This is a genomic window from Ruminococcus hominis, assembly GCF_014287355.1.
In the GTDB taxonomy this organism is placed as follows: domain Bacteria; phylum Bacillota; class Clostridia; order Lachnospirales; family Lachnospiraceae; genus Schaedlerella; species Schaedlerella hominis.
Map to the genome: position 1 here is coordinate 1,095,757 of NZ_JACOPE010000001.1, position 115,343 is coordinate 1,211,099.

General features: G+C 38.2%; 93 protein-coding genes (2 of these 93 only partly in view). 79 read left to right on the top strand and 14 right to left on the bottom strand.

All coding sequences use genetic code 11. From position 1 onward, the window contains the following. Both hslO and H8S40_RS04775 read left to right on the top strand, forming a co-directional pair. Window positions 1-623, top strand: the 3' portion of a protein-coding gene (gene hslO / locus H8S40_RS04770; RefSeq protein ID WP_186864695.1) for an Hsp33 family molecular chaperone HslO. The gene continues 256 nt to the left of window position 1, outside the view; the window shows 623 of its 879 coding nt (coding positions 257-879); its start codon lies off the left edge, out of view; its stop codon occupies window positions 621-623. A 69-nt stretch (window positions 624-692) separates the two neighbouring features. Beyond that, entirely contained in the window at window positions 693-2,618 is a 1,926-nt protein-coding gene (locus H8S40_RS04775; RefSeq protein WP_186864696.1) for an NAD(+) synthase, read from the top strand. Between the two features lie 167 nt (window positions 2,619-2,785). Here H8S40_RS04775 and arcC read toward each other — a convergent pair whose 3' ends face one another. From arcC to H8S40_RS04800, 5 genes are all read right to left on the bottom strand, one after another. Next, window positions 2,786-3,730: a carbamate kinase gene (gene arcC, locus H8S40_RS04780; protein ID WP_022074454.1), complete on the bottom strand. Its 945-nt coding sequence runs from the start codon at window positions 3,728-3,730 to the stop codon at window positions 2,786-2,788. A 100-nt stretch (window positions 3,731-3,830) separates the two neighbouring features. Beyond that, window positions 3,831-5,027 carry a knotted carbamoyltransferase YgeW gene (ygeW, locus tag H8S40_RS04785; protein ID WP_118737766.1) on the bottom strand — a complete coding sequence of 399 codons (1,197 nt, stop codon included), beginning with the start codon at window positions 5,025-5,027 and terminating at the stop codon, window positions 3,831-3,833. Window positions 5,028-5,240: 213 nt separating this feature from the next. Beyond that, window positions 5,241-6,551 (bottom strand): YgeY family selenium metabolism-linked hydrolase, encoded by a 1,311-nt coding sequence (locus H8S40_RS04790; protein WP_022074754.1) that lies wholly within the window; start codon window positions 6,549-6,551, stop codon window positions 5,241-5,243. 64 nt (window positions 6,552-6,615) lie between these two features. Next, window positions 6,616-7,821: a diaminopropionate ammonia-lyase gene (dpaL, locus tag H8S40_RS04795; protein WP_022074753.1), complete on the bottom strand. Its 1,206-nt coding sequence runs from the start codon at window positions 7,819-7,821 to the stop codon at window positions 6,616-6,618. A gap of 50 nt (window positions 7,822-7,871) precedes the next feature. Continuing rightward, the gene (locus H8S40_RS04800) at window positions 7,872-8,543 is read right to left on the bottom strand and encodes a helix-turn-helix transcriptional regulator (protein ID WP_186864697.1); all 672 of its coding nucleotides are present in this window, start codon (window positions 8,541-8,543) and stop codon (window positions 7,872-7,874) included. 273 nt (window positions 8,544-8,816) lie between these two features. Here H8S40_RS04800 and ssnA point away from each other — a divergent pair, with 273 nt between their 5' ends. From ssnA to H8S40_RS04830, 6 genes are all read left to right on the top strand, one after another. Then, entirely contained in the window at window positions 8,817-10,151 is a 1,335-nt protein-coding gene (gene ssnA, locus H8S40_RS04805; protein WP_186864698.1) for a putative aminohydrolase SsnA, read from the top strand. A 23-nt stretch (window positions 10,152-10,174) separates the two neighbouring features. After that, entirely contained in the window at window positions 10,175-11,605 is a 1,431-nt protein-coding gene (locus H8S40_RS04810; protein ID WP_118724846.1) for a uracil-xanthine permease family protein, read from the top strand. A gap of 27 nt (window positions 11,606-11,632) precedes the next feature. Continuing rightward, window positions 11,633-14,617, top strand: a complete 2,985-nt coding sequence (gene ygfK, locus H8S40_RS04815) for a putative selenate reductase subunit YgfK (RefSeq protein WP_186864699.1) — start codon at window positions 11,633-11,635, stop codon at window positions 14,615-14,617. Beyond that, window positions 14,614-15,402 (top strand): selenium cofactor biosynthesis protein YqeC, encoded by a 789-nt coding sequence (yqeC, locus tag H8S40_RS04820; protein WP_186864700.1) that lies wholly within the window; start codon window positions 14,614-14,616, stop codon window positions 15,400-15,402. The genes ygfK and yqeC overlap by 4 nt, the downstream gene beginning before the upstream one ends. Before the next feature lie 11 nt (window positions 15,403-15,413). Continuing rightward, on the top strand, window positions 15,414-16,769 hold the full coding sequence (yqeB, locus tag H8S40_RS04825) for a selenium-dependent molybdenum cofactor biosynthesis protein YqeB (protein ID WP_186864701.1): 1,356 nt from the start codon (window positions 15,414-15,416) through the stop codon (window positions 16,767-16,769). Between the two features lie 87 nt (window positions 16,770-16,856). Further along, the gene (locus H8S40_RS04830) at window positions 16,857-17,558 is read left to right on the top strand and encodes a DUF975 family protein (protein ID WP_186864702.1); all 702 of its coding nucleotides are present in this window, start codon (window positions 16,857-16,859) and stop codon (window positions 17,556-17,558) included. A 230-nt stretch (window positions 17,559-17,788) separates the two neighbouring features. Here the strand turns inward: H8S40_RS04830 and H8S40_RS04835 are convergent, their stop codons facing one another. Continuing rightward, window positions 17,789-18,091 carry a hypothetical protein gene (locus H8S40_RS04835; RefSeq protein WP_117991661.1) on the bottom strand — a complete coding sequence of 101 codons (303 nt, stop codon included), beginning with the start codon at window positions 18,089-18,091 and terminating at the stop codon, window positions 17,789-17,791. 336 nt (window positions 18,092-18,427) lie between these two features. Next, window positions 18,428-19,480 (bottom strand): ABC transporter substrate-binding protein, encoded by a 1,053-nt coding sequence (locus tag H8S40_RS04840; protein WP_186864703.1) that lies wholly within the window; start codon window positions 19,478-19,480, stop codon window positions 18,428-18,430. A 215-nt stretch (window positions 19,481-19,695) separates the two neighbouring features. Here H8S40_RS04840 and H8S40_RS04845 point away from each other — a divergent pair, with 215 nt between their 5' ends. The 8 genes from H8S40_RS04845 (at window position 19,696) to H8S40_RS04880 (ending at window position 31,281) form a co-directional block, all read left to right on the top strand. Then, a complete protein-coding gene (locus H8S40_RS04845) occupies window positions 19,696-21,069 on the top strand; it encodes a sodium-dependent transporter (RefSeq protein ID WP_186864704.1) in 1,374 nt (457 codons plus the stop codon). Window positions 21,070-21,499: 430 nt separating this feature from the next. Then, window positions 21,500-24,082 carry a selenium-dependent xanthine dehydrogenase gene (xdh, locus tag H8S40_RS04850; RefSeq protein ID WP_186864705.1) on the top strand — a complete coding sequence of 861 codons (2,583 nt, stop codon included), beginning with the start codon at window positions 21,500-21,502 and terminating at the stop codon, window positions 24,080-24,082. 2 nt (window positions 24,083-24,084) lie between these two features. Further along, entirely contained in the window at window positions 24,085-24,576 is a 492-nt protein-coding gene (locus tag H8S40_RS04855; RefSeq protein WP_186864706.1) for a 4Fe-4S binding protein, read from the top strand. Window positions 24,577-24,759: 183 nt separating this feature from the next. After that, a complete protein-coding gene (locus H8S40_RS04860) occupies window positions 24,760-25,263 on the top strand; it encodes a MarR family winged helix-turn-helix transcriptional regulator (protein ID WP_243116295.1) in 504 nt (167 codons plus the stop codon). A 1-nt stretch (window position 25,264) separates the two neighbouring features. After that, the gene (locus H8S40_RS04865; protein ID WP_186864707.1) at window positions 25,265-26,596 is read left to right on the top strand and encodes an MATE family efflux transporter; all 1,332 of its coding nucleotides are present in this window, start codon (window positions 25,265-25,267) and stop codon (window positions 26,594-26,596) included. A 96-nt stretch (window positions 26,597-26,692) separates the two neighbouring features. Further along, on the top strand, window positions 26,693-28,294 hold the full coding sequence (locus H8S40_RS04870) for a xylulokinase (RefSeq protein ID WP_186864708.1): 1,602 nt from the start codon (window positions 26,693-26,695) through the stop codon (window positions 28,292-28,294). Between the two features lie 154 nt (window positions 28,295-28,448). After that, window positions 28,449-29,783, top strand: a complete 1,335-nt coding sequence (locus H8S40_RS04875; RefSeq protein WP_186864709.1) for an MATE family efflux transporter — start codon at window positions 28,449-28,451, stop codon at window positions 29,781-29,783. A gap of 136 nt (window positions 29,784-29,919) precedes the next feature. Next, a complete protein-coding gene (locus tag H8S40_RS04880) occupies window positions 29,920-31,281 on the top strand; it encodes an MATE family efflux transporter (RefSeq protein WP_186864710.1) in 1,362 nt (453 codons plus the stop codon). A gap of 115 nt (window positions 31,282-31,396) precedes the next feature. On the opposite strand, the gene pdaA is transcribed toward H8S40_RS04880, so the two are convergent. Next, window positions 31,397-32,245 carry a delta-lactam-biosynthetic de-N-acetylase gene (gene pdaA / locus H8S40_RS04885; RefSeq protein ID WP_186864711.1) on the bottom strand — a complete coding sequence of 283 codons (849 nt, stop codon included), beginning with the start codon at window positions 32,243-32,245 and terminating at the stop codon, window positions 31,397-31,399. Window positions 32,246-32,382: 137 nt separating this feature from the next. On the opposite strand from pdaA, the gene H8S40_RS04890 reads away from it, so the two are divergent. From H8S40_RS04890 to H8S40_RS04920, 7 genes are all read left to right on the top strand, one after another. After that, window positions 32,383-33,174, top strand: a complete 792-nt coding sequence (locus H8S40_RS04890) for a Cof-type HAD-IIB family hydrolase (protein ID WP_118724831.1) — start codon at window positions 32,383-32,385, stop codon at window positions 33,172-33,174. 95 nt (window positions 33,175-33,269) lie between these two features. Further along, entirely contained in the window at window positions 33,270-34,253 is a 984-nt protein-coding gene (locus H8S40_RS04895) for a D-isomer specific 2-hydroxyacid dehydrogenase family protein (RefSeq protein WP_186864712.1), read from the top strand. Window positions 34,254-34,270: 17 nt separating this feature from the next. Continuing rightward, entirely contained in the window at window positions 34,271-35,392 is a 1,122-nt protein-coding gene (locus H8S40_RS04900) for a glycerate kinase family protein (RefSeq protein WP_186864713.1), read from the top strand. Between the two features lie 194 nt (window positions 35,393-35,586). Then, window positions 35,587-36,915, top strand: coding sequence for an IS4 family transposase (locus tag H8S40_RS04905; protein ID WP_186864359.1), 1,329 nt, complete (start codon window positions 35,587-35,589; stop codon window positions 36,913-36,915). A 331-nt stretch (window positions 36,916-37,246) separates the two neighbouring features. Continuing rightward, on the top strand, window positions 37,247-37,870 hold the full coding sequence (locus H8S40_RS04910) for a GDSL-type esterase/lipase family protein (protein ID WP_186864714.1): 624 nt from the start codon (window positions 37,247-37,249) through the stop codon (window positions 37,868-37,870). A 3-nt stretch (window positions 37,871-37,873) separates the two neighbouring features. Further along, entirely contained in the window at window positions 37,874-38,560 is a 687-nt protein-coding gene (locus H8S40_RS04915) for an AzlC family ABC transporter permease (RefSeq protein WP_186864715.1), read from the top strand. Continuing rightward, complete coding sequence (locus H8S40_RS04920; protein ID WP_366482259.1) at window positions 38,553-38,876, top strand: branched-chain amino acid transporter permease; 324 nt, start codon at window positions 38,553-38,555, stop codon at window positions 38,874-38,876. The genes H8S40_RS04915 and H8S40_RS04920 overlap by 8 nt, the downstream gene beginning before the upstream one ends. Window positions 38,877-39,261: 385 nt before the next feature. Here H8S40_RS04920 and H8S40_RS16315 read toward each other — a convergent pair whose 3' ends face one another. Both H8S40_RS16315 and H8S40_RS04925 read right to left on the bottom strand, forming a co-directional pair. Further along, complete coding sequence (locus H8S40_RS16315) at window positions 39,262-39,384, bottom strand: hypothetical protein (RefSeq protein ID WP_279286787.1); 123 nt, start codon at window positions 39,382-39,384, stop codon at window positions 39,262-39,264. Window positions 39,385-39,673: 289 nt separating this feature from the next. Then, window positions 39,674-41,221, bottom strand: a complete 1,548-nt coding sequence (locus tag H8S40_RS04925; RefSeq protein WP_186864717.1) for a PucR family transcriptional regulator — start codon at window positions 41,219-41,221, stop codon at window positions 39,674-39,676. 237 nt (window positions 41,222-41,458) lie between these two features. On the opposite strand from H8S40_RS04925, the gene H8S40_RS04930 reads away from it, so the two are divergent. The 14 genes from H8S40_RS04930 (at window position 41,459) to H8S40_RS04995 (ending at window position 57,812) form a co-directional block, all read left to right on the top strand. Then, entirely contained in the window at window positions 41,459-42,772 is a 1,314-nt protein-coding gene (locus tag H8S40_RS04930) for a thiolase family protein (protein ID WP_022076020.1), read from the top strand. Window positions 42,773-42,790: 18 nt separating this feature from the next. Continuing rightward, a complete protein-coding gene (locus H8S40_RS04935) occupies window positions 42,791-43,204 on the top strand; it encodes a Zn-ribbon domain-containing OB-fold protein (RefSeq protein ID WP_022076021.1) in 414 nt (137 codons plus the stop codon). Between the two features lie 13 nt (window positions 43,205-43,217). Beyond that, window positions 43,218-43,457 (top strand): acyl carrier protein, encoded by a 240-nt coding sequence (locus H8S40_RS04940; RefSeq protein WP_186864718.1) that lies wholly within the window; start codon window positions 43,218-43,220, stop codon window positions 43,455-43,457. 115 nt (window positions 43,458-43,572) lie between these two features. Continuing rightward, window positions 43,573-44,580: a phosphate acyltransferase gene (locus tag H8S40_RS04945; protein ID WP_022076023.1), complete on the top strand. Its 1,008-nt coding sequence runs from the start codon at window positions 43,573-43,575 to the stop codon at window positions 44,578-44,580. 113 nt (window positions 44,581-44,693) lie between these two features. Further along, on the top strand, window positions 44,694-45,806 hold the full coding sequence (gene buk / locus H8S40_RS04950) for a butyrate kinase (protein ID WP_022076024.1): 1,113 nt from the start codon (window positions 44,694-44,696) through the stop codon (window positions 45,804-45,806). Between the two features lie 3 nt (window positions 45,807-45,809). After that, a complete protein-coding gene (locus H8S40_RS04955; protein ID WP_118737725.1) occupies window positions 45,810-46,319 on the top strand; it encodes a DUF1097 domain-containing protein in 510 nt (169 codons plus the stop codon). A 238-nt stretch (window positions 46,320-46,557) separates the two neighbouring features. After that, complete coding sequence (locus tag H8S40_RS04960; protein WP_186864719.1) at window positions 46,558-47,715, top strand: MFS transporter; 1,158 nt, start codon at window positions 46,558-46,560, stop codon at window positions 47,713-47,715. Between the two features lie 82 nt (window positions 47,716-47,797). Then, complete coding sequence (locus H8S40_RS04965; protein WP_118724576.1) at window positions 47,798-49,771, top strand: oxidoreductase; 1,974 nt, start codon at window positions 47,798-47,800, stop codon at window positions 49,769-49,771. A 204-nt stretch (window positions 49,772-49,975) separates the two neighbouring features. Beyond that, window positions 49,976-52,261 carry a helix-turn-helix domain-containing protein gene (locus H8S40_RS04970; protein WP_186864720.1) on the top strand — a complete coding sequence of 762 codons (2,286 nt, stop codon included), beginning with the start codon at window positions 49,976-49,978 and terminating at the stop codon, window positions 52,259-52,261. Window positions 52,262-52,478: 217 nt separating this feature from the next. Continuing rightward, window positions 52,479-53,522, top strand: a complete 1,044-nt coding sequence (locus tag H8S40_RS04975; protein WP_186864721.1) for an alpha/beta hydrolase — start codon at window positions 52,479-52,481, stop codon at window positions 53,520-53,522. 69 nt (window positions 53,523-53,591) lie between these two features. Next, a complete protein-coding gene (locus H8S40_RS04980) occupies window positions 53,592-54,938 on the top strand; it encodes an MFS transporter (RefSeq protein WP_186864722.1) in 1,347 nt (448 codons plus the stop codon). 136 nt (window positions 54,939-55,074) lie between these two features. Then, entirely contained in the window at window positions 55,075-55,491 is a 417-nt protein-coding gene (locus tag H8S40_RS04985; protein ID WP_186864723.1) for a hypothetical protein, read from the top strand. Window positions 55,492-55,539: 48 nt separating this feature from the next. Then, window positions 55,540-56,529 (top strand): hypothetical protein, encoded by a 990-nt coding sequence (locus tag H8S40_RS04990; protein ID WP_186864724.1) that lies wholly within the window; start codon window positions 55,540-55,542, stop codon window positions 56,527-56,529. Then, a complete protein-coding gene (locus H8S40_RS04995; protein WP_186864725.1) occupies window positions 56,529-57,812 on the top strand; it encodes an alpha/beta hydrolase-fold protein in 1,284 nt (427 codons plus the stop codon). Before H8S40_RS04990 ends, H8S40_RS04995 begins: the two co-directional genes overlap by 1 nt. Window positions 57,813-57,919: 107 nt before the next feature. Here H8S40_RS04995 and H8S40_RS05000 read toward each other — a convergent pair whose 3' ends face one another. Then, window positions 57,920-60,283 (bottom strand): GH39 family glycosyl hydrolase, encoded by a 2,364-nt coding sequence (locus H8S40_RS05000; protein ID WP_186864726.1) that lies wholly within the window; start codon window positions 60,281-60,283, stop codon window positions 57,920-57,922. A 106-nt stretch (window positions 60,284-60,389) separates the two neighbouring features. Here H8S40_RS05000 and H8S40_RS05005 point away from each other — a divergent pair, with 106 nt between their 5' ends. Together H8S40_RS05005 and H8S40_RS05010 are read left to right on the top strand one after the other, a co-directional pair. After that, entirely contained in the window at window positions 60,390-60,527 is a 138-nt protein-coding gene (locus H8S40_RS05005) for a hypothetical protein (protein WP_186864727.1), read from the top strand. A 43-nt stretch (window positions 60,528-60,570) separates the two neighbouring features. Beyond that, window positions 60,571-62,190 (top strand): glycoside hydrolase family 43 protein, encoded by a 1,620-nt coding sequence (locus tag H8S40_RS05010; RefSeq protein WP_186864728.1) that lies wholly within the window; start codon window positions 60,571-60,573, stop codon window positions 62,188-62,190. Between the two features lie 127 nt (window positions 62,191-62,317). Here the strand turns inward: H8S40_RS05010 and H8S40_RS05015 are convergent, their stop codons facing one another. Next, window positions 62,318-62,596 carry an antibiotic biosynthesis monooxygenase family protein gene (locus H8S40_RS05015; RefSeq protein ID WP_118689049.1) on the bottom strand — a complete coding sequence of 93 codons (279 nt, stop codon included), beginning with the start codon at window positions 62,594-62,596 and terminating at the stop codon, window positions 62,318-62,320. A gap of 318 nt (window positions 62,597-62,914) precedes the next feature. On the opposite strand from H8S40_RS05015, the gene H8S40_RS05020 reads away from it, so the two are divergent. From H8S40_RS05020 to H8S40_RS05130, 23 genes are all read left to right on the top strand, one after another. Beyond that, window positions 62,915-63,154 (top strand): polya polymerase, encoded by a 240-nt coding sequence (locus tag H8S40_RS05020; protein ID WP_186864729.1) that lies wholly within the window; start codon window positions 62,915-62,917, stop codon window positions 63,152-63,154. A gap of 256 nt (window positions 63,155-63,410) precedes the next feature. Then, window positions 63,411-65,051 carry an ABC transporter substrate-binding protein gene (locus H8S40_RS05025; protein ID WP_186864730.1) on the top strand — a complete coding sequence of 547 codons (1,641 nt, stop codon included), beginning with the start codon at window positions 63,411-63,413 and terminating at the stop codon, window positions 65,049-65,051. A 78-nt stretch (window positions 65,052-65,129) separates the two neighbouring features. Further along, window positions 65,130-66,104 (top strand): ABC transporter permease, encoded by a 975-nt coding sequence (locus H8S40_RS05030; RefSeq protein WP_186864731.1) that lies wholly within the window; start codon window positions 65,130-65,132, stop codon window positions 66,102-66,104. A gap of 12 nt (window positions 66,105-66,116) precedes the next feature. Beyond that, window positions 66,117-67,025: an ABC transporter permease gene (locus H8S40_RS05035; RefSeq protein WP_186864732.1), complete on the top strand. Its 909-nt coding sequence runs from the start codon at window positions 66,117-66,119 to the stop codon at window positions 67,023-67,025. Window positions 67,026-67,040: 15 nt separating this feature from the next. Then, window positions 67,041-68,030, top strand: coding sequence for an ABC transporter ATP-binding protein (locus tag H8S40_RS05040; protein WP_186864733.1), 990 nt, complete (start codon window positions 67,041-67,043; stop codon window positions 68,028-68,030). Next, the gene (locus H8S40_RS05045) at window positions 68,023-68,985 is read left to right on the top strand and encodes an ABC transporter ATP-binding protein (protein WP_186864734.1); all 963 of its coding nucleotides are present in this window, start codon (window positions 68,023-68,025) and stop codon (window positions 68,983-68,985) included. Before H8S40_RS05040 ends, H8S40_RS05045 begins: the two co-directional genes overlap by 8 nt. 107 nt (window positions 68,986-69,092) lie before the next feature. After that, the gene (locus H8S40_RS05050) at window positions 69,093-70,643 is read left to right on the top strand and encodes a carboxylesterase/lipase family protein (protein WP_186864735.1); all 1,551 of its coding nucleotides are present in this window, start codon (window positions 69,093-69,095) and stop codon (window positions 70,641-70,643) included. A gap of 345 nt (window positions 70,644-70,988) precedes the next feature. Next, on the top strand, window positions 70,989-73,415 hold the full coding sequence (locus H8S40_RS05055; RefSeq protein WP_118724580.1) for a GH39 family glycosyl hydrolase: 2,427 nt from the start codon (window positions 70,989-70,991) through the stop codon (window positions 73,413-73,415). A 264-nt stretch (window positions 73,416-73,679) separates the two neighbouring features. Beyond that, window positions 73,680-75,095: an MFS transporter gene (locus H8S40_RS05060; RefSeq protein WP_186864736.1), complete on the top strand. Its 1,416-nt coding sequence runs from the start codon at window positions 73,680-73,682 to the stop codon at window positions 75,093-75,095. Between the two features lie 293 nt (window positions 75,096-75,388). After that, entirely contained in the window at window positions 75,389-75,568 is a 180-nt protein-coding gene (locus H8S40_RS05065) for a hypothetical protein (protein ID WP_186864737.1), read from the top strand. A gap of 141 nt (window positions 75,569-75,709) precedes the next feature. After that, complete coding sequence (locus H8S40_RS05070; protein ID WP_186864738.1) at window positions 75,710-76,180, top strand: hypothetical protein; 471 nt, start codon at window positions 75,710-75,712, stop codon at window positions 76,178-76,180. A 49-nt stretch (window positions 76,181-76,229) separates the two neighbouring features. After that, complete coding sequence (locus H8S40_RS05075) at window positions 76,230-77,948, top strand: AAA family ATPase (RefSeq protein ID WP_117991893.1); 1,719 nt, start codon at window positions 76,230-76,232, stop codon at window positions 77,946-77,948. A 12-nt stretch (window positions 77,949-77,960) separates the two neighbouring features. Further along, entirely contained in the window at window positions 77,961-78,794 is an 834-nt protein-coding gene (locus H8S40_RS05080; protein WP_022074616.1) for a sugar phosphate isomerase/epimerase family protein, read from the top strand. Window positions 78,795-78,872: 78 nt separating this feature from the next. After that, window positions 78,873-81,242: a GH39 family glycosyl hydrolase gene (locus H8S40_RS05085; protein WP_186864739.1), complete on the top strand. Its 2,370-nt coding sequence runs from the start codon at window positions 78,873-78,875 to the stop codon at window positions 81,240-81,242. A 187-nt stretch (window positions 81,243-81,429) separates the two neighbouring features. Further along, on the top strand, window positions 81,430-82,830 hold the full coding sequence (locus H8S40_RS05090; protein ID WP_186864740.1) for an MFS transporter: 1,401 nt from the start codon (window positions 81,430-81,432) through the stop codon (window positions 82,828-82,830). Window positions 82,831-82,851: 21 nt separating this feature from the next. Then, entirely contained in the window at window positions 82,852-84,180 is a 1,329-nt protein-coding gene (locus H8S40_RS05095) for a carboxylesterase/lipase family protein (protein ID WP_186864741.1), read from the top strand. Between the two features lie 170 nt (window positions 84,181-84,350). Further along, on the top strand, window positions 84,351-85,127 hold the full coding sequence (locus H8S40_RS05100; protein ID WP_186864742.1) for a MurR/RpiR family transcriptional regulator: 777 nt from the start codon (window positions 84,351-84,353) through the stop codon (window positions 85,125-85,127). Window positions 85,128-85,348: 221 nt separating this feature from the next. Beyond that, entirely contained in the window at window positions 85,349-86,125 is a 777-nt protein-coding gene (locus H8S40_RS05105; protein ID WP_186864743.1) for a sugar phosphate isomerase/epimerase family protein, read from the top strand. Window positions 86,126-86,162: 37 nt separating this feature from the next. Beyond that, window positions 86,163-87,230, top strand: coding sequence for a Gfo/Idh/MocA family protein (locus H8S40_RS05110; protein ID WP_186864744.1), 1,068 nt, complete (start codon window positions 86,163-86,165; stop codon window positions 87,228-87,230). A 226-nt stretch (window positions 87,231-87,456) separates the two neighbouring features. After that, the gene (locus tag H8S40_RS05115) at window positions 87,457-88,560 is read left to right on the top strand and encodes a Gfo/Idh/MocA family protein (protein WP_121055995.1); all 1,104 of its coding nucleotides are present in this window, start codon (window positions 87,457-87,459) and stop codon (window positions 88,558-88,560) included. A 15-nt stretch (window positions 88,561-88,575) separates the two neighbouring features. Then, on the top strand, window positions 88,576-89,007 hold the full coding sequence (locus tag H8S40_RS05120) for a C-glycoside deglycosidase beta subunit domain-containing protein (protein WP_186864745.1): 432 nt from the start codon (window positions 88,576-88,578) through the stop codon (window positions 89,005-89,007). Window positions 89,008-89,023: 16 nt separating this feature from the next. Next, window positions 89,024-90,010: a sugar phosphate isomerase/epimerase family protein gene (locus H8S40_RS05125; protein WP_121055992.1), complete on the top strand. Its 987-nt coding sequence runs from the start codon at window positions 89,024-89,026 to the stop codon at window positions 90,008-90,010. A 351-nt stretch (window positions 90,011-90,361) separates the two neighbouring features. After that, window positions 90,362-91,330, top strand: a complete 969-nt coding sequence (locus H8S40_RS05130; protein ID WP_117989907.1) for a flavodoxin family protein — start codon at window positions 90,362-90,364, stop codon at window positions 91,328-91,330. Window positions 91,331-91,403: 73 nt separating this feature from the next. On the opposite strand, the gene H8S40_RS05135 is transcribed toward H8S40_RS05130, so the two are convergent. Further along, the gene (locus tag H8S40_RS05135; protein ID WP_186864746.1) at window positions 91,404-92,219 is read right to left on the bottom strand and encodes a helix-turn-helix domain-containing protein; all 816 of its coding nucleotides are present in this window, start codon (window positions 92,217-92,219) and stop codon (window positions 91,404-91,406) included. A 198-nt stretch (window positions 92,220-92,417) separates the two neighbouring features. On the opposite strand from H8S40_RS05135, the gene H8S40_RS05140 reads away from it, so the two are divergent. Beyond that, window positions 92,418-94,619, top strand: coding sequence for a glycoside hydrolase family 3 N-terminal domain-containing protein (locus H8S40_RS05140; protein ID WP_186864747.1), 2,202 nt, complete (start codon window positions 92,418-92,420; stop codon window positions 94,617-94,619). A gap of 89 nt (window positions 94,620-94,708) precedes the next feature. Next, window positions 94,709-95,752, top strand: a complete 1,044-nt coding sequence (locus H8S40_RS05145; RefSeq protein WP_118738402.1) for an alpha/beta hydrolase — start codon at window positions 94,709-94,711, stop codon at window positions 95,750-95,752. A 67-nt stretch (window positions 95,753-95,819) separates the two neighbouring features. On the opposite strand, the gene H8S40_RS05150 is transcribed toward H8S40_RS05145, so the two are convergent. After that, window positions 95,820-96,956, bottom strand: coding sequence for an anaerobic sulfatase maturase (locus tag H8S40_RS05150; protein ID WP_186864748.1), 1,137 nt, complete (start codon window positions 96,954-96,956; stop codon window positions 95,820-95,822). Window positions 96,957-97,194: 238 nt separating this feature from the next. Here H8S40_RS05150 and H8S40_RS05155 point away from each other — a divergent pair, with 238 nt between their 5' ends. From H8S40_RS05155 to H8S40_RS05225, 15 genes are all read left to right on the top strand, one after another. Continuing rightward, window positions 97,195-98,058 (top strand): LysR family transcriptional regulator, encoded by an 864-nt coding sequence (locus tag H8S40_RS05155; protein WP_186864749.1) that lies wholly within the window; start codon window positions 97,195-97,197, stop codon window positions 98,056-98,058. A gap of 125 nt (window positions 98,059-98,183) precedes the next feature. Then, on the top strand, window positions 98,184-99,611 hold the full coding sequence (locus tag H8S40_RS05160) for a sulfatase-like hydrolase/transferase (protein WP_186864750.1): 1,428 nt from the start codon (window positions 98,184-98,186) through the stop codon (window positions 99,609-99,611). Between the two features lie 17 nt (window positions 99,612-99,628). Next, the gene (locus tag H8S40_RS05165; protein ID WP_186864751.1) at window positions 99,629-101,062 is read left to right on the top strand and encodes a sulfatase family protein; all 1,434 of its coding nucleotides are present in this window, start codon (window positions 99,629-99,631) and stop codon (window positions 101,060-101,062) included. A gap of 93 nt (window positions 101,063-101,155) precedes the next feature. Beyond that, on the top strand, window positions 101,156-101,719 hold the full coding sequence (locus H8S40_RS05170) for a chromate transporter (RefSeq protein WP_022076232.1): 564 nt from the start codon (window positions 101,156-101,158) through the stop codon (window positions 101,717-101,719). After that, window positions 101,716-102,276 carry a chromate transporter gene (locus H8S40_RS05175; protein ID WP_186864752.1) on the top strand — a complete coding sequence of 187 codons (561 nt, stop codon included), beginning with the start codon at window positions 101,716-101,718 and terminating at the stop codon, window positions 102,274-102,276. The genes H8S40_RS05170 and H8S40_RS05175 overlap by 4 nt, the downstream gene beginning before the upstream one ends. Window positions 102,277-102,482: 206 nt before the next feature. Then, window positions 102,483-103,460: a flavodoxin family protein gene (locus H8S40_RS05180; protein ID WP_117989724.1), complete on the top strand. Its 978-nt coding sequence runs from the start codon at window positions 102,483-102,485 to the stop codon at window positions 103,458-103,460. A gap of 304 nt (window positions 103,461-103,764) precedes the next feature. Next, a complete protein-coding gene (locus H8S40_RS05185) occupies window positions 103,765-106,167 on the top strand; it encodes a GH39 family glycosyl hydrolase (protein WP_186864753.1) in 2,403 nt (800 codons plus the stop codon). 58 nt (window positions 106,168-106,225) lie between these two features. Beyond that, window positions 106,226-107,605, top strand: a complete 1,380-nt coding sequence (locus H8S40_RS05190) for an MATE family efflux transporter (RefSeq protein WP_366482271.1) — start codon at window positions 106,226-106,228, stop codon at window positions 107,603-107,605. 303 nt (window positions 107,606-107,908) lie between these two features. Beyond that, window positions 107,909-109,195 carry an MFS transporter gene (locus H8S40_RS05195; protein WP_186864754.1) on the top strand — a complete coding sequence of 429 codons (1,287 nt, stop codon included), beginning with the start codon at window positions 107,909-107,911 and terminating at the stop codon, window positions 109,193-109,195. 183 nt (window positions 109,196-109,378) lie between these two features. Beyond that, complete coding sequence (locus tag H8S40_RS05200; protein WP_186864755.1) at window positions 109,379-110,299, top strand: sugar phosphate isomerase/epimerase family protein; 921 nt, start codon at window positions 109,379-109,381, stop codon at window positions 110,297-110,299. Window positions 110,300-110,454: 155 nt separating this feature from the next. Further along, on the top strand, window positions 110,455-111,567 hold the full coding sequence (locus H8S40_RS05205; protein ID WP_186864756.1) for a Gfo/Idh/MocA family protein: 1,113 nt from the start codon (window positions 110,455-110,457) through the stop codon (window positions 111,565-111,567). A gap of 79 nt (window positions 111,568-111,646) precedes the next feature. Next, window positions 111,647-112,042 (top strand): C-glycoside deglycosidase beta subunit domain-containing protein, encoded by a 396-nt coding sequence (locus tag H8S40_RS05210; protein WP_022076241.1) that lies wholly within the window; start codon window positions 111,647-111,649, stop codon window positions 112,040-112,042. A gap of 13 nt (window positions 112,043-112,055) precedes the next feature. Then, window positions 112,056-113,111, top strand: coding sequence for a sugar phosphate isomerase/epimerase family protein (locus tag H8S40_RS05215; RefSeq protein WP_186864757.1), 1,056 nt, complete (start codon window positions 112,056-112,058; stop codon window positions 113,109-113,111). 101 nt (window positions 113,112-113,212) lie between these two features. Then, the gene (locus H8S40_RS05220; RefSeq protein ID WP_186865623.1) at window positions 113,213-114,268 is read left to right on the top strand and encodes a Gfo/Idh/MocA family protein; all 1,056 of its coding nucleotides are present in this window, start codon (window positions 113,213-113,215) and stop codon (window positions 114,266-114,268) included. A 154-nt stretch (window positions 114,269-114,422) separates the two neighbouring features. Continuing rightward, window positions 114,423-115,343, top strand: partial view of an FAD-dependent oxidoreductase gene (locus H8S40_RS05225; RefSeq protein WP_366482272.1) — the 5' portion only. It continues 552 nt past the right edge of the window; the window shows 921 of its 1,473 coding nt (coding positions 1-921); the start codon lies at window positions 114,423-114,425; its stop codon lies off the right edge, out of view.

Consider the following 115,343-nt stretch of genomic DNA (forward strand, 5'->3'; position numbering starts at 1 on the left):
ATGTAAAAGGATATGTGAATAATCCGGATGTTATGCTGCCGCCAAAGAATGGCAAGCTGGATGTTGGAGGCGCATTGGGACCGGGATTTTTGAATGTAATCAAAGATATGGGACTAAAAGAGCCATATTCAGGACAGACTATGCTTCAGACAGGTGAGATTGCAGAAGATCTGACATATTATTTTGCAACATCAGAGCAGGTACCATCATCTGTCGGTTTGGGTGTTTTGATGGAGAAAGACAATACAGTGCGCTGCGCAGGTGGATTTATTGTACAGGTAATGCCATTTGTAGATGATGAGGTTCTTGATAAATTAGAGGCCAATATCCAGAAGATTCAATCTGTAACAGCGATGCTTGATAATGGACATACTCCGGAAGAGATGCTGAATCAGGTTTTGGAAGGGCTGGATGTAGAGATTACAGATACGCTTCCTGCTAAATTTAACTGTAATTGCTCAAAGGATAGAATTGAAAAAGCAATTATCAGCATTGGTAAAAAGGAAATACAGGCTATGATCGATGATGATAAACCGATTGAAGTGAAGTGTCATTTCTGTAATACAGCGTATAAATTTGAAGTGGAAGAGTTAAAAAAGCTGCTTAAGAAGGCAACGAGATAACACGATTAATATCATGACAATGAAAGTTCTAAGTGAAGAGAACCGGATAAGAAACAGGAGTGATGAAAGATGAAACAGGGATTTGTAAAGGTTGCAGCCGTAACACCAAATCTTCAGGTTGCAGATGTAGAGTACAATACAGGAAAAATTTGTGAGGCAATTGATGCAGCTTACGAGAACAGAGCGAAAGTGGTTGTTTTTCCGGAGCTGTGTATTACAGGGTATACGTGTAGTGATCTGTTTTTGCAGGATATATTGTTGGAAGAGTCAAAAAAGGCATTATTAAAAATAGCAAAATATACAAGAGACAAGGATATGCTGATTTTTGTCGGAATGCCGCTTATGCAGGATGGAAAGCTCTACAATGTGGCAGCAGCCTTAAATAAGGGAGATATTTTAGGATTTACTACAAAAACATTTCTTCCAAATTATGGTGAATTTTATGAAATGCGTCAATTTACACCGGGACCAAAAGAAGCCAGATGGATTTTGTTTGAGGGAAATAAAGTTCCGTTTGGTCCGCAGATTTTGTTTGAATGTACAACGATGCCAAATCTTGTAGTTTCAGCTGAAATATGTGAAGATGTATGGGCTCCTATGCCGCCTAGTATTCAGGCTGCATTAGGAGGAGCAACACTTATAGTGAACTGTTCAGCCAGTGATGAGACGATTGGTAAGAGCAGTTATAGAAGAGAGCTGATCAAAGGACAGTCAGCACGTCTGCTTGCCGGATATATTTATGCCAATGCGGGAGAGGGCGAGTCAACAACAGATCTTGTGTTTGGCGGACATAATATTATTGCCGAGAATGGTTCTATATTGAGAGAATCAAGAAGATTTGTGAATAGAGCAATTTATTCGGAGATTGATATCAATCGTCTGGTCGGTGAGAGACGTAAGAATACAACATTTCAGATAAATGATGTACCAGGGCTGATACGCGTTCCTTTTTATCTTGAGATGGAGAAGACCTATCTTACAAGAAAATTTTCAAAACATCCATTTGTGCCATATAACGAGCGTGAGAAGGCAAGAAGATGTGAGGAAATTTTAAATATCCAGGCAATGGGATTGAAAAAACGTCTTGCACATACACATGCGAAGACAGCGGTAGTTGGAATATCGGGCGGCTTGGATTCTACGCTTGCATTGATTGTAACGGCAAGAGCATTTGATATGCTAAAGAAAGATAAAAAGCAGATTATAGCGGTTACAATGCCTTGTTTTGGAACAACAGACCGCACCTATCAGAATGCCTGCAAGATGTCGAAACAACTTGGAGCAACGCTTATAGAAGTGCCAATCGCAGAGGCAGTGAATATTCATTTCCGTGATATCGGACACGATCCGAAGGATCACAGTGTAACATATGAGAATGGACAGGCGAGAGAGCGTACACAGGTCTTGATGGATATTGCAAATAAAGATGGCGGTATGGTTATCGGTACAGGTGATTTGTCAGAGCTGGCGCTTGGATGGGCAACATACAATGGTGATCATATGTCTATGTATGGGGTAAATGCTTCGATTCCAAAGACACTGGTAAGACATCTTGTACAGTATGCGGCGGATACGACAGTAGATAAAGAGTTAAAGCAAGTACTTTATGATGTGCTGGATACACCGGTAAGTCCGGAATTATTGCCTCCGAAAGACGGGAATATCGCACAGAAGACAGAAGACTTGGTCGGACCATATGAATTACATGATTTTTATTTGTATTATTTACTTCGTTTTGGGTTTGAACCAAGCAAGATTTTCCGTCTTGCAAAATATACATTTGAAGATACATATGATGATGTTACAATTTTGAAATGGCTGGAGACATTCTGTAAAAGATTTTTTGCACAGCAGTTTAAACGTTCATGCCTTCCGGATGGACCAAAAGTAGGTAGTGTAGCATTATCTCCGAGAGGAGACTGGAGAATGCCAAGTGATGCCTGCGTAGCAGTGTGGCTGAAGGATTTGGAGAATATTTCGTTGTCAGATATTTAAAAGAATAAGTTGTTAGCTGTGAAGAGTTTTTCTTCGCAGACAGACAATAAAGAAAAGAGGCAGGATATCCGTTGAACGGACAACCTGCCTCTTTTCTCTTTAGGTGTTGAAATAAGTATAGCTGTAAAAATAGCAAAATTGATTTTGGAAGATAAATCTTATAAAAATTAAAGTGAAATACGTGTACCAGTTACTCCATTGATACCATCTTTTGCTTTTTCAAGCAATGTGATCAATGCCTGACGACCAGGTTTTGATTCTGCAAAGTCAACCGCAGCCTGAACTTTTGGAAGCATAGAACCAGGAGCGAAGTGACCTTCTTCCATGTACTGTTTTGCTTCCTCAACTGTCATATGATCAATCCATTTTTCATCTGGTTTTCCATAGTTTACAGCAACTTTTTCTACAGCTGTAAGGATGATGAGGAAGTCAGCGTCCAGATTTTTAGCCATCAGACAGCTTGCGAAGTCTTTATCGATAACTGCGCTGGCACCTTTTAAGTGATTTCCCTGCAATGTAACAGGAATACCGCCACCACCACAAGCGATAACAAGTTCACCTGCATTAACCATGTTACGGATTGTTCCAATTTCAACGATTTCCTGTGGCTTTGGAGAAGCAACAACACGGCGATATCCACGTCCTGCATCCTCTTTCATGATATAGTTATATTTCTCAGCCATCTCATCAGCCTGTTCTTTTGTTAAGAAACGTCCGATTGGTTTTGATGGATTTTCGAAAGCCGGATCATTTTCATCTACACGAACCTGTGTGATCATTGTAGCAACCGGAATATCTGTGATTCCACGATTTAACAATTCTTCACGTAATGCATTCTGCAAGTCATAACCGATGTAAGCCTGGCTCATCGCAACACAAACAGAAAGTGGTGTGTTAGGCTGTTTTTCATCTTCATGAGTTAAAGCGAGCATAGCATTATTAATCATACCAACCTGTGGTCCGTTGCCATGTGCAACAACAACTTCACAGCCTTCTTCAATCAGATCAACGATTGCACGAGCTGTAATTTTAACTGCTGCCATCTGCTCTGGAAGTGTATTGCCAAGAGCATTTCCCCCGAGAGCAATGACAATTCTCTTCTTTTTAGACATTTTATATTCCTCCAAATGAAATTTTTGTTTTTAAAACCAGAAGCGAAACAGGTTCGCTTCTGGTTCGTTATAAGACTATGTTTAATTTGTGCTTAAAATCTTATTCGAAAATTCTAGGGCATCCTCTTTCTTCCAGTTTTTTCAAGATCTCTGTTGGATTCTCGAATTTAGCAAGGAAGATCATAGCTGCGATGATATATGGTTTGAAGCTAGCTTCTTTGTAAAGTGGATCTCTGTAACGATCGAATACAGAAGCATCTACTTCACCTTCTTCACAGCTTACGCCTGAGATATCAGCTGGCAGACAGTGCATGTAAAGAGCTTTTCCGTCTTTTGTTGTAGCCATAAGCTCTTCTGTACAAGCCCAATCTTTGTGCTCTGCGTTCTGAGCAAGAAGTTCTTTCTCAAGTTCTTTGATACCTTCTGTATCACCATTTCCGTATAGTTCTGTACGTTTTTCCATAGCTGCGAATGGAGCCCAGCTCTTTGGATATACGATATCAGCATCTTTGAAAGCTTCTGCCATGTTGTTTGTTTTTGTGAATGATCCGCCTGATTTTTTAGCGTTTTCTTCAGCAACTTTTTCTACATCTTCGAATACTTCGTATCCTTCTGGATGAGCAAGAACAACATCCATTCCGAAACGTGTCATAAGTCCGATGATTCCCTGTGGAACTGAAAGTGGTTTACCATAAGATGGAGAGTAAGCCCATGTCATAGCAAGTTTTTTACCTTTCAAATTCTCAACTCCGCCGAACTCGTGGATGATGTGAAGCATATCAGCCATTGCCTGTGTTGGGTGGTCGATATCGCACTGAAGGTTAACAAGTGTAGGTTTCTGCTCTAAGATACCGTCTTTGTTTCCCTGTGTTACAGCGTCAACAACTTCATGCATATATTTGTTACCTTTTCCGATGTACATATCATCACGGATACCGATTACATCAGCCATGAAAGAAATCATGTTAGCTGTTTCACGAACTGTTTCACCGTGAGCAACCTGAGATTTTCCTTCGTCAAGATCCTGAACTTCAAGACCTAACAGGTTACAAGCAGAAGCGAAAGAGAAACGTGTACGTGTAGAGTTATCACGGAATAAAGAGATTCCAAGTCCGCTTTCAAATACTTTTGTAGAGATGTTGTTTTCTCTCATGTAACGAAGAGCGTCAGCTACTGTAAATACAGCTTCGATTTCGTCGTCTGTTTTCTCCCATGTTAAGAAGAAATCACCATTGTACATCTCTTTGAAGTTTAATGCGTTTAATTTGTCAATATATCCCTGTAATTTTGCGTCCATTATAAAATCCTCCTAATAATTGTTTTTTAATACTTGTTTTAATGGATGGCGTCCGGCAGACCAGACGCCTGAATTGGTTTTGAGTATATAATGCTAAGCTCAATGCAATTTCGCTAAGCGATAAGGTGACACGCTCGAACATCGACTCGGAAGGACCTCGTCTGATGTCGAGGTGTGAATAATTGCTAAGCTCAAAAATACTTCGCTAAGCAATTATTTCACATATGATTTTGGAAGAGCAGCGTAAACTGCAGCACATGTAACAAGATCCTGTTTCCATGTCTTCTCGTTTGGTGCGTGAGCCTGAGCCTCTGCTCCAGGTCCGAATCCGATACAAGGGATTCCGTTACGTCCCATGATAGATACACCGTTTGTAGAGAATGTCCATTTATCTGTTAATGGACGAGCCTGTCTCATCTCAAGTGTCTCTTCAGCACCGATACGTGCATCTCCGTAAAGTCCTGTATAAGCTTCTTCAAGAGCTTTTGTTACAGCATGGTCTTTTGGAATAGCCCATGTTGGGAAGTAGCACTCGATTTCATATACACATCCTGTGTAAGAAGGACGGTCATAGTTGTACATAGAAACTGTTACGTCATCACCGTATTTCTGTACGCTAGGTAAAGCACGGATCTCATCTAAGCAGCTTTCCCATGTCTCTCCGAATGTCATACGACGGTCAAGAGATACTGAGCAAGAGTCAGCTACTGCACAACGGCTTGGAGATGTGTAGAAAATCTGAGATGTTGTAACTGTACCACGTCCAAGGAAACGAGCTTCTTCGTAATCTTTGTTGTATTTAGGATCAAGCATTTTAACAAGACCTTTGATTTCTGTTCCGTCTTCAGCGTCGTTCTCATTCAAAGCACGGATATCCTGGAGAATGTCAGCCATTTTGTAAATAGCATTGTCTCCACGCTCTGGAGCAGAACCATGGCAAGAAACACCTTTAACGTCAACACGGATTTCCATACGTCCACGCTGTCCACGGTAGATACCACCATCTGTAGGCTCTGTAGAAACTACAAATTCAGGACGAACTTTGTCTTCGTTGATGATGTACTGCCAGCAAAGACCATCACAGTCTTCTTCCTGAACTGTACCAACAACCATTACTTTGTATCCTTCTGGAATAAGATTCTGTTCTTTCATGATCTTAGCACCATAAACAGCTGATACGATACCGCCACACTGATCAGATACTCCACGTCCACCGATCTCTGTCTCTGTCTCGTATCCTTCATATGGATCGAATGTCCAGTTATCGATGTTACCAATACCTACTGTATCAATATGAGCATCAAATGCGATGATCTTGTCGCCTGTTCCCATGTATCCGATTACATTTCCCTGAGGATCGATCTGAACTTCATCAAATCCTACTTTTTTCATCTCAGCAGCGATAGTGTCGATATGAGCTTTCTCATCACAGCTTTCTCCTGGGTTTTTTACGATTGCACGTAAGAATGCAGTCATTTCTTTCTCATATCCCTGTGCAGCCTCTTTGATTTTGTTTAAATCCATTTTTAAAAATCCTCCTTTTTAAAATATAAATTAATGTTTTCCTATTATATAAGTCTTAGTAGACTTATTTTTCATTTCCATCCCAAACGATTGATTCATAACGTTCTGGGTCTGTGTTACCTTCTGTAGAGAAGAGTAATACTTTTGAGTTTTCATCTAATCCAAGATGTTCTCTTAATTCTTTGTACTCATCCATCATCATGATGCAAGCAAGTGTTCCGAATGGAGCAGCTCCTGATTCACCAGATGTGACCGGTTTGTCTCCTTTGATAGGAGCAGCAAGCATACGCATACCTTTAGCAGCAACCCAGTCAGGAGTAGCAATGAATGTATCTACATGGTTTTTCAAAATATCCCATGAAATTGTGTTTGGTTCACCACAAGCAAGACCAGCCATGATAGTAACCATATCGCCGTCTACGATCTGGATACTTCCGTCACCAACAGAAGCACCTTTGTAAAGACATGCAGCAGCTTCAGCTTCTACAACAACAACTTTCGGTGGATTTTCTGGATATCTGTTAGCGAAGTAACCCTGAACAGCACCGGCAAGTGATCCAACACCAGCCTGGATAAATACGTGTGTAGGACGCTCGCATCCATAATCCTGAAGCTGATCATAAGCCTCCATAGCCATTGTTCCATATCCCTGCATGATCCAAGCTGGAATTTCTTCGTATCCGTCCCAAGCTGTATCCTGAACCATGATTCCGTTCTCTGTCTTCATAGCCATGTCATTTGCCATACGAACACATTCATCGTAGTTGTATTCTTCGATAGTAGCTGTAGCACCCTCAGCAAGAATGTTGTTCAGTCGTGTCTGTGTTGTTCCCTTTGGCATTAAGACAACTGCTTTCTGTCCAAGCTTGTTTGCAGCCCATGCAACTCCACGTCCGTGGTTGCCATCTGTAGCTGTAAAGAATGTAGCTTGTCCGAACTCTTCTTTAAGAGCATCAGAAGTAAGTACATTATAAGGAAGTTCTGAAACATCTTTGCCTGTCTGCTGTGCAATGTAACGAGCCATTGCAAATGAACCTCCGAGTACTTTGAAAGCGTTCAGTCCAAAACGATAAGATTCATCTTTGATGTACACTTCGCCAAGACCGAGCATGTCAGCCATCTTATCTAATTTAGTAAGTGGTGTTACTGTGTACTGTGGAAAACTTTCATGGAAAGCACGAGCTTTTTTGACTTCGTCCAGACTCATGATTTTCAGGTTTTCATCGTTTGTCTTTGGCATCTTATTGACTGCCCATTTGATTGATTCCATTTGGAATAACCTCCTTTTATATTTTTAATTTTATTTTTGGGTTCCTATTGTTATTTGTTAGCCGCATCCATATAATTATAGAGAGTAAACTTTGAAATGCCTAATAGGGAAGCAACTTTGTCTCCGGATTTTGTGATAAGAAAAGCACCCGCATTATTTAAAAATTGTACAACCTTAACTTTGTCGTCTTTGTTCATTGCTGCGACAGGTTTGCCGACAAGCGCAAGAGCCTGTTCAATTAAAGAATCAAGTAGTTCATTCACATTGTGGGTGATTTTCTGCGGCTGTGCGAGTCCGCCATCAGAAGTTCCGTCCCCTCCTTCCAACTCCAATTCAGATTCTGTTGTGATCAGAGAGTGAAGAGCATTTTCTACTGTTAATAAAGAAGTAATATCGTAGTTTAAAGCAAAGATATATTCGATATTGTTATCGTCACCACGAACATACATTGTACTGGACTTTAAAATCTGTCCGCTTTCTGTCTTAGTTAAATAAGAAAGTCTGTCGTGAATCTTAGATGGATCCCTTTTTAGTGTCTCAAGAACAATGCGTGAAGGTCCGTCGCCAACCTGGCGGCCTGAGATAGAACCATTCTCTACACATACAATAGAATGTTCAATCTCACGTTTGGTTAAGTCGTGGATGACAATTTCACAATTACTACCGAAGTGAACCGCAAGTCCATGACTAATCTGTTTTAATAAGTCAAGCCTTTTACCCATGAATCTGTAACTCCTTTCTTTAGCACGAAAATGTCTTATCGTTTATTTGCTTCTGAATCCATCATAGCATAAAAAAAATGAAAATCAATACTTTTCTAAAAATTTTTTAGATATCTTAATTTTTTTAAGAATTTTGTTGCATTTAAGGGGGCGTTATGGTATCATATTACAAAGAAAGTGGTTCAGAAATGTAATTTATTGTGCGAAAATTACAAAAAAATCAGACAAATTAAACAGTTGAAAAAACTGAAAAAAAGAAAAGGAGAGATGCATATGTTGATTATTGGTAATGGTAGAGTAGTCACAAGAGATTCCGCTAATCCTTATATTGAAAGTGGAGCCGTAGCAATTGAGGGGACACAGATTAAGAAGGTAGGAGATCTTGAGACTCTTAAGAAAGAATTCCCGGATGCAGAGTTTATTGATGCGAAAGGAAAGATTATCATGCCGGCATTTGTTAATGCACATGAACATATTTATAGTGCATTTGCAAGAGGTATGTCAGTCAACGGATATGATCCGAAGGGATTTTTAGATATTTTAGATGGTATGTGGTGGACGATCGACAGAAACCTTACATTAAATGATACTTATTTAAGTGCGATGGCTACTTATATTGATTGTATTAAGAATGGTGTTACTACAATTTTTGATCATCATGCAAGTTTTGGCTCTATCGAAGGTTCTTTGTTCGAGATTGAGAGAGCAGCAAAAGAAACAGGAGTCCGTTCATGTCTTTGCTATGAGATTTCTGACAGAGATGGTATGGATAAGGCAAGAGCATCTGTTAAAGAGAATGCTGATTTTATCCGCCACGCATTAAAAGATGATACAGGCATGATCGCAGGTATGATGGGTATGCATGCACAGTTTACAATCTCTGATGAGACAATGGAACTGGCTGCTGCTAACAAACCGGATGGAGTTGGATATCACATCCACGTTGCAGAAGGTATTGAAGATTTACATCATTGTCTGAAGCATTATGGCAAACGTATCGTAGATCGTCTTATGGATCACGGCATTCTGGGAGAGAAAACTCTTCTTGGACATTGTATTTATGTAAATGAGCATGAGATGGATCTGATCAAAGATACAAATACAATGGTAGTTCACAATCCGGAATCTAACATGGGTAATGCATGTGGATGCCCTCCGACAATGCATATCGTACACAAAGGTATTCTGACAGGTCTTGGAACAGATGGATACACACATGATATGACAGAATCTTATAAGGTAGCGAATGTGTTGCATAAACATCATTTGTGTGATGCAAATGCAGCATGGTCAGAAGTACCACAGATGCTTTTTGAAGGAAATGTACAGATTGCAGAACGTTACTTCCCACAGAAGCTGGGCGTATTAAAAGAAGGCGCAGCAGCAGATGTGATCGTTGTAGACTATATTCCACCAACACCATTACATGCAGGTAATGTAAACAGCCATGTTCTGTTTGGTATGACAGGAAGAGATGTTGTTACAACAGTAGCGAATGGTAAAGTATTAATGAAAGATCGTGAACTGTTGAACATCGATGCAGAAAAAGTACTTGCTGATTGCAGACAGGCAGCTGGAGCGCTTGCTGATAGAATCAACTCAAGATAGTTAGGAATGTAGGAGGAAAAACAATGGGCAAAAGTAAAGATAAAACTGGAAGCGATGAACTTTTTAGATGGGACGGCAATCCGACACCTGGACAGATTGCGCCACTGGCGATTCAGCATGTATTGGCAGCGGTAGTAGGATGTGTAACACCTGCGATTCTGGTTGCGAATGCTGCTAACAATGCTGGAGGAAGCGTAGACACTGGATTATTGATTCAGATGTCTCTGGTATTTGCAGCATTGTCAACGCTGTTACAGTTGTATGGAAATAAGATTCATATCGGATCAGGTCTCCCGGTTATTATCGGAGTCAGCTTTGCTTATGTGCCAACAATGACAGCAATTGCTTCTCAGGCAAAGGGAGTCGATACGATCCTGGGAGCGATGGTAATTGGCGGTATAGTAGCAATTTTAGTAGGATTATTTATTAAACAGATTCGAAAAGTATTCCCGCCACTTGTTATCGGAACAGTTATTTTCGCAATCGGACTTTCTTTATATAAGACAGCGATCAACTATATGGCTGGTAACGCAGCAAACACATATGAGTTGATAGTAGAACAGCAGGGTAAAACTGCTGCATTAGTATATGGTTCTTGGCAGAACTGGCTGATTTCAATCATTACACTTGCAATTGTAATAGGATTGAATCACTATGGAAAAGGCTTATTTAAACTTGCTTCTATTTTGATTGGTTTACTTTGTGGATACGTTCTTGCTCTTTGCTTTGGAATGGTTGATTTCTCAGCATTGCATTCAGCAGGATGGTTCCAGCTTCCAAAACCAATGGCATTTGGTATGAGTTTTGATGTTTCAGCAATTATACCACTTGCATTGTTATTCCTGGTTAATTCTATTCAGGCAATGGGAGATTTCTCAGCAACAACAACTGGTGGTATGGACAGATTACCTACAGATAAAGAGTTAAACGGCGGTATCATCGGATATGGTATCAGTAATATCGTAAGTGCATTCTTCGGATGCCCTCCGACAGCAACGTTCAGCCAGAATGTAGGTATTGTAGGTTCTACAAAAGTAGTAGCAAGAAAAGTATTTGCAACTTCAGCAGGAATTTTACTCGTTGCAGGTTTAATTCCTAAGTTTTCTGCATTACTTCGTACAATTCCACAGTGTGTACTTGGTGGAGCTGTAGCTTCTGTATTTGCGTCAATCGCTATGACAGGTATTAAGCTTCTTGTAAGTGAAGGTATGTCAGCGAGAAATACAACAGTTGCAGGTATCGCAATTGCAGTAGGAATGGGTGTATCACAGAGTAGCGGATGCTTAAACCAGATGACACAGAGCATTTACAATGGCCTTGGCATGACAATGGGTCTGGAGAATTTCCAGTCAATTATTAACAATACATTTGCATCATCACCGGTAGTATTGGCAACAATCTTCGCTGTAATTTTGAATCTTGTACTTCCAAAAGATGAAGCAAAGAAAAATTAAGTAAAGTATACTCAGGGAGGTTTTAATATGAGTGAATTAATGACACCTATGTCGTTCGAACATCTTTTAAACTGGATTTTAAAAGAACACAAACAGTATGGAACAGTTTTTGGGGAACATGATCCATATGTTGCAGATAGCAAAAACAATCGTGAGATTTTCGGCCGTGCGCTGGAAACTCCAATCGGACCGGCAGCTGGTCCTCATACACAGCTGACACAGAATATCGTTGCTGCATACTATACAGGAAGCCGTTTCTTCGAATTGAAAACAGTTCAGAAAATGGATGGAGCAGAGCTTGCAGCATGCGTAAACAAACCATGTATCGTCGCTGATGATGAGTGCTATAACTGTGAGTGGTCTACAGAGTTATATGTACCACAGGCAATGGAAGAATATATCAAAGCATGGTTCTTATTGAAAGTATTGGCAAAAGAATACAAGCTTGGTGATCCAGATGGATTCCAGTTCAACATCAGTGTTGGATACGATCTGGAAGGAATTAAGAGTGAGAAGATTGATACATTCTTAAATACAATGCAGAATGCAGCAGATTGTGAAGTATTTAAAAACTGCAAACAGTATCTGTTAGATCATGTTGATCTCTTTGAGAATGTAACAAAAGAAGATATCGAAGCGATTCAGCCGGAAATCTGTAATTCAGCTACAATTTCTACATTGCACGGATGCCCTCCGCAGGAGATTGAAAGAATTGCAATGCACTTGATCACAGAAAAAGGATACAACACATTTATTAAATGTAATCCAACACTTCTCGGATATGAGTATGCAAGAAAAACAATGGATGATATGGGATATGACTATGTTGCATTCGGTGATTTCCATTTCAAAGATGACCTTCAGTATGAAGATGCAGTTCCAATGCTTCAGAGACTGATGGCTGTATGTAAAGAACGTAATCTGGAATTTGGTGTAAAAATTACAAACACATTCCCGGTTGATGTAAAACAGAACGAACTTCCAAGCGAAGAGATGTATATGTCAGGTAAATCTCTGTATGCATTGTCTATGTCTGTAGCAGAGAAACTTGCGAAAGACTTTGACGGACAGCTTCGTATTTCTTACTCCGGTGGTGCTGATTACTTCAATATTAAAGGAATCGTTGATTCTGGAATCTGGCCTGTAACAATGGCAACAACAATGTTGAAACCAGGTGGATACCAGAGAGTAAAACAGATGGCAGAAATTCTTGAAAAAGAAAATGACGTATTTACAGGAATTGATGCAGAGGCAGTATCTGCATTAGTAGAAGCAGCTAAGAAAGATCCACATCATGTAAAAGCTATAAAACCACTTCCATCAAGAAAGATGAAAGAAAGTGTTCCTCTGTTGGATTGTTTCGAAGCACCATGTAAAGCAGGATGTCCTATTCACCAGGATATTACAACTTATCTTGAGCTTGTAAGCGAAGGAAAATATGAAGAGGCAATGGAAGTTATCACAGAGAAAAACCCACTTCCATTTATTACAGGTACAATTTGTGCACACAATTGTATGAGCAAATGTACACGTAACTTCTACGAAGATCCTGTACACATCCGTAACATGAAACTGCTTGCAGCTGAGAACGGATATGAAGCATGGCTGAAGAAACAGGGCGTACCTGCAGTGACAAAAGAAGGCAAGGCAGCTGTTGTCGGTGGTGGACCGGCTGGTATGGCAGCAGCATACTTCTTAAGAAGAGCTGGAATGGATGTTACAATCTTTGAGCAGAACGATGCTCTCGGTGGAGTTGTAAGACATGTGATTCCTGAATTTAGAATTGCTTCAAGTGCAATCGATAAAGATGCAGAGATTTTAAATACACTTGGAGTTCACGTTGAACTTAATACACGTGTTAAGAGTGTAGACGAATTGAGAGCTGAAGGATTTGATAAAGTAATCCTTGCAGTAGGAGCATCAAAACCTGGAACATTGAGATTAGAAGAAGGAGATGCTACAAATGCATTAGAGTTCCTGGCTGATTTCAAGGCAAACAATGGTGAGTTAAACATTGGTAAGAATGTTGTAGTTATCGGTGGTGGTAACACAGCTATGGATACAGCAAGAGCAGCAAAACGCACAACAGGTGTTGAGAATGTATATCTTGTATACAGAAGAACAAAGAGATTTATGCCTGCTGATGCAGAAGAGCTGGAGATGGCTATCGAAGACGGTGTAGAATTCAAAGAGCTTCTTTCACCAGTTAAAGTAGTTGATGGAAAACTGACATGTAAAGTGATGAAACTTGGTGACATCGATGAGTCAGGAAGACGTAGTGTTGTTGAGACAGATGAGATTTGCGAGATTGCAGCAGATACAGTGATCGCAGCTGTCGGAGAAAAAGTTCCAACAAAACTCTATGAAGCAAATAGAATCAATGTAAGTGAAAGAGGAAAAGCACTTGTAAACGATGATACATTAGAGTCTAATGTAGAGGGTGTTTATGTAGTTGGTGATGGTCTCGGCGGACCGGCAACTGTTGTTGAAGGAATTCGCGATGGTAAGAAAGCAGCAGAGGCGATTATCGGAACAGCTCTTTCAAGAGACTTTGATGAGAAACTTGAAAGTGAAACAATCTTTGCAAGACAGGGAATCTTAGAATCAGAGAAAAAAGGACAGGCTGAGTCAACACGTTGTCTTGGATGTTCAACAATTTGTGAGAACTGTGTTCAGGTATGTCCAAACCGTGCAAATGTAGCAGTACATGTACCGGGAATGGAAAAAGCACAGATCATCCATGTGGATTCTATGTGTAATGAATGTGGTAACTGTAAGAGCTTCTGCCCATACAGCAGTGCACCATACAAAGATAAATTCACATACTTTGAGAAACCAGAAGATATGTCTGACAGTACAAATCAGGGATTTGCAATTCTTGACAGAGAGAAAGTAAGATGCAAGGTAAGATTCCTTGGAGACGAGTTCATCTGGACAAAAGGAGAAGCTACAAAACTTCCTGAAGGACTGCAGAAATTAATTGAGGCTGTAATTGCAGATGGTATTTTATGATTTTACAATATAACTTAGGTAATTTACAAAAAGTAAATAACTACCGAGAGGCATTCCAACTTGTTGGGATGCCTTCTCAGGTTGTTTCATTTGTCGGGGGCGGAGGAAAAACAACCACAATCCGCCGTTTAGCAAAAACATATTGGGAAGAGGAAATTCCGGTAGTCGTGACAACGACAACGCATATGAGATATGAAGATGTTCCATATATGCTGCTGGAGGAATCAATAGAAAAATTAATTGAATTATTAGATGTTTATGGAAAATGTGTTGTGGGAAATGCAACAGACAGGAAGACAGCAGACGGAACATCAAAATTTTGTTCAACTTCAGAATCATTTTTTGAAGAGATATGTCAGGAAATGGAGCGAAGAGGTGGTGTTGTTCTTGTAGAAGCAGACGGAGCAAAGGAACTGCCATGTAAGGTTCCGGAAGAATGGGAACCGGTAATTCCGAAACAAACAACACAGGTTGTGGCTGTATATGGACTTGATGCGATTGGAAAAACATTTGCAGAAACTTGTTTTCGGGCAGAATTAGCGGCAGAGTTACTGCATAAAAAAATAGAAGATAAAGTGACGACAGATGATATTGTTTGTCTTGCTGTATCTGAATTGGGATCGAGAAAGTCGGTAGGAAATAAAAAATTACATTTATTATTAAACAAGGCAGATTCAGATGAGCGTATTGCGTATGCATTGCAAATTTGTAAAAAAATAGATACAATGTCAGAAAAGCCCGAAAATATTCTTATTACGGGATATGATTTATATGAAAGCAGGTAAAGGAGATTGTCATGAAGATTTGGATTAGAGGTGCCGGGGATTTGGCAACAGGAATCGCATCCAGATTATATAGAAGCGGACATCAACTCTTGATGACAGAGCTTCCGGTGCCTTTGACCGTGCGAAGGACAGTAGCGTTGTCAAGAGCAGTATATGAACAGCATGCAGAAGTGGAAGATATGTCTGCGTTGCTTGTGCATTCAATAAAAGAAGCACTGGAAGTACAAGCTATAGGAAAAATCCCTGTTATTATCGAAGAACCGGAAGTGATTTTAAAAGAATATCAGCCGGATGTTGTTGTGGATGCAATTCTTGCTAAAAGAAATCTGGGTACAGAAATTTCCTGGGCACCGTTTGTTGTAGGTGTAGGACCTGGATTTACAGCAGGAGTAGATTGTCACTGTGTTGTTGAGACGAAGCGAGGTCATACATTGGGGGATGTAATCTGGAAAGGAGAGCCGATTCCAAATACCGGAGTACCTGGAAATGTTGGAGGATTTACGCTTGAACGTTTGATCAAAGCTACGGCAGATGGAGTGATTGAACCAAAGGTACAGATTGGGGATATTGTGGAAAAAGGGCAGCTTGTAGCAATAACAGGAGGGAAACCGGTCTATGCAAAGATGTCTGGAATTGTGCGCGGAATGCTTCAGCCAGGAGTGACTGTGCAGAAAAACCTAAAAGCCGGTGATATTGACGCAAGATGTGAAAGAAAAAACTGCTATCTTATTTCTGATAAGGCAAGAGCTATCGGCGGAGGCGTATTGGAGGCAGTTACTCAGTTTGAACGTATTTATGGGCAATATGCAGTTGTTGTGCTTGCAGCCGGAAGTGGAAGCCGATTTGGTGGAAATAAATTGCAGGAATTAAAGTCCGATAAACCGATGTACCAATATATGTTAGATAAGATGGAAGGACTAAAAGGTTTTCCGACATATATTGTAACCGGAGCAGATGATATTGCGGAGGCAGCGAAGAAGTATGGAATGAATATTGTAGAGAATAAGAAACCGGAAGAAGGAATTTCCCGTTCGGTAAAACTTGGACTGGAGGCATGCTTAGCAGAACATCCTGAGATAAGAGGAATTTTGTTCAGTGTTTGTGATCAGCCGGAACTTACATTTTCCACAATGTTTACATTAATCCGTAAGGCAATGCTTCGCCCACAGCAGATTATTTGCACAGGAAAAGACAAAGAAATGGGCAATCCGGTACTTTGGGATAAAAAATATTTTTCTGAGTTGATGAAACTTACAGGCGATGTTGGCGGAAAGAAAGTTATGCAGAATCATTTACAGGATATTATTATAGTAGAAATAGATGAAGCAGAATTAAAGGATATTGATTATCGCAGAGATTTGGAATAATCTGTACAATCGGAATTGTGCATGATATAATAGACGAGAAAAGTCAACAGTTTATGTATTAGACACAATAAAAGGAGGCCTAATTATATGTGGACGAGAGCAGATTTAAAAACAAGAGCAAAAGTTGCATTTAAACGAAATTATTGGACAGCAGTGCTTGTTGCATTTGTTATGACAATATTTGGTGCAGTTGGAAGTGGAGGCAATGCGGCAAAGAGCATATCCGACGGATATAATTCCGGAGGAAGTGCAGAAGCAATTGCATTTTCATTGGTAGTGGCTGCCATAGCAGCACTTAGTGGGCTGGTATTGCTTGTATTGTCTATCTTTGTTGGGAATGCATTGGAAGTTGGTGGATGTCGATTCTTTATTACCAATCAGACAGAACAGGCACAGGCAGGAACACTAGCCTATGCGTTCAAATCAGGAAATTATGGAAATATAATCCTGACTATCTTTTTGAGAGATTTGTACACAGTCTTGTGGTCATTGTTATTTGTAATACCGGGAATTATTAAGAGTTATGAATACCTTATGGTTCCATATATTCTGGCAGAGAATCCGGCTATGAACAGAAAAGAAGCATTTCTTATAAGTAAAAAGATGATGATGGGGCAAAAATGGAATGCATTTGTGCTAGATTTATCATTTCTTGGTTGGAGATGTTTAGAGGCAATTACATTTGGTATTCTTGGAATCTTTTATGTTGAACCTTATATACAGGCAACAACAGCGGAATTATATGCTTATAATCGTACGATAGCATATCAGAATGGATATATAAGATAATGGATATGTAAGACAGATAAGTTAAAAAATCGATTTGTTTGGTCGAAGCAAATGGCTGCGGACAGCACATGCTGTGTGCAGCCATTTTCCTCTAACTTATTGAAACAACGAATAATTCGAAGTTCCTGTATCGTATGAAATTATCTTATCAAACAATTGTGACTGAAAGGTGTCATAGATAAAAAGAATTTCTTAAAATTCTTAAATTGGTATGAACTGGAGATTATTTATCATTTATCATTTACAATGTGCATGCAGTCATGATCGGCTGCATGCCATTTTGTTTTATTTGATTCATATTGTTCAAATAGCCAGGAAATTGCATCATCCATGCCTTCTTCAGAAATAGGGAAGGATGCAGAAGTCTTTTCCTCATCGGGAGTTTGCTCAAAACACCATGGTTCAGGATAAACAAAAGCTGTAAAGCTTTCTTTACTATCATCACAAAGGAAATAATATCGCATGCCATGATGACATCCGGAAAACGGTTCTTTTTTTAGTCCATTTACAGGAACGAGTCTTTTATCAATCATAAATACACATCCAATCTTTATAGAGTATCAAATAGAAATATAAAATTAGTATATAATAAATATAAGAGAAAATTCAAGAGATAACGTGAAGAGAGTTTTTTGGATTAAAGAAAGAGCAGAAAAATATTTTTAGACAAAAAGGAAGAGCCACATCGCTGTGACTCAAGGGGGAAAAAGTTTATGAAAAAGTGTTCTTTCTTTTGAACAATTACAGTATAGGAAAAAGATATTAGGAAACTATGATTCATTTTTGAACGAATTGTTAACAAATCAGAACAAAAATGTGTATTCACTCCGGAAAAGTACAAAAAATCGATTTTTTAGGAAAATCTTGTATTATTTTATAGCCTTTTTGGCAAATTCAGTAGTTACTAAATCTTCATAAGGGGTACGTTTTTCTAGTTCACCTGCAGTTTCAAGGATATCTTGAAGCAGATCGAAGCTAGATTTTTCAAAAACTAAATTATCTTTCCAAGTGTCCTGATCATAGTATCGGGTTACAATTGTAGTAATGGTATTCAAATCTGTTTCCGGAAATTGTGGTTCAATTACTTTTGCAATTTCAAAAGGAGAGTGGGACTGTACATAGTCCATTCCTTTTTGTAAAGCATTTGTAAAGCCTTGAATGGTGTCAGGATATTGATTAATATAGCTTTGTTTTGCACTGTAAGCAGTGTAAGGAACGTATCCGCTGTCCTTACCGAGTGAAGCTACAACATAACCTTTGTTTTCACTTTCGAGTATGGTGGCGCTTGGTTCGAATTCAATGGTGTAGTCACCTAATCCTTCAGAAAATGCGGCTGCAGTTGAGCCAAAATCAATACTTTGGTTGATGGTGAGATCTGTGGTTGGGTCGATATCATGCTGTTTTAGAATGTATTCAAATACCATTTCCGGCATGCCACCTTTGCGTCCGCCAAGCACATTTTTACCCTTTAAATCATCCCAATCAAAATCTGGCATTTCTTCACGTGCGACGAGGAAATTTCCGGCACGTTGGGTAAGCTGGGCGAAGTTTACTACATGATCGTTCGCACCTTCATTATAAGTGTAGATGGATGATTCCGAACCCATAAATCCAATATCTGCCTCACCTGAGAGTACAGCGGTCATAGTTTTATCGGCTCCAAAACCAGTAACGAGAGTAAGCTTTATGCCTTCATCTTCAAAATAGCCATTCTCAATAGCAACATACATTGGAGCGTAAAAGATAGAGTGAGCAACTTCATTTAGAGTGACAGAGACTGTTTCGGGTGTGTTCGAGACAGCTTTTGTAGTATTATTTGGGGTATGCGAGACAGTATCATCTGCGTGGTCAGAGCCACAGGCAGATAATAGACTGACAGCCAGGGTAGAAGCGAGAAGTATAGGAATAAATTTCTTTTTCATAAATCCTCCTGGAATAAAAAGAGTTTCTTATTTAATATATGCGAGTATAAAAAATAGGTGATCAGTATTTGGATTTACGTTATCATTACAAACAATTTTGGAAAAATCAATAGTGACTTTAAGATGTAATCATGATAGAATCATAAGGAAACATTTATAAAAAGAAGAAAGGAACCTCTATTCGTGATGAATGCGAATAGATATAGAAGAAACAGATGAATACACAAGAACGTAAGAGAAGCAGTTTTTCGGGAAAACTGGGATATGTATTATCAGCGGCCGGAGCATCGGTAGGTCTTGGTAACATATGGAGATTCCCATATTTGGCAGCAAAATATGGCGGGGGTATATTTCTGCTGATTTATATTTTGCTTGCACTGACATTTGGTTATACAATGATCGTTGCAGAATCAGCAATCGGACGTATGACAAGAAAGAGTCCTGTTGGGGCATTTAAGTCATTTGGAAAAGCAAAATGGTTATCATTTGGAGGATGGATTAATGCGATCATCCCGATTTTAATCGTACCATATTATTCAGTAATCGGTGGATGGGTAATCAAATATCTGGTAGAGTATATCAAAGGAAACGGTAAGAGCCTGGCAGCGGATGGATACTTTTCTGAATTTATTTCAAATGGAGTATCAACAGAGTTGTGTTTCCTTGTATTTTGTCTCTTTACATTAGCTATCATTTATGCGGGTGTTCGCAATGGTATTGAGAGAGTGTCAAAGATGATGATGCCGGTTTTGATTTTGCTGTCTGTGATTATTGCAATTTATTCCGTTACAAGACCGGGAGCAATCGAAGGTGTAAAGTATTTCCTTATCCCGAATGTAAAGAATTTCTCATGGATGACAGTAGTTGCAGCTATGGGACAGATGTTTTATTCTTTATCAATTGCGATGGGAATTTTGATCACATTTGGTTCTTATATGAAAAAAGACGTCTCACTTGAGGATTCTACAAGAAATGTAGAAGTATTCGATACTGCAATTGCAATGATGGCAGGTCTTATGATTATTCCGGCAGTGTTTGCATTTTCAGGTGGGGACCCGGACACATTACAGGCCGGCCCTTCATTGATGTTTATTACAATCCCTAAAGTATTCCAGAATATGGGATTTGGAACAGCGGTCGGAATTCTGTTCTTCTTACTTGTATTGTTTGCAGCAATTACAAGTTCAATTGCTTTGACAGAAAGTGCAGTGTCTACATTTGAAGATGAATTAAGATGGAACAGAAAGAAATCGACAATTATAGTGGGAATTATTATGGTTGCCCTTGGAAGCTTATCCTCACTGGGATACGGACCACTTGCGGTTGTGAAAATTATCGGTATGCAATTTCTGGATTTCTTTGATTTTATGACAAACTCTGTTATGATGCCAATCGCAGCAGTGATGACATGTTTATTAGTGTCAAAAGTTGTTGGAATACAGCGAATTGAAGAAGAAGTCATGCAGGGAGAAAGTTCATTCCGCAGAAGAAAAATATTTATTGTGATGATCAAATATTTATGCCCGATTTTTGCAGTTATTATATTATTAAGTTCTGTTGCAAATGCATTTGGCTGGATTTCGATGTAAAGAATGAGGGTGAATAAGGCAGATTAATCATGCTGGTAGGTGCAACGGCTATTGTCATAGCAGCAGACATGATTTACAGAAGAAAAAGAAACAAATAATGTTTTATATCATTAATAGACGTTCGACTTGAATAAGGCATCCCATGGCAAATTATAAGAAAGTATTTGTCAAGGGATGTCTTTTTTATCCTAAAAGGGAACAGGATGTTTTTTTGTTGGAAAATAATGAATAAAAAAAAGTGCATGTGACCCAAAACCTAAAAAAAATTTAGAATGTAAAAAACATTTTGAGAAAAAGATTGCTTTTTAGTTGAATTGTGATAAAATATAAAGAGATAGAACAACATATAAGTAAAAAATTAACAAAAAACCAAGACGAATTTAGGGCTTCGTTTTGGATGATATGTTGAAATGAGAAAGGAGATTCTGATATGGCAACGTTTATCGTTAATGGACGAGAGGTTACCCCAACAAAAAATCAGAAGCTGTTAAGATTCCTCCGCGACGAATTACATTTGACATCAGCAAAAGATGGATGTAGTGAAGGCGCCTGTGGAGCCTGTACAGTTATTATTGATGGGCAGACCTGTAAATCATGTGTTCCGGATACAAATTCACTTGAGGGAAGAAGTGTAATCACGGTAGAAGGACTGACAGAGTGGGAGAAAAAGGTATACACATATGCTTACGGAAAAGCGGGAGCAGTACAGTGTGGATTTTGTATCCCAGGTATGGTAATGTGTACAAAAGCATTGCTGGATGTGAATCCAGAACCGACAGATGATGAGATAAAATATGCACTCCGCAATAATTATTGCAGATGTACAGGATATGTTAAAATCATGGATGCGGTTCGTCTGGCAGCTAAGATTCTGAGAGAGGGAGCAGTTCCGGATGATGGGGAAGATGACTGGACACTTGGAACAAGCGTAGCTAGAGTAGATGTAGAGGAAAAAGTACTTGGAACAGGAAAATATCCGGACGACTATTGTCTGGAAGGTATGTTATACGGTGTTGCACTGAGAAGTAAATATCCTCGTGCACGTGTGCTTTCAATTGATACATCGAAAGCAGAGGCACTTCCAAAGGTGGTTTCAGTAGTGACAGCGAAAGATATTCCAGGCGAGAATAAGATTGGACATTTGAAGCATGACCAGTATTCACTGATTCCGGAAGGCGGTCTGACACATTATCTTGGAGATGCAATTGCATTGATCGCAGCAGAAGATTTGGAGACAGCCGAGAAGGCTAAAAAGTTAATTAAAGTAGAATATGAGGTTCTTCCACATGTTCATACAATTGAAGAGGCCGCAGCTCCAGATGCACCAAAGGTATATGATGAAGAAGAGAATAACATTTGTGCTTATAAGCATATCAGTCGTGGTAATGCAGATGAAGCAATTAAAAATTCCAAATATGTGCTTTCACATCATTTTGAAACACCATGGACAGAGCATGCATTCCTTGAGCCGGAATGTGCAGTATCTTTCTATGATGAAGAGGGAGACATTTTCGTTTATTCTACAGACCAGTCCGCACATCAGACATTGAAAGAATGTAGAATGTTGCTTGGAACAGATAAAGTAAAAGTACAGAATGCTCTTGTCGGCGGTGGATTTGGCGGTAAAGAGGATATGACAGTACAACATCTTAGTGCTTTACTCACATATGTTACAAAGAAACCGGTTAAGATGAGATTAACAAGAGCCGAGTCACTTCTTGTTCATCCGAAGCGTCATCCATTTTATATGGATTTCACAATGGGATGTGATGAAAATGGAGTGATCCAGGGAGTAAAAGCGAAAGTAACTTCTGACACAGGTGCATTTGCATCACTTGGAGGTCCGGTATTGGAACGTGCATGTACACATGCAGCAGGTCCATATCATTATGAGAACTTCGAGATTGAAGGAACTGCTTATTATACAAACAATCCACCGGCAGGAGCATTCCGTGGATTTGGTGTTACTCAGACATGTTTTGCAACAGAGACATTGTTGAATATGATGGCAGATAAAGTCGGCATTACACCTTGGGAAATTCGTTATCGTAATGCAATCCGTCCGGGAGAAGTATTACCGAATGGTCAGATTGTAGATGAATCTACAGGTTTAGTGGAAACACTGGAAGCAGTGAAAGAGGAATATGATGCAGCATTGGCTGAAGGAAAAGCAGTCGGACTGGGCTGTGCGATGAAGAATGCCGGTGTTGGTGTTGGTATTCCAGATACAGGTCGTGTGAAACTGATCGTAGAAGAGGATGAAAAGTTACACATTTTTACAGGTGCATCTTGTATCGGACAAGGATTGGGAACAGTACTTGTACAGATGATCGTAACTAATACAGACCTGAAACGTGATGATATCGTATATGAGAGAAGTAATACATGGGTTTCACCTGATTCTGGAACAACATCCGGATCACGTCAGACATTGGTTACAGGTGAAGCATGCCGCAGAGCTTGTGAGAAATTCATGGAAGAAAGAAAAGCAGGAAAATCCATGAAAGATATGATAGGGGAAGTGTATTATGGAGAATATCTTGCTAAGACAGATCCGCTTGGAGCAGATGTGCCGAATCCTGTTTCCCACGTTGCTTATGGATATGCTACACAGGTATGTATCATTGATAAAAAGACAGGTAAGATTGAAAAGATGATCGCAGCTCATGATGTCGGTAAAGCAGTCAATCCATTATCCTGTGAAGGCCAGATCGAAGGCGGAGTTGTTATGTCTATGGGATACGCACTTCGCGAGCAGTATCCAATTGATGAAAACTGTAAGCCAATTGATAAATATGGTTCACTGAGATTATTCCGTTCACATGAAATCCCAGAGATTGAGGCAATCGTAATTGATAAACCGGGACTGAATGTGGCATGCGGAGCAATTGGAATCGGAGAGATCACATCGATTCCAACAGCACCGGCAATCGCAGATGCATATTGTAGATACGATGGAGAGAGACGTTTTAGTCTTCCATTGTGTAACACACCATATGAAAGGAAGGATTGATTATGGCAATAAAAAAGAAATTTCCATATCGTTCAGCGGTTGTAGCCTGTAATGGAGGATGTAGAGCGAACAGCGAAGAGCCAACATGTACAAAAGGTTGTATCGGTTGTGGCGAGTGTGTAAATAATTGTAAATTTGGTGCAATTTCAATCAATGAATACAAAGTTGCAGAAGTAGACGAAGAAAAATGTATCGCATGTGGAAAATGTGTAAAAGCCTGTCCACAGGAAATTATCCATATTCATGAATGTGCAAATTATATCGTAGTGAAATGTTCAAATGATGCTAAGGGAGCCGATGCTCGTAAAGAGTGTGAAGTAAGCTGTATTGGATGTGGTATCTGCGAAAAAACTTGTACAGCCGGAGCAATTAAAGTAATAGATAATTGTGCGGTGATCAACGAAGAATTATGTTTGAGCTGTGGCATGTGTGCAGTGAAATGTCCAAGACATGCAATTTATGACTTAAGGGGAATTTATACAAAAGTCAGATAAGGCTAAAAAGAAAATATTGAAGTTTATGAGAAGATGAGAGACTTGTAAATCTGGTAAAAAATATCAGATTTACAAGTCTTTTTTTGATATTTTAGAAAAGCGTTTTCTTTGTTCATACTTGACACAAGTACGAAATCGGACTATACTAAAAACAAGTACGAAATCAGACTTATAGGAGGAAATATGGATCAAGAAAAGAAACCAGGAATATACATGAGTTCATATCTTTGTGAATTTAATCGTATTTTTAAAGAATTCAATGATATTTACCATGATGTAGCATTGAGATTAGGACTGTCGAACAGTGCCTTTGATATTTTTTATGCCATTTGCGAATTGGGGGATGGATGTTTACAGCGTGATATTTGTAAGACAACATTTATTCCGAAACAGACAGTAAATTCATCTATACGCAATCTCGAAAGAGAAGGATACTTGACATTAGTACACGGAAAAGGAAGGAATATGCACATTTATTTAACAGAAAGAGGAAAAAAGATGTTAAAAAATGTGATCTATCCGGTTATTGATGTGGAAAATGATTCATTTAAAGGACTCACAGATGAAGAGAGTGAACTGCTCTTGCGATTACTTGAAAAATATAATGTAGAGTTGAAGCATGGATTTGAGAAATTACCATGTATAAAAGAAAAAATGGATGAAGAAAAAGTGGACGGAGGAAGATAGCGTGAAGATACAACTATCAGAACATTTTACATATCGAAAATTATTAAGATTTGTAATGCCATCTATTATAATGATGATTTTTACATCAATTTACAGTGTAGTGGATGGATTATTTGTATCAAATTATGTGGGCAAAACAGCATTGGCATCGATCAATCTGATTTTACCTTTTATAATGGGAATATCAGCGCTTGGCTTTATGATTGGTACTGGAGGAAGTGCTATCGTAGCAACAACAATAGGAGAGGGCAAAAAAGATCTGGCTAATGAATATTTCTCATTGTTAGTGTATGTAACGACAATCGGAGGAATTTTATTATCTATTTTAGGAATGTTTTTGACACCGGCTGTCGCTTCAGCACTTGGTGCAGAGGGAGAGCTTCTTAAGGATTGTATCTTGTATGGAAGAATTTCATTTATCTCTATGCCGGCATTTATGCTACAGAATGTGTTTCAGAGCTTTTTTGTAGCTGCAGAAAAACCGAAATTAGGATTAGGTGTGATTATTACAGCAGGTGTTACGAATATGGTGCTGGATTTACTTTTTGTCGGTCTGTGTGGATTTGGACTGGCAGGTGCCGCAGTTGCAACAGTGTGCGGCGAATTTATAGGAGGTCTTTTCCCGATAATCTATTTTGCGAGAAAGAATTCCAGTCTGCTTCAACTTGGAAAAACACATTTGGATGTGCGTATTATTGTTAAGACTTGTGTAAATGGTTCATCAGAGCTTATGACAAACCTTTCAAGTTCCATCGTAAACTCGTTATTTAATATTCAGCTTATGAAATTTGCCGGGGAAAATGGTGTGGCTGCATATGGAACAATCATGTATGTAAGTTTCGTATTTGTATCTATTTTCCTTGGATATTCAATTGGAAGTGCACCACTTATCAGCTATAACTATGGTGCGGCTAATCATACAGAATTGAAAAATCTATTTAGAAAGAGTCTGAGTCTGATAGGAATTTCCGGCGTAGCAATTGCAATATTATCACAGTTCCTTGCAATTCCGCTGTCGATTTTATTTGTTGGATATGATAAAGAATTACTTTTGATGACACAGCATGCATTCCGAATTTATTGTCTGGTATATTTAGTAAATGGATTTAATATTTATGGGTCATCTTTTTTCACAGCACTTAATAATGGACTAATATCAGCAGTTATTTCATTTTTGCGAACACTGCTTTTCCAGGTTGGTACAGTTATTGTGTTGCCGATGATATTTGGTATTGATGGGATTTGGTCGGCAGTGACAATTGCAGAAATATTGACTTTATGTGTGACAGTGACATTTTTGGTAAAGCAAAGGGAAAGATATCATTATGCGTAAGAAATGTCCAGAATAGGATAAGAAAATTCTTTTTTGCGAAGACGTTTTGAAGTATACTAATAGTTAGTAAAGGTAGAACGAAAGGAGGTCCAGGCGATGGACGTAAGAAGCATAGGGGAAGCAATCAAAAATGGAAATACTGCTTTAGGGATTGAATTTGGATCGACACGTATCAAAGCAGTTTTGATTGATGCACAGAACCAGCCAATCGCATCAGGAAGCCATGACTGGGAGAATCATTTAAAAAATAATATTTGGACGTATCCATTAGAGGAAGTGTGGAGCGGACTGCAGGATTGTTATGCAAATTTGAAAAAAGAAGTAAAAGAAAAATATGGTGTTACAATCACAACATTTGGGGCAATGGGATTTAGTGCGATGATGCATGGATACCTTGCTTTTGATGAGAAAGATGAGCAGCTGGCAGAGTTCCGTACATGGAGAAATACAATTACAGAGCAGGCTTCTGAAGAATTATCAAAAGTATTTCAGTTCCATATCCCGCAACGTTGGAGTATTGCACATTTGTATCAGGCAATTTTAAATGGGGAAGAGCATGTAAAGGATGTAAGATTTTTCACAACACTTGCAGGCTATATCCATTGGCAGCTGACGGGAGAAAAGGCAATCGGAATTGGAGATGCGGCAGGAATGTTCCCAATTGATTCGGCTACAAAGGATTGGGATGTGAATATGATTGGACAGTTTGATCAGCTTGTCGAAGCGAAAGCATTTCCATGGAAATTAGAAGAGTTACTTCCGAAGGTACTGGTTGCCGGAGATGCGGCAGGCGTTTTGACTGAAGCAGGAGCAAAATTGTTAGATACAGAGGGTGATTTACAGGCTGGAATCCCTGTTTGCCCACCAGAAGGAGACGCCGGAACAGGTATGGCTGCAACGAATAGTGTAGCTGTCCGTACAGGAAATGTTTCTGCCGGAACAAGTGTATTTGCAATGGCAGTTTTGGAAAATCCGTTGTCTAAACCATATGACGAAATCGATATGGTTACAACACCGGCGGGAGATCCTGTTGCGATGGTACACTGCAATAACTGTACATCAGATTTGAATGCATGGGTAAATCTTTTGAAAGAATGTGTGGAAGCATTTGGCGTGAAAGTGGATATGAATACATTGTTCGGAACATTGTATAACAAAGCGCTGGAGGGGGATGCTGATTGTGGCGGACTTCTTGCATATAATTATTTTTCAGGAGAGCATATTACAGGATTTGAGGCAGGTCGTCCGATGTTCGTGCGTAAGCCAGAAAGCAAATTTAATCTTGCAAACTTTATGAGAGTGCATTTGAGTACATCGCTCGGAGCATTAAAAACAGGTATGGATATTCTGACAAAGCAGGAACATGTGGAGTTAGATAAGATGTTAGGTCATGGCGGACTGTTTAAGACAAAAGGAGTCGGACAGAGAATCCTTGCAGCTGCGATTGATACACCTGTATATGTTATGGAGACAGCAGGAGAAGGTGGAGCATGGGGAATTGCACTGCTTGCTTCTTATATGTTAAATAAAGAAGAGGGCGAGTCATTGACTTCTTATCTTGCACAGAAAGTATTCGGTGGAGAAGAAGGAGAACGCATGGATCCGGTTGCATCAGATGTCGAAGGTTTTGAAGCATTTATGCAGAATTATAAAAAAGGTCTTGCGATTGAACGTGCAGCTGTAGAATCTCTTCGATAAAAAATACTTGAATTATAAAAACGTTTTTGATAAAATCTCAAGAGGATGACACTAGGGACGGAGTTTAGTGGACTTTTTTGCTGGCAAAAAAGCCACTAAACTCCGTCCCTGAATGATTTGTTTATAAATGGTTGTTTTTTAGAGGAGTTAAATAATGAGCAAGACAATGACAAATGATATGACATCAGGAAATCCTACAAAATTAATCATTAATTTTATGATTCCACTTTTTCTTGGAAATTTGTTTCAGCAATTTTATAATATTGCAGATTCTGTTGTTGCCGGAAAGTTTGTGGGGGTAAATGCTTTGGCAGCGATAGGTTCAACGACATCTCTTATGTTTTTGGTTACTGGTTTGTTAAATGGTGCCGGCAGTGGTTTTGCAATTTTGATATCACAATGGTTTGGGGCAAAGGATTATAAAAATATGCGGAGATATCTGGCAATGTCCCTATATCTGATGGTGATTATTGTAGTTGTTATGACGGTTGGACTGAGTTTGGCAAATGAACCTCTTTTGCGATTGATGAATTCGCCGGAAAACTTGATCGGAGATATAAAAAGTTATATGGGTGTAATCTATGCGGGATTATTTGCAACTGGGGCATACAATATGCTTGCGGCAGTCCTAAGGGCGGTTGGAGATTCAAAATCGCCACTTTATTTTTTGATTATTTCAGGTGTGATCAATATTATCCTTGATATCGTATTTGTTATATGTCTTGGAACCGGTGTTGTAGGCTGCGGTTATGCAACAGTGATCGCACAGGGAATTTCAGCGGTATTATGTTTCATATATATCTTGAAAAAATTTCCGATTCTACATTTAAAAAAGGAAGATTTTGAATTTTCAGGAGAGTTATGCAGAAGATTACTGGCGCTTGGTGTGCCGATGGCATTGCAGTTTTCGATTACATCAATCGGAACAATTATTGTTCAGACAGCCATAAATGTATATGGTGCGACTTGTATAGCCGGTTTTGCAGCAGGTGGAAAAATTCAGAGTGTGATGGGAGTTATTTTTATTTCCTATGGCGCAGCAATGGCAACTTATGTTGGACAGAACTGTGGAGCAGGAAGGATGGATCGAGTAAGGCAAGGTGTGCGAAGCACACAGATTATGGTTTTGATCTGGAGTTTTGTATTGATGGCCTTGGTATTATTGTTTGGAAAATATGCAATTTATCTGTTTGTGGATCGAACAGAAACAGATGTGGTCGAGGCGGCACTTACCTATTTCAAAGCAGTCGCATGGTGTTATCCTTTTCTCGGCAGTATTTTTATTTATCGAAACGCCCTGCAGGGAATGGGATATGGGCTTGTGCCAATGCTTGGCGGAGTGTTTGAGCTTGTAGCAAGAACAATAATCGTTATAAGTGTGGCCGGAAAAGCAAGTTATTTTGGGGTGTGCCTGTCAGACCCGGCGGCATGGATAGCAGCTTTGATTCCATTGATACCATACTATATTTATATAATGCGGAAGGTGTGATGTGGAAGTGGTGCCAGTTGGGGACGGAGTTTAGTGGCTTTTTTGCGAGCAAAAAAGCCGCTAAACTCCGTCCCCAACTGGTCACCCTCGCCCACCGACTCCCTTCCCTGAAAAATTTAAGTGAGGAGAGTGAAATATGCAGCAGTTACAAAAGGACATGACAAGTGGAAGTCCTACAAAAATTATTTTAAATTTTACATTTCCCATTTTTATAGGAAATGTATTTCAGCAATTTTATAATATGGCAGATACCGTGATTGTCGGTAAATTTGTGGGAACGAAGGCATTGGCGGCAGTTGGAAGTACAGGAACGATCATGTTTTTGATTTATGGATTTGTAACAGGAATGACAGCCGGATTTACTGTACTAACAGCACAGAAATTTGGTGCGGGTGATATGAAAGCAATGAGACAGACGGTAGGTGGTGCTGCCGTGTTGACAACGATTGTGACGATTATATTGACGACGCTGGGACTGTTGTTTATGAAGCCATTGCTGATATTTATGAAAACACCATCGGATATTTTTAAGGATGCTTATGCTTACATTATGATCATTTGTGCAGGAATTGCGGCACAGATGTTATACAATTTGATGGCAAGCATTTTAAGAGCATTGGGAAATAGTAAAGTTCCGTTATATTTCCTGATATTATCGGCACTTTTAAATATTGCATTAGATTTATTGTTGATTATCGTATTTGGGCTTGGTGCTTCCGGAGCGGCATATGCAACGGTGATTGCACAGGGAATATCCGGATTACTGTGCCTGGTTTATGTAAAGTTGAAGGTTCCGTTGCTTCATTTGGAAAGAGATGATTGGAGACCAAAGGGACATTTATTAAAAATGCAGTTTGCAGTTGGCGTGCCGATGGCATTGCAGTACTCCATTACAGCAATCGGTACAATGATGGTTCAGACATCCCAGAATCTGCTCGGCTCCAATATTGTCGCAGCATTTACGGCAGCAAGTAAAATTGAACAGGTAGTTACTCAGGCGTATGTTGCACTAGGAACAACAATGGCGACATACTGTGCACAAAATATCGGTGCAGGTAAGATAAAAAGAATCCGTAAAGGATTCAAATCAGCAACTATTATGGCAAGTATTTATGCAGTTGTTACGGCAGCTTTGATAATGACAGTCGGAAAATATATGACATATTTGTTTGTGTCAGATAATGTGATTGAAATTATGAGCAATGTAGATATTTATTTGAAATGTATCGGAGTATTCTTTATTCCACTTGCAATCGTGAATCTATATCGAAATGGAATTCAAGGAATGGGCTATGGACTACTTCCGATGATGGCAGGTGTGGCAGAGTTGGTCGGACGAGGAGTAGTAGCAGTGATCGCAGCAAATAAAAGAAGTTATTTTGGTGTTTGCATGGCAAGTCCCGCAGCATGGGTGCTGGCAGGTGGATTACTGCTTGTAATGTATTATTATATTATGTTGAAGGATATGAAAAGAAAATTTCCGAATCGAATAGAGTAGTGCCATTTGGGGACTGAGTTTAGTGTGCCATTTGGGGACGGGGTTTAGTGGCTTTTTTGCGAGCAAAAAAGCCACTAAACCCCGTCCCCAAATGGCACTAATGGCACCTAAAAGGTTACTTGATGTTATCTAATGATTTGAACTGATATCCCATTTCTTCCCATTTTGTCAGAAGCTCATCGAGAATCTCGCCATTCGTTTTGGAGGTGCTATGAAGCAGGACAATGGCACCTGGGTGAACACGTGTAAGTAATTTGTCGAAAGCTTCTTCCTTTGTTGGCTGATTGTTTTCTTGCCAGTCAACATAGGCAAGGCTCCAGAAGAAAGTATGATAGCCGAGTTCTTTTGCCATTTGTAAATTATTCTCATTATATTTCCCTTGCGGAGGACGATAGAATTTAGTCATTTCTTTGCCAGTAACATTGTTGTAGGCGTTCTCTACATCTTTTAATTCCTTTTCAAATGCAGAGAGGGAGGATAGTTTTGTCATATCAGGATGATGATATGTATGATTGCCGACGATATGTCCTTCTTTCTCCATTCGCTTTATCAAATCTGGATTTGACTCAATATAAGTTCCGACAACAAAAAATGTGGCTGGAGCATTGTGTTTTTTTAGTGCATCTAAAATTATGGGAGTGTTTCCATTTTCAAATCCGGCATCAAATGTCAAGTAGAGGACTTTTTCAGTAGTATTTTGTGCATAATAAGCATCGAATCTGGCGAGTTCTTCCATAGATGCATTTGCAATGGGCGGTTCGCCATCGGTCTGAAAACTTAATCCCCAGTTTCCTTCAGAAGAACAAGTGATAGCAGATGGGCGAAGTTGTTCTTTCATTTGTGCAGTAAAACGTCCGATACAAAAGGATGCACAAAAAAACAAGAGGATGGCAAAGAGACGAAGCGAGATAGCATATGTTTGGGTAGTGCGAAATGTGGAAATTTTGTCTTTGATTTTCTTCATAAACAAGAATCCAAGAAGATTTTTGTTTTAATATATTCACAGAAAAGAAAAATCAGAACGGAAGTAAAGCATAAATAGACATTTCCCAAAAAAAGTGATAGAGTAAAAAAATAGAAATTTTAGAAAGAGGAAACAAAATGAAGAAAAGCGCATTGTTTTTTGATATAGATGGAACAATATTATCTGAAATTACAAAGGAAATTCCTGAGAGTGCATTGGAAGCGTTGAATCAGGCAAAGAAAAACGGACATAAGATGTATATCAATACAGGACGTACCTATTGTAATATTCCACCGCAGCTGCGACGATTTGATTTTGACGGATTTTTATGCGGATGTGGATGTTATCTGGTGTGCAACGATGAGGTCGTGTTGGAGAGCCATATAGAAAAGAAGCGTGGACAGGACATTATTGATATGATGTACGAATGTAAGTTGGATGGAATCCTGGAAGGTACAGAGGATGCATATTTCCCGATAAAACGCTCTCGATTTGAAATGCTCGAAACGTCTCGGCGATTTTTTGCAAAAAAAGGACTCGGGATTGAGAAATATATCGATGAAGGTGATATAGAATACGATAAATTATTTGTATATGCAGATGAGCAGAGCGATAAACAAAAGTTTTTCGATTTTCTGAAGGCAGACATGGAAGTGATTGACCGAGGAGATAATGCATATGAAATCGCTCAGAAACCATTTTCAAAAGCAACGGCATGTGAATTTATGAGAAAACGTCTTGGGTTAGAGTTGGATCAAGTTTATGTGTTTGGAGATAGCGGTAATGATTTATCCATGTTCGAATACGCACAACACACAATTGCACTGGGAGCACATTCAGAGGTGCTTGATCCCTATACAGAATTTGTGACCAAGACCGTTGAAGATGACGGAATTGCGTATGCCATGAAACATTATGGATTGATTTAAGTCGAGAAGACTCTCACCTCTTCAGGTGGTGAGTAATAGCAAATTTGTCTCAGTGAAAGCACCTCAACTAGGCGATTATTGGAGGAGGATACACGATGAAATTATTTGTATACAGTTATAGAGAATTCGATGAAGCAGAATTTTTTCAAAAATTTGCAGAAGAGTATCATGTAGAGCTTGGAATTTGTCATGATGCTCCAACGATGGAAAATGCTTATCTAGCAGAAGGATACCCATATGTCAGTATCATTACAACTAAAATCGATGAGGAGTTGATGAATCGTTTTCATGCACTTGGCGTGAAAATGATTTCGACAAGAACAATCGGTTACGATCATATTGATTTGGAAGCTGCCAGAAAATGTGGCATCAGCGTGGGAAATGTGACGTATTCTCCGGAGTGTGTCGCGGATTATACGGTGATGTTGATGCTGATGTCCATTCGTAAAATGAAACGGATCATGCAGCGTGAAGAGATCAATGACTTTTCGCTTCCCGGTATTAAGGGAAAAGAGATGCCGAATTTTACAGTCGGAGTGCTCGGAACCGGACGAATCGGTCGTGCTGTGATTCGTGATATCAGCGGATTTGGCTGTAAGATTTACGCATATGATCAGTATGAAAATGATGAAGTGAAAAAATATGCACAGTATGCATCTTTAGATGAAATTTATGAAAAATGCGATATGATTACCCTTCATATGCCATTAACAAAGGAAAATATGCATTTGATCGATGCAGAAGCAATTCGGAAGATGCAGGATGGTGTTGTGTTGATTAATACAGCGAGGGGCGGATTGATCGATACGAAAGCGTTAATTGACGGACTGGAATCCTGCAAAATAGGAGCGGCAGGATTGGATGTTATTGAAGACGAATTTGGAATGTATTATTTTGATAGAAAATCAGATGTTTTAAGTAAGCATGATTTATATATTTTAAGAGGATTTCCAAATGTTATCGTAACTCCGCACATGGCATTTTATACAGACCAGGCAGTAAGTGATATGGTAAAACATTCGATTGAAAGTTGTATGCTTCATGAGGCGGGAAAAGAGGATCCTTGCAGGGTGATTTGAGACAGAGGAAAATGAATATGAAAGTGGTAGTAGCAGTAGATTCATTTAAAGGAAGCATGACTTCCATGGAGGCCGGAAGAGCAGCAGAAGAAGGAATAAGGGCAGCAAAACCTGATGCCAAAGTGGTGGTAAAACCATTGGCAGACGGAGGAGAAGGAACAACAGAAGCGTTAATAGAAGGTCTTGGTGGAGAAAAAATAGAAGTTACGGTAACGGGACCTTACGGATTGCCGGTAACAGCTTATTATGGATATTTAAAGGAAACAAAAACAGCGGTGATCGAGATGGCTTCAGCAGCAGGAATTACGTTGTCGAATGAAAGAAATCCAATGAAGGCAACTACTTATGGTGTTGGAGAAATGATTGAAGATGCTCTTTCCAGAGGATGCAGAGATTTTATAGTTGGAATCGGAGGAAGTGCAACCAATGACGGAGGAGTTGGAATGCTTCGTGCATTAGGATTTGAGTTTCTGGATGAAAATGGAGAAGATGTCGGAAATGGTGCCCAGGCGTTGGGGCGAATTGCTCAGATTGAGACAAAAAAGAAAAATCCACTTCTTGCAGAGTCATTTTTTAAAGTGGCATGTGATGTGACTAATCCACTTTGTGGAGAAAATGGTGCTACATTTATATTTGGATCGCAGAAAGGCGTGACAGAAGAACAAAAAGTACCGATTGACGGTGCAATGAAACATTACGCAGCTATAACAGAACAGACTCTTGCGTGTGATTGTGTGAATGCCAAAGGAAGCGGAGCAGCCGGCGGAATGGGTTTTGCATTTTTATCATATCTGCAGGCAGAACTGATACCTGGAATTGATCTGATATTAGATGCTGTTGGAATAGAACAGGAATTAAAGGATGCAGACATCGTTGTAACAGGCGAAGGAAAATTAGATTTTCAGACTGCGATGGGAAAAGCACCGGTAGGAGTGGCAAAACGTGCTAAGAAACATGGTGCAAAAGTGATTGCGTTTGCAGGAAGTGTTACACCGGAAGCTGCGGCGTGCAATGAAGTCGGAATTGATGCGTTTTTTCCAATCGTGAGAGGTGTTACTACAATAGAAGAAGCAATGAATACAGAAAATGCAAAGAATAATATGCGTATGACAGTAGAACAAGTCTTTCGGTTAATGTGACCAATGGGGACGGGGTTTAGTGGCTCTTTTGCGAACAAAAGAGCCACTAAACCCCGTCCCAATAACATTTAGTTAAGCTTTTTTCAATTAATAGTTGACAAAATCGTAAAAATGTGCGGCACCTTACTGATTATTATAATCAGTAAGGTGCCCTTTGAAGTTAGATATATTTTTACTTCAAGGAGGTACCACACATGTACATGACACCAGCAACTATTCGAAAACGTTTCTTCTCTGTTCTTGAAACAGCAGAGAAAAATATTCATTTGTATGTTAATACTCCAGGTTCAGATATGACCAGACACAGACTCTGTCCTTTTTCTGACACGGTAAAATCTACTCTCTGCCTCACCATGAATAGGACAAATACAGAATTATTTAACTTTTTTATGTCCCAAAACAAGAAAGTTCCATCTAAATCAGCTTTCACACAACAGCGAAAAAAACTAATTGCTGATTTTTTCCCGTATCTTTTAAAATCTTTTAATGAAAAAATTCCTTTTACCAAAACGTATAAAGGGTTTCATCTTGTTGCAGTAGATGGTTCTGATATTAATCTTCCTACTAATAAAAATGATTTTGAATATCGTATAAAACAGGCTCGAAGTGACAATGTGTTTTTTCAGATGCATTTGAACACTTTGTTTGATATCTGTGAAAACAGGTATATTACTGCTGTTACCCAACCACGCCCTAAAATGAATGAAACACAGGCTTTCTGTCATATGGTCGATCACTGTAATCTGCCAGAAAATACGATACTTATCGCAGATAGAGGATATGCCTCGCTAAACACAATGGCTCATTTAATTGAAAAAAAGAAATTTTTTCTCATTCGCTGGAAATCTCCGTCTGCACCATCTGCTTTTCTGAAAGATATTTTGCCAGCTGAAACAGAATCAGATAGAGAGATTGTTTTGGACGTAACAAGATCGAAAAAAAACAAGCATCTTTGTCATGGGGATAAAATGAAAATAGTAAAAAATAAAAGAACCTTCGAGCCGATTCCGATTGATGATAAGAAAAGTGTATATACCATGAAAATTCGATGCACCTGTATACAACTTGAAAATGGAAACTACGAATATTTGATTTCTAATTTACCATTAAAAAATTTTTCTGCACTGGATCTACGAGAACTTTACTGGAAAAGATGGTCTATTGAAACTTCTTTCCGACGCTTAAAATATGCGCTTTCACTAGTGTATTTACATTCGGTTAATCGGGAACTGATTATTCAAGAAGTATATGCAAAACTTATTATGTATAACTTTGCCTCACTTCTTCACACCTTTGCTACAGAAGAAAAAAAGAAAGAGCAAGGAAAGAAAAAAAGGAAATATGAATACAAAATATCCTTTGAAGATGTTCTTCCTATTGCACGAAGATTCATAAAACATCGAATGACGAATGATATAGTAAAAGCTCTAATGCTACGACATCAAACAGCTATTAGGGTGAAACAACAGACCGCTCGACAGGTCAGATCACAAACTGTAAAGCCGTTAAACAATAGAGCTTAACACAAGATATATTATATTGTATTAATCAGGCAGAAGCAAGGCTCTGCCTGATTATGGTGCAAAAAAATATTTTCTTATAAAAATCATCTACTTTTATGATAATAATACTTTTTAAAAGCTTAGGGAAGAGAACTTCAATAGGTTCATACTATGATGAAAAAAGCTTAACTAAATGTTATTGACCCCGTCCCCATTGGTCTGCAAATAATAAAACACACAACCCTATTGACTTAATAGGTAAAAGATGCTAAACTTCATTTATCAAAAAGATAAGTGGAGTTTTTTATTTTACCGGGTAGTAAAATAAGAGTAAAAGGCAGGTGCAGGATAGATGAAACAGATATTATGCTTTGGCGATTCAAACACATGGGGATTAAATGCGGAGACAGGAACACGATTTTCTTGGGAAGAGAGATGGACAGGTGTCTTACAGGAAAAATTGCAGGGACGCGATATTCGAGTGATTGAAGAGGGGTTATGCGGAAGAACAACAATATTTGAAGATCCGTTTCGTATAGGAAGACGAGGAACGGAATTACTTCCAACGTTATTGGAAACACACACTCCAGATGCAATTGTCTTGATGCTTGGAACCAATGACTGCAAAACAATATTCGGTGCATCTGCAGAAGTAATCGGGAAAGGAATTGCAAAATTGTTGGAACAGATTGAACAATTTGCATCAAAAGCGAAAGTACTGGTGATATCTCCGATTCATTTGGGGGATAAAGTATGGATGGAAGAGTTTGACCGTGAATTTTCACAGGAATCGGTAGAAGTATCGAAAGAATTGGAATCGGTATATGAAACGATTGCTCAGAAATATGGAAAACAGTTTATGCGGGCAGCAGATTATGTGAGCTGCTCGGCAGCAGACCAGGAACACATGGATAAGGAGAGTCATCTAATTCTTGCAAATGCAATCTATAAAAAATTAGAAGAAGGGATTTTATAAAAAATGAAACATGCATTTATAAAATCGATTCCTATTTTGTGTAGTTACGTGTTTGTAAGTATGGCATATGGGATTATGATGGAAGAAGCGGGATTTCATTGGTACTATTCTTTATTGATCAGTTTAACCGTATATACAGGAGCATTTCAGTTTGTTTTGATTACATTTTTAAGCAGTGGAGCTTCTATTCTTACAATCGCATTGACAGCACTATTAATGAATAGCAGGCAGACATTTTATAGCCTGACATTTATTGAAGAATTCAAAAAAATGGGAAAGCGCTTACCTTATATGATCCACACGATGACAGATGAAACATATGCGGTCAATCTGACTTTGGAAGCAGAATGTCAGGATGAAAAGAAAAAAGAAGAGAGTATGTTTGGGGTGGCATTTTTAAGCAGATGTTACTGGATGTTTGGAGCAGTACTCGGTGGCGTGTTGGGACAATTAATCCCATTTGAATTAGAAGGAATTGATTTTTGCATGACAGCGTTGTTTGTTATTATTTTTATTGACCAATGGGAGAAGAGTGAGAATCATTTTCCTGCACTTTTAGGGATTATAGTAGCATTAATAAGTTTATATTTATTTGGTCCACAAAGGTTCATGTTAGTGGCACTCTTGATTGTGTCTGGAATCTTATTACTTGTCAGGGAAGGAAATGAAAAGGAAGTACATTGTGAGTAAAGAAATGATATTTATTGCAATTTTTGTTTCGGCAGTGATTACATTTTCTCTTCGGGCGTTGCCGTTTATAGCATTTCGCGGTGGAAGACAAATGCCGGAAAAATTGATATATCTTGGGAAAATTCTTCCATCAGCGATTATGGCAGTGTTGATCGTATATTGTCTAAAAGATGCAATCCGGGATGTTCGAGGAGTAGGGATTGCACAATTTGTAGCAGTAATCGTGGTGGCAGTTAGTTATAAATGGAAGCATAATACGTTGGTGAGTATTGCGTTGGGGACAGTGTGTAATATGTTGCTTAGGATTGCTATTTAGTTCATTAAGTTGGATAAGCGTCCCTGAGAAAAATATTGGATATGAATTTCTGTTCAGACTCCGTCAGCGGGAAATACATAAAGGTCAGAATTATTATTAAAAACAGAGCTTAGAAACCAGCAACTCGGGCTGTGCCCTCAAACAGCAAGTTTCTAAGCTCTAACGTAAAATCCTGGCCTTTTAGTATTTCCAATCGCTTCCTTTGTATTCACCGAAATTCATATCCAATATTTTTTCTCAGTGCGTTATCGCAAATCTAATGAATTAAAGAGCAGTGCTCTGTGGTGTACCGTAATAGAAACAGGTAGATGATTTTTTTGTAACCGTTGTATCTGCAAGCCCTTGGTATTCGTTATTGCAGATGCTCTTTTTTAGACCGATGTATCTACAAGGCTTTGATATTCATTGTTGCAGATGCTCTTTTTGGAATCAATGTATCTGCAACTTGCTTTTCTTCGAACTTGCAGATACTTTTAATCCTGCCTGTTGTGTACAATTGCATCTGCATCTTGCCTTTTCTGGGATTTAAAGATACTTCCTTTGCAAATTTTGCATCTACATCCCACATTTTCGATAACGTGAAGATGCTCCCCAGTAAAATTGCGCATCCTCTACTTGCTCTTTCAATGCTTTGTGGATGCTCCCATCAAAATTTTGCATCTTCAATCCCCGAAAATCCACTATCGCAGATATTACTCAATATTCCTCAAGTTCTCCCGCTCATGGAATCTGAGCAAGAATTCTTATATCAATTTTTTGTAAGGAACGTATTGCCACTTAATGAACTAAATAGCAACTTACAACATATTCAGATATTTCATAATCATCAGCGACAGATTCATATTCATATAATCATCCCCCTGTGTCAAGTCACTTCCAATCAATTCCTTAATCTTTCCCATCCGGTACAGTAACGTATTCTTATGTACATGAAGATTCTTGGCGACAAGCGAAGACTGTCCCGGGTTTTTCAAGTATTCTTGAAGCGTATTTAAAAAATCAGTCCCTTTTTCCTGGTCATATAAATAGAGGTTCATCAATCCCGGATGGATTAAAAATCGGATTTCAGTATCTTCTTTTTCAAATATTTCCAACATTTTATAAACATAATAATCACTATAATAACAAAGCGGAGTGGAAGTGTTTAACTTCAGACCAAGATTAATCGCATCAATCGCCTGTTGATAGAAACGAGAAGTATCTTCCAGATTCTGATAGAAGTTACTGATTCCGGCTTTTAAATTATTAGCAGCGAGATATTCTTTTAGTTGCGAAAGTTCATATTCACTGAAGCCCTGATATAAGTTTTTATTAATTAGAAATACAATCGTGTCTTCATAGATGACATAAATACTTCCAGAAAAAATGCGTTTCAAATGCTCCAAAATCACTTCTAACTGCAAATGAGAGGAACTTTGTGCAGATGGTGGTATGGCTATAATATAGAAAGAACTTTTAAGATTATAGCCGAGTACCTCCAGACGTTCCTTGAGATTTTCAATATTATTCTGTGGGTTGCGAAGTAAATCTACAAGAAAATAAGAGTACATAACCCCTTTGTTTCTTGTGTAAGCAGGATCTTTCTGAAGTTCGAGTGATACCAGTTTACAAAAACGATGGAAGAAATCAGGAACATAGTCTTCAAAAGGATGTTCAGATTCCAGCATCATGACATGACCTACTTCAATATTTTGTATGTGGATCGCATCTACAAGCATACCGGTGTGAACAAGTTCGCTTGTATAGTAATAAGGGTGATTATATTTTCGAACCATTTCATCCAGATGATTAGCGCGGATAGAAGCAATTCCTTGTTTACTAATATAACCAGATTTGCTTTCTTCACGAAAGAAATCATTATCCGGAACAATACCGGCAGAGATGGCCAGATATTTATTTTGTAAATCAACAACATAGATTGGATTACCAAATATTCTTGAAGCAGTGTCTACCAGATATTGAAGTCCTTTTCCGGAAAAAGAGGCATTTAATAGGAGATGCATACCTGCAGTGATCTGTTGGATTTCTGTTAATAATTCCATAGCAGTATTAAAAAGTGCAGCCTGCGAGAAGGATGTGCCAAAATATAAAATAGTGAAGCAACTTTGCTCATATACGGAGAAATCTAAACGTTCTCCAAAACACATCAAAGTAAATTCAGCATTCGTATTGGCTGCGGGCATTGTGTTTGTAGAAGTCAGATACAGACTTGAAGATTCAAAATGTGGGCGCATCGGGTCAAAAATTCGAACATTGATCATATCACAGACATTGTCAGAATGCCCGAATATTTGCGGTTGATACCCCTTTTCTTTTAGTTTCGACATAAAAATCTGATATTCCATATATACTCCTTTATGAAAAAATCCATTGTGCGTTCGCACAAAAAAATCAAAATTAATCCGTATAATATCATGCTGTGACACGATGAAATCATTAAAATCATTATATATAATTAAGCAAGAATCGTAAAGAACAAAATTCAAGTCGAGCAGCCGCGAGACTTGGCGTTGGATGATGATACAAAAAACAGATGTCTATGTTCTTACGCAGGAAAATGTTCATAAGAAAGGATGAAAACAATGAATCAGACGAAATTGGGAAAATACCAGAGAAGCGTTTCTATTATCGGTGTTGGATGTACTCCATTTATGTATACAGTAGATAATCCAGAAACAGACGGACTGACAGAAGGTGAAATGTTTGGATATGCAGCATTGAAGGCAATGGAAGATGCAGGAGTAAATCCACAGGATGTAGATTTTTATTTCCATGGACAGGCAAGTCCTCTGAATGGTTCAAACTATTTAACACCAAACGTGCAGATTTCAAACTGGTTTGGTATGAAAGGAAAAGGTTCTATCCATCACTCAGAAGCATGCTGTACAGGTTATCTTGCAATCGAGCAGGCTGTAAATGCAATTGCATCAGGAAAATATGACTGTGTACTTACGGGTGCCGTTGAGTTTGGTGACAGTACACCAAGTCCGGCTGACAGCGTAGAAACACCAAAGCATCCATATAAACGCGATAAGATGACAATGGATAAATTTTTGAAAACAACATCATGGTTGTATGACCGTACATATACAAGACAACTTATGGCCGGACAGGAATTAATCTATGACGATGCGGCTGAATGGTATGTCCGTACAAGAGGTATTTCAGCAGAGGATATGAATAACACATTGAATGCAATGTGCATTAATAATAGAAGAAATGCTTCTACAAACCCGCTTGCGATTGAAAGAACAACATACGAAGAACTGGCAGAAAAAGCAGGCATGACATTAGATGAGTACATGAATTCTCCATACAATCCGAAAATGGGAGATTTCCTTCGTGCAGGCGGAGTTGAGTTAAAATGTGACGGAGCTGCTGCTTGTATCGTATGTGCAACAGAGAAGATTCCGGAAATCGCAAAGAATTTAAAACATAAACCAATCGAAGTACTTGGAATAGGAAGTGCTGCTTGTGAAGCAACAACACCACATTTTGAAGTTGCTGCAACAGAGGAAGCTGTTCGTCAGGTATATGAAGCAACAGGATTGTCAGGAGATGATCTGGATATTTTCTTTGCAAATGACTTTATTATCACTTCTCATTTGGTATCAGCAGAAATTGCCGGATATCTTCCATACGGAGAAGGATGGAAATATATCTGTGATGGACGTACAGCATGGGATGGTGATAAACCAATCAATACAAATGGTGGAAGAACATCATTTGGACATGCGCATGCTGCATCTGGTCTGGCTGATATGTACGAAGCTTGTAAACAGATGTGGAATGAGTGTGGAGAACGTGAGGTTAAGAAAGTGCCTAAGACAGCAATGCTTCGTGGATATGGCGGAGCACAGAATGTGGCAGCAATCGTGATTCGTACAATGGACTAATAAAGAGGAGGAAGTACCATGGCTATCAAATTGGAGAAAGTCGTAGAGAAATTTTATTTAGGCCTTGAAGAGGGAAAAATCTTAGGTCGTAAGTGTCCAAAGTGCGGACATGTAGAATTCCCACCTGTATATGCATGTAATAATTGTGGAAATTATGAAACAGAGTGGTATGAAATCAGTGGAAAAGCAAAATTACATTCCATCGTATTACCGGCAGCACTTTCTACAAAACCGGAATATAAAAAATTAGGTAAATTCTGTTATGGAGAAGTAGAAATTGAAGAAGGAACAAGATTGAATGCAGTTGTTCGCGGAGTCAGCAGAAAGAACAGAGCAGAGCTGGAAGCGAAGCTTCCGGTAAATGTTCATGCAGCAATTGTGGAACGTGATAATGGAGTGAAAACAGTAGTATTTGATTTAGATGAAGAATAAGGAGAACAAAACAATGTCAAGACAGGAAATTTTAGAACAGGTATTAAACATGGTAGCTATGTCATACAAAAAAGATGTGGTAGGACTTTCAGAAAAAACATCATTTAAAGAGGATTTAGGCGGAGCATCTGTACAGATGGTAGCATTAGTTTCGGAAATTGAAAATGAATTAGATGTGGCTTTGATGTTAGTTGATGCAAGTGCATGTAATACAATCTCAGATCTTGTTGATTTAATCGAGGAAGAAATGTAAATTATTTTACAATTTAAAGAACAAAAGCAGACACATTTTGTAAATGTGTGCTGTTGTTTTGAAAATGTATTTCTTACAATACAAAATGTAAATAAATTACTTTTGGAGGAGAAAAATGAGCGTATTAGATCAGATTTATGCAAAAGCAAAAGAAGATCCACAGCGCGTTGCCTTTCCGGAGGCTGAAAACGAGAAAATGATGCAGGCTGCTTATGAGACAGGAAAAGAAGGATATATCATTCCAATTCTTGTAGGCGATGCTCAGAAAATCACAGAACTGTGCAAAGAGCGCGGATATGAGACAGATGTTTTCAAGATTGTGGATATTCAGGAAGAAGAATACAAAAATAAACTGATTGCAGACTATGTTGCAAAGCCTGAAACACTTTTGAAAGAAAAAGCACTTGGCCGCCGTATGCAGAACCCATTATATTATGCAATGGTAATGCAGGCAGTTGGTGAGGCAGAGGTAACATTTGCAGGAATTGATAATACAACAGGAGATGTACTTTTAGCAGGACAGATGATTATTGGACTGCAGCCGGGAATCAGCACAATTTCAAGTATCGGACTTTGTGATATTCCTGGATTTGAAGGAAGCGAAGGCAGTTTGCTTGCAGTCGGAGACAGTGCAGTATGTACAAATCCAAATGCAGAACAGCTTGCAAGTATTGCAATCTCAGCATGTGATACTGTAAAGGCATTGCTAGACTGGGAGCCAAGATGTGCGATGGTAAGTTATTCTACACTTGGAAGTGGTCAGGGAGAATTGATCGACAAAGTTGTAGAGGCAGTAAAAATTGCAAATGAGCTTCGTCCGGATCTTGCAATCGATGGAGAATTTCAGTTTGATGCAGCAATTTCACCGGCTGTAGCAGCAAAAAAAGTTACAAGAGAAAGCAAAGTTGCCGGAAAGGCAAATGTTGTAATCTGGCCTGATTTAAATGTAGGTAATGTTGGAGTAAAATTGATTCAGCAGTTTGGACATGCAAATGCTTATGGACCAATGCTTCAGGGATTCAACAGTGTGGTTTGTGATTGCTCAAGAGGGGCTCCGGTATCTGAAATTAAAGGTAATATTATTATCAGTGCAGCTCGTGCAGCAGGAAGCAAAACAAAATAATCATTGATTGCAGAAGAATGCAAATAAACAAATAAACCAAAATCGCTACTAAATATATAAATGTAATGCGGGCGCAGTAACATGCGCCCGTAATTACTAGATGGAGAAATGTTATGAGTGAATATAAAGTGTTGACAATCAATCCTGGATCTACATCTACGAAGATTGCATTGTTTGAAGGTGAGAATTGTTTGTTCTCAAAAAATGTATCCCATGATGCGAAAGAACTGGATAAGTTTCAGTCTCTTCCGGAACAGTTACCATATCGTCGCGACACCATTTTACAGCTTTTAAATGAGGCTGGTGTAAGATTGGATGATGTGGATGTATTTGTCGGACGAGGGGGCGGACTGCTCGCAATGGAAGGCGGCACATATGAAGTGACAGATTTGATGCTTGACCATGCAAGAAACAGCGCTAATGGCGTGATTCATCCGGCAGGTCTTGGACCGCAGCTTGCAAGAGAATTTGCAGAGCAGTATGGTGCAAAGGCAATGGTAGTGAATCCACCGGACGTAGATGAGCTGCAGGATCTTGCCAGAATGACAGGTATAAAGGGTGTGAACCGTATTATACATTTGCACGCATTGAATTTAAAAGAAACCGCAATCCGTCATAGTAAAAATGTGATGAATAAGAAGTATGAGGAATGCAATTATGTTGTATGTCACATTGGCGGAGGTATTTCCGTATCTGCTCACCGCAAAGGAAAAATGATAGACGGATATGATATTGTCGGGGGAGAAGGTCCAATGGCACCAACTCGCTGTGGAAGCATTTCTGTTGCAAATTTATTAAGCTATATGAAAGAAAATAATCTGGATATTGCAGATGTGAAAAAGCTTTGCACAAGAACAGGTGGATTTGTAAGTCATGCAGGTATTTCTGATGCATTGGAATTAACTGTCCGTGCTAAAAATGGTGATAAATATGCAGAAATGCTTTGGAATACAATGATTTATCAGATTGAGAAATGCATCGGTTCTATGGCAGCAGTATTGCATGGGGAAGTAGATGGAATCCTTCTTGGCGGAGGAATGGTCTACAATGAAGATCTTGTTGCTCAGATTACAGAAGCCTGCTCATTTATCGCACCGGTCACGGCATATCCGGGAGAGTTTGAGATGGAAGCTATGGCAGCAGGAGCTATTCGTGTATTAAATGGAGAAGAAAATTTAAAAGTTTATACTGGTAAAAAAGTATGGGACGGATTTGATTGGGAGTAATTGATGGACGCAAAAAAAGAAAAACGAATTCGTATTGGTACATTAGCATTTGGCATCGCATTTATGCCGCCAATATGGGCGGTATTAAGTACATATATCGGAGTGACAACAGGAGCAGTAGCCCTCATTTGTGCAGGTTTATATGTGGCAAATGGAAATAAGCGTTCCGATGCATTTAAAATAGCAGCAGGATTTCTATGTGGAGATGTGTGGGCAGTGCTGGCAGTATGGATTATGGAAACATTACAATTCAATCCAGATGTAGAATTATATTGTACATTGTTTATTTTAGGAGGACTCGCAGTTCTCATCGGTGAAAATGTTCCGAAATACATTTTTACACCATCCTGGCTGTGTGGATGGGCAATCGGACTTACGATTATGGGTCCGTTGAAAGTGAGTGAGATTGGAACACTCCCGATTCAGATTGGTGTAGCAATGATTGCAGGTGTTGTCTATGTCGGAATTGGTGTAGATGCATTACAGAAATTTTTGATAAAAAAATTAGGTTGAGAGTCAAACAGGGACGGGGAACCATTTAGGGACGGGGTTTAGTGGCTTTTTGTGTAAGCAAAAAAGCCACTAAACCCCGTCCCTAAATGGTTCCCCGTCCCTGTTTAATTCAAACTAGACACATTTTGAAAAAGTGTGCTGTTGTTTCCTTGATAATTTTTCTACAATATAATAAGCAAAGTCGTGATTGGAGAGACATTACCCAATTACGAAAATCAGATATCAGGAGAGGGAAGAGATGAGCAAATCGAAAAAAATAAAAATCATTATCACAATTGTCTGCATCTCATTCATACAGGGATTGCAGTTTTGCGTTTCCCCTGTGTTGGGACAGATTCAGGAGCATTATCCGGATGCATCTGTCAGTATGGTGCAGATGCTGGTGACTGCACCTACGTTTTTATCTATCGTAGTTGCAATTATATCAGGTGGTCTTGTTGTTAAGATCAGTAAGAAAAAAATGTTGATTTTTGCCGGTCTGATGGCGGGAATTACAGGATTCTTACCATTTTTGGCAGATAGCTTTATGCTGCTGTTTGTTTCAAGAATTTTATATGGTCTGGCACTTGGACTTTGTATCGCACTGAACACAGCCGTTGTAGCGGAATTTTTTGAGGGAGACGAACGAGTTTCTGTTATGGGAATCCAGGCAGCCAGCGTGGGAGCAGGAATGGTTCTTGTATCTACATTAGGCGGCGCACTTGGTAAATACGGATTCCAGAATGCATACTATCTGAATGTGATAGGATTTATCGCAATGATTCTAATCGCCTTGTTCTTACCGGAAACCGGTACAGCCAAAGTGAGTAAAGATGAAAAAATCGAATTAAACGGAGAAGTATACAAGGTTGCATTTATAGGTGTAGTCGAAATGCTGTTCTTGATTACATTTACAACAAATATTGCAATGCATATCAGTGGAAGTCTTGCCGGAAGTACAACGGTTTCCGGTAATCTGACAGGAGTATTCTCCGGAGCACAGATTGTTATGGGATTGATTCTCGGAGCAATTACAAAAGTGACGAAAAAATATACATTGCCGGTTGCAATGTTATGTTTCTCAATCGGTGGAGTGTTACTTTTATTATTCCCATCAAATTACGTGATGCTGATGATTGGAGCGGTGTTCTGTGGATTCTCACAGGGAATGTTTATTCCTACAGCGATGGTGGAAGTATCCAATGCAGTAAATCCGGCTTCTACAACAATGGCAGCGGCATGTATGACATGTGGAAACTGTTTTGGACAGTTGATTTCGCCGACACTATTGAACGGAGCATCCAGAATGATGTTTGGAGAGGTAACAACATCGCATGTATATTTAATTGCCACAGTTGGTATGACAATTGCGGCAGGTGTTGTGATTTTGTTACGTGCCAGAAAAAAGACAGCATAATATCATGTTGGGATAAAGATGATAGAACAGTTGTAAAATGCAGAAAACTTAAAATCAAAATACAAGCAAGGAGGAAGAAAAAATGGGCGCTAAGAAATGGAAAGGTAAAGAAAAATATTCAAACTTATTTTCACCAATCCGAATGAGAAATGTACGTGCAAAGAACCGTATTATTGCAGCACCGACAAGTCCGAGTATGATTACAACAGAAGGACATTTTACACCGGAGATGATTGCATATCTGGAAGAAAAGGCTCTTGGGGGAGCAGGAATTGTTACATACGGGGAAGCAATTGTGCATTCTGCAACAGGAAAATCACATAACAAACAGCTTCAGCTTGACTCTTTTGGTGTCAAACAGGGAATGGCACAGGCTGCAAGAGCAATCCATAATGCAGGAGCTTATGCCAACATTCAGCTTTCACATGGTGGTAAATACGGCGGACTTGCAAGTGTTGGTGGAGATCATTTGGATAAATGTAACACTGCCTATGGACCGAGTCACGAGGTTACACCGGTTGGGGAAGTGCAGGAAATGCCAAAAGAACTGATTTTGGAAATTGTGGAGTCTTACAAAAAGGGTGCAAAACTATGTAAAGACTGTGGATTTGATATGGTTCAGGTTCATGCAGCACATGGATGGCTGTTCTCTCAGTTCTTATCACCTGTATTCAATCAGAGAACAGATGAATTCGGTGGTTCATTGGAGAACAGAGCGAGATTCCTGCTTATGGCACTTGATGCGGTAAGAGAAGGTGTCGGACCGGAATTTCCAATCGAAATCCGTCTGTCTGGAGATGATCTGACAGCAAATGGTCTGGGAATGGACGAATGTATCAAAGTTGCAGAGATGGTAGATGACAAGGTTGATCTGATTAATGTATCTTGTGGAAATCACGAAGATCCGGATATGTTCTGTCGTACACATCCTTCTGCATTTTATAAACGTGGTGTAAATGTTTATCTTGCGACAGCAATCAAAGAACATGTAAAAACACCGGTTGCCTGTGTTGGTTCTTTGAATGATCCTGCACAGATGGAAGAAATCATCGCAACAGGTCAGGCTGATATGGTAGAGATCGGACGTGCACTTCTTGCAGATCCATATTTACCAAAGAAAGCATTGGAAGGAAGAGAAGATGACATTACACCATGTCTTCGTTGCTATGAGTGCTTTGGAGAGACAGGAAAGAGTGAGACAGTAAAATGTTCTGTAAACCCGACAATGGGACAGCAGCTTCCTGAAAAATATCCAAGAAAAGCACCTAAGCAGAAGAAACGTGTATTAATTGTAGGTGGAGGCCCGGCAGGTATGGAAGCAGCTATTACAGCAGCAAACCGTGGTCATGAAGTAACACTTGCAGAGAAAGCAGATAAACTCGGTGGAAACTTATATCCTGCATCTGCACCATATTTCAAAAAAGATATTGCAGATTTCTGCAAGGTGATGATCAATCGAGTAGAAAAATCAGCAATAAAAGTAATGCTGAATACAGAAGTAACACCGGAATTTATCAAAGACTTTGATCCAGATGCATTGATCGTTGCAATCGGTTCTTATGAGGCAAAACCATCAATCAAAGGTTTAGACAGAGATAACGTTGTAATGGCAATCGAAGCAGAACTTCATCCGGAAAAACTTGGCAAGAAAGTCGTTATCATGGGTGGCGGTCTGGTAGGAACAGAAGCTGCCGTATCTTTCCATCATGAAGGAAAAGAATGTGCAGTCATTGAAATGCGTTCCGAAGTTGCAGCAGATGCGAACTCATTCTATCGTGGAGGTCTTATGCCTGAGGTAAACAAATCAGCAGAATTATATACGAATACAACAGTAAAAGAAGTAACAGATGAAGGTGTTGTATGTCAGAGAGATGGAGAAGAATTTGTTGTAAAGGCAGATACTGTAGTATGTGCTCTTGGATTCAAGTCAGCATATGACAAAGTCGATGAGCTTTGTGAATTGGTTGATGAGAATTATGTAATCGGAGATTGCAAGAGTGTTGGACTGATCTACAATGCAGTAAACCAGGGATATTATACAGCGATGAGTCTGTAGAACCTTGGCCGTTGGGGACGGAGTTTGTGGCTCATTTAGTGTCCCCTGTGGCTTATCCATTGCAATTAAAATAATGGGATAGTCAGAATTTATTCTTAAAGAGATTATATTCTACAAGAAATTTTTGTTGTAGAATATAGTCTCTTTTTATATGGCGAAAAATCAATTATAATGGCTTTATAAAATGACAAAGGAAGAATAAAAATGGGAAGTTTGATAACAACAGCAGTGAAATATTGTACGGGTAGTGAAACGATATATACAGGCGATATTGTGATTTTAATGGGAATTGAAAATCAATTAAATATATCAATGGAAACATTCGGTGATGAAACGATTTTATCAGAAGAGGATATTTTGGTGATAAATTCGAAATCAAAGGTTTTAATGAAAGCATCTAAAGCGTTATATGCAGAGTTTACGATTTCTCTTAGAAAATTTAAAGAATTATTTCCCAATAAAAAATATCGTTTTCTGTGTGATTCGACGAAAGTAAAAAATGATAATTTTGCGATATTGAGGAGATATTTGACAGAGCTGCTTATGCTGCAATACGAGCGAACAGAGTATCAACGGGCAGAATGGAATAAAGTGAGCTGCGAGATGTTGATTTTTTTAGTGAGCAATTTTGCGACAAATATATTTATGTCAGAGAATAATAACTCATTGGAAAATGTGACCGATTATATTGGAGAACATTTTCAGGAAGATTTGTCACTAAAACAGATAAGCAGCCAGTTTCATATGACTCCAACTTATTTTTCAAGATATTTTAAGAAAAATTTTGGAGTGAATTATTATCAGTATTTATGTAAGGTGAGACTGGAGAGTGCAATGGAAGATCTGCTGTACAGTGACAAAAATTTATTGTGTGTAGCAATGGATAACGGCTTTCCAAATGAAGATTCTTTTCGAAAATATTTTACTGAAAATTATGACATGTCCCCGTATGAATACAGGGTAGCGCAAAAGGAAAAAGAAGAGATTAAGAAAAAAGAACAAACAGAAAATTTACAGGCAGCTGTAAAAAAACTGGTGGGAGTCAGAGAAACAGAGCAAATAAAAGAAGTAGTGACTATTGATGTTAACAATAAACAGACATACAGACCATATTGGCGCGAAATTATCAATTTAAGTGATTGCAAATTATTGTTGAATTATGAAGCGAGAGAGCAGTTTGAAGAATTACAGAAAGAATTAAATTTTCAGTATGTCAGGATTCACTTAGACTGGAGTAAATTTTCGGAAGAAGAAATTTATAACTTTTATCAGGAAGAACAGGTTTTTGATTTTCTGCTGAAAAATAAATTAAAATTGTGGTTTACAATTTCGGTCAGAGAGCTGCAGGAATCAGACTTATTATTTGCATATTTAAAAAAGATGCTTTCTCATTTTACACCTCATTATGGAAGTAATGAGATACGAAACTGGCGTTTTGAATTGGAATACAATACATTGTTTGATGAAGAAAAAATAGAAGTATATTGGAAACTATATGAGCGGATAAAAGAAATTCTGACGATATATCAGATGCAGGAGTTATTGGGGGCAGGGTTAGAACTGGGAGACTGGGAAGGAATTCGTAAATTTGAACAGTTTACAAAGAAAAATCACAGGAAACTTACGGCATTGACAATGCAGGCCAAACCATATACATGTATGGAGACAGCGGAAGGAATGAGCGTAAATCGAGTTACAGACAGCGGTTATGTAAAAAATCAGCTTCAGACTTTTCGGGAAAATTTTCCGGAGTTTACTTCTGAAATCAGTGATATTTATATTACAGATTATTATGATAGCATTCAGCGAATGAATATTTTAAATGATTCTTGCTATCGAGGTGCATTGATTATTAAAAATGTGATTGAGTGTTTTGGAAACACAAGTTCTCTTCCACACAGTGTGCCACTGGATCTTAGTTATGTAAATGGAATCAGAGAGAAGGTCTTATTTGGTGGGGATGGACTGATTACAAAGCAGGGAATTCGGAAACCATCATACTATGCATATTCTTTTTTACAAAAGGCAGGACCTTATTATCTTGGGAAAAAAGAAAATGCAATTATATTTGGAAATGAATTTCTGGAATACCAGATTATATGTCATAACTGTAAACGATTAAGCTATCACTATTATCTGGACGAAATGGAACAGCATCTGGAAAAGATAGGGCAGTATTTTGATGATCAGGATGAAAAAGAACTGAAATTTCGGTTGGAAAATGTAAAAAATGGACGATATATTGTAAAAAAACATTCCGTTAATATGCAGCACGGAAGTGTGCAGGATGAATTGAGAAGAATTGCACCATTTGAATCATTACTTATGCCGGCATTTCTCCATAATGATGATGTGGATTATTTAAAGCAGATTCTTGTACCACAGCAGACATTACGAACTTATGAAGTTGACAATGGAGTGTTGGAATTGCAGATTACCTTATCGGCAAATGAAATTGCTTATTTGAATATTCAATATGCGTATTATTAAATAGATTGGATATATAAGAGTTAAAAAGATAATTATTTTAAAAATTATTATCTTTTTAACTCCTTTTTAATTGGAAATATAAAGAAAAGAAAATTAATTGCGCAAAAGAAACATGATTATTTGGGAGAAAATTGTGCTGTGTGAAAATATAATAGTATTCATAACAAGCGATAAAGTTTACATGTGAATATGCTAAAAAAAGAAAAGGTGGAAGGATATGAGAACGTTAGAAGTAACTATTAACAGTAGAGAAGACGTAAGTCTTACTGTGTATCTTCAGGATGTTGAGAAGGAATTTCGAAACATAACAAAGAGACCGGCAGTTTTAATTATTCCGGGAGGTGGATATCAGTTCTGTTCAGATCGTGAAGCAGATCCGGTGGCTTTGGCTTATTTGAAAGCAGGATATGATGCGTTTGTTTTACGTTATTCTGTTGGAGATAAGTATAAATGGCCTGAGCCGTTGGAAGATTATGAAGATGCAATAGAATATATTGAAAGCCATGCAGAGGAATGGAATGTTCTGACAGATAAAATTGCAGTAGTTGGATTTTCAGCAGGAGGTCATCTTGCAGGAGCTGCGGCAACAATTGCAAATCATAAACCGGCAGCAGTTGTGTTGGGATATGCAGTACTCAATGAAGTAGTAGATGAGATTGCACAGGATGCACCAAGGATTGCAGAGCACGTAGATTATGATACGGTTCCGTGTTTCTTATTTGCATCAAGAGCAGATAATGTGGTTCCGGTAAAAAATACACTGGATATGATGAATGCTCTGGATAAGGCGGGAATTACATTTGAAAGTCACATTTATGCGTTTGGTCCACATGGATTTTCTGTTGGGGACACTGCAATTCAAACGAGAGAAAGCTCTTTTTGTGAGAGGATTCCAAACTGGGTGCAGGATAGCATCGGATTTCTAAAAGATGTGATGGGTGATTTTTATGTTGGAACCGCAGAAAATAAAATATTAACCGAACCAAAGTGTAAAGCTCATATGACAGATGATGGAAGCGCATGGCTTTCTCTGGATTGTACAATTGGAAGAATATTTGGAAATCCGAAAGCAAAAGAAGTGCTTATAGATGTGATTGCGATAATGCAGAAAAAAATCATTCCATTTACACCGGAGATGACATTCGGTGATATGATGGAGTGTTTTAGCAGAATGAAATTAAGAGATCTTCTTCATGAAAGATCGATTGAGATTGATGAAGAAAAAATCGATGCACTCTTAGGAGAAGTTCCGAATATTTGATAAAGATAAAATGGAAGGAACCTATAATGGAACGATTGTGTGCGTGAAATGTCACACGGAAAGGAAATTATGAAGAAAACAACAAAAAATTCTATATACTATTCTATGGGATTTATGTCCCAAAATATCATCTGGTACATGATCAACACTTATCTGATGCTGTTTTATACAGATGTAGTCAGTCTTTCAGCCGGAGCAATTTCCACGATTATGTTAGTGGCTCGTGTATGGGACGCGGTAAATGACCCGATGATGGGAGCAATTGTCGATAAGACAAAATCAAAATGGGGAAAATTCAGACCATATATTATTATCGCACCACCATTTCTTGCTATTTTTGACATTTTAACATTTACAGTATGGCCGGTAGAAGGAACAATGAAAGCAGTACTTTGTGGAGTTTCTTATATTCTTGCAGGTATGGCATATACAGCAGTAGGTGTTGCAATTAACGGTATTGTAAACAGACTGTCTACAGATTCCAATGAAAAAATGAAGATTATTTCTATTGCAAATGTCGCAAGTAACGTACTTCAAACAGTACTTGCAGCCGCAGCAATGCCAATGATCTTATTCTTCAGCCATTCTGACACAGCAAATGGAAAAGGATTTTTCTGGACAACAGTCATTCTGGCAATTGTTTCGGTTCCGTTATTTCTGGTATGTGGATTTAAGTGTAAAGAAGTTGAGATTGTAGAGCCACCGAAAAAAGAAAACAGTGGATCATTTGTAAAAGACTTAAAATTAATGACAAAGAACAAACCACTGATGATCTCCATTATCTCATTGTTTATCGGTGTTGTTGGTGCAATGGCAAGAATGTCATTACTTACATATTATATTATTTATGTAGTTGGATCTTACACAATGATCTCAGCAGTATTTACAACATTGACAGTATGTCAGATTGTCGGTACAGCAACATTACCTTGGGGAACAAAGAAATTTGGAAAAAAAGGTTATATGATTATTCTGCTTATCATCAATGCAGCAAGTGATCTGGTTCTGTTCTTTAATGGACATCCAACAATTGCTTTTGTACTTGGAGTTTCTATTATTGGTGGATTTTCACAGAGTGTAGGATCTATCTCATATGGAATGATGTGCGACAGTATTGATTATGGCGATTACAAATTTGGAATTCGTAATGAAGGTCTTTCTTCTTCATTGATGAGTTTTGCAATTAAACTTGCATCAGCGATTACAGGATCTTTGAGTATCTGGTTACTTGCAGCAACAGGGTATGTTGCAGGAGCACAGCAGAGTGCATCAGCAATGACAGGAATAAATGTGATCGTAAATTTGATTCCGGCACTACTTCAGCTTGTAGGAATTATTCCATTGATCTGGTATAAACTGGATTCTAAGAAGATGGATGAGATTGCAGTTGCATTAAAGGAAAGAAATAGCCGATAGGGACGGAGTTTGTGGCTCGTTTAGTGTCCCTATGGTCAGGCTTTCCGTTGGAAAATAAAGAACCAGTGGGGACAATTTAGGAGCCACAAACTCCGTCCCCGCTGGTTCTTTTTGTAGATGAAAGAGGAAAAGGAAGATGAAATATTTTGATATAGAACATGAAGTGGCAGCGTATTTTCATAAGTATCAGCAGATAGAGTTACATCAGATGAAAATGTGTGGTGAAGGAAGAATTTCAATGAGTATGTCACCGGCATATTGGCTTTCATCGGATGAAAGAACAGGTGGTATGTCTTGTGATACATATACCTATCATATTTACAAAGAACGAGAAGAGATTCTATGTAAAGTGGAAGTGAAACGATTAGAAGCTGTGTGCCGGGAAAATGAACATGCGTTAGAAATTGAAAAAATCCAGTGGGATACGATACAGGTAATGAAACCGGTGCCATATGGACGGAATAATCCATTTGAAAAAATCGGGGAATATCCGGATTTGCCATTAAAAGGAAATGCAAGCGACAAGGATTATTTTGCTATACGAAATCTGTAAAATATGTTTTTCGAGCATCGTTTACATGAAATGGAAAAACTGTTTTCAGTGAAAGAAGATACGGTGTTAACGGCAGAGTGTTTAAAGATGAATGCGGTTTGCGGAAAAAAGAAGATTTTAGAATCATTTGCAGGGTGGTTAGAAAAAGAGCAAAAGAATAACCACTGTTATCTGTTTTTAGGAATAACAGGAATGCCGTTGATCGAAATGACTGAAACAGGAGAATATGCAAAGGGAATTTTTATGACTCAGATTTATCAGATAAAAGCAGGCTTATTGGGGTCAGATGTAGACAATTGGAGATTAGTCAGAACGATGGCAGTGACAGAAACTGAGTATTGCAGAGAAGCGGGAGAATGGAAAATTCATAAAATGAAAATCCAGAATCTGGCGAGTTTACCGGAAACACCATATAGAAATGATGGAAGATATGATAAAAGTGGAATGAGCGATGAACCATGGGATGTTAATCAAGTCATGAGATGTCAACCGGATACGGAGACAGCAATGGAAATTGAAAATATTATCAATCGCTGGGTATATGGTTGTCGACGTGGAGCACTAAGGGAGTTTATCGAAAAGTATATGAAAAATTCAGAACAAAAAAATCATATGCTGATTCGAAGCTTTGGAAAAACAACTCCGGAATTAAATGATTATGAGGCAATTGAGAGAAAGACAGATGATATGACACAACAGTATCGGGAACGCTTTTTTACATTTCACGCACCGACAACTCCTGTACTTACATATGATCCGAAGAAAAAATACATTTTAGGAACCTGGTTTGATACAGCGGCAACAAATCTGCGAAGTATGGCCGAGAGTTTAGAAGATATCCCATATATGGTGTTTGTAAATAAATATGTGCATAAATTTGAAAAGATAGATGGTCATTGGTACCTGACAGATTTTTATTGTGAACCAATCATATCACTGCAAGACTGGAGGTTCGATATGGTTCACAGCAAAGGATATATCAATGCATCAAAAACAGGAAAATATCCAAAGAGATTTGAATTGCAAGGAGAAAAATAATGAAATTAGAAAAAGCATATCAAATTATAGGAATGACAGAGGAAGAATTTCGATATTTGGACACAACACAAATATTAGAATCACCGGATTCGCCTACGGGATATGTTGTAAGTTTCCGATATAAGTCATCAGAAGATAAGAAATTGTCAGTAATCGGGGACTGGATGTTTTCAGATAAGGAACATTCTTCCTTTACGGATAGTGGAAGGTATTGGCCGCATCAATGGAAAAAGGAATATTTTCCGCATACATTGCTTGGGTTAAAAACAACACCGAAAGAATTAAAAAATGGTACAAAAGGGGAAGAAATCGATGTGTCAAAATTTGAATTTGACTTGGAAGTATTGAAATTAGGAATGTATGAAATGGAAAAAGATGATGAGACAGACATTTTTTCATGTACGATTCCATTGCCATCAGGAACATACAACTATCGATTTGTAATCGATATGCCGGATGGAAATCCTTTAAAAATGGTGACTATGACAGATCCGTCAAGAAAGGGATATGCATACAAAAATGAAAAGATTCAATATAGTCAGATTCGAGTGCCGTTCTGTGCAAAATATCAAGTGGATGATAGAACTGTAGAATTGGGATGTGATGCAGTTGATAGAGGAAAGGTGCGATATATAGAGTTTGCGGTAAAGAAGAAATTTGGAGTAGGAGAAACACAGCCGGCAGCAGTGTATCTGCCGAAAGGTTATGATGAAAATCGGGAAAAGCCATATCCTGTGTTGTATCTGAGCCATGGAGGAAGTGAGAGTCTGAGTACATGGTTGAATCAGGGAAGCGTGTCACAGATTATGGATTTCTTGATTGTGAATAAAAAGATACAGCCAACAGTGGTGGTTATGATGGATAATAGTATCTATCAGTGGAATCACAAAGAAAAAAATATTCCAAGTTTAATAGAATGCCTGTTGCCATATATGGAAAAACATTATCATGTAGCAAGCGAACCGGAGGGACGAGCATTTGCTGGATTGTCAGCAGGTGGATTCCTTGCATTTGATATTTTTGAAAGTGTGGGATATTTATTTGGAAATATCGGAATTTGGAGTGGTGGAAGAAGATTTGAAGCAGATTATACAAAACCGTATTTAAAAAATGTTCGTGTTCATATTGGAGCAGGAACATTTGACGATGCATATAGAGCATTTGCACAGCCGTTGGAACAGGAACTACTTGAAAATGGGATTCCATATACGATGGATATTATACCAGGTGGACATCAGTGGAGTGTATGGAGAAAGCTGTTGGAGAAATTTTTGAGCCGATAGGGACGGAGTTTGTGGCTTGTTTACTGTCCCCTAGTGGCTAGACTTTCCAGTGAAAAATAGAAGAGCCACCGGGGAAAATAACGAGCCACAAACTCCGTCCCCAGTGGTCAATCAATTTGTATCAGCATAATCTCATGCTCCTGCAATACCTCTTGCAGAATCAGTGTATTATTCTCCGCACAAAGTGTTTCATTCTTTCTGTGTGGGATACTCTTACGCTTCAGATAAGATATCTCATCTAAGGTCAATTCAAGATCGGTTCCGAGACGTTTCCATTCATCCAAAATACTGCCAAAGTTCGGGCCGAATAGTTGTTTCCGAATTCGATAATTCTTGTTTGAAACTCCTTGGAGACGAAGTGTGATTTCCAATGCATCGCGGTCATTGAAAATAATTTGTTCATCATTCATTCCGATGGCGGCTTCATCTTTGGAATAGTATTCATAATTTAATGACTTATTATTGAAAAGAAGGATGGCAAAATGTCCGAGCTCATCTTTTGTAATAATATAATGGTCATTTCGTTCAATGAGATAATTGTGCAGCTGTTTAAAGAACAGCAGTGCATAATACGGGGGTTTACAAAAACCATCAGAACTAAGCAGACCACATGCACCATTTAGAATACGGTTTGCATCCATGTCACCGGCAAAAATGTCGCTTGCATACCAGTAACAAATATCCTCTGCTTCTCCGAGCGTATCAACCATCTGATTTATCATAATAGCCGCTTTTGAAGCCATATCGTTAAGTGAATTTCGATGGACAAAACTAAGATTCCATTCAATGACAACGATTGGGCGTTTTGGAAAACCACTCTCTGCTAAAATGGAGTGCATTTCAGATAGATCGTTCGAAAAAAAGTGGTCGATATTTTGACGAATCGCGTTCATTTTTGTCGGTTCCTCTGCTTCACGATAGGGAAATGAATTCATCGTTATGAAATCAGGCATATGTCTGGCATTGGCCCAATTGCGATAAAATTGAATGACCGTATCTCTGTGAACAGAAGGGCTGTATCCGACACCACCGATTGAGGCATTCGGGACTTTGGAGCGAACAGTTTCGAAAAAATCATCCCACAGGTTATTAAATTCTCCGGAAAGTCCAAGTAAGGATTGTCTATATACAAAATACCAGATTACAAATTTCCAATTCGTTACTTCTTTTAAACCATATCGATTGACTACATGATCTAATATCTTTTCGATGATGTGATTGAATTCACGAGAATCCGAAAAGAAATGTGCGGTAGACATTTCATGAATTTCATTTAGTTTCTTTAAAATATTTAAAACTTGATTATCGATAACGATCATCGGACGGATTCCATTTTCTACAAGAAAATCCAAAACATGGTCGAGATTAACAAAATTCAGTTGCGTTGTCTGATCTGAATCCAGAAGAGAAAATTCTGGAGAAAACAGACCGTTGATACAGCCATATTGAAAATCCAGAGTATGCTTTAAAAATTGAATTTGTCTTTGATAGGTTCCGGATAGAATACGGGAGGCAAATCCAAGATAAATCATGGAACCCAAAGGATTTTTAAATTCTTTTCCCTTGACACAGTCGATATCAGCGGACTGAAGTCTGATTTTTTGCTCTTTTACTACGACCATTCTTGTTTTGGAGCGGTATTCATTTAGAATATCAGCAGATTTTTTTGAAATTTGCATCTCCAGATGAGTATTGCGTATGGCATGATTTTTACGATATTCACCAGGGGAGAGGTTGAAATTCTGTCTGAAAATTTTGTTAAATTGCGAAGCTGTTGAAAATCCATTATTTAGTGCGATATCTGAGATTGATAACTGGCTTCCGGTTAAATCCGATACAGCATGGCGAAGGCGAATATTTGTTATATACTGTACAAAGGTGATTCCGGTGTTTTTCTTAAAAAGCCGGGACAGTGATGTTGGGGCAATATGAATCTGTCTGGCAGCATCCGGAAGTGTAATATGTTCCGAAAAATGTTCTTCAATGTAAGAAAAAACATAATCAAGCCGTTCATCGGAAGTCTCGAGCAAAGATTGCTTGTCGGATAACAGAAAAGAACAAATCAAGTGATCGCAAATTTTATATAGAATACTTAGTTTCTTTGCACTCATTTCTTTCATATCAAGTGCGTATTCCCCAAGCAAGTCATAGATCAAATAGCGTAGTTGTTCATACTTTACGCTAGAATGCCGCGAACTACAACATTGAAAATATGGAAGTTGTTTATGTGTTAATTTCCGAAATAGTTCTGCACGAACAGAAATTATTAGCATAAAGCTTCCGGGAGAAGTTTGCAGCTTAAAGTGTCGATTCCAATTGATCATTAGAATATCTTTTTTGGATAAATGATTTGTTTCAGCAGTTAATGTTACAGCAGCGCTGCCGTGAATGATAAATAGAAGCAAATATTCATTTTGTATATCATCCATTGTAATCGAATTTTCATAAAATTTGATTTCGAAATCATTCATTATATAAAAACCTCCTTTGAAAAGCTATAATATGACAAAATATTTATTGTATTATAACAAGTAATGGATGCATGGTCAATTTTGGATAAAAGATGACAAGAAAAAGATGAATGAAAAGGAGAAAAAAATAAAGAAATTTATTAAAATAAAACCAATGGAAACCATTGGGGACGGAGTTTGCGGCTTTTTGAATGTCCCTAATGGTTGTAGAAAGATAAAAAAGACCAAAGGGGACGATGTTTGAGCCAAAAACTCCCTTCCCAATGGCAATGAAAGGGGATAAACTTATGAGTTACAAATTAAATAATCCAATTATTCCAGGATACTATCCGGATCCTTCTATCATTCGTGTGGAGGATGATTTCTATCTGGCTTGTTCCAGTTTTGAGATGTTTCCAGGAATTCCGATTTTTCATAGCAAAGATCTTGCACACTGGGAGCAGATTGGAAATGCGCTGACGGAAGAAAATGGATTCCATATGGAAAAAAATTGTGGAGTCGGAGGTCTGATGGCGCCTACAATCCGTTATAATAATGGAACGTATTATATTATTAATGCTAATTTCGCTGACAAAGGAAATTATATTTGTACAGCAAAAGACCCGGCAGGTCCGTGGTCAGAACCACATTGGATGGATGACGTCCCGGGAATTGATGCATCTATTTTCTTTGACAATGACGGTAGTTGCTATGTTATGGGAACAGGAGATGTCTGGGATAACGGAACCGGTGTGAAAGAAAGAGGAATCTGGCTTGCACCATATGATATTGAGAATTTCCGCGTGACAGGCGAGCCTTATACGATTTATAACAGTGCTATGAGAGGCGGGGCATCTCCGGAAGCTCCACATCTGTATCATATCGGAGATTACTATTATTTGATCATTGCAGAAGGTGGTACAGAACATTATCATGCGGTAATGGTGGCAAGATCAAAAGAACTCTTCAGCTTTTTTGAAGGAAATCCGGCAAACCCGGTTATGACACATAGACATATGGGATTCAAAAGCCCGATCATTAATGTCGGACATGCTGATCTCGTAGAGTTAAAAGATGGAAGCTGGTATGCTGTGATGCTGGGTTCTCGTTTAATCGATGAAAAATATAAAAACCTGGGACGAGAAACATTTATTTGCCCGGTTATATGGGAGAGGGACTGGCCAGTATTCAGTCCGGAGACAGGAAAGATCGAATGGAGTTATGATAGTCCGGAATCTTTGGAAGAAACAGTTTATCCAGAAGAAAATAAGTTTGACGATTTTGATGAACAGAAATTGCCACTTTATATGACATTTTGGGGAACACCTGGTAAGGAGTGCTGGAAAATTGAAGATTCTTATCTGAAATTAAAATGTATTCATCAGAGACTGGACGATGATCTAGAACAGATGGGCATGGAAGGCACTTTATCGGATGATAAATATGCTGCTTTTGTAGGACGACGTCAGTGCAAAATGGATACTACAATTACAACACGTATGACATTTGTTCCAGAAGGACAGGAGAGTGCGGGAATTGCGATTGTACAGGCAATGAACCATCAACTCCATGTAGAACGTGCCTGTGAAAACGGAAAACAGGTTGTACGTGTAAAACTGATCACAGCAGATTATCAACAGCCACCATATTTCCCAGAATTTACAAGCACGACAAATCGTGAAGATATTTGTACAGTGGAGTATGATAAAGATACAATTGTTTTACAGATCGAAATGCATAATGAAGATTTCACGATTCGATATGGAGAGTCGGAAGAAAATCTGAAAGAATTGTGCAAGGCTGACGGATCTTTGATCAATCCAGAAAAGGTTGGGTGCATGTGCGGAACAGTGCTTGGAATGTATGCGACGGGAAATGAAGAGGATTCAGAAAATACGGCAGCGTTTGATTGGTTCCGCTGTGAATAGGGACGGAGTTAATGGCTTTTTTAGTGACCCACATGGCCCAAAACTATATGATAAAATTAAAAACCACAGGGGATGGAGTTTGAGCCAAAAACTCCGTCCCCTGTGGTTTTCCGTCCCCTGTGGTTTTCTATGCCTCCTCAAGAAATGTATCCGTACCGCTTACATAGTAAGCCCCCATACCTGGAATATGTTTTTTAAAAGTATCTCCTTGCACATGTGCGAGAAAGTCTTCCTGAGAATCCCATTGAGAAACAAAGGTAACTTCATCTTTGGTTTCTGGGTTTATAAAAACCTGCATTCCGTGGCATCCTTTGTCATTGGCAATCACATCTTCTGCAAATGCTTTTGCAAGTGGTAAATATGCGTCTCTGTCGGTTACTACATTTGTTGTAAATACTGTTGTCATAATAAAAATCCTCCCTATGATTTATTGAATTTCGAAAAAATGTGAATATGAAAAATCCACAGGGGACAGTAACTGAGCCAAAAACTCCGTCCCCTATGGATACTATCATAGTAGAAAGAAAAAAGCAGTGTCAATTGAATTTGCCCAAAAAGAAAAAGAGGTCAAGAACGCATATCGTTATTATGACATATGAAAAAATTATAAGAACAGAAAGGTAAAAACGCGATACAAACGAAGTAGATTTAGAGTATACAAAATGTTGACAAGAACGATATAATATGAACCATAATAAAGACAAAAACAGGAGGAAAAAGAACTATGCGAGTAAAACAGATTACAAATGTGGACGGATTTTATAAGGCATTGGCAAAATGTCAGGGAAGGGTAGAGCTGATCACGGATGATCGCGATGTATTGAATCTGGCATCTACACTGACACAGTTTATCGGACTTACAACAGTATTCAGCAATCCTGATATTGAAGCGTATGAGATTGTTTGCTATAATCCGGATGATTTCCAGTACATAAAAGAATTTCTGGTTCCGGTAGAAAAATAAAAAATAATGTATTATATAGAAGAAAGGCTTCTGGTCATGGTGGATTTTACCAAAACAGAAGCCTTTCTTTTGTGCATGTTTTCGTGAAAGTACACAATGTCATCAAAAAGAAGTAAATATATGACCTGTAAGAGAAAAAGATGACTTCATGAGGTCATTTTTATGACGAAATAAGTAAAAAATCGAATGGTAGGAGCTCTCATGGACTGGTAAACTAAGGTCAAATCTTGAGAGAGACATACAAGGAGGAAAAATTATGAAGGCAAAAAAGGTTATGGCAATGGCAATGGCCAGTGCAATGATTCTTTCACTTACAGCATGTGGAGGAAGTTCATCTGACAGCTCATCAAAAGGAGATTCATCTAGTTCAGACGCAAAGGCAACAGTAAGTGTTGTAAAGCCGAATCAGGATGCAGCAAACACTGAAAAGACAGATGAGACATTGACTATTGGACTTTCTTCTGAGCCATCATCTCTGTATGGTGCAGCAGGCGGTAAGACAGAGAATGAAGAGCAGATTATTGGTAATGCGATGTTGGATTCACTTGTAAAATTCAATTATGCAACAAATGAGCTTGAGCCATCTCTTGCAACTGACTGGGAATGGGTTGATGATACACATCTGAAATTCACACTACGTGATGACGTAACAATGAGCGATGGAACTCCACTTGTTGCAGATGATGTTGTTTACACATGTAATAAGATTTGGATAGAGCAGAATACAACAAATGATACAGGAAAATATATCAAAGGCGCAACTGCTGATGACGAACATACAGTTACGATCGAATTTAATACAACAGCACCAGATTTTCTGAAGATGATGAGCTGGACAAACTTTGGAATCGTATCAGAGGATGAGGTTAATGCAGCAGGCGGTCTTGATGCAGTTCAGACAAATCCTGTAATCGGTAGTGGGCCATACAAATTCAAAGAGTGGAAAAACGGACAGTCTGTTACATTGGAAAGAAATGATAATTACTGGGATAAAGACTATGCAGGATATTACAAAGAAATCGTATTTACATTTACAAGTGATGCAGCAGCAAGAGAAATGGCTGTAGAATCAGGAGATGCTGATATCGCATACGATATGCCAGTAAGCCAGGCTGCTACATATGCAGAAAATGACTCTGTAAATACAACAATCTATGACTTTGGTCAGACAACACATCTGTGGTATAACATGGGTGATAATGCCGGAGCAACAAAAGATCAGAAAGTTCGTGAAGCAATCGACAAAGCATTAGACTTTGATGCAATTGCACAGGTAGGAACAGCCGGATTTGGTGAAGCTGCACTTTCATACTGGGATCCAAGCTGCGATTACTACACAGCAAACTATACAAAAGAAGAAAGAGCTGTTGACGTAGACGGAGCAAAAGAACTTCTTGATGAAGCAGGATATGGTGATGGAGTTGAAATTACAGCACTGGGACTTCAGGATAATACTCCTGTATTAACTGTAATGCAGGCTAATCTTGCAGAAGCAGGAATTACATTGAAAATTGATACACCGGATACAGCTCAGTTTGTAGAGGGCGCATTTGGTGGCGATTATGATCTGATCTGCGTTGGAGATACTCCTGCAATTAGAACACCTGCAAGCGTTATGCCATTCCTTCAGAAACTGAATGTTGACGGACCTGGTATGGTTATCGGTGGAGCAAAATGGACATCAGATGAATTTGATTCAACAATTACAGATTTGATTAGTGAGTCCGATACAGATAAAGCTACAGAACTTGCTACAAAACTGGATGAGATGGTAAAAGATGAGACAGTCTGCTCGAATCTGTATCCAGAAATGAAAGCCAGTGTATATGCGAAAGATCTGAAAGGATTTAATACAAGTGAAAGAGGTTTCGTTGACGCAACTGGATTCTACGAATAAGCGAGAAACAACCAGATTCTTGAATTGCCCGGTGATGAAAGTCTCCGGGCAATATTTGAAATACGAGGAGAATGATCTATGCTGAAATATATAGTAAAAAGAATCTTGTATCTGATCCCGATTTTATTTGGTGTATCGATTATCATTTTTGCACTGAAAACATTTACACCGGGAGATCCTGCAAGACAGATCTTAGGAAACAGTGCATCGGAGGCACAGGTTCAGGAAAAAAGAGAAGAGCTCGGGTTAAATGATCCGGTTCCGGTACAGTATTTTAATTATGTAAAAGGTATTGTTACAAAAGGAGATTTTGGTGATTCCTACAGAACAGGAAAACCGGTATTACAGGAAATCGCACCTAGACTTTTAACATCTGCCAAGATTACATTGGGAGCGGTTCTGATCGGAGCGGTGCTTGGTGTATTGCTTGGAATTATATCGGCACTAAAGAAATATACGTGGATCGATTCCGGGGTACTGGTCATATCCATGTTCTTCCAGTCGGTTCCGGAATTTGTTGTAGCTTTGGTATTGATTATGATCTTTGCTGTAAACTTGCATATTCTTCCGGCAAATGGTATTGATACATGGAAAGGTTATATCATGCCGATGCTGTGTATCGGATTATCTTCCGTAGCAAGTTATACACGTATCACAAGATCTTCTATGTTGGAAGTATTGGGAGAAGATTATATCAGAACAGCACGTGCAAAAGGACAGTCAGAGAAGAATATTACATATCACCATGCACTTCGTAATGCCATGATCCCGGTTGCACAGTCAGTTGGTACCAGTCTTGGTAATACAATTGGTGGTGGAATGGTACTGGAGACCGTATTCGGTGTTCCTGGTGTTGGAAAATATATCGTAGATTCCATCACACAGCGTAACTATCCATCTGTTCTTGGTGGAGCACTGATCATCGCTATTGTATTGACACTCATTAACCTGTTGGTTGATATCAGTTTCGTATTGATCGATCCACGTCTGAAGACAACGATTATTGCCGGTGGAAAAACAAAGAAACGTAAAAAAGTAAAAGCAACAGCGTAGGAGGAAAAAGATATGTCAAAAATGAGAACTCCTGCAATGGAGAAAATAGAAAAGAAAAATACAAAGAGAAAGAAACCGGTGAAATCAACACCGATGTGTGAGTCATGGAAACGATTTAAACGTAACCCAACCGCTTTACTTGGATTGGTTGTAGTCTGTATCCTGATTCTTGTTGCAATCTTTGCACCACTCATTGCCCCTTATGACTATAAGGCACAGGATTATGGAGCTATGATGCAGGCACCAAGCAGTGTTCATTTCTTTGGAACAGATCAGTTTGGACGAGATATTTTCAGCCGTGTTATCTATGGTACAAGATATTCTCTGATCATTGCTTTGTTCTGTACGATCGCAGCATTGTTCAGTGGCGGATTACTTGGAATTATTGCCGGATATTTTGGCGGGACAGTAGATACGATCATCATGCGTATCATGGATATCTTCCAGTCTATTCCGATGATCATGATGGCAATGTGTATCGTAGCTGTACTTGGTAATGGTATTCCACAGTTGGTAGCAGCAATTATGTTCGCATCTATGCCGACCATGGCAAGAAATAACCGTGCAGCGATTCTTCGAGTTCGAGGAAGTGATTATATTGAGTCATCCGAAGCAATCGGTGTAAGCCAGATTCAGATGATCTTGAAACATATGATTCCGAATGCAGCAGGAATTATGATTATTTATTTTGTTGGATTTTTAGCTGTATCTATTATGATGATGTCATCTATGAGTTACATTGGTGTAGGTCTTACAGCACCAACTCCGGAATGGGGATTGATCTTGAATGATGGTAAGGCATATCTGACATCTGCACCATATATGATGATGTTCCCTGCATTGATGATCATGATCACATGTTTCGCATTCAACCTGATGGGTGATGGACTGCGTGATGCATTCGATCCGAAAATGAAATAAGGAGCGGGATAAAATATGAGTGAAAATATGTTAAATGTAGAAGATCTTGTAATTCATTACGAGACGGATGAGGAAGTAGTGGAAGCTGTAAATAACATCAGCTTCCAACTGAAAAAAGGTGAAGTTCTTGGACTGGTAGGAGAGACTGGTGCAGGAAAGACGACAACAGCATTGGGAATTATGGGATTGCTTCCATCAAAAGTAGGACATGTGATTCAGGGAAAGATTGAACTGGATGGTGAAAATCTGTTTGATAAATCAGAACGAGAGATGCGTAAGATCCGTGGTAAGAAGATTTCCATGATTTTCCAGGATCCAATGACAGCATTAAACCCTGTAAAAACAGTTGGAGATCAGATTTCAGAAGTAGTTCTTCTGCACAATCATTGCTCAAAGGCAGAGGCACTGAAACGTGCACAGGATATGTTGGCAATGGTAGGAATCGTTCCTGAACGTTACAAAGATTATCCACATCAGTTTTCAGGTGGTATGAAACAGCGAATCGTTATTGCAATCGCTCTGGCCTGCGAGCCGGAACTTCTGATCGCAGACGAGCCGACAACAGCGCTGGATGTAACAATCCAGGCACAGATTCTGGATATGATGAGATCACTGCAGAAAAAACATGGAACATCGATGATACTGATCACACACGATCTTGGTGTTGTGGCAGAGATGTGCGATCACTGTGCAGTTATGTATGCTGGTGAGCTGGTAGAATATGGAACAGTCGAAGAGATTTTCGATCATCCGAAACATCCATATACAAAAGCATTGTATCAGTCTATCCCATCGCTGGATAAAGATGTGGAGAGATTGCACGTTGTTCCGGGTATGGTAACAGACCCATCGAACTTGCCGGAATATTGCAGTTTTGCAGATCGTTGTGAATCAAAATGTGGACTGTGTGAAAAAGCAGATCCTAAGATGATTCAGCTAAATGAGAATCATTGTGTCAAATGTTTACAGTACACAAAAGAATGGGAGGGGAAAATAAATGAGTAATTTGCTAGAAATTAAAAATCTGAAAAAATATTTTGCCACTCCTCGTGGAGAACTGCATGCAGTTGATAATGTCAATTTAAATATTGAAAAAGGAAAGACGATTGGTGTCGTAGGAGAGTCCGGATGTGGAAAATCTACACTTGGAAAAACGCTGATGAGATTGCATACACCAACTTCTGGTGAAGTACTATATAATGGCGTGGATATTGCAAGCATGCCAATGAAAGAGTTTAAGAAAAATTATCGAACCAATATTCAGATGATTTTTCAGGATCCGTATGCATCACTGGATCCACGTATGAATGTGTTGCAGTTGATCGAAGAACCAATCAAAGTAAACCATAAAGATATGTCAAAAGCAGATGTGACAGCCAGGGCAAAAGAGATGATGGAATTGGTTGGCCTGGCAAAACGTCTGGAAGGTTCTTATCCACATGAGTTGGATGGTGGAAGACGTCAGCGTATCGGAATTGCAAGAGCGTTATCATTAAATCCGGACTTTATTGTATGTGACGAGCCGGTATCAGCACTGGATGTATCTATTCAGGCACAGATTCTGAATTTGCTTCAGGATCTTCAGGCTGAAAGAGGACTGACTTATATGTTTATTACACATGACATGTCTGTTGTAAAACATATTTCAGATGATATTGCAGTAATGTATTTGGGACAGTTGATCGAAAAGTGTCCGGCAAATGAGATTTTCAAAAATACAATTCATCCGTATTCACAGGCATTACTTTCAGCTATTCCAATTCCGAATGTGCATGTGAAAAAAGAGCGAATGATTTTGAAAGGTGAGCTGACATCACCAATCGATCCGAAACCATGCTGCCGTTTTGCAGCACGTTGCCCGTATGCGACAGACGAATGTATGGCGAAAGAACCGGAGTTACGTGAAGTAAAACCAAATCATTTCGTAGCATGTCATTATGCAGAAAAATTTATGAAATAATATAATAATTCCTGTACTTCGTAAATTCGGGGTGCAGGAATTGTTGTAAATGGATATGAAATATAAACATATCCAATATCCGAAACTATAGAAAGAGAGAAAAAGATATGAAGAAAGTGATACGAACACCCGATTTTCCAATCGTACGGACAAAACAAGGAAAACTTCATGGATATCAGGAAGATGATGTATTTCACTTTTATGGAATCCGATACGGAAGAGCAAAAAGATTCCAACTTCCGGAACCAGAACCGAAATGGGATGGAATTCGAGATGCAAAATCTTATGGTTATATTTGTCCATTGATGCCGGAAGAAGAACAGCCGGAAGACAGTCCAATGGCTGCGCCGGGAAATTCTTTTGAGATGCAGCATGTGTACTGGCCGATGAATGAGCAGTGCTTATACTTAAATATCTGGACAAAGCACCTCGATAAAGAAGCAAAGAAACCAGTTATGGTATGGTTACATGGAGGCGGTTTTTCAAGCGATTCATCAATCGAAATTCCGTCATACAATGGTCATAATCTCTGTGATTATGGAGATGTTGTTGTTGTGAATCTGAATCATAGACTGAATTGTCTGGGATTTTTAGATTTGAGTTCATATGGAGAAAAATATAAATATTCCGGCTGTGTTGGAATGGCAGATATTGTACTTGCACTTCAGTGGGTGAGAGATAATATTGAGGAATTTGGTGGAGATCCGGATAATGTAACTGTTGCAGGACAGTCAGGAGGAGGCGGAAAAGCAACTATTTTGATGCAGATGCCACCAGCGGACGGACTTTACCATAAAGTAATCTCGCAAAGTGGAGCTCTTCGCAATTGTCCGGATATTAGCATTACAGAGGAAAAGAAACACTGGCAGACATTGGGTGAAAAGACTGTTGAAGTGCTAGGGTTAACAAAAGAGAATATTGATACGATTGATGATATCCCATATGAAACACTGGCAAATGCAGCAGTACAGGCAGGAAAAGAATTAGGACTGCCGGGAGGAATGATGCTCTTTGAACCTTCACCGGTAGAAGGCTATTACGATGGAATTGAAAGTATTGTAGGATTCAGAGAGGAGACCAGACAAATTCCGGTTATGGCAGGAACGGTATTGGGAGAATTCTCGTTTATGCATTATCTGGGCGATAAAACAAAGTATACTGAGGTAGAAAAATACAACATCCTGGAACAGACATATGGAAAACATACAATGAATATTATCAAGCAGTTCCGTGAAATCTATCCGGAGTTAGATATCTTGTATGCGTTGAGTGTAGATACATTATTCCGCCCGCAGACAATTGGATTTTTAAATCGACGTTCAGAATTTACAAAGACAAAATGTTATAATTACATGATAAACTTTATCATTCCGTATATGGGTGGACTTGCTCCGTGGCATTGCAGTGACATTCCATATGTATTTCGTAATGTAGAGATGGAGCCGGCACACTGTACCGGATATCAGTATGCAGAAAAAGTACAGGAAAAAGTCAGCAAAGCCTGGATTGCTTTTATGAAAAAAGGAAATCCATCTACCAGATCACTCAAATGGAGCACTTATACGAAAGAACATCCAGACCGGATGATCTTTGCAGAAGAGTGCGGAATGGAAGATAAAGATGATACGGAATTGCTGAAGTTGATTCAGAACCACTAGGGACGGAGTTTTTGGCTTGATTACGTCCCTCATGGTACATAATGAGTAATATAAAAGTGTAGTTGTCAGAGTATGATTGGCTCTGGTGGCTGCACTCATTTTATTGCTGTACAACGAAAGCCAGCTGGGACAGTAATCAAGCCAAACCCAGAGGATAAGACAAAAAAACTAATAGAATTTTTGTTGCATTTATTAGAAAAAGAAAAAATTACAACAATTTTTTGCATAATATTCAACAATTCAAGAATGGATTTCATAATTTTCAATTGCTATAATGTTAAGATAAATAAAAAGAGAAAAGTTTTCTTCAAAATATTATAGAAAAGGATGACTTTAGGAGGAACTATGGAACAGGATACAAGAAGAGATAAGCTGAAACTTAGTGTGTTGAATGAAGTAGATGAACTGGAGCACTTCCATCAGGATATTGAATTGTTGTATTTACTGGAAGGTACATTGGATGTTACGATCGGGGAACAGACAACCCATATGAAAGAAAATGACGTCTTAGTCGTAAATGCGAATAAAAAACATATGTTAAGTGGTTCGGAAGATATCTTGTATATGCAGATTATGATTTCATATAATTTGGTCAGTGATGTATTTCAGAGTATTGATGTGATTTTCTGGTGTGATTCTACAAAAGATGAAAGTGACCGCTATGATGAATTGAGAAAAATCTTGCGTGCATTGTTGAACCATTATCTGGAAACACATGGAAATACAGCAAATTTTGGGCATATTGCATTGTGTTATCGTGTTATGGATATCTTATCAATGTATTTCCTTGTGCAGGCAGCCGACCGGGAAAATATGGATGACAAGGATAAGTTTGAAGATCGAATTCTTCAGATTAATAATTATATCAGGGCAAACTATAATCAGCCAATTAGCCTGAAAGATCTGGCAGATAAATTATATCTGTCAAATGGATATCTTTCCAGATTTTTTAAACGAAATTATGGGATGAGTTTTGCAGAATATCTGACCAATATTCGTTTGTTTCATGCAGTGGATGAGCTATTATATTCAAGTGCGCCAATCACAAGAATTGCTTATGATAATGGATTTGCCAGTGTAGCAGTATTTAACAAGGTGTTTAAGAAGGCGTATGGAGAGACGCCTTCTGCTATGAGAAAAAAGGCAAAAGAACAGAAGCAGGAACAAAAAGAAGAAAAACAAAATCCGGAAATTGAGAAACGTCTGGAAAAATATTTTGTTGTAGATAGTCAGTCGGAAGAAGAACAGGATAAATTGAGTGTCTGTCAGGGAGAACATTCAGTGTTGCAAAGTGAGAAAATCAAAAATTCCTGGGGAAATACGATTAATATTGGTGTAGCATCGGAATTGCTTCGATCTGAGGTGCAGGAACATGTTATGATGCTGAAACAGGCATTGGGATTTAAATACATTCGATTCTGGAATATTTTTTCACCAGAGTTTTTGATTAATGTAGATGATCCAAAAGAAAATTATAATTTTACAAGATTAGATTCCATATTTGATTTTCTGATTAATTTAGATTTAAAACCGCATATTGATTTCGGTGTAAAATCACATATGATTGTATATAACATAAATAAATTACAAATCTGTGATGAACGAGAAAAAGATTATCTTAGTATTGACTTTATGGAACCAAAGAAATGGGAACGCTTCTTGAATGCTTTCATGCAACATTTAATCTACAGATATGGAAGAAGTGAAGTGGATAGTTGGAGAGTGGAATATTGGTTTAATGAAGGTCAATGGAAAAAGAGTGCATTTGATCAATATTTTGAACTGTTTGATATTACATATCGAACAATAAAAAAATACAGTGAAGGTATGGAAGTCGGCGGAAGTGGTTTACGGCTTGATTTGGATGCAAAATTAAGAGAATATTTCTTAAAAACATGGAATGAGCAACATTGTAGACCTGATTTTATCTCTATTTACATTTATAATTATGAACGAGGAAAAGAAAATGATGATCGCTATGCAAAAAGAAGTACAGATGATGACTTTTTCTTGCATAATATAAATAGTGTAAAAGAACAGATTGCAGAAGCCAAAATGGATGATATTAAACTTTATATCACAGAATGGAATTTTACGGCATCAGTTCGAAATTATCTGAATGATAGTTGCTTTGGTGGAGCATATATTATAAAAAATATATTAGATTTGTATGGTCAGCTTGATGAAGTAGCACATTATCTGGGAACAGACCGTACGCAGCAGTATTACGATACAAATGAATTACTGTTTGGTGGAGCGGGAATTCTGACCAAAGATGGTATCTTAAAACCATCTGGATTTGCATTTGATTTTTTGAACCGTTTATATCCATATTATGTTGGTCATGGAGAAAATTATCTGGTATCTACAGATCAGCATGATTCATATGGAATCGTATGTCATAATCAGAAGGGATTAAGCTACAATTATTATTTCACAAAAGAAGATGAGCTGGAAAAAGAACATTTGTGGAGATATTTTGAAAATCGTGATGAACTGGAATTGAGTCTTAAATTAAAAGATATGAGTGAAGGTACTTACCAGATTAAAGTATATCGAATCAATGAGAAAAATGGAAGCGTGATTTCCATTTGGGGAGAACTTGATTATGAAAAAGGACTTTCCAGAAATGATATTAAGTATTTCCGAAGAGTCTGTGAGCCGAAACTGACAATACAGAAGATGAAAACGGAACAAAATGAAATGAATCTGAATATAAAATTGATAGCAAATGAGATTGCATTTATTCGTATTCGAAAAATTTCGGAATGATAAAGGGAAAAATAGTTAAATTGGTAAAATGTGGTATAGTTTCAAATAGGAGCTATATCACATTTTCTATTTTTACATAAAAATAAAAGGTCAAAATATTCATGTTACTTCATGACCTTTGGAAAGAAAATGCCAGAAAAGTAACAAAATCAGGTCATGAGAGTAATAAAATGGGTCGCTTTAAGCTAAGCAATAGAAGTTTAAGATTGATAAGATAGTATCAACAAGAGAACAGAAATGTTTTAGCTGAAGGGAGAAGAGAAAATGAGTGAAAACACAAACACGCCAGTACAATCAAGTGCTGCAGCAGCAAATAAGCTGTCTATCTGGACTAAAATTGGATATAGTTTCGGTGAGATTGGATCTCAGTGTTCCTGGACATTGATTAGTTCTTATCTGACAGTATACTATACAGATGTAGTAGGATTAACACCGGTAATTATTTCAGCAATTATGTTAATTGCACGTATTTGGGATGCCATTAACGATCCAATGTTCGGAGCAATTGCAGAGAAAACAAAATCAAAATGGGGACGCTTCCGCCCATATATTTTATGGGGAGCTCCAATCCTTGCATTATTTAACTGTCTGACATTCTTAAATCTGGACATTCCAAATGGCTGGAAAGCAATTTGGTGTGGATTTACATATATTGGATGTGGAATGGCTTATACAGCAGTTAATATCTCTACACAGTGTGTAGCAAACGTAATGACAGCTTCTAATGAAGAACGTGTATCTCTGAACGCATTCAAAGGAATCGGTTCAGGACTGATTCAGATGGTCATCAGTGCAGTAACAATGCCAATGATCTTAAAATTTGGTAATGGTTCAGCATCTTCTGCACACGGATATTTTATGGCTGCATTGGTATTCTCAATTGTATGTATCCCATGCTTCTGGGTATGTTTTGCATCAACAAAAGAGATTATCGGAGCAAACGAGTCTGATAAAAAATCTATCGGACAGACAATGAAAGAACTCGGATATTCTTTCAAATACACATTATCTGATAAAAACGCATTATTCTTGATTCTTGCAATGTTTACATTCCTTACAGGACTGTTCGGAAGAATCGGTATCATGGCATACTATTTCATTTATATTATGAAAAATCCTGCCCTGATTGCTGGATTTGCAACAGCAATGTCAGCCGGTATGTTGGTAGTAAACTTCTATGCACCATTTTTACTGAACCGCATTAGTAAAAAATATGTTGGTGCATTGGGATGTATCGCACAGGCACTGTGCTGTGTATTCTTCTATATCATTGGAGAAAACCAGTTGACAAGTCTGGTTGTATTATCAGGATTCCTTTATGGAGTAACAAATGTAGTATCAATCACATGCTTTACATTGAGTGCTGAGATTATCGATGATAACTGGATTAGAACAGGAGTACGTTCTGATGGTGTAATCGTATCTTGTATCTCATTCTCTACAAAGATGGGTAATGCAATCGGTGGTTCAATCGGTATCCTTGCTCTTAGTGCAGTTGGATATGTTGCAAATGCAGAGAATCTGAGTGCAACAGTACTTTCAAATATGGATAAAGTAATCAACTTTGCACCAGCAGCATTCTTCATTGTAGCAGCAATTTTCTTTGCATGTGTCGGAATGACAAAAGAGAAAGCAAAAGCAAATGAAGCTAAGATTGCAGCAATGGCAAAAGCTGAGTAAAAAGTAAATATTTTATAGAAAGGAATCTCTTGTAGGACGGTGTTTCTACAAGAGATTTCTTTTTACTTAGGAGATAGCATCTTTTTGATTTCGAGTATTGCAATCAACATTCTATATATGCTAAAGTATAAAAAAGCATGTTTCTTAATGAATCTAAGGTGCGTTGCACTATCTACATTCTCATCACATTTCAGAAATCTATGCTTTAACACCAAAACAAATGTAAAAAGCAGGAGAGGACTGAAAGAAATTGGACGAAGAGATAGTTCCTTCTGCGAAGAAGGAGGAAACAAATGAATATTGAGTTGAAAAATGCTGTATTATCGATAGACGTTAAAGCACAGTATGACGAGTGTGTTAAAAAACTGTTAGGGCATAAAATTATACTTGCTCATATTTTAACAAAGGCGATAGAAGAATTTCGTAGAATGCGTCCAGAAGAAGTGGTACACTTTATTGAAGGGGAACCGTAGACAGATCCTACAGATTATAATATTTTAAATCGAGCAATTTTCTATATCAGCCGAATGATATCGTCGCAGAAGAATCGCGATTTTAAAGGAAGCAATTATAATAATATAAAAAAAGTATATTCAATTTGGGTGTGCATGAATATGGAAGAAGATAGCATGAATCATATTCATCTGACAAATGATACAATTATGGGGAATCATAAATGGAAAGGTGAAATAGAATTATTAAATATAATTATGATTGGTGTGGCTGAAAATTTATCAAGGAAAGACGAAAGTCATGAGTTACATCGATTACTAGGGGCATTGCTGTCAGAAAAGTTAAAAGCAGCTGAAAAAATGGATATACTTGAAAATGAATATCATATAGCAATGGAAGAGTCAATAGAGGAGGATGTGAAGACAATGTGTAATTTGAGTGAAGGAATAGAAGAAAGAGCAATGGAGCGAGGACGAAAAGATGGGATAAACACTGTTTTACGTTTGGCTGAAAAGTGTCATCTTAGTAAGGAAGAGACAATTCAGCAATTATGTGAAGGAATGAAAATGGAGGTGGCTGAAGCAGAAAAATATTATGAAGAGTATAGAAAAGACGTACAGACAAGTTTGTAAAGCGTTATAATTTGATAGAATAAATAAAATCATAAGGAGCATGAAAGTTATGAAATCAGTAATATCTATTGGAAATCAGGATTTTATATCAATTAGAAAAAACAACTGTTTCTATATTGATAAAACTGATTTCATTAGAGAATGGTGGGATAATCAGGATAGTGTTACGTTGATTACTCGTCCGAGAAGATTTGGCAAGACATTGAATATGAGTATGACTGAGTATTTCTTTTCTGTATCATATTCAGATTATGACAGGTATTTTGAGGAACTGAATATTTGGAAAGAGAAGCGTTTCCGGCAATTGCAGGGAACATATCCTGTGATTTCCCTTAGTTTTGCGGATATTAAGGCGACAAATTATGAGTCTGCCAGGAAAGCTATAATTCGAAAACTGGTAAGATTATACAGTGCATTTGAATTTATAAAAGAAAGTGAAGTATTGAATGAAAAAGATCGTGCTTACTTTGATTCGGTTGAGGAGAGTATGTCAGATGATGCAGCAGCAGTATCCATCAATTACTTGTCAGATTATTTGAGCAGATATTATGGAAAAAAGGTGATTCTACTTTTGGATGAGTATGACACTCCATTGCAGGAGGCGTATATTCATGGATATTGGGAGAAACTTACGGCGTTTGTTCGAAGTTTGTTCAATTCAACATTTAAGACAAATCCATATATGGAACGTGGATTATTGACGGGAATCACAAGAGTAAGCAAAGAATCTATTTTTTCGGATTTAAACAATCTGGAGGTTGTGACAACGACTTCTGAAAAGTACAGCAGTTCTTTTGGATTTACGGAAGAAGAAGTTTTTCTTGCGTTAGAGAATAATGGTGTATTATCAGAGAAAGAGAATATTCGATACTGGTATGACGGATTTTCGTTTGGAAAAAGGCAGGATATTTATAATCCATGGTCGATAACAAAATATCTGGATACAGGAGAATATGGAACTTATTGGGCAGATACGAGTAGTAATGCCCTGGTTTCGACATTGATTCGCCAAAGTTCAGCAAAGATAAAGTCTGAGATGGAAGACTTATTAAATGGTGGAGTGATTTCCACAGAGTTAGACGAACAAGTAGTTTTCGAACAGCTTGGTAAAAAGCGAGGCGCAATCTGGAGTCTTTTGCTTGCCAGTGGATATTTAAAGGTAGATCGACATGAGATGGATGTGAAAAGTGGAAAACATCAATATGCTCTTAAAATTACAAATCATGAGACAATGTTGATGTTCGAAAAAATGATTGAAGACTGGTTTGAGGAAGATGATGCAGGATTTGGAAATTTTAAAGAAGCACTTCTTGCCGGAGATTTAGATTATATGAATGAGTTCATGAATCAGGTTGCACAACAGACTTTTAGCAGTTTTGATGTTGGAAAAAAGCCGTCTGAAAAGCTAGAACCGGAACGTTTTTATCATGGTTTCGTGTTGGGACTGATTGTCGATCTGGCGGGGAAATATAGAATTACATCAAATAGAGAAAGTGGATTTGGACGATATGATGTGGTTATGGAACCACTTCAGGCACAGAGAGATGCCATTGTGATGGAATTTAAAGTACAGAATAAGGCAAGAGAAAAATCTTTACAATGCACGGTGGAAAATGCATTATCCCAGATTTTAGAGAAACAATATGATGAAGAACTGATTGCAAGAGGTATACCACAGGAGAGAATCAGACATTATGGATTCGCATTTTGCGGAAAGCAGATTTTGATTGGAACAGACAAAGAACAGAAAAATATTGAAAATCATTAGGAGGAAAAAACAATGGGAAAAATTAATTTACAGATGTATTCATTTATGGATGGAACAATGAATGACAGCAGAGAGAATTTAAAACTGGCTTCAGAGATGGGGTACGATGGAGTGGAATTATTCGGACCAAATTTTGAAATTCCAGCAGAAGAACTCAAAGCTTTGCTTACAGAGTTACATCTGGAACCGGTATCAATGCATGCTCCAAAAACAGATATGGTAGAATCATTGATTCCACTGGCTGAAAGTCTGGAAATGAAATTCATCGGAATCGGAATGGAATGTATGATAGATGATGAAGCAGTGCATACATTTGCAAATACATTGAATCGAATTGGTAAAGTGTGTGCTGAACATGGACTGACATTGACATATCATAATCATACACAGGAATTTGTGCCATGTGGTGACAAGCGTGTAATCGATGTATTAATGGAAGAGACAAATCCGGATTATGTAAGTTTTGAACTGGATGCCGGATGGTGTGCAGCAGCTGGATTTGATCCAATTGAACTGGTACAGACATACAGTGGACGAATCAAATTGATCCATGTTAAAGAGAGCAGTAAAGTAATTGGACCACAGCCTCCAATGGATTTTGAAAGTATTCCAAAAGATGAACATGGTGCACCAATCTTCACAGAAGAAGAAAAAGCACAGATGGAAGAGCAGAAGAAGATCAATTGTCCGGCAGGAGATGGTCTGGTAGACTGGAAAGCACTGAAAGAAGTGGCGGACAAACACGGATGTCAGGCATATATTGTAGAACGTGAGTATACACCAGGAGAAGGAAGCAGACTGGATTGCCTGAAGGCGGATCTGGAGTATTATAGAACACAGATTTAAGAAGTGAACTAAGTTTACAAGAAGAATTGGCAAGTATATAGTGACAGATAAAAATACAAGAATAAGAAGGACTCAGAAATGGAAATACAGAAGATACAGATTTTATCCAATATAGAAGAATCTATGCATTCGCATAAGAATGTCGAACTTTTGTATATATTAATGGGACATGTGGATATTACGATAAATGGGGAATGTTTTCAGGCAAATTCAAAAGATATTGTATTGATTAATTCAGATGAGATTCATAGTTGGAAAGAATATCAGAATGCACTGTTATGTCGGATTTATATTGATTATTATGAGTTGAAACAGGTTCTGAAGAAAGAAAATGTATATTTTGTATGTAACAGTGTAAGAGATTCGGAAACAGATTATGCAAGAATGCGCTATATATTAGAAGCTGTTTTGAAAAAATATCAAGAAGATGCCAATGGATTCTGGGTAAAGAGTTTGTATTATTCTTTGTTGGAGGCATTGAAAGCGCAATATTTAGACGCAGACAGAAGCCGGGATGATTATGAGACTGTAAATGATAAAGTCAGGAAGGTTATAAATTACATACAGAGTAATTATCAGCGTGCCATAAATCTGAGTGATGTTGCAGAACAATTCTATATGTCTGAATCATCTTTTTCTCGTTTTTTTAAAAAAGAAACAGGAAAAGGTTTTACGGAATATGTAAGAAGTTTACGACTTGAGCACGCCAAGGAAGAATTACAGTTTTCTAATCGGTCAATTACGGAGATTTCATATGATTGTGGATTCTCTAACATATCGGTATTTAATAAAAACTTTAAACAGGTATTTTCTATTACACCAAAAGAGTATAGACAAAATCTAAGACAGAAAGAAACAGATGTACAAGAGTCAGATATGATAGGACTTGAAGCATACTTGCAACATGCAGAAGAAAAAAAGCAATCAAAAGAAAAGGAAGAACAGAAAATCTGTCTGGATCTGCAGCAGGGAGAGGTATTAAAAAATGTAGCAAATACAAGTATGAATGCAGGGATGTTCGCAGATTTATTGGAAGCAAAGGTTCAAAAGCATGTGTCGACAATAATTGAGGATTTGGGATTGAAGTATGTACATATTGCGAATCCGTTTGATCCGATATTGAAAATTCGTTCCGGTCATGAGACGAAACAGATGAATTTTGAAAAAGTAGATGCAGTATTAGATTTCTTGCTGGAACAAGGAGTGTGCCCAGTCTTAGAATTGTCAGAACGCCGCAGAAAGAGAATCGTGAATATTGGCTCAGATAAAGAGTTTGAAGAAACTAAGAAAGATGAGATCTTTTTATCTTTAGAAGAATGGGAACAAGTAGTTAATGCACTTATAGGACATCTTGTGGAGTATTATACTACGAAAGAAGTCAGTAAATGGATGTTTGAAATCTGGTATGACCCGGAAAAGGTGACAGGAGCTGGGAAAATCCCATATAAGGTTCTATATGAGCGTACATGGAAGATCATTAGAAAATATATTCCTGAAGCTAAGATAGGTGGAAGTGGATTGAATGCAGGAATGCTTGGAGATACATTAAAAGAGCAGTTGTGCTGGTGGAAGGAACGCTATGACAGACCGAATTTTTTGACTTTCATAAGCTATCCATATCAGGTAGAACAGAGAGAAATACAAGAAAAAGGAAACCACTACAGTCTTCTTAGCGTTGAATCGGACACGCATTTTGTTAAACAGGATATAGAATCTTATTATGATCTTCTTGATTCTATAGAATATCCGGATACACCACTCTGGTTGACGGAGTGGAATACATCACTTTCTGAGCGAAATATTTATAACGACAGTTGTGCAAAGGCGTGTCATATGTTAATGCAGATGGTGGATTCACAGGGAAAATTGGAACAGATGGACTACAGTAGCATCAGTGACTGGCCTTCTCAGTATTTTGATTCAACGTCTCCATTGATAGGAGCGAATGGATTGATTACAAAAGATGGTATATTAAAGCCGGCATATTATGCGATGGAATTCTGGGGATGGCTTGGAGAAAGGCTGCTCGGAAAAGGACTACATTATATCGCTACATCTCAACATAGGGAAACCATTCAGATTTTGGCATTTAATGCAAAGCAGTTTAGTTATAGCTATAATATGAAAAATGAAAATACCATTGAAGTAAAAGAGCTTCCGTTTATATTTCGAAATAATGATAAATTGAAGATGCAGTTCGAATTAAAAAATTTACGGAATGGAAGGCATAAAGTTTGTATTTACAGAGTAAGTGAAGCTTATGGAAATGTGTTGGCAGAGTGGGGAAAGCTCGGCTATTCAAAAGAACTGATGCGATCAGAAATTTCATATTTAAAACAAATATGTATTCCACGGATGGAAGTGAAGTATTTGCAAATAAGTGAAGATGTTATGCAATTGGATATTCTATTAGAAGCAAATGAGATGGCGTTCATACAAATATTATAAAAAATAAAAAAGTATCTAATAAATGGAAAGAAGCAAAAATCGACAAATATATACTTGATTTTTGCTTCTTTTTTTATAACAGTAATCTTATTTTCAAGCAGGAAGAATTATAAGACAAAAATGAATTAGTTTTGCGTTCATATAAATTCTAAAATATAGACATCAAAGAAAAAGGAGGAAGGTTTCAATGAAAATTAAAAACGGAAAAAAAGAAAACGTAGGACCGATTCAAGTCGGTGCGTATGGAATGGGTAACTTTGCATGTCAGTTGTCTTTTACAATGGTAAACATGTATCTTGCTTATTTTTATACAGATGTATTTGGATTGTCTGCTGCAGCAGTGGCAACACTTCTGCTTGTAGCAAAAGTATGGGATGGTATCAATGATCCGATGATGGGAGCGATTATGGATAAAACCTATACAAAAGTGGGAGGATATCGTACTTATATTATTGCCGGAGCAATTGCGTTGGTAGTATTTACAATACTGACATTCAGTGTACCGAATTTTGGAAGTACAACCAAGCTTGTGTATGCATATGTTACATACATTGGTCTGGGAATGGCATATACAGTAATGAATGTTCCATTTAATGCATTACCATCGAGAATGACAGACACACCAAAGCGTCTGAATCAGTTATTTGCATCCAGTATGTGGGCAGGAGCTCTTGGAAGCACTGTTTTAGGGATGTGCACGATGCCATTGATTATGTTACTTGGAAAAGGAGTACAGGAAGCCGGATATCAGAAGACAGCAATTGGTTATGCGGTTGTTTCATTACCATTAGTATTGCTTATGGTTCATTTGTGTAAGGAGAATCCGAATATTGCGAAGGCAAAAGCAATTGCGGATGCACAGAATAGAGATAAGGGTACATCGTTTGTGGGATTTTTAAAATCCATTTTCTCAAATAAAAATTTACTTTGTGTATATGCATATATGTTCTGTGCAATGTTCAGTCAGATTGGAAGAGCCTGTACAGCATTTTACTACTATATGTTCTGCGTAGGTAATATGGCATTGGCTTCTGTACTGATGTCAATAGGAAGTTTAGTCAGTCTTGTATTGATTCCATTTATACCAACAATGATTGCGAAGTTTGGAAAGAAAAAAGTAGTTATCGTATCACAGATTATTCAGATTGTTGGTCTGGTTATGATGTTTGCAGGTCCATACACAAACATTCCATATACAATTGTTGCAAATCTGATCTATGGTCTTGGTGGAGGATACAGTGCATGTGTAGGTTCTATGATCGTAGATGCACTGGATAATTACGAATATCAGACAGGTGTCAGAAATGATGGAGTTGCATTTGCATTTAACGGATTAATGACAAAGATTTCTTCTGCAATCGCAGGTTCTGTTGGACTTATGGTTATGGCTGCATTTGGATATACAAATGGTGCAGATTTAACAGCAAGAGCACTGACAGGTATTAATGTTGGTGTTAATATTGTTCCTCTTGTAGCTGCTGCAGTAGCAATCGTCCCAATGCTGATCTTTGATTTAAATGAAACAAAGATGGAGAAGGTTCGTGCTGAATTAAAAGAAAGAAGAGAAGCACTTTTAAATGAGCAATAAGAATGGAGAAATTAGGTTAGTATGAAATGTGTAACAACAAAATCAGGTAAAATCGAAGGCGTAGAGGAGAACGGATATACGATATTTAAAGGAATTCCATATGCGAAACCTCCTGTCGGGGAGCTTCGATGGAAGGCACCACAGCCGATAGAACCATGGGATGGAGTGTATCATGCAGATACATTTCAGAAACGTGGCTGGCAGGAAGGCGATGTAGAAGGAGAAGTTCCTTTCTGGAAAGAAAAATTAGTGAAAGAGTTTTATGATGATCTGAGTTATACGCCAGAAATGAGTGAAGACAGTTTATATCTGAATATATGGACTCCGGCAGAAAAGTCAGATGAGAAGCTTCCGGTTGCATTTTGGATTCATGGTGGTGGATTTGGAAGTGGCTGGAGTTGGGAAAAAGAATTTGATGGAGAAGCGTATTGCAAAAAAGGAGTTATTTTAGTAACAATTGCATATCGGCTTGGAATGTGGGGCAATTTGGTTCATCCATGGTTAAATGAAGAAAATGAACATGGCGTGTCTGGAAATTATGGAATTCTGGATCAGATAGAAGCACTGAAGTGGGTATATGAGAATATTGAAAATTTCGGTGGAGATTCAAATAATATTACTGTATTTGGACAATCAGCAGGTGCTATGAGTACACAATTCCTTGTATCAACAGAGTTGTCTGGAAACATGATTTCAAAAGCGATATTCCAGAGTGGAGGGGCTCATAACAATGAAGCTCTTGCGGGACGTACATGGGAAGAAACAATGAAGATTGGTGAAGAATTTGTGGCGTATACAAAGGCTGCTACGTTGGAAGAATTACGTGCAATGCCGGCAAAAAAACTACAAGAATTGACGGAAGAATTTGCTGAGAAAAAACATGAGATGATTTTATTTATGCCGGTTACAGATGGATATGTATTTAAAGAAAATACGACCGATTGTTTAAATAACAATCATGTAAAACAGATTCCGTATATGCTGGGAACAACAGAAGCAGATCTGTTTGTAACTCCTGAAATGATAGAAAAGGGAGAAAAGACAGCTCTTTATAAAGGCTGTATTGAATGGAGCCAGAAGGCGGAAGAACTTTGGAACCAGCCATCTTATGTATATTACTTTAAGAGACATCTGCCAGGAGATGAATGGGGAGCATTCCATTGTGCGGAACTGTGGTATATGTTTGGTACCATGGATCGTTGCTGGCGCCCATGGGAAGAACATGACAGACAGTTGAGCGAAGATATGATGAATTATTGGACTCAGTTTATGCATACAGGAAAACCGGCGGATGAAGATGAATGGGAACCTTGTACAAAAGAAAATCCAGCTGTAAAAGTGCTTGAATAATATTGGTTAAGAGACTTTATATCATTTATCCTACCCTAAAATACATATAAAGCATCTTAATATATAAGAGAGGTCAGAAAGAACTTTGATCTCTCTTCTTTTTTTATTTACAACCTATTTTGAAAATGCTAAAATACAAACATAAGTTTTGATTTAGGGGGAAGGGTACTATGAATGTACTTCAGAATCTGACAGAATTATACAATCATTTGTCCTTTGACAGTACATATCGAAATGTCTGTAAAGGAATTCTGGAGAATATGGAAGCGGCGGCAAACGGAACGATATATGAAATTGCGGAATTGACGAATTCTTCCAGAACTACAATCTGGCGAATGGTTCAAAAGATGGGGTACAGTAATTTCTCGGAATTTCATCATGAGCTGAAAAGAGCAGTAAAACAATATACATATTACAATCGTATTTTACCGGAAAATTCGGAAGAGACGATACAGGGAATCAAAGAAAAATTCATGAGTCAGGTTATGCAGACGTATCAGTTAATGGATACACAGATGGATGTACAGGAGATGGAATCCATTGTAGATGAGATGGCGCAGGCTGATAAAATTGTCTTTTATACACCATATAAAGATAGTTCGATATTGGCGTTACAGCAGAATTTATCAATGGATGGAAAACAGACAGGATATTATTGCCTGTTTCCTGATATGCTGGAGGATAGCCTGACACTTGATGAACATTCTATTGTATTTACAAATATGATTGATCATCTGGAAACAATGGATATGACACAGGTATTTGAGAATATAAAAAAGAAAAAAGCTAGAGTATATGGAAGTTTGGCTGGAAAATCCCGGTATCAGATATATTTTGACCGGGTGCTGTTTCATGGAAACGCAGGAAGCGTAGTAGAAGGTGTTCTTGCATTCCAGATGTATTTCTTTATGATAAATGAGATATATAGAATGAAATATATAGATTAAAAAGGAAGTGGTTTTGAATTGACGAAACCACTTCCTTTTTTTGCTGCCATGCATGCGACAACAAGGTCAAGTGGACCTTGTTTAGCACAGAAACCTTGGTTTCAGATTTGAAACATTATTCTTCTTTCAGAAAAAGTGTTGCTGAGGAGGAACGCCTGAACAAAGTTATTTCGCTAGAATAAAGGTACGAAATGACAAAGAAAAAGGAAGGAGCAATAAAAATGAAGTACAGTTTATGCGCCGACATTATGTTTGTCGGAGTTGGTGAAAAAGGACCGGTTTGGCCGGATACAGATGGAATCATTGAGGCAATGAAGCTGGCAAAGGAAAATGGTTTGACAGGAATTGAGATGTTTGATCTGCAGGGAAGAGACCTTGCACGTATTGCAGAAGCAAGCAAAGAGCTTGGAATCGAAGTACGTGCCTGTGTTTCAGCAGGAGCTCCATTTTTAGGAAATCCAGAAAAAACAGATGAGCTGGTATCACTGTTTACAGAGAGCGTTCCAAAAGCAAAGCAGATTGGATGTGACAAACTGATTTTAAACGCAGCAGAATACGCAAAAGATCTTTCTGAGCAGGAAGTTTTGAAAGCGATGGAAGATGCGTTGAAGAAGCTTGCACCGATTGCAGAGAAAGAAGGTGTTACAGTTCTTGTTGAACCTTTGACCGATGGGTTCTTCACAAGTTCAAAACAGGCATTTGGATTGATCGAGAGTGTGGGAAGTGAAAATGTAAAACTTCTTTATGATATTTTCCATTTCCAGAATATTGAAGGAAAAATTACAGAGACAATTAAAAATAATCTGAAATGGATCGGTGATATTCATGGAGCCGGAGCTCCGATGCGAGCTGAACTTACAGTTGGTGAACTGGATTATCCATTCATTTTAAATACGATCAAAGACTTGGGATATGACGGAAACTTCTGCTTAGAATTCTTCACATTCCAGGATCGGGAAGCAAAAGTTAAGGCATCTTGCACAGTATTGCCGGAATAAGTAAAAAATAGTGAGAAAATAATGGAGGAAAAGAACAATGGCAAAAAAAAGAATTGGTATTATCGGTATTGGTGAAATCGGAACAACAAAACATTTAACACAGCTTGTAAATCATCTGGATGAAGTAGAAATTGTTGCATTGTGTGATGTCATTCCAGAGCGATGTGAAAAAGCAAACAAAGACTTTGGACTTTCTGCAAAAGTTTATACAGATTATAAAGAAATGTGTGCAGCAGAGGATATTGACGTAGTACATGTATGTACTCCAAACCCGCTTCATTGCGAGATGACGCTGTGTGCATTTGAACATGGAAAAGATGTTTACTGTGAGAAACCGCTTGCTTGTACTTATGCAGATGCACAGAAAATGTTGGAAGCACAGAAGAAGGCAGGAAAGAAACTGACAAGTGGTACACAGTGGCGTTACAATACAGCTCCGATGGAGATGAAGAGAATGTATGAAGCCGGAGAATTCGGTGATGTGTATTATATTCGTTCTTCACAGCTTCGTCCGGCTCGTCTGCCAGCATATGGTGTATATACAAATAAAGAATTAAATGGTGGTGGAGTTCTTATGGATGGAGGTCCTCATTCCATCGACCTTCCGATGTGGCTGACAAACAACTATGATGTTGCCAGCGTTCGTGGAGTAACATTTGACAAAATGAAAAACTTCCCGGAAGGAAATGATCTTGGACCATGGGATCCGAATAACTTTGATGTAGAAGATACAGCTATGGCTATGATCACAATGAAAAATGGAGCAATGTTCTATGTAGAAACTGCATGGCGCTCTAATATGCAGCAGGAGGCTCCTGGAATTATCTGTTCTGTAGCAGGTACATTAGCAGGTGCAGATATGGTCGGTCCGGGATTTGAAGACAGCGTACGAGTAACTAAGATGGTAGACGGCAAACTTGTAACAGAGACTAAAAGTCCGGAGGCAAAATATAACATGTGGGAATATGATATGACAAAATGGGTTGACTGCATTACAAAGGGAACAGAACCAGCAGTTCTTCCAGAGCAGGCAGCAGTTGTAACACGTGTTATTGAAGCAATTTATAAATCAGCAGAAACAGGAGAGACAATCGTATTTGATTAATAGTTGGATTAAAAGAAACTATATATCTCCTACCCTCATTTATATATAGAATCTTTTAATATGGGAGAGGTCAAAATTAGACATATAATTTTGACCCCTCTTGTTTTTTTGCGAAAAAGGGAAGGTGGTTTAAAGACAATGAAATAGTCATATGTGGGGCAGTGAATATGTCGGTTGGATGTTATCCTAGTATCAACAAAGAAAGTAACGCAGGAGGTAAGAGCAAATGGGTAAATTGAAAGTAGGAATCATTGGATGCGGTGGTATTGCAAACCAGAAACATTTTCCGGCATTAAAGAATAATGCGGATCTGGCGGAGATGGTAGCATTTTGCGATATTATTGAAGAACGTGCGACAAAAGCAGCCGAAGAATATGGTGTAGAAGGTGCGAAAGTTTACACAGATTATCGTGAGCTTTTGGCTGATCCGGAAATCGATATCGTACACATCTGTACTCCAAATGTATCTCATAGTAAGATCGCGGTAGATGCATTTGCAGCAAAGAAAAATGTATACTGTGAGAAACCAATGTCCCACAATCCAGAAGAAGCACAGAAGATGGTGGATGCATGGAAAGAATCAGGAATGAAATTTACAATCGGATATCAGAACAGATTCAGACCGGAAGTACAGAACTTACATGCTTCCTGCGAAAAAGGTGAATTGGGAGAGATTTACTATGGTAAAGCACATGCAGTTCGAAGAAGAGCAGTTCCGACATGGGGCGTATTTCCAAACAAAGCATTGCAGGGCGGCGGTCCTCTGATCGACATCGGAACACATGCTCTGGATATTACATTGTGGTGTATGAACAACTATGACGTTGACAGTGTCAATGGATCTGTATATTACAAACTGGGACATCTTCCACAGGCAACAGAAGGTAACCTTTTCGGACCATGGGATCCGGAAACTTATGAAGTAGAAGATTCTGCAATGGGATACATCAAGATGAAAGATGGCGCAACGATCATGCTGGAAGCAAGCTGGGCACTGAATATCCTGGATTCCAGAGAAGCATCTACAACACTTTGCGGAACACTTGCCGGAGCAGAGATTCATTCCGGTATGAGCTATCCAAAGAATGAACTGATCTATAACCGTGGAAGAAACGGACAGTTAATGGAAGAGACAATCTCACCGGTTGGCTCCGTAGCATACTTCGGTGGTGGAAGCGGTGAAGAAGGAACAATCGATTGTAAACAGTGGCTGGAGGCAGTGAAAAATGATACAGAGCCGCTTGTAAAACCGGAAGAAGCATTGGTAGTAACAAAGGTTCTGGATGCAATCTATCGTTCGGCAGAGGCAAATAAAGAAATCAAATTCTAAAGGAGTAGATAGAAAATGGGATTTGCAATGAGAATGGACTTCGTTGACGTTGTTGTTGATGACAGTTTAAAAAATGTGAAAGTAAATGGAAAAAATATCGGATATCAGTTTGATATTCGTCTGAGTTATTATCGTGGACATTTCCTTTCTGTAATTGGTGAATTCGGTGTAAAGGTAGACGGAAAAGAAGTGCCAGCAGAAACAATTAAATTCTGTATTAATGGAAAAGAATTCAGTCCGATTGAATTTGATAAATGCTATACAGAATTCTGGCAGGTTATTGAACCAGCAACAATCAAAGTATTTTGTCCAGGGGGATTAAGTGAAGGGGAACATGATATTGATGTAACATTGTTCTTCCGCTCACCATATATGCCGATCGGACCAGATCACCAGTATATGCCGGTAGACAGCTGTGGAAGTAAACACATGAAGGTAATTGATTAGGAGGTGGACTGATATCATGGCAAATGTAAAAACAGGAATTACATTATTTTCATTGACAGAACCATATGTAAAAGGAGAACTTGATCTGGAAGGTGTGATCAGAACAGCAGCAGAACTTGGTGCAGAAGGATATGAAATCGTAGCTGCACAGATGATTCCTTCTTATCCATATGTCAGTGATGAATTTGTAGCATTTATTGAGAAATGCAAAGAAAAATATGGAATCGGACCAATCTGTTATTCAGCTAATATGGACAGAGGTATGTTAAAAGACCGCGACCTGACAGAAGATGAGATGGTAGCAAGAGCTATTACAGATATTATTTCTGCAAATAAACTTGGCTGCACAGTTATGAGAGAGCAGTATTTGTTATCTCCATCCGGACTGGTGCGGATTGCTCCATATGCAGAGGCCTATAATGTTCATGTAGGAATTGAAATTCATAATCCGGAAAGTCCGATTACACCGGCCATTTTAGATTATGTAGAGGCAATCGAGAAGTCAGGAAGTAAATATATTGGATTTGTTCCGGATTTTGGATGCTTTGCAACAAAACCAAATAAACCTTACTGGGATCGTGCACTGGCAGCAGGTGCGACAGTAGAACAACTGGAGAAATGTGCACAGCTTCGTTACGAAGAAGTCCCAATGGAAGAGGCAATGAAGATCATGGCACCGGATATTGAAAAGTGTCCTCAGCTTGGCGGAACACTGAACAGTATGTATGGATTTGTACAGTTTAGAAAGAGCTGTACAAAAGAACTGGAAGGGCTGAAACGTATTATGCCATATTGTTTTGAGATGCATGGAAAATGTCATTACGTAGATGAAAATCTCCATGAAGTGGCAATTCCTTATGAGGAGATCATTCCAGTTATAGCAGCTTCTGATTATGAAGGATACATTGTAACAGAATATGAGGCAGAAGGTGGTTATGACAGCATCGAGCAGACGACACGTCACGTTGCGATGGTGAAAAAATTGCTTAAGGAATGTGAGTAAGGGATCCGACAGGGACGGGGAAGCCGATAGGGACGGAGTTTGTGGCTTTTTTGTAAGCAAAAAAGCCACAAACTCCGTCCCTATCGGCTTCCCCGTCCCTGCTGGCTTCCTAATGAAAACTAACCAAGGACAAAAATTTTATTCGTTTTTTTGTCCTTGGTTTTCTGCTGTGTCAAAACACATCAGAGAAAAGTATAAATTTTACATGAGATTAGAATAAAGAAATAAGAGACGATTCATCCGTTTATCTTGTATGATAAATACATCATCAAAAGAAGTTACAGAAAATTCCAATATATTTGTAATGAGACTTATGTTGTTAATGAAAAAACAAAAGAAAGGATAAAGAAAATGGAAAAGAAAAAAGTAGTTGGTTTCTCATTTGGTAGAAAAATGTCAAACACAGAGGTCATGATTAAAGAAGCATTATTAGAATGCGAACGTGCAGGAATGGAGATTCAGTTTGTACGTTGTGATGATCTTAACATTCATATCTGTACAGGATGTTGTGCATGTGTAGGTGGACTGATGTCAGGACGCGGAAGAGGTACATGTGTACATAAAGATGACGAATTCTATATCATTGAAGAAGCATTGATGTCAGCAGATGCTGTTATCGTTGGATCTCCGACATATGAATTTGCACCAACAGGTAACTTTAAAGTTGTCTGTGACAGAATCGGACCTTCTCATGATAAGACATTCCGTGGACCAGCAGTAGAAAAAGGAATCGAAGAGGGCAGAGATCCTCAGACATATCCAGATGTAAGAAGCGTAAAACCAAGAGTTGGAGCTTTGATTACAGTTGGTGGCGCAAGAACAGAGAACTGGCTGTCACTGTCACTCCCTAATATGTATGAATTTACAATGCCAATGGGAATCGATGTAATCGATAAATACAAATATTTTGGAGCAATGAATATTAGTCATGTTTTGGGAAGACCGGATGTTATGGACAGAATGACACAGCTTGGTAAGCATATTGTGGAAGCTCTGAACGCCAAGACAGAAGAAGAGCGTACAAAATATCGTGGAGATGATCAGGGAACATGCCCAGTCTGTCATGAAGACATTCTGACAGTCAGCCATAAAGGAAATAAAGTTGAATGTCCTGTTTGCGGTATCGAGGGTGAACTGACAATTGAAGATGGAGATATCAAAGTAATCTTCTCAGAAGAAGAGCAGAATAGATCACGTCTTCACGATGCTGGTAAATGGGAGCACTCAAATGAGATTCGTGATGGTGCTATGACACAGAAAAAAGTGGAGAACCTGAATGAATTAAAACAGAAATATATCGGTGTTGGTGAAGAAAAATAAAATACTGAAAGAAACCGCTAGGGACGGAGTTTTTTGGCATGCATGCGAGCCAAAAAACTCCGTCCCTAGCGGTTTATCCATTTTTACGATATCGTTCAGGAGTCATCCCAACAATATTTTTGAACGTTTTTCCGAAATAACTTGGACTGTCAAATCCACACATTTGTGCTACATCGATGACCTTTTTTTCAGGATATTGAATTAAAAATTGTTGGGCATGACCAATACGAATGCTGGTGAGACATTGAATAATTGTTTCACCGGTATTTTTCTTAAATAAAGCACACATGTAATCCTTTGTAAGATTGACAGTTTCGGCCAATTCATTCAGGCTAATCGGCCGGGCATAATTTTCCTCTAACCACGAAATGACTTTCAAGACGAAAGGATTTTCGTGGGAATATGTAAATTCATGTGTGCGCGTGATACATCTGGAAAGATCCAAAAGAAAATCGTAGCATTCTTTTGAATAGGAAAGCGTCTGATCACTGGAACGATTTTCATAAAGCCAGAGGAGTTTTTGAATATGCTGTTCGAAAATAGAGCCATCCGAAAAATGATAAGCGCCGGATTCGCCCATTTGAAGTAAAGCAAGAATATCAGAACAGAGAGGACCATTGAAGGCAATAATATGCAAAGTCCAGTTATTTGTGACTGCCTGATAAATATGTTCCTGGTCAGGATAAATAAGAAATCCCTGTCCTTTTGTAATTATGCTTCTTTGTTCATCTAAGATAAGTTCGCCCTGTCCTTTTACACAGTAGAACCATTGAAAGTAAGGAACTCCCTGAGGTCTTCGGACCGGTTCCTGCAAATGATTTGCTCCAAACATCCAAAGTTGGATAGGAAGAGTCTGGGAAAATTCTTTGGAATGAAATTGATATAGCATGTGTTAAAACCTCAAATCTATATATCGTTATATAAATATCATTATATTTAGATTGAGGAATGCTGTCAAGGGCGTATAATGAAAGTATAGAATTCAGTAGTTTGCAGGCACATTGCTATTTATAGAAAAGAGCTTTGAATATTGAAAATTTAGCAGAATATGGTGATGTACGCAATCATGAAAGGAGAACGACAGAACATGAACTTAACAGAAGCACAGAAAGCAAAAGTAGAAGATCTTTTAAGCCAGATGACATTAGAAGAGAAGATTGGTCAGATGAATCTGGAATCGCCATCAATAGTAGGCGGGTTTGAAGTTCCGTTTGAAGAGTTGATCGAGATGATGACAGACGGACGTATTTCTCAGGAGGAATTCCAGAAAATCCTCGCAACTTCAGAGCAGGATTTCCATGAAGATGATATCCGTGCCGGTAAAGTCGGAGCAATGATGGTAAATGACCCACGTAAAAATAATGAATTGCAGAAAATCGCAGTCGAAGAAAGCAGACTTGGAATTCCGCTGATTGTAGGATTCGATGTAATTCATGGGTTCCGCAGTGTGTATCCAATCGCAATTGCAGAGGCAGGATCTTTTGATGAGAATCTGTTCGAAAGAACAGCAAAGATGGCTGCAAAAGAGGCAAGAGCTTATGGAATAAACTGGACATTTGCACCGATGATCGATGTCGCAAGAGACTCTCGTTGGGGACGAGTTTCCGAGGGACCTGGAGAAGATCCGTATCTGGGGTCTTGCTTTGCGAGAAAGAAAATTCAGGGATTGCAGAATAATCAGGAGTCTGTAGAAGATTATGTGGCAGCCTGTGTAAAACATTATGTTGCATATGGTGCCTGCGAATCAGGAAGAGATTACAATACAACAAGTATGTCAATCTCTCAGCTTCATAATGTATATCTGCCGACATTTAAGGCAGCAGTAGAAGAGGGAGCTGCAACAGCAATGGCATCATTTAATGATTTGAATGGTGTTCCATGTACAGTCAATGAATATACACTTCGTCAGGTATTGAAAGATGGATATGGACTGGATGGATTTGTTGTCAGTGATGCAAATGGAATCAAAGAATGTGTGGCACATGGTATTGCTGAAGATGAAAAAGATGCCGGTCGTCAGGCTGTCAATGCCGGTCTGGATATGGATATGGGAACAAACATTTACTCCAAGAATCTGGAACAGCTGATCAAAGAAGGCAAAGTATCTATGGATACAGTAGATGAGGCTGTGCGTAGAATCTTATCAGTAAAAGTATGGCTTGGATTGTTTGAAAACCCATATGTTCCGGATGAAGTGATCGAGCAGTATGAAAAAGCATTGCCGGAAGAACATGTTGCAACAACATTAGAAGCAGCGAAGAAATCAATTGTATTATTAAAAAATGAAAAAAATATTTTGCCATTAAATAGAAATTTGAAAATTAGTCTGGTTGGAACTCTGGCAGCTGAAAAAGCAGAAGTTTGCGGTGCGTGGGCAATGGCATTTAATCAGGCAGACTGTGTATCAGTGTTAGAAGGACTGCAGAACAGTGGAGCAGATGTAAAATATTATCCATGTGGCGGACCGGAAGGTGCGATTAATGAAGAAGAAATTGAACAGGCTTGCCTGGAAGGAGATGTGATTATCGCAGTAGTTGGAGAGACTGCTGGTATGAGTGGAGAGGCATCTTCAAAAGCAGATACAACATTGCCGGGAGAACAGAGACAGTTGCTGGAAAAATTATTAGAATTCAGAAAACCACTTGTAACAGTATTGATGAATGGACGTCCGCTGGCACTTGGCTGGGAGGCAGAACATTTACCGGTTATCGTAGAAGGATGGCATCTTGGAATCCAGGCAGGAAATGCGTTGGCATCCGTACTTTTTGGAGAGACAAATCCGTCAGCAAAATTGTCAGCTTCGTTCCCGTCAGTAACAGGACAGTGCCCGATTTATTATAATCATCCAAGTACAGGAAGACCGGGAAGCAAGAGTAAGTTCACATCACGTTATCTGGATGCTCCGTTCGATGCTCTATATCCATTTGGCTATGGATTAAGTTATACAACATATGAATACGAGAATCTTCATGTGGAAGAAAAAGCAGAGGAACTGGAAGTAACAGTACAGGTGAAAAATACAGGAGACCGCGAAGGTATAGAAATCGTACAGTTGTACATGCAGGATGTAACAGCAAGTCTTGTGCGTCCGGTGAAAGAACTGAAAGGTTTTGCAAGAGTAGAGCTGAAACCTGGACAGGAAGAAATTGTTGTGTTACATTTGGCAAAACAGGATATGGGATTCTATAACAATCAGGCTGAATATGTATTAGAAGATGGAAAATTCAGAATCTATGCTGGTGGAAACTCAAGAGATTGTCTGTGTGAAGAAGTAAATGTTAAATTTTAATTAAAGGAGGAACAGTGCAGGAAAAGTCTATCGGACAGATAGAAAATCTTGTGCTGTTCTTTATATAAATATATGGGAGGAAACAGAAAATGAAAACAATAGAAGTTACTTTGAATGAAAAACGAAATGTCCGTTTAACAGCATTTATTCAGGATGTAGGAAAAGAATATCGAAATATTACCAAGAGACCAGGTGTACTGGTAATTCCAGGAGGCGGCTATATGTTCTGCTCAGACCGTGAAGCTGAACCGGTAGCGTTGGCGTACTTAAATGCAGGATATGATGCGTTTATTCTTAGATATACGATAAACGAGGTCGGAAGCTGGCCGGACCCATTACAGGATTATGAAGATGCAATGGAATATATCATCAATCATGCAGATGAATGGAATTTGATGGCAGATAAAATTGCAGTAGCCGGATTCTCAGCAGGAGGACATCTCGCAGGTGCAGCTGCAACGATTGCCAAGCATAAACCGGCAGCAGCAATTTTAGGTTATGCAGTATTAAATGAACAGGTTGATGAAATCGCGACCAATGCACCGAGAATTGTAGAAGAAGTAAACTATGATACTTGCCCATGCTTCCTTTTCGCAGCTCGTACAGACAATGTGGTTCCGATTCATAACAGTATTCAGATGATGGATGCACTGGATAAGGCAGGAGTAACATTTGAGAGTCATATTTATGCATATGGACCGCATGGTTTTTCAACAGGTGATGAATCCATCCAGACAAGAGAATCCGCATTTTGTCCAAGAATTCCAAATTGGGTAAAAGATAGTATTGGATTTTTAAAGGATGTGATGGGTGATTTTTATGTTGGAACAGCAGAAGATAAAGTACTTACAAAACCAAATTGTAAAGCACATATCACAGATGATGGTGCAGCATGGCTTTCTCTGGATTGTACGATTGGAAGAATTTTTGGAAACCCGGCAGCAAAAGAGGCACTTGCGGATACAATCAAAGTGATGAAAGAGAAAATAACTCCATTTAGACCGGATATGACATTTGAAGATATGATGACAACACTTAGTAAAATGAAATTGCTAGATTTGCTTCAGGAGCGTTCTATAGATGTGGACGAAGAGAAGTTGAATGAGGTGCTGGGAAAGATTCCGAATATCTGATAAAATATGAATTTAAAATTTATAAATGATACGAATATAGAATTTTAGCAAAAAACAGGAGAGCGGATCAAAAGAAATCTGTCCTCCTGTTTTTAGCAATTTTATCTGCAATATCCATAATGCGAGTATAATTTTTCTGGAAAAACATCTGATAACTTTTACAGTAGTAATTTTGATAACTGTTGGAAGTTTTATTATAGTCGCGGTTTCTTTGACAGCCACCCTTGCAAAGTGGATAATATTTACAACATTTACAATTAGAATCCAGTTTTTGAGAGCATTCTATAAATCCCGAATCTACCCGATGCTGATTGATTACATCTATCCGATCTGTGTTAAAATTACCGAGGAGATATTCGTCAAGAACATAGAAATCACATGGATAAACACTTCCGTCTGCTTCAACAACATTCTGGATTCCGCAGAATCCACGCTGCTCACAGGATTCTGGATAATAACCCATTGCGATTGCAACATAGTTTTCGAATTGACGGATAAATGGCTGCTTTCCTTGCTGTAGATCGCTGTACCAAAGTTCAAAAAGATCAATCAAAAATTGTCCATATACTTCTGGTGAAAGCGAATGAGGATTGTTTCCGTGAGGTTCATTTAAAGGATCGAGACAGGCAATATATTGTTGATAATTCCATCCTTTTTTTTGATAAAAGGAATAGATGGTACGTATGTGAGCGGCAATTTGGGGCGTTACCACTGTTAAAATATTGTAATCGACCTGATATTGATCCATTAACTTGGCTGAGGCAACAACCCTGTCAAAAGTATCCTCGTTATTTGCTGTACGTCGGTAGATATTGTGGATTTCTCTGGTGCCATCAATAGAAAGTCCTACCAGAAAATGATTTTCGTGAAAGAATTTGCACCATTCTTTATCTAACAGATAGCCATTGGTTTGGAACGAATTTGATATGGTAATGTTGTTTTTGTTATATTGCTTTTGAAAGGCGATAGCCTGCTTGTAGAAATCCAGACCGCGTAAGGTTGGTTCACCGCCCTGATAGGCATAACTGATATATCCTTCTGCATGAAGCAGAGTCTTTCGAATAACATTTTTTAAGGTTTCTTCCGTCATAAATCCATAAGATTTATGTGTTCGCTTCTGGGCTTCATCGCAGTAAAAACAGTAGTCACAGGACATGTTGCACAGACTGGATGAAGGTTTTATAAGAACACTGATTGCGGGCATATAAATTCCTCCTGTTAGATTATTGCTTATATTCCAGACCATATGTTCGGGATAAAGTGAACGATAACAAATTATCTTTTGTTTTATAAAAATGTTTAAGTTCAGTTTACATGATACGCAGAGAAAAGTACAATGCAAAAAGAGGATTGTGTCATATCAAGACTGCATGAATGATATAAAATCTGCATTTGAGTAAAAGATAGATTTATGTTACCATGAAGTTATTGAGGTGAGCAGGATGAATTTATTACAGATAAAATATTTTTTAGAAGTAAGCAAAACATTGAATTTTACAAATGCAGCACAGAATCTATTTGTATCGCAACCTGCATTTAGCAGACAGATTCAGGCACTGGAAGAAGAATTGGGGGTAAAATTACTATTTCGAAATAATCGGAAAGTGGTACTTACAGAAGCAGGAAAAGTGTTTCAAAATCGATTTAAAAAGATTGTTAATGAGATTGAGGAAAGTTTAGAAGAAGTGAAAAGTAAGACCGCACATCAGGACTTTGTTCGAATTGGAGTATTGCAAGTGATTACTTCGGAGTTGATTGATAATTTATTAGAAAAATTATGCGGATTTTTCTCTCCGGAAAAGATTCAAATATACAGATATCGATTTGATGAGTTAAAGGAAGATTTTGAAAAAGATAAGATAGATATTGTTATATCTCTGGGCGGATTTTTATCAGAAAGAAGCGAGATTGAGCACTATACGTTGGAACGAATTTCAGCTGGGATTATATGTTCTAAAGAGATGAAATTTAATCAGAAAAAGAAGGAAGTCCTGTATCAGGAACTTAAGAATAAAAAATTAATCTGTGTAGAAAAAGAATTAGATCCTGAGTTTGGAAAATATCAGGAAATGATATTGCATAAATTACAGATTGCATCAGAACAAGTTATATATACGGGCGATGTTATAAATACGATTTTACATTTACATAAAAAGGATGGATATAGCATTTTTTACAAAAACCCAGATTTGCTTGAGTCTGAGAAGATACAGTTTATACCGATTGAGGATGAAAGCATCTATTTTAAGATTATGATAAGTTGGAAAAGAGAAAAGAAATTTCCAATAAAAGAAGTATTTGGATAAAAACATGGTTTGATGCAAATGCAGAATTGCATGATGAGTTTCAGGCATTATACAAGTAAAAGCAAAATTGTTATAGTTTCTTTAGAACGAGAGACTATAACTTTTTTATATTAGGAGATGATATTTTGAATTATGTATTGCTGTTTCCAGATGAAATGAGAGCAGAAAGTCTGGGGTGCTATGGACATCCGTTGGTAAAGACCCCGTACATTGACAGACTTGCACAGGAAGGAACATTATTTGAACAAAACTATACGACACATCCGGTTTGCGGTCCATCCCGATGTAACTTGGTCAGTGGCTGGTATCCGCATGTAAATGGAAAAAGAACGTATTATAATATTACAGAGCACGATCCTAATTTTATATCGCATTTAAATGAGGCTGGATTTGTGACGTGCCACGCAGGAAAAGATGATATGTTTGATAAACAATCCATGCAACATGTCTTCAAAAAATTACTCCCATTTAAAAGGAGAGATGTTACAAAATCATATCGTGCAATTGAAAACGCACCATATTCTATGTTATATCCACCAATTCCAAATATAGATCAGAAAGAAATCGGGGATGAGCAACATACAGAAGACGCAATTGAATTTATAAAAGAACAAGCTCAGAAAAAGCAACCCTTCTTTTTGATGTTATCATGGATGAATCCTCATCCTCCATATACGGCTCCGGAAAAATACTATAACATGTATAATGCCAAACAGATTCCATTTCCGAGAAAATTGGAATGGGTGAAAAAGAACAAACCTGAATTATATAAGGTTTTAAAGAAGTATCGAAATACGGAAGAAGAGACAGAATTATTTTTTAGAAAAATCAATGCTGTTTATCTTGGAATGATATCTTATGTGGACGAATTGACAGGTAGAGTTGTACAGACGTTGAAAGAAGCCGGAATTTATGAGGAGACAACAATTATTTTGTGCTCTGACCATGGAGACTTCGCGGGAGATGCAGGAGAAGTTGAAAAGTGGCCCTCAGATATGACGGATATGATAACGAGAGTTCCGCTTATTATAAGAAGACCGGGATGTAAGGGTGGACAGCGAATTAAGACACTTACACAGTCTTTTGATATTTTCCCGACGATTTTGGATTATGAGAATATAGAGTTGCATTATCAACAATTTGGGGTTTCACTTCGTCCACAATTAGAGGGAGAGAATGGGGATGAGTCACGTGCGGTTTATTGTGAAGGGGGGTATGATATAAATGAACCACATTGCTTTGAACCGACATGCTTTAAAGGAACACCATTGGATTTTCCACAAATTCCAGGAACAGATTATTATCCGAAATGTCTGCAGCAACAGGAGAGACCAGAAACAGTATGCCGTGTTGTGATGCAAAGATATAAAGAATGGAAACTGATTGTGAGGACAAATAGAGAAAATGAATTATATAATATGCAAATAGATCCATGGGAAGAAGAAAATTTGTATGGACAAGAGGAATATAAAGACATTTCTATTAAATTAGAAAGAAAAATGTTAAATTGGTTGATTCATACTTCGGACGTGGTGCCAATAGAAGGTAGATGATTACAGGAGGGCGAAAGATGAATGTATTATTCTTTTTTACAGATGAAATGAGAGCGGATGTGTTGAGATGCTATGGAAATCAGGTGTCAAAAACACCAAATTATGACTGGATTGCAAAAGAGGGAACTTGTTTTGAGAATACTTATGTTGCAAATCCAGTATGTGTTGGTTCAAGATGTTCTCTGTTGACAGGATGGTATCCGCATGTAAATGGTCATCGGAGTTTGTTACACTTTATAGACGAACATCATCCTAATTTCATGAAAGATTTTAAAGATGCAGGATATAACGTACAGTTTTATGGGAAAAACCATTGTTTGAACGATGAGGCTTCAAGGCAGTCTTTTACGAAGAGTCTGGGATTGAAACTGGCATGGCGGAAAGACAATGAGGTTGTGAAAACTGAAAAATTACCGATGTTTTCTGGACGTTACCACATGTTATTGGAGCCAATGGAAGACGAAGAATTAGAAGAAATGACAGATACGAAAATGGTAAATGCCGGAGTCGATTTTCTGAATCACTATCAAAAAGGAGAGAATCCATTTTTCCTGTTTGTATCATTAAATAATCCACATGCGCCATATACGATTCCGAAAAAATATTATGACATGTACAATCCGGATGATTTGCCAGAATTGCGAAGAAAAGATTTGGAAAATAAGCCTGCTTTTATGCGAATTATTCGAGAATATAGTCATTTCGAAAAGGTGGATGATGATATATTTCGTAAGTGTGCAGCAGTGTATCTGGGTATGGTAAAGTATTGTGACGATATGTTGGGTAGATTAATTGAAGCATTGAAACAGAATCGTTTATTGGAAGACACGATTATCGTAACCTCCTCTGATCATGGAGACTGGGCAGGAGATTATGGGCTGGTTGAAAAATGGCCAAATGCGTTTGATGATGATCTGACAAAAGTTCCGTTATTGATAAGGGTTCCAAATTCGTTAAAAGAACACAAGGTAAAACAACTGGTGTCAGAGCTGGACATTTTCCCGACTTTATTAGATTATGCAGGCATAAAAGCAAAGCACGATCATTTTGGCAAATCGCTTAGAAATTTGATTGATGGGGAGAAAGAAACCGAAGATGCAGTTGTCTATTGTGAAGGGGGATATGATGTTCGGGAACAACAGTGTTTTGAAGGAACGGAGCGGGACTATAATTTTTTAATGCGACCAGAGTGTATTTATTATCCGAAAATGTTGATTCAACAGGAAAGACAGGAATGTGTGTGTCGAGGTACGATGATGCGGAAAAAGAACTGGAAGCTGATTGTGAGAACAAATGGAGAAAATGAATTATATAATTTGGAGGTGGATGCAAAAGAGGAAAAGAATTTATATTATAATCCAAATTATAAAAATATTGTCTGTGAGATGAAAAATCAAATGTTGGACTGGTATTTACAGACATCAGATGTTGTTCCAGGATTGCAGGAATGATATATTTATAGAAAGATATGTCAGTAAGAGGAGAAGATTTCCTCCATAAGAATAGAAATATAAAAAGAAACACAAAAAGATAGGACGAGATCGATGAAAAGTAAAAAAGAAATTTTACTGAAATTATTTATATCTACACTTTATTTAAGTACATTTACTTTCGGAGGAGGATATGTCATCGTAACATTGATGAAGAAAAAATTCGTAGATGAATATCACTGGATTGATGAAAAAGAGATGCTGGATCTGATTGCAATCGCACAATCTTCGCCGGGCGCGATTGCCGTGAACGGAGCAATTGTTGTAGGATATAAGCTTGCGGGGATCTTGGGAGCAATGACTGCGATTATTGCGACGATACTACCTCCGCTTGTTATTATTTCTGTCATTTCTGTGTTTTACAATCAGTTCCACAATAATGTGATTGTAAGCCAGATATTAACTGGTATGCAGGCGGCGGTAGGCGCAATCATTGCGGATGTAGTATATGGAATGGCAAGCGGTGTAGTAAAAGAAAAGAAGGCAGCACAGAATCTGATTATGATTGTAGCATTTATGGCAACCTGCTTTTTTGGAGTACCGGTTTATGCAGTGATTTTAATCTGCATTGGAATTGGATGTGTGCAAACATGGATAGGACGGAGGAAATGGGCATGATTTACTTACAATTATTCTTTAGCTTTTTGCAAGTTGGCCTTTTTAGCTTTGGCGGAGGGTATGCAGCGATGCCATTGATACAGGAACAGATTGTTACAAAGCATGCGTGGTTGAGTATGGTTGAATTCACAGATTTAATTTCCATTTCGCAGATGACACCGGGACCGATTGCGGTGAATTCTGCAACTTTTGTTGGAAATAAGATTGCAGGTGTTGGAGGCGCTTTGATTGCTACAACAGGCTGTATTCTTCCATCTTGCATTATTGTGACGAGTATTGCCTATGTTTATCTGAAAAATCGAGAGAATCAGGTAGTTCAAGAAGTGCTTCAGTCGTTGCATCCGGTGGTAATTGCCATGATTGCATCTGCGGGTATTAGCATTTTGATTACCGCATTCTGGGGAGATGGTGGGAAAATTTCTGTTTCAAATATAGACTGGAGCATGGTTGTAATTTTTGTTATTTCCTTGTTCTTATTGAGAAAAACTTGTATAAGTCCAATCTTAGTGATGATTTTGGCAGGTGGAATGAAACTTTTTACTTCCATGCTTCTGTGAAAGGTCAAAATTGAATATAAAAAGATGACCTTTTAAGTTTCGACAAAAAATAAAGAAAGATAAGCAGGTCATTTTGAGTCCAGAAAAGAAGGCATATGTGATGAGGTATGGATATACATCAATCGGTATAATGAGAATGTAATATCAATCAGGTCGAAATGAATCGTAACAGATTGGAAAATCGAGGAAAAAGAAAGGAAATAACTATGAAAGTATTAGGATTATCATTTGGTAAAAAGAATGCAAACACAGACATTCTTGTAAAAGAAGCTCTTTATGGAGCAAAAGAAGCATTTCCAGATGCTGAGATTAATTTTATCAATACACAGAGACTGAATATCGGTCGTTGTATCGGATGTGGAGCCTGTTCAACAGCTTTAGAAAAAGGAAAAGATAACAACTGTATCATCAAAGATGATTTCCAGATGGTAGAAGAGGCTGTTCGTGAAGCAGATGCAATCATCCTTGGAGCACCTGTATATGTATTGCAGCCAGTAGGACAGTTCAAAGATTTTGTAGACCGTTTCTCATGCCGTCACGATGTATCAGCTATTAACTGGGTACTGGATAAGAGAAGAGCTGGAGAAGCTCCTGGTAACGCAGACGATTATCCAATCGAGAGATTAAGACGTCGTACAGTTTCTTACATTTCAGTAGGTGGAGCAAGCACAGAAAACTGGGTATCTATGGGAACAGCAACTCTGCATTTATTCGGATTCCCTGCAATGATGAAAGTTGTTGCTAACTACAATGCAAACAGCATGGGAACAATCGGAAATCCATACCTGAATGACGAAATGATCGGACATATGCACGAGATTGGAAAACGTACAGCAGCTGCTGTAGAGATGGATGATAAAGATGTTGAATTCTACGGACCAAAAGGAATGGGAACATGTCCTGTATGTCACCAGAACCTGTTGACAGTAAACGGAACAACAACAGTAGAGTGTCCAATCTGTGGTATCGAAGGAAAGATTTCTATCGATGGAGATAAATTAAATGTTGAGTTCTCTGAAGCACAGCAGGCAAGAGCAAGAGGAACATTTGCCGGATTAAGAGAGCATACAACAGAAATCCAGGGATTCGGAGCAATCTGTGGACCTAAGATTATGGCAAACAAAGAGCTGCTTGAGAAGAAGATGGAGCGTGTTAAAAAGTTTGATGAAATGATTAACGCATAAGACTTTATGAAATGTTATAAATTGTAATACATAGTGGTATGGATTCCCCCGCAGGGTGTTGTGATATGCAGTATTCTGTGGGGGTTACTGTTTATAGGGACCATTTGGGGACGGGGATTAGTGGCTCTTTTGGCATGCCAAAAGAGCCACTAATCCCCGTCCCCAAATGGTCCCACTAATCCCCGTCCCTAAATGGCTTGAAGCTGAAATTGTTTTGGTGAATGCTTGACGAAAATATTATCACCTATTAAAATTAAAAATAGTGACTAAAAAGCAGAAACCACAAAAGAGAGGTAGTACTTGAATGGATAATATGCGAACAATTATGGACTTCGAATTTGATACTAGCGAAGTACAGAATACACATTTTCATCAGAATCTGGAGATTGTATATGTTCTGGAAGGCAGTGTGGAAGTACAGATTGAACCAGAAACTTATAATTTGAAAAAAGGTGATTTTTTACTTATTAATGCGAACAAGCGTCATTCTTGGAGGGCGACAGAAGAAAAAATCCTTCTTGCATCATTTCAGATTAATTTTACTATGTTGGCAGAATATATGGGAACAAATCAGTTATTATTCTGGTGTAATACAACGGTTGATAAAAATGAGTCTTATGAACAGTTGAAACGAGTGCTGGATCAGATGCTGAATCGTTCTTATGATAAAGAAAAAGAAGGGGCGATTTATCTCAATAGCATTTATTATGAAGCTATTTATTTGTTAGTAGCTTACTTTATGATAAAAGCGGACGATGTAAGAATGAAAGAGAATTTTACCCCGGATAATTCGCGAATATTTGAGATACAGAATTACGTGCAGGCAAATTATCAAAAACAACTGAGTCTGAACGATCTGGCACAGAAATTGTATTTATCGAATGCATATTTATCCAAATATATTAAGAAACATTTTGGACTTAGTTTTTTGGAATATGTCAATAATATTCGTCTGTTCCATGCAGTAGATGAGCTTGTCTATAGCGAAAAAAAGATTACAAGAATTGCACTGGACAATGGATTTCCTACAACAGCAGCATTCAATAAGGCTTTTAAAGAAATCTATAATATGACTCCGTCGGCATATCGTTCGACTGTTCATAAAGAAGAAAATCTGAATGAGAATAAAGAGGCAAAACAAGAACTGGATAAAAGGGTGAAAGAATATCTGACAGGCAAAGAGCCGGTGGCGGATAATACAGCGACAAGAAATATGAATCTGTATGTCGTAGATGCAAAGAATACTACAGAGTGGGAAAAGCCATGGGATAAAATCATCAATATGGGAAATATTGATTCGCTGCTCAATTATGATGTGCAGAGTCAGTTGCTTATTATGCAGAAAGAAATCGGATTTTCCTATGTCCGGATTTACAATATATTTATGCAGGATATGTATTATGAAAATATTTCCGGAGATAACAAATATAATTTCAGCAGAATAGACCGCGGGCTGGATTTCTTGGTAGAGCATAATTTGAAACCATATATAGAACTCTCATTTAAACCAACAGATGTAAATTATACAATCAATTCGTCTGTCGGAGACCGATATAATGAAATCATATTTCATGACAGAGAAAGTTATGTAGAGGTGATGCAGGCGTTTTCATCACATATTGCAAACCGATATGGGGTAAATGAAATCGAGAGCTGGTATTTTGAACTTTGGAAAGATGACCGTCTCAATATGCTGGATGCGAAAGGGTGGTATTTTGACTGTTTTGAGATTGGGTATCATGCATTAAAGAAGATATCGCCAAAAATTAAGGTAGGAGGAGCTGGATTTGCACTTGGATACGATAGATATCAATACAGTATTTTGATTCAAAATTGGAAAACAAGAAGTGTCAGACCAGATTTTATCAGTGTGTACTCGTATTCTTATTTATTGTTGCAGCAGGACGGGGTTTATTTTGGAAAGCGTTCGCTTGATAACAGCTTTGTGAAAAATCAACTGGAATTATTCAAAGATGTTTTGAAAGCAGAAGATTTTATGCCGGATGAACTACATATTACAGAATGGAATTTTACAATATCAAATCGAAATTGCATCAATGATAGTTGTGCACAGGGAGCATACATTGTGAAAACGTGTATCGAATCGATTGGCGAAGCAGATATGATGGGGTACTGGCATGGTTCGGATTTGCACACAGAATATTATGATTCCGATGCTGTTCTGTATGGGGATAATGGTCTTCTGACAAGAGATGGAATCAAAAAGCCATCCTTTTATGCATTTCATTTTCTGAAATTTTTAAAAAAGGGCTTACTCGGTAAAACAGAAAATGCGTTGTTGACAACAGATGGACGAGGTGTATATACTATTGCGTGCCATAACTGTAAAAAATTCAATTATCGATATACAATGAAGGATGAGAAAGATATTCGGGTAGATGATATTGACAGTTTATATGAGGATACAGATTCGATTCATTTAAAATTTCAGATTAATAATGTAGAAAATGGAAACTATGTTATGCGCGTTTTTTATGTGAATGAAGATAATGGAAGTATCCAAAATATATGGAAGGACATGGATTATATCGGCAATCTTTCCAAAGGAGAGGTTGAGTATATGAAACGAAGTGCAAACCCGAAGGTAGATATGAGAAGGATTACAGTGGAGGACAACGTTCTGCGTATTGAGACAAAATTAAAAGCACATGAGATTAAAGTGCTGGACATTCACTATCAATATTAGAAACATATAATTTTGGAGCACTGAAATAAAAGGGAAAATGGAATGAGAGGAACGAAAAGTGAATAAGTTAAAACGATTATTCGCACCGGTGGATATGACGGTCGGAAGACCATGGGAAGATATTCTAATCTTTACGATACCGATGCTGATAGGAAACATTGCACAGCAGCTTTATAACACTGTTGACAGCATCGTGGTTGGAAGATTTGTAGGAGATAACGCACTGGCTGCCGTTGGAAGTGCAGGTCCGATTTTAAATCTGCTGATTGTATTGTTTGTCGGAATTTCGGTAGGAGCAAGCATTATGGTATCCCAATATCTTGGAGCCAGAAACAGAGAGGCGTTATCGGGAACAATCGGAACTTGTATTGTATTAACGGCAATTGCATCATTGATCATTATGGTAGTTGCTACGTTGGTAGCAAGACCACTCCTGGAATTGCTGAATACACCGGAGACAATTTTAGACTGGTGTACATCTTATTTGAGAATTCTCTTTCTAGGTGCAGCAGGGCTTGCGTTTTATAATATTTTAAGTGGTGTACTTCGGGGATTGGGAGACTCGATGTCAGCCCTTTTATATCTGCTGGTAGCAAGTGGGTTAAATATTGTGTTAGATTTACTCTTTGTAGTAAAATTTGGCATGGGAGTAAACGGGGTTGCACTTGCAACTGCAATCGCACAGGGAATTTCAGCAATTTTGTGTGTGAGAAGACTTTCAAAATTAACTGAGCTCTTTGATCTGAAGTGGAAATATATCAGGTTAAATAAACATCATGCAGGAAATATCATTCGACTGGGCGTTCCGTCAGGAGTGACACAGGCGATGATCTCAATGGCGATGTTGATCGTACAGTCATTGACGAACAGTTTTGGAGAGCAGTTTATTGCAGCAAATGTAATTACGATGCGTGTGGATGGATTTGCGATGCTTCCGAATATGTCATTTGGTAATGCAATGACGACTTATGCAGGACAAAATGTCGGAGCAAACCAGTATGAACGTGTTGCTAAGGGAGCAAAACAGGGACTCTTTATGGGAGTCGGAACATCGGCGGTCATCACAGGGTTGATCTTAATCTTTGGTAAGCCGTTGATGGGAATCTTTACAAGTACATCAGAATTGGTAGATTTAAGTTATCATCTAATGCAGATTCTTGCGGTAGGATATCTGGTTATGTCAGTTACACAGGTGCTGTCTGGAATTATGAGAGGCGCCGGCGATACGATGACACCGATGTGGATTTCGATTGTACAGACAATTGTAATTCGTGTTCCACTGGCATATCTCCTTGTATATGCGTCCAGAAGTGCAGCATTCCCACAGGGAAAACGTGAATATATTTATCTGTCACTTGTTATTTCGTGGGTGATCGGAGCGTTAATTACTACTTTCTTCTATAAAAGAGGAAAATGGAAAACAAAAGCAATTAAATAAAAAAGGAAAAAAGCAGATGCAGGTTTCAAATTCGAAACCTGCATCTGCTTTTTGAAACAAAGGTTTATGAAAGAAAAGAATGGAACAGAAATATGCACGCTGAAAAATGGCGAAAAAGATAATATGAGGATATCAAACATAATAAAGGAGGGTAGGAAGAATAAGTGAATAGCAACATTGCTAAAGATGGGAAAGTCGGACGAAATGAAAAGTTCTATTTTTGATAAAAGAATATAATCTGTCAGTCATATTTTATTTAAAAATAGACTCTTGAAAATTCGAACGAAGAAAGGAAGGGAAACAATGGAAAAACTGAAAGGAAAAGATTATTTCTCATTTGGAATTGGAAACGTGGCATCCCAATTATCATGGACAATGGTAAGTTCGTATCTGACATTATTTTACACAGATGTATTTGGATTGCAGGCAGGAGCTGTTGCAATATTGTTTTTGGTAGCAAGAATATGGGATGGAATTAATGACCCGATGATGGGTGCGATTATGGAGCATACACATACAAAATACGGAAGATTCCGTCCTTATATTGCAATCGGTGCTCCGTTGTTGGTTATATTTACAATTTTAACATTTAGTGTACCAGGTTTTGGTAGTGTGGGAAATCTGATTTATGCTTACATTACATATATCGGACTGGGAATGGTTTACACAATGACGAATGTGCCATACCTTGCATTGCCAGCAGTTATGTCAAATGATCCGAAAGAAGTGAATAAGTTAAACACAGCACAAATGATGGGAATGGTAATTGGTATGATTGCTTTACAGTTATGTACATTACCATTAGTAAATTATTTTGAAGGTATCTGGCCGGGAAGAGGATATCAGATTACAGCAGGAGCATATGCAATTGTTGCATTACCACTTTTCTGGTTCTGTGCGAAAAACTGTAAAGAGAGAATTACAGTAAAGAAAGAAGAGCAGACTTCTACAAAAGAATCATTAAAATATGTGCTGAAAGATCGCAATGCTATGTCTGTTATTGCATACACAACATTGAATATGATTGGAATGATGGGAAGAATTGGATGTGCAACATACTTTTACATTTATGTTGTTCAAAACTTTGCTTTAATTACTGTGTTTATGATGATGCCAATGTTTGTAGGTGCAATCGTAATGCCTTTTGGACCAAAAGTGATTGATAAACTTGGAAGAAAGAAAACATTGTATGTAGCTCTGATTTTTCAAACAGCAGGATGCCTTATGATGTTCTTTGGACCTTATACAAATATTCCGTATTTGCTGCTGGCACATGTTGTATATGGAATCGGATATATTGGTGGAGCGTGTGGAAGTTCAATGTTAGTTGATGTAGTCACAGATATTCATGATAGAACAGGTGCAAGACCGGATGGTATATTATTTTCAATGAACAGTCTGGCAGGAAAGATTGGGCAAGCAATTGGTTCTGCACTTGGAATTGCTATTATTGGATGGTTTGGATATGTAGCTGGAAAAGACATTACAAATGAAGTCAGAAACGGAATTCAAATTGGTGTAAACTTAATGCCGGCAATTGTATATGTATTAGCACTGATACCGGTAGCTATGTACAAGCTGGAAGACTAAAGAAAGCGAACGAAAGAAAAAGAAGACAAAAAAGATATATCTTTTTTTGTCCTCTTTTTTTGTACAAAAAGAAAGAGTCCAAATACTGTATGAAATTAGGTTAATTTTGTGAAAGCACGCCGGAAATATATTTTATATAATGGAATCAAGTTAAGAGAGAAAAATGAAAAGGAGCGAAACAGCATGAAATTAGGATTTGTAAGTGCAATTCTTGATACTTGGAGTTATGAAGAAATGATGGATTTTGCATCAGATCATGGGTTTGAATGCGTAGAAATTGCCTGCTGGCCACAAGGTAAAGCAGAGAGAAGATACGCAGGAGTAAGTCATATAGATGTAGATAAAGTCCTTGCAGACGATGAGTATGCAAAACATATTCTTGACTACAGTAAAGAGAAAAACGTAGAAATTTCTTCTCTTGCATTTTATCCAAACACAATGGATGGAGATTTAGAAAAGAGAGCTTCTGTAGTAGAACATTTGAAAAATGTAATCCGTGCAAGCCATAAGCTTGGCATTGGTATGGTTACAACATTTATCGGAAGAGATCAGACAAAGAATATCGAAGAAAATCTGGAGCTTGTAAAAGAAGTTTGGCCACCGATTATCAAACTTGCAGAGGAAGAAAATGTAAAAATAGCAATCGAAAACTGCCCAATGTTGTTTGGACCAGACCAGTGGCCGGGCGGACAAAATTTAATGACAACACCGGCTATATGGAGAAAAGTATTTGCAATTCTTGATAGCGATAATCTGGGAATCAATTACGATCCATCACATTTTGTATGGCAGATGATCGATTATATTAAACCGATTTATGAATTCAAAGATAAAATTTTCCATGTTCATTACAAAGATATTAAGCTTTACAATGACCGTTTGAATGATTGCGGAATTATGGCATATCCACTTGATTTTATGTCACCAAAGCTTCCGGGACTGGGAGATGTAAGATGGGATAAATACGTATCTGCACTGACAGACATCGGATATGACGGATACACATGTATTGAAGTAGAAGATAAAGCTTTCGAAGGAAGCAAAGAAAAAGTAGAACAGTCTCTGATCTTAAGCCAGAGATATTTGAAACAGTTTGTCATCTAGGAAAAAAAACAAGCGGCTGCGCAGCAGACATTTGTTTTTAACCTAGATGACAGCGAAAGAATCAAAGAGTGCGAAGCACGACAGATGCGTTAAGCATCTGGATTCTTGAGCTGAGTAAGTGAAACAAACTAAAATATATAAAAAGGAGAACTAAAATGGGAAAATTAAGAATTGCAATCGTAGGTTGTGGAGGGATCGCAAATCAGAAACATATGCCATCTATCAAGGCAAATGCAGACAAAGCTGAAATGGTCGCTTTCTGTGATATCATTCCGGAGCGTGCAGAAAAAGCTGCAAAAGAATATGGCGTGGAAGGCGCTAAGGTTTACACAGATTATAAAGAAATGCTTGCCGATACAAGTGTTGAATTTGATGTTGTACATGTATGTACACCAAATGTGGCTCATTGTCCGATCACAGTAGCTGCTTTTGAAGCTGGAAAACATGTAATGTGTGAGAAGCCAATGGCTCACAATACAGAAGATGCACGTAAAATGATTGATGCATGGAAAAAATCAGGAAAGAAATTCACAATCGGATACCAGAACCGTCTGCGTGACGATACTCAGACATTGCATGCATCTTGCGAGGCTGGAGAACTTGGAGAAATCTATTTTGCAAAAGCACATGCACTTAGAAGAAGAGCTGTTCCTACTTGGGGCGTATTCCCTAACAAAGCCCTTCAGGGCGGCGGTCCTTTAATCGATATCGGAACACATGCACTTGATATCACACTGTGGATGATGAACAACTATGAGCCAGAATCAGTATCAGGACAGGTATTCTACAAGCTTGGACGTCAGGAAGATGGCCCTGCAGGAAATGTATTCGGACCATGGGATCCTAAGACATTCGAAGTAGAAGACTCAGCATTCGGTCTTGTAAAAATGAAAAATGGTGCAACAATTTATCTGGAAGCATCTTGGGCACTGAATGTACTGAAATCTATGGAAGCTTCTACAACACTTTGTGGAACAAAAGCAGGTGCTGAAATCCACCACGGTGGAAGCTACCCACAGGATGAACTGATCTACAACACAGTAGAGCATAATCAGTTAATGGAAAAAACAATCTCACCTGCAGGTGTTGTTGATTTCTTTGAAGGCGGAGCAGCAGCAGAGGCAGTTCGTGAGCAGGAGCAGTGGCTCAATGCAATCATCAATGATACAGATCCACTTGTAAAACCAGAGCAGGCATTTGTTGTAACACAGATTCTCGAAGGAATTTACAAATCAGCAGAAACAGGAAAAGAAGTATTCTTTGACTAAGATAAATATTGAGAATACCGGTATTTTTTAAGCAGTATCGGTATTCTCAGCTATAAATTAGGAAAGCGAGGAGTTAAAAATGGCTGGCAGACAGATTTATAATCCGGCTGGATTTAAAAATATAGAAGAAAACGGAAAGGTAACAGGTTACCAGTTCCAGTTCAAAGCACAGTATTATCGTGGAATTACATTGTCAATCGTTCGTGATATCCAGATCAATGTAGACGGAGAGGATGTTAAAAGAGAAGACATTCGTTTCACAGTAAACGGAGAAACATTTACATTGGAAGAAATGCGTACAGTTGTAGATTCAGATTATCGTTGGGAATTTGGCGACTATGCAACAGTATCTGTGATTAAAGAAGGTGGACTTGCAAAAGGAAATCATCACATTCATGCAAGACAGATTATTGCACCGTCATATATGCCATTTCAGATTGAAGCAGATTGTGACGCAGATTTCGTGATTGAGTAGGAGGAACTTGAAGATGAGTTATGATATTAAAAGAAGTGTTTCCCTGTATAGTTATCAGGATGAATATTATGATGGAAAATTGGATCTTGAGGGGTGCCTTAGAGAAACAGCAAAAACAGGAGCAACAGGTGTAGAGCTTCTTGCTGAACAGATGATCCGCAGATTCCCATTGCCGATTGAAACAGAAGAATTTAGAGCACAGTGGTTTGGCTGGCTTAAAAAATATGGTCTTGAGCCATCATGCTATGATGCATTTTTGGAAAACAAAATTTATGACAATCGTACATTAAGTCTTGGAGAGCAGATTAATATGATGAAGAGAGATATCCGTCTCGCTTCTATGATGGGATTTCCTACACTTCGTACATTGGTTTCTACACCAATGGATGTTATCGAAGGAAGTTTAGCGTACGCAGAAGAAAAAAATGTAAAAATCTGTCTTGAAGTACATGCACCATTTTCTTTGAACTCAGGATGGGCTGATGGATATATGGAAATGATTAAGCGTACAGGAACAAAATTCTTCGGATTTATGCCTGATATGGGAATCTTCTGCAAGAACATCCCAGATGTTGTAAGAGATAAAGCAAGAAGAATGGGTGCATCAGAAGAATGCATTAAGATTGTAGATGATGCTTATGCACAGCGTGTTGCAAAAGGATTTACAAAGATTAAATATGATCTGAACCTTGGAAAAGCAAATATGGAATATCGTATGGCAAACGGAATGAAAGAAATGATGGATGCTATCGAAGCAGCTGGTGGAAATGATGCAGACCGCTGGTATGGAAATGTATCGTTTACATATTCTTGGTCTGAGCCACAGGATATTATCGATAATATTGATTACATTTATCATACACATGCAAAATTCTATAATGTTCACGAAGATTATGTGGAAACAGCAGTTGCAATTCCTGAAGTAATCGAGGCGTTTAAGAAAGCTGGATATAAAGGATATTTAAGTTCAGAGTACGAAGGTGGAGAGCATTTGAGAGATGTTGGTGTTGATAGTATCGAACAGGTACGTCGTCATCAGGAAGCTATGAGAAGAGCAATTGAAGGATAAAAAAAGGCTAGATTTAAGATTCAGAGGAGGGAAAACCCTTGTCTGAATCTTGGTCGTTAAGGATATTGATAATAAAAAGATAAAAATCGGAGGGATAAATGATGGAAACAGTTAAATTAGGTATTGTTGGATTTGGATTTATGGGACATTGCGATGCTGATATGATGAGTACATTTGATGATAGTGAGATTAAACTTGTAGCAGTAGCAGATACAAACCCAGAGCAGCTGAAGGATGCACCGGAAGGTGTTGAAACATATAACAGTATTGAAGAAATGCTTGAAAAGGCAGATATTAATACAGTTATGGTATCTACTCCAAACCCAAGCCATCCAGAAATGGTGAAAAAAGCTGCAGCGGCTAAGAAAAATGTAATCTGTGAGAAACCGGCAGCAATGAGTGTTGCACTTTTTGATGAAATGGTAGCTGCATGCAAAGAAAACGGTGTATTATTCACTGTTCATCAGCAGAGAAGATGGGATAAAGATTATCGTATCATGAAAGAAGTATATGACAAAAACATGGTAGGAGATATGTATGTGATCAAATCTCAGCTTTATGGTTTTAATGGAAATATGCATGACTGGCATGTATATCCAGAGATGGGCGGAGGAATGCTCTATGACTGGGGAGTTCATTTGATTGACCAGATGCTTGATATGGTAAAATCTGAGATCGTATCACTTTATGCAGATGTAAGGAATGTTATTAACGAAAATGTAGATGATTATTTTAATATCATTATGAAATTTAAAAATGGTGTGACAGCAGAGATTGAGCTTGGAACATATTATCTGACACCAAAGCGTGCATGGTTTATCGGTGGTAATAAAGGTTCTGCAATCATCGATGGATTTAATGGAGAAGGCAAGATTGTTCGTACAGCACATTTGCTGGAGAATGTACCGGGCAAAATTACAATGACAGCTGCAGGTCCTACAAGAAGCTTTGGACCGGCAGCACCTGGACTTCTTCAGGAAGAAGCATTGCCGGAGGTTGATGTAAATCACAGAAACTACTTCGAACATTTTGTGAAAGCGTTTAATAAAGAGGAAGAAGTTGTTATAAAACCAGAACAGGTTAGACGCGTGCTGTGCGTGATGGATGCAGTACGTGAGTCAGCAAAAACAGGAAAAGCAATCGCATTTGAAGCATAATACTATACAGAGGGCAAAAAAAGTATCATCTTTTTTGCTCTCTGTAATTTTTTTGACAGAAGTAAAGACAAAAAAATAATGTATTTTGGTATAAAAAGCAGTATATGATGATAGGAAAACAAACTAAAATAAAAATAAATCAAAGAGATAAATCATGAAAAGTGAGGGAAAAAACATGGCAGATTATGAAACACAAGTAGTTGTAATTGCAGGAGGTCCATCTGGATTATCAGCAGCTGTTCAGGCAGCAGAAGATGGAGCAGAGGTTATCGTTCTTGAGAAAGCTGCAGCAATCGGTGGAGCAGCTAACATGGGAATGGGACCACTTGGTATCGGAACAAAATACCAGAAACAGCAGATGGAAGATGTAACAGTAGAGAAAGCATTTAACATGTTTATGGAATACACACATTACAATGTAGATGCAAGACTTGTAAAACGTTACTTTGAGCAGTCAGCAGAGACAATCGAATGGCTGGAAGATATGGGTGTTGAATTCGAAGGTGCTTATCGTTACTTCCCAAAATCAGAGCCAACATGGCACATTGTTAAAACAGATCAGGGAATCGGACCTAGAGCTGCATCATTCATGAACAAAGCTCTCTATGCAAGAGCTCAGGAATTAGGAGTAAAAGTACTTCTTGAGACACCTGCTAAGAAGATCATTATAAAAGACGGAAAAGTTGCAGGCGTACTTGCAACAGATAAAGATGGTAAAGAAATCGAAGTTGCTTGTAAAGCTGCAATCGTATGTACTGGTGGAGCTGGATGCAACAAAGAATTCATCGAAAAAGAGACAGGATACAAACATGGCGAGGATATGTTCAATTTTGCTATTCCGGGAATCATGGGAGACGGACTTCGCATGGCATGGGAAGCAGGAGCTGATCACCTTCCAGTAAGAATCGAGCAGGCAGCTGCTATCGAAGGTGTAGATGATCTTCCGGGAAGCGTTGGAAACATCATGGGACAGCCAAATTTACTTGTAAACTTACAGGGAAAACGTGTTATGAATGAGGATCATATGCAGAACACAACATTCCTTTCAAACGTTTGCTCACACCAGAAAGGAAGA

What these genes read in the sequence shown, in the direction of transcription:
- H8S40_RS04960 (WP_186864719.1), top strand. Translation starts at nt 46,558, where the DNA reads ATGAGCAAATCGAAAAAAATAAAAATCATTATCACAATTGTCTGCATC.
- H8S40_RS05145 (WP_118738402.1), top strand. Translation starts at nt 94,709, where the DNA reads ATGAAAACAATAGAAGTTACTTTGAATGAAAAACGAAATGTCCGTTTA.
- H8S40_RS05140 (WP_186864747.1), top strand. Translation starts at nt 92,418, where the DNA reads ATGAACTTAACAGAAGCACAGAAAGCAAAAGTAGAAGATCTTTTAAGC.
- H8S40_RS05100 (WP_186864742.1), top strand. Translation starts at nt 84,351, where the DNA reads ATGAATGTACTTCAGAATCTGACAGAATTATACAATCATTTGTCCTTT.
- H8S40_RS05085 (WP_186864739.1), top strand. Translation starts at nt 78,873, where the DNA reads ATGGAAATACAGAAGATACAGATTTTATCCAATATAGAAGAATCTATG.
- H8S40_RS05025 (WP_186864730.1), top strand. Translation starts at nt 63,411, where the DNA reads ATGAAGGCAAAAAAGGTTATGGCAATGGCAATGGCCAGTGCAATGATT.
- H8S40_RS05045 (WP_186864734.1), top strand. Translation starts at nt 68,023, where the DNA reads ATGAGTAATTTGCTAGAAATTAAAAATCTGAAAAAATATTTTGCCACT.
- H8S40_RS04910 (WP_186864714.1), top strand. Translation starts at nt 37,247, where the DNA reads ATGAAACAGATATTATGCTTTGGCGATTCAAACACATGGGGATTAAAT.
- H8S40_RS05210 (WP_022076241.1), top strand. Translation starts at nt 111,647, where the DNA reads ATGGCTGGCAGACAGATTTATAATCCGGCTGGATTTAAAAATATAGAA.
- H8S40_RS04965 (WP_118724576.1), top strand. Translation starts at nt 47,798, where the DNA reads ATGGGCGCTAAGAAATGGAAAGGTAAAGAAAAATATTCAAACTTATTT.
- H8S40_RS05055 (WP_118724580.1), top strand. Translation starts at nt 70,989, where the DNA reads ATGGAACAGGATACAAGAAGAGATAAGCTGAAACTTAGTGTGTTGAAT.
- H8S40_RS04790 (WP_022074754.1), bottom strand. Translation starts at nt 6,551, where the DNA reads ATGGATTTAAACAAAATCAAAGAGGCTGCACAGGGATATGAGAAAGAA.
- H8S40_RS05075 (WP_117991893.1), top strand. Translation starts at nt 76,230, where the DNA reads ATGAAATCAGTAATATCTATTGGAAATCAGGATTTTATATCAATTAGA.
- H8S40_RS04860 (WP_243116295.1), top strand. Translation starts at nt 24,760, where the DNA reads ATGGATCAAGAAAAGAAACCAGGAATATACATGAGTTCATATCTTTGT.
- H8S40_RS04845 (WP_186864704.1), top strand. Translation starts at nt 19,696, where the DNA reads ATGAATACACAAGAACGTAAGAGAAGCAGTTTTTCGGGAAAACTGGGA.
- H8S40_RS04775 (WP_186864696.1), top strand. Translation starts at nt 693, where the DNA reads ATGAAACAGGGATTTGTAAAGGTTGCAGCCGTAACACCAAATCTTCAG.
- H8S40_RS04880 (WP_186864710.1), top strand. Translation starts at nt 29,920, where the DNA reads ATGCAGCAGTTACAAAAGGACATGACAAGTGGAAGTCCTACAAAAATT.
- xdh (WP_186864705.1), top strand. Translation starts at nt 21,500, where the DNA reads ATGGCAACGTTTATCGTTAATGGACGAGAGGTTACCCCAACAAAAAAT.
- H8S40_RS05130 (WP_117989907.1), top strand. Translation starts at nt 90,362, where the DNA reads ATGGAAAAGAAAAAAGTAGTTGGTTTCTCATTTGGTAGAAAAATGTCA.
- H8S40_RS04875 (WP_186864709.1), top strand. Translation starts at nt 28,449, where the DNA reads ATGAGCAAGACAATGACAAATGATATGACATCAGGAAATCCTACAAAA.
- H8S40_RS05155 (WP_186864749.1), top strand. Translation starts at nt 97,195, where the DNA reads ATGAATTTATTACAGATAAAATATTTTTTAGAAGTAAGCAAAACATTG.
- H8S40_RS05150 (WP_186864748.1), bottom strand. Translation starts at nt 96,956, where the DNA reads ATGCCCGCAATCAGTGTTCTTATAAAACCTTCATCCAGTCTGTGCAAC.
- H8S40_RS04895 (WP_186864712.1), top strand. Translation starts at nt 33,270, where the DNA reads ATGAAATTATTTGTATACAGTTATAGAGAATTCGATGAAGCAGAATTT.
- H8S40_RS05035 (WP_186864732.1), top strand. Translation starts at nt 66,117, where the DNA reads ATGTCAAAAATGAGAACTCCTGCAATGGAGAAAATAGAAAAGAAAAAT.
- H8S40_RS05195 (WP_186864754.1), top strand. Translation starts at nt 107,909, where the DNA reads ATGGAAAAACTGAAAGGAAAAGATTATTTCTCATTTGGAATTGGAAAC.
- H8S40_RS04810 (WP_118724846.1), top strand. Translation starts at nt 10,175, where the DNA reads ATGGGCAAAAGTAAAGATAAAACTGGAAGCGATGAACTTTTTAGATGG.
- H8S40_RS04855 (WP_186864706.1), top strand. Translation starts at nt 24,085, where the DNA reads ATGGCAATAAAAAAGAAATTTCCATATCGTTCAGCGGTTGTAGCCTGT.
- H8S40_RS04985 (WP_186864723.1), top strand. Translation starts at nt 55,075, where the DNA reads ATGAAATATTTTGATATAGAACATGAAGTGGCAGCGTATTTTCATAAG.
- H8S40_RS05005 (WP_186864727.1), top strand. Translation starts at nt 60,390, where the DNA reads ATGAATGAAAAGGAGAAAAAAATAAAGAAATTTATTAAAATAAAACCA.
- H8S40_RS05060 (WP_186864736.1), top strand. Translation starts at nt 73,680, where the DNA reads ATGAGTGAAAACACAAACACGCCAGTACAATCAAGTGCTGCAGCAGCA.
- H8S40_RS05020 (WP_186864729.1), top strand. Translation starts at nt 62,915, where the DNA reads ATGCGAGTAAAACAGATTACAAATGTGGACGGATTTTATAAGGCATTG.
- H8S40_RS04900 (WP_186864713.1), top strand. Translation starts at nt 34,271, where the DNA reads ATGAAAGTGGTAGTAGCAGTAGATTCATTTAAAGGAAGCATGACTTCC.
- H8S40_RS04940 (WP_186864718.1), top strand. Translation starts at nt 43,218, where the DNA reads ATGTCAAGACAGGAAATTTTAGAACAGGTATTAAACATGGTAGCTATG.
- yqeB (WP_186864701.1), top strand. Translation starts at nt 15,414, where the DNA reads ATGAAGATTTGGATTAGAGGTGCCGGGGATTTGGCAACAGGAATCGCA.
- yqeC (WP_186864700.1), top strand. Translation starts at nt 14,614, where the DNA reads ATGATTTTACAATATAACTTAGGTAATTTACAAAAAGTAAATAACTAC.
- H8S40_RS05165 (WP_186864751.1), top strand. Translation starts at nt 99,629, where the DNA reads ATGAATGTATTATTCTTTTTTACAGATGAAATGAGAGCGGATGTGTTG.
- H8S40_RS05040 (WP_186864733.1), top strand. Translation starts at nt 67,041, where the DNA reads ATGAGTGAAAATATGTTAAATGTAGAAGATCTTGTAATTCATTACGAG.
- H8S40_RS05180 (WP_117989724.1), top strand. Translation starts at nt 102,483, where the DNA reads ATGAAAGTATTAGGATTATCATTTGGTAAAAAGAATGCAAACACAGAC.
- H8S40_RS05065 (WP_186864737.1), top strand. Translation starts at nt 75,389, where the DNA reads ATGAATATTGAGTTGAAAAATGCTGTATTATCGATAGACGTTAAAGCA.
- H8S40_RS05015 (WP_118689049.1), bottom strand. Translation starts at nt 62,596, where the DNA reads ATGACAACAGTATTTACAACAAATGTAGTAACCGACAGAGACGCATAT.
- H8S40_RS04925 (WP_186864717.1), bottom strand. Translation starts at nt 41,221, where the DNA reads ATGGAATATCAGATTTTTATGTCGAAACTAAAAGAAAAGGGGTATCAA.
- H8S40_RS05070 (WP_186864738.1), top strand. Translation starts at nt 75,710, where the DNA reads ATGGAAGAAGATAGCATGAATCATATTCATCTGACAAATGATACAATT.
- dpaL (WP_022074753.1), bottom strand. Translation starts at nt 7,821, where the DNA reads ATGGAATCAATCAAATGGGCAGTCAATAAGATGCCAAAGACAAACGAT.
- H8S40_RS05000 (WP_186864726.1), bottom strand. Translation starts at nt 60,283, where the DNA reads ATGAATGATTTCGAAATCAAATTTTATGAAAATTCGATTACAATGGAT.
- pdaA (WP_186864711.1), bottom strand. Translation starts at nt 32,245, where the DNA reads ATGAAGAAAATCAAAGACAAAATTTCCACATTTCGCACTACCCAAACA.
- H8S40_RS04955 (WP_118737725.1), top strand. Translation starts at nt 45,810, where the DNA reads ATGGACGCAAAAAAAGAAAAACGAATTCGTATTGGTACATTAGCATTT.
- H8S40_RS05200 (WP_186864755.1), top strand. Translation starts at nt 109,379, where the DNA reads ATGAAATTAGGATTTGTAAGTGCAATTCTTGATACTTGGAGTTATGAA.
- H8S40_RS05090 (WP_186864740.1), top strand. Translation starts at nt 81,430, where the DNA reads ATGAAAATTAAAAACGGAAAAAAAGAAAACGTAGGACCGATTCAAGTC.
- H8S40_RS05185 (WP_186864753.1), top strand. Translation starts at nt 103,765, where the DNA reads ATGGATAATATGCGAACAATTATGGACTTCGAATTTGATACTAGCGAA.
- H8S40_RS04905 (WP_186864359.1), top strand. Translation starts at nt 35,587, where the DNA reads ATGTACATGACACCAGCAACTATTCGAAAACGTTTCTTCTCTGTTCTT.
- ygfK (WP_186864699.1), top strand. Translation starts at nt 11,633, where the DNA reads ATGAGTGAATTAATGACACCTATGTCGTTCGAACATCTTTTAAACTGG.
- H8S40_RS04870 (WP_186864708.1), top strand. Translation starts at nt 26,693, where the DNA reads ATGGACGTAAGAAGCATAGGGGAAGCAATCAAAAATGGAAATACTGCT.
- H8S40_RS05030 (WP_186864731.1), top strand. Translation starts at nt 65,130, where the DNA reads ATGCTGAAATATATAGTAAAAAGAATCTTGTATCTGATCCCGATTTTA.
- arcC (WP_022074454.1), bottom strand. Translation starts at nt 3,730, where the DNA reads ATGTCTAAAAAGAAGAGAATTGTCATTGCTCTCGGGGGAAATGCTCTT.
- H8S40_RS05220 (WP_186865623.1), top strand. Translation starts at nt 113,213, where the DNA reads ATGGAAACAGTTAAATTAGGTATTGTTGGATTTGGATTTATGGGACAT.
- H8S40_RS04945 (WP_022076023.1), top strand. Translation starts at nt 43,573, where the DNA reads ATGAGCGTATTAGATCAGATTTATGCAAAAGCAAAAGAAGATCCACAG.
- H8S40_RS05215 (WP_186864757.1), top strand. Translation starts at nt 112,056, where the DNA reads ATGAGTTATGATATTAAAAGAAGTGTTTCCCTGTATAGTTATCAGGAT.
- H8S40_RS05125 (WP_121055992.1), top strand. Translation starts at nt 89,024, where the DNA reads ATGGCAAATGTAAAAACAGGAATTACATTATTTTCATTGACAGAACCA.
- H8S40_RS05010 (WP_186864728.1), top strand. Translation starts at nt 60,571, where the DNA reads ATGAGTTACAAATTAAATAATCCAATTATTCCAGGATACTATCCGGAT.
- buk (WP_022076024.1), top strand. Translation starts at nt 44,694, where the DNA reads ATGAGTGAATATAAAGTGTTGACAATCAATCCTGGATCTACATCTACG.
- H8S40_RS04840 (WP_186864703.1), bottom strand. Translation starts at nt 19,480, where the DNA reads ATGAAAAAGAAATTTATTCCTATACTTCTCGCTTCTACCCTGGCTGTC.
- H8S40_RS04800 (WP_186864697.1), bottom strand. Translation starts at nt 8,543, where the DNA reads ATGGGTAAAAGGCTTGACTTATTAAAACAGATTAGTCATGGACTTGCG.
- H8S40_RS04980 (WP_186864722.1), top strand. Translation starts at nt 53,592, where the DNA reads ATGAAGAAAACAACAAAAAATTCTATATACTATTCTATGGGATTTATG.
- H8S40_RS16315 (WP_279286787.1), bottom strand. Translation starts at nt 39,384, where the DNA reads ATGCAGATGCAATTGTACACAACAGGCAGGATTAAAAGTATCTGCAAG.
- H8S40_RS04930 (WP_022076020.1), top strand. Translation starts at nt 41,459, where the DNA reads ATGAATCAGACGAAATTGGGAAAATACCAGAGAAGCGTTTCTATTATC.
- H8S40_RS05120 (WP_186864745.1), top strand. Translation starts at nt 88,576, where the DNA reads ATGGGATTTGCAATGAGAATGGACTTCGTTGACGTTGTTGTTGATGAC.
- H8S40_RS05115 (WP_121055995.1), top strand. Translation starts at nt 87,457, where the DNA reads ATGGGTAAATTGAAAGTAGGAATCATTGGATGCGGTGGTATTGCAAAC.
- H8S40_RS05175 (WP_186864752.1), top strand. Translation starts at nt 101,716, where the DNA reads ATGATTTACTTACAATTATTCTTTAGCTTTTTGCAAGTTGGCCTTTTT.
- H8S40_RS04935 (WP_022076021.1), top strand. Translation starts at nt 42,791, where the DNA reads ATGGCTATCAAATTGGAGAAAGTCGTAGAGAAATTTTATTTAGGCCTT.
- H8S40_RS04890 (WP_118724831.1), top strand. Translation starts at nt 32,383, where the DNA reads ATGAAGAAAAGCGCATTGTTTTTTGATATAGATGGAACAATATTATCT.
- H8S40_RS05170 (WP_022076232.1), top strand. Translation starts at nt 101,156, where the DNA reads ATGAAAAGTAAAAAAGAAATTTTACTGAAATTATTTATATCTACACTT.
- ygeW (WP_118737766.1), bottom strand. Translation starts at nt 5,027, where the DNA reads ATGGACGCAAAATTACAGGGATATATTGACAAATTAAACGCATTAAAC.
- H8S40_RS04970 (WP_186864720.1), top strand. Translation starts at nt 49,976, where the DNA reads ATGGGAAGTTTGATAACAACAGCAGTGAAATATTGTACGGGTAGTGAA.
- H8S40_RS05080 (WP_022074616.1), top strand. Translation starts at nt 77,961, where the DNA reads ATGGGAAAAATTAATTTACAGATGTATTCATTTATGGATGGAACAATG.
- H8S40_RS05110 (WP_186864744.1), top strand. Translation starts at nt 86,163, where the DNA reads ATGGCAAAAAAAAGAATTGGTATTATCGGTATTGGTGAAATCGGAACA.
- ssnA (WP_186864698.1), top strand. Translation starts at nt 8,817, where the DNA reads ATGTTGATTATTGGTAATGGTAGAGTAGTCACAAGAGATTCCGCTAAT.
- H8S40_RS04915 (WP_186864715.1), top strand. Translation starts at nt 37,874, where the DNA reads ATGAAACATGCATTTATAAAATCGATTCCTATTTTGTGTAGTTACGTG.
- H8S40_RS04830 (WP_186864702.1), top strand. Translation starts at nt 16,857, where the DNA reads ATGTGGACGAGAGCAGATTTAAAAACAAGAGCAAAAGTTGCATTTAAA.
- H8S40_RS04995 (WP_186864725.1), top strand. Translation starts at nt 56,529, where the DNA reads ATGAAATTAGAAAAAGCATATCAAATTATAGGAATGACAGAGGAAGAA.
- H8S40_RS05095 (WP_186864741.1), top strand. Translation starts at nt 82,852, where the DNA reads ATGAAATGTGTAACAACAAAATCAGGTAAAATCGAAGGCGTAGAGGAG.
- H8S40_RS05105 (WP_186864743.1), top strand. Translation starts at nt 85,349, where the DNA reads ATGAAGTACAGTTTATGCGCCGACATTATGTTTGTCGGAGTTGGTGAA.
- H8S40_RS05205 (WP_186864756.1), top strand. Translation starts at nt 110,455, where the DNA reads ATGGGAAAATTAAGAATTGCAATCGTAGGTTGTGGAGGGATCGCAAAT.
- H8S40_RS05135 (WP_186864746.1), bottom strand. Translation starts at nt 92,219, where the DNA reads ATGCTATATCAATTTCATTCCAAAGAATTTTCCCAGACTCTTCCTATC.
- H8S40_RS04835 (WP_117991661.1), bottom strand. Translation starts at nt 18,091, where the DNA reads ATGATTGATAAAAGACTCGTTCCTGTAAATGGACTAAAAAAAGAACCG.
- H8S40_RS05050 (WP_186864735.1), top strand. Translation starts at nt 69,093, where the DNA reads ATGAAGAAAGTGATACGAACACCCGATTTTCCAATCGTACGGACAAAA.
- H8S40_RS04975 (WP_186864721.1), top strand. Translation starts at nt 52,479, where the DNA reads ATGAGAACGTTAGAAGTAACTATTAACAGTAGAGAAGACGTAAGTCTT.